Consider the following 88,425-nt stretch of genomic DNA (forward strand, 5'->3'; position numbering starts at 1 on the left):
GACTTGCATGTGTTAAGCACGCCGCCAGCGTTCGTCCTGAGCCAGGATCAAACTCTCCGTAAAAGAACAAAACTCTTCACAGAGCAATAATGATACCGGCCAGACCAAAACATCCAGCTTCAGTCCGTCCAAAAACAACCCCCAGCAGAACAAACCAACCAACCCACAACGGGCCAACCAGTCCACCCCACCAAAGGCACAAAACATTTGGCATTGACTATCAAGCACACTGTTGAGTTCTCAAACAACCGACGCACACCGTCTCAGATCCAAACCCGCTGGTTTCGACCCGAATCCGGGGCAACCTCTTAAACTTACCACCACTGTTTCCGTCCCACAAATCCCCGAATCTTGCGATCGAGAGTCCGTATCGAGACGGCAACGAGCCGTGAGTCTCAGAGAAGGTGGCCAAGCCCTGGCACGTCCAGCCCGTCACCTTGCGGTTCCTTGCTGTCCGTCTGCCCGTCGGGCTGACAACGAGAACATTACACACGTCCGACGGCGATGCCAACTCGCGGCCGGTGACCCCGGACACGCGCATCCCCGCAGATGAGTGGACATTTTTCGAGTCCATTGACCGGACAAGACCTCTCCTTGTGACAGGCACCACCTATCCGGTCGCGGCGCACGCTCGGATGACCATCCGAGTACTCGGAGACCGTCGACCTGCGACAGAACTTTGTGTGGCCGGCGTCGGGGACGGCGCCGGCCACACCCCTGCTCCCCGCGCGGGATCAGCAGCGCCGCAGCGACCTGATCTCGCCGTAGGAGCGCTCGGCGTTCCCGAACGAGTCCGCCGGGAACCCGGGCGCCGGCGTCGTCGCCGCGTTGTCCTGCTCCCAGATCCCGTGCCGCCGGCCGCCGCCCGCGAGCGCCGACAGGAACTCGGTGTACGGCAGGTCGCCGGCGCCGAACTCGACGATGTCGTAGCCCGCGGAGCTCTCCGGGTCGACCTCCCCGTCCTTGAGGTGCAGGAGCGGGTACCGGTGCGGGTTGCGCCGGACGTAGTCGACCGGCTCGAACCCGGGGTACCGGTGCTGGCCGACGTAGGCCCAGTAGACGTCCATCTCGAGGTACACCTTCCCGGGGTCGGTGTGGTCGTAGAAGACGTCGTAGAGGCGGACGTCCGGGTCGTCGGTGGCGAAAGCGAACTCGCCGTCGTGGTTGTGCTGGTAGAACTTCAGCCCGCGGGCGGCAGCCGCCTCGCCGAAGCCGTTGAACTGCTCGGCCGCGGCGAGGTAGCCGGCGACCGTGCGGTCGGAGGTGGGCGCCTGGGCGGTGCCGACGTGCTCCATCCCCAGGATCTCTGCGATGTCGAGCTCGCGCTCCATGCTGTTCGCGAAGTCGGCGATGCCGCGGTGCGAGCCGACGGCGCGCAGGCCGTTGTCGTCGAGGAGCTGCCGGATCTCCTCGGGCGTGATCGGCCCGACGTCGTTCTGCGTGTAGCCGGCGAACTCGACCTCCGCGTACCCGATGGCGGAGAGCCGCTCGAACACGGTGCGGAAGCCGAGCGAGGCGACCTTGTCGCGGATCGAGTACAGCTGGATGCCGATGTGGCCCGGCGGCACGAGCACGCGGCCCCGGCCCCGGCCGGCGGCCGCCGGGGCGAGCGCGGCGGCCGCGGGACCGGGGGCGGCGGCGGCCCCGGCGAGGGAGGCGGCTCCCACGGCGACGGTGCCGCCCGCCAGTCGGAGGAAGTTCCTGCGGTCGACGTCGGTGCGTGTGTCCATCACTGCTCTCCTTCGTCCCGAGCGGCCCGGACGGGCCGGTCGTTGCCTGTTCGGCCGCCGGAGGCGCCGTGACGCCCTCGCCGGTCATGGTCACCGCGGCGCCGTGGCCGGGCCTCGTCCGCGTCTCCCGCGTCCGAGGTCCGGCCTCCTGCGCCCGCGGCGCGTCACGCGCCGGGCCGTGCCCGTCTGCCCGCCGGGACCGTCAGCGGGTCGAGAACGCGGCGTCGAACGCGGCGTCAGGGGCGTCGAACGCGCGGCTGCGCACGAACTCCAGCGCCTCCGGCGCGCCGACGAGCCGGTCCATGCCCGCGTCCTCCCACTCGACGGAGATCGGTCCGGCGTAGCCGATCGTGTTGAGCATGCGGAAGGCGTCCTCCCACGGGACGTCCCCGTGGCCGGTCGAGATGAAGTCCCAGCCGCGCCGCGGGTCTGCCCAGGGCAGGTGCGAGGACAGGCGGCCGTTGCGCCCGTTGGACATCCGCTTCTTCGTGTCCTTGCAGTCCACGTGATAGATCCGGTCCCGGAAGTCCCAGAGGAACGACACCGGGTCCAGGTCCTGCCACACCATGTGCGACGGGTCCCAGTTGAGCCCGAACGCCTCCCGGTGGCCGATCGCCTCCAGCGTGGCGACGGTCGTCCAGTAGTCGTACGCGATCTCGCTCGGGTGCACCTCGTGGGCGAACCGCACCCCGACCTCGTCGAACACGTCGAGGATGGGGTTCCAGCGGTCGGCGAAGTCCTGGTAGCCGGCGTCGACCATGTCGGCCGAGGCCGGCGGGAACATGGCCACGTACTTCCAGATGGAGGAACCGGTGAACCCGACGACCGTGTCGACGCCCAGCCTCGCGGCGAGCCGGGCGGTGTGCTGCATCTCCTCGGCCGCGCGCCGGCGCACGCCCTCGGGATCGCCGTCACCCCACACGCGGTCGGAAAGGATGTCGCGGTGCCGCTGGTCGATCGGGTCGTCGCACACTGCCTGGCCCTTGAGGTGGTTCGAGATCGCCCAGACCTTGAGGCCGTGCTTCTCGAGGAGGGCGAGCCGCCCCGCCACGTACTCGTCGTCGTCCCACCGCCAGGGGTCGAGGTGGTCGCCCCAGCAGGCGAGCTCGAGGCCGTCGTAGCCCCAGCCGGCCGCGAGGCGGGCCACCTCTTCGAGCGGCAGGTCCGCCCACTGGCCCGTGAACAGCGTGATCGGTCGTGTCATCGTGTTTCCTCCTGTGCGTGACGATCCGGCGTCGCCGGTCGTGCCCATCGGTCTGCGGTCACGTCGCCCGGCCGCGCCGGACCACGACGGCCGTCACCACTCCTGCGGCGACGAGCGCCGCGAGCGCCCAGCCGATCCAGGCCGGCACGCCCGGGGACGAGGAGCCGTCCCCGGTTCGCGCGGCGGCGGTGTCGCCCTCCGCTCCTGGTGCGGCAGCGTCCGGGTCGTCGGCACCGGCCGTGTCGTCGGCGTCGTCCTGGCCGGAGCTCGCGGACGGTTCCGGGGTGTCGGGGGCCGGCGGGGCGACGACGTCGAGCTCGGTCCGCACCTTCGCCTTCTGCGGTTCCTTCACCCGCGCGGTCACCGTCCAGTGCCCCTCGCCGAGCAGCGCGGGCTCCGACCGGTACCAGCCGACGCCCTCCGAGGCGGAGACGAGCCGGATCGGGCCGACCTCCTCGCCGCTGTCGGAGGCCGCCCGTACCACCACGACGGCGGACTCCTCGACGGGATGTCCGTCTCCCGCCCAGACCAGCGCCGCGGAGACCCCGCCGGCACCGTCCGTGCCGAGCTCGACGTCGATCTGGCCGCCGTGCGCCGCGACAGGGGCCGTCCCGGCGGTTCCGACCACCAGTCCGAGCGCCAGCACGACCGCCGCACCGAGGCGTGTGAACCGTTGCATGTCCGTTCCTTTCCGACTCGAGGGGCCGAGGCCCGGAGGCCTCGGCACGAGGCCGGAGCGCATCCACCCCGTGCCGAGGTGGGCCGGGTGGTCCCCGGCCCTGCCGCCGGCCTGCACCGCACCCCGTCGACGCCCTGGGGCCGAGGTCGCCGACGGGGCGTCAAGCGCGGTGTCAGCCGGCGGCGGTCGTCGGGGCGTGCGCCGTCAGGACGGCGCACGCCCCAGGTTCTCTCAGTCGCACCTCTCCTCGACGGTCACGATCAGGCGTGCCTTGCCGGACGGGCTGAGCGTCCAGTCCCCGGCCGGGGTCAGGTCGGTGCCCGCGGTCGGCGAGGCGATCACCCGGTACTCGCCCGGTGCGAGGTCGCCCAGGTCGCGCGGCTTGCCCTGCGGCCTGCCGGCGACCCACCGGTGCACGACGTAGCTGCGCACCCCCGGAAGCTCGACCGGATCGATCGACCCGCCCGCGTCGCACGTCGCCGCCTTCACGACGACGTCCGGCGTGCTCGGGTCCGGGCACTCCGGCTCCTGGAGCGTCACGAAGAGCACGGCGAGGCCGTTGTCCCGGATCTTCCAGTCACCGTCGCCGACGAGGTGGTACCCGTCGTCCGGCCGGGCCGCGATCCGGTACTCCCCGGGAGGCAGGTCGTCCAGGTCGTCCAGACGGTCGCCGGCGGCGCCGTCCACCCACTCGCGCACGACGTACGACCGCACGCCCGTGGTGTCGGCCGTGACCAGGGCGCCCCCGGTCGTGACCTCCGCTCCGGACGCGGCGTACGAGCACGTGGGCTGGACGATCTCGACGCCTGGTGCCGCCTCGGCGGTCTCGGGCTCCGCGACGGTGAACTCGAGGGTCTCGCCGACCACCGTCTCGCCGTCCACGGACGCCCGCACCTGCACCGTGTGGGCGCCGGGTGCGGAGATCTCCAGCGGCGCGGTGTACTCGGCCCAGCCGCCGTCGTCGACGTTGACCTCCCGGTACACCTGGGCGCCGTCCGGGCCGCCCGTGGTCTCCACCGTGACGGTCACCGGCCCGCGCCACTGCCCGTCGCTGCCGTCCGGTGCGGCCGGCGACAGCGTGCCGGCCACCTCGAGCGCCTCGGCGGTGCCGACGACCCGGAAGTGGTCGAACGATGCCGTGGCCGCCGACTGCTGGGAGGCCCCGAGGGCGTAGAGACCCACCCGGGCGTCCTGCAGCCCGTCGTGCGTCACCGGCTCGGCGAGAGTCGTCCAGTCCTCACCGTCCGCGCTGTACGCGCCGGTGTAGGTCGACCCTTCCTTGGACAACCGCAGGTACCACACGCCCGACGTGAGCTCGTTCGCGTTCGGCTGCGGGTCCTGCACGACGGCGTCGGCCTCGCTGCGCAGCTCGATGCGCCGCGTGACGGCGGATCCCGCAGCGTTGTCGGCCACGAGGTCGAGCTTGACGTAGTCGTCGTCACCGCCGTAGACGATCAGGCCGCCCTGCTGGTACTGCTGGTCGAAGTCCGACCCGTCCACCAGGGTCTCGACGGTCCAGTCGTCCTCGGGCAGATCCTGCACGACGATGTTCGGCGTGCCGGTGTTGCTCCCGGTGTAGATGTCCGTGGGGGTCGTGTCGATCTCCAGCGCCCCACCGGTCACCCGGTACCCCGTCGGGTCGTCGCGCACGACGTCCCAGCGGCAGCCGTCGAGCCCGTCACCGTCGAACTCGTCGTCGGGCCCGGGGGCCTCGGCGGTGTCGTCCGGGGTGATCTGGAACCAGTCGAACCGCGCGTCCACGACGTCCGCGGCCGAGCCGGTGCCTGCGAGCGCGACGAGCCCGATCTGCGGGTCGTCGATACCGGTGAGCGACTTGGTCTGCGGCATGGCCGTGAAGTCCACGCCGTCCGCCGAGTACGACGCCGTCAGGTCGTCGCCGTCGCTGCTCGCGAGCCGCACGTACACGGTGTCCGGGTACGCCTCGCCCAGTGCCGGGGAGTTGGACTCGTCGACCTCGTTCGGTGCGCCGTCCTCCTCACGGATGTACTGGAAGACGCGCGTGGCCGGGTCGGCAGGTGCCGAGCGTCCCTCGAGCACCAGCTTCGCGTAGTTGTCGGCGTCACCGTAGATCAGCAGCCCGGCCTGCTGGTACTGCGCGTAGGCCGGGATCGTGACCTTGGCCGTCGCGGTGAACGGACCGTCGGGGAGATCCTGCAGGACGAGGTTCGGCACGGTGCCGTTGTCCGTCCCGTAGAAGTCCGAGACGCTCGCCGGGATCGTGAGGACACCGTCGCCGACGCTCAGGTCCTGGTTCTGGTCGACCACCGTCCAGCGGTCCGGGTCGAGCTCGGCACCGAGGAAGCCGTCCGACCGGCCTGCCAGGCACGGGGTCGGCTCGATGACCGTCCCCGTCACCTCGACCATGACGTACTCGACGGCGTAGGCGCCGCCCTCGTCGGTGACGCGCACCTGGAGCCGGTAGGTGCCCGGCGACTCGTAGGTGTGCTCGAACGCCGGCGTGCCGTCCACGAACCCGTCACCGAGACCGGCGTCCCAGGCATAGGTGAGGTCGCCGGACCCGTCCGGGTCGGTGGCCTCGGCGGACGCGGTGACGGTCAGCGGGGCGTCGCCCGCGACCGGGTCGACCGTCAGCTCGACCTGCGGCCGTTCGTTGTCGGTGACCCCGCGGCCGTCGATCTCCATCCAGTTGACGTTGATCCCGCCGGACAGCAGCACGAAGTGCAGCGATCCCGAGCCGGACGGCACGTCGGTCAGGTCGGTGGCGACGTCGACGTACTGCTGCCAGTCACCCGTGTCGGGCACGGTGATGCGGCCGATCTCCGGTCCGTCGGGCGCGTCCCAGCGCAGCGACACCTCTCCGCCGCCGCCCGCCGAGGCGGCACGCAGCGAGATCGCCTCGACCTCGGTCAGGCTCACCGGTTCGTGGGCCCAGTAGTCGCCGGGCTCGATGTACCCGATGTTCTGGCCGCCACCGGCGGTGTCGCCCGTCTCCTCGATCTGGACGCCCGGGTCCCCGGCACCGTCACCGATGCCGTCGGCCCGGCCCGTGCCGGTGAAGAACTCCGACTGCACCAGCTTGGGCTGCAGCACCTGGAGGTCGGTCGTGGTCAGCGGGACGCCGGCCGCGCCGCCGTCGTCGGTGTAGAAGGCCTCGATCACCCAGAAGATGTTCGACTCGATGCCGTGACCCTCGTCGCGGGCGGTCTGGATGACGCCCTCACAGCCGGTCAGCTCGTCGAACGGGTGGGCGTGCGAGTCGTGCCCGAGCGACGTGAACAGCGAGACGTCGTCACAGGTCACCTCACCGTCGGGGTCGTCGACGTCGATCTCGTAGCGCACCTGGTCGCCCCACTCGAAGAAGCCGCCGTTCTCCGGGAAGGTGATCGACACCTCGGGCGCGATGTTGCCCACCACGATCGTCACGTTCGCCACGCCGGTCTGCCCGGCGGCGTCGGTGGCGACGAGCTGGGCCGTGTAGCGGCCGTTCTCGGTGTAGGTGTGGGTCGGGTTCGCCTCGCTGCTCGGCGCGGAACCGTCGCCGAACGTCCACTGCAGCGTGATCGGCTCCCCGGCCGGGTGCCGGGTGCCCTCCGAGGAGAACTCCACGGTCAGCGGGGCCAGGCCGTCGGTGACGTCGGCGCTCGCCCGGGCGATGGGTGCCGGGTCGCCCTCGACGTAGTTGACGCGGTAGACGCCCGAGCTGTCGTTGTTGCCGCCGAACCCGGAGCCCCAGTCCACGACGTACAGCGCGCCGTCGGGACCGAAGTCGAAGTCCATCGGCCGGTCGAACCCGACGCTCGGGTCGAAGATCCCGGGCAGCGCCCGGTTGATGTCCACCAGGTCGTCCCGCTGCTCGCCCGCGAGCTGGAAGGAGTACATGCGCCCCTGGTTCCACTCGCCGAACAGCGCCTTGCCGTCCCAGTAGGCCGGCCACTTGACGTCGGACTCCAGCTCCGCGTCGTAGGAGTAGACCGGGCCGCCCATCGGTGCGCCACCGCCGCCGATCTCCGGGAAGAGCGGGTTGGTCGCGTACCCGTACCAGACCTCGGCCTCGGTGGCCGGCGGGAGCTGGGTGATGCCGGTGTTGTGCGGCGAGTCGTTCACCGGACCGCCGTCGCAGTCGAACTCGGCGCCGGACTGGCCCGTGGCGAAGTCGTAGGCGTGGTAGGCGTTGTTCGCCCCCGTGCAGTACGGCCAGCCGTAGAAGCCCGGCTCGCTCACGACGTTCCACTCCACCGTGCCGGCGGGGCCGCGATCGGGGTCCGCCGAGCCGGCGTCCGGGCCGTAGTCAGCCACGAGAACGTTGTCGTTCGCCGGGTCGACGCCGATCCGGAACGGGTTGCGGAAGCCCATCGCGTAGATCTCGGGCAAGGTGTCCGCCGTCCCCGAGGCGAACATGTTGCCCTCGGGAACCGTGTAGGAGCCGTCGTCCTGGGGCGTGATCCGCAGGATCTTGCCACGCAGGTCGTTGCTGTTGGCCGACGTGCGCTGGGAGTCGAAGTTCTCCCGGTCGGCCCGCTCGTCCAGGGGCGCGTAGCCCTGGGACTCGAACGGGTTGGTGTTGTCACCGGTGGCCACGTACAGGTTGCCGGCCTCGTCGAACACCATGTCACCGCCGGCGTGGCAGCACGTCTGGCGCTGCGTCGGGATGATCAGCACGGTCTCCTCGGTGGCCGCGTCGATCGTGCCGGACGCCGCGTCGTAGTCGAAGCGGGAGACCCGGTTGTGCGGGCCGTCGTCGCCCACGTCCTGCGGTGACCAGAACAGGTAGACCCAGCCGTTCGCCGAGAAGTCGGGGTCCAGCACGACGCCGGTCAGGCCGTCCTCGTTCGACTGGGTGACCGGCAGCGTCATCGCGGTGCTGGTCGTGCTCGACTCCGGGTCGATGAGCTGGACCCGTCCGTCACGCTCGACGTAGAAGACGGTGCCGTCGTCGGCGACGTCCAGCATCATCGGGTTGGCGGTGTCCTCGTCGAGCGGGACCATCTCGTAGCTGTCGCTCTGCGTCGCGGCGCAGTCGGAGTCGACGACGCCGGCCGCGGTCTGCAGCCCGCCCAGCAGGTGCTCCAGGAACTCGGGCTCGCTGAACGAGGCGTCGGTGTGACCGCCGCCCGTGTACCAGGAGCGGCCCCCGTCGTAGGCCTGGCACCAGGCGATCGGGTGCTCGGCCCCCATCGCGCCCGTCCCGGCGTCGTAGGTGGTCTCGTCCAGGGAGGCCAGGACGTGCACCTCGTCGCGCGGGTCGGAGCGGTAGTTGTACCACTCGTCGAACCGCTCCCACCGCTGCGGGAGGTGCGCGGTCGAGGCGTGGTCGTGGTCCTCGACCTTGACCGTGGCGTCCTGGTTCTGCGGGTGGGAGTTGAAGTAGGCCCCCACGAGCTCGCCGTACCAGGACCAGTCGTACTCCGTGTCCGAGGCGGCGTGGATGCCGGCGTAGCCGCCGCCGTCCTGGATGTAGCGCTCGAACGCGGCCTGCTGCTGATCGTCCAGGACGTCACCGGTGGTGGAGAGCCAGGCGACGACGTCGTAGTCCGCCAGGTTCTCGTCGGTGAACGCCGCGGCGTCCTCGGTGGCGTCCACGGTGAACCCGTTGTCGGCACCGAGCTGTTCGATGGCCGCGATCCCCGCGGGGATCGAGCCGTGCCGGAACCCCGCCGTGCGCGAGAAGACGAGCACGTTGAACGGGTCGGCCTGGGCCGGGGCTGCGGCAAGCTGTCCGGTTGATCGCACAGCCTCCGCGGCTGCCTGCGCCGGCGTCGCGCCGGCAAGCGTCATGGGAGCGGCGACCGCGAGTGATGCGGCGACGGCGATCAGCCATCGACCCGCACGCGGTGCTCCCCAGAGCAAGTTTCTCACCAAGAACTCCTTCGTCGTCGAACGGTCTTGTTGCGCTCCGGGGTCCCGAACCGTCGGCCCTGACGGCATCGTCACCGGTGTGGTCGTCATCATCGGGCGTCGTGCGGGCCCGCTCCTCCTCTCGTCGGGTCGGCCGGGGCCGTCACGACAGCTCCACCCAGCCGCTGCCCTGCCGCCAGCTACGCTCCACGGCGTCGAGCACCCGCTGGACGGCCAGGCCGTCGGCGAACGACGGCCGTGGCTGACGTGCTGCCGCCAGGTCCTCCACCAGGTCCACGACCTGGTGCGTGAACCCGTGCTCGTAGCCGAGCCCGTGCCCGGGAGGCCACCAGGCCGCGATGTAGGGGTGGTCGGGCTCGGTCGCCAGGATACGGCGGAAGCCCGCCGTCCTGGAGTCCTCGCCGTCGTCGAAGAACTGCAGCACGTTCATGTCCTCGAAGTCGAACGCCAGCGAACCGCGCGACCCGTTGACCTCGAGCCGGATGGCGTTCTTGCGGCCCGCGGCGAACCGTGTCGCCTCGAAGCTCGCCAGGCCGCCGCCGGACAGCCGCCCGAAGAACAGCGCGGCGTCGTCCACCGTGACGGGGCCGGTGCCCTCACCGGCACGACCGGACAGCCCGGACGACGACGCCGCCACGGGCCGCTCGTCGACGAACGTCTCGAGCATCCCGCTGACCCCCGTGAGGGACTCGCCGGTGATGAACTGGGCAAGGTCCACGACGTGCGCGCCGATGTCACCCAGCGCGCCCGATCCGGCCTTCTCCTTGTCCAGCCGCCACGACAGCGGTGCCGCCGGGTCGGTCAGCCAGTCCTGCAGGTACTGCGCCCGGACGTGGCGCACCTGGCCGATGCGGCCGTCGGCCACGAGCTGCCGGGCGAGCTGGATCGCCGGCACCCGGCGGTAGGTGAAGCCCACCATGGCCAGGACGCCACGCTCGGCCGCCCGTTCCGCGGCCGCGGCCATGAGCTCGGCCTCGGCGACCGTGTTGGCCAGCGGCTTCTCGCACAGGACGTGCTTTCCGGCGTCCAGGGCCGCGATGGCGATCTCGGCGTGCGTGTTCCCGGGCGTGCAGACGTCGACGAGCTCGACGTCGTCGCGTCCGAGCAGCGTGCGCCAGTCCGTCGTCGACTCCTGCCAGCCGAGCCGCTCGGCGGCGGCACTGACGCCGTCGGCGGAGCGTCCGGCCACGACGCGCATGTCGACCTGCCGCGGGAGCTCGAAGAAGCGGGGGGCGGTGCGCCAGGCCTGGGAGTGAGCGGCGCCCATGAACGAGTAGCCGACCATGCCGACGCCTAGCCGGCCGCGGGGCGCGTCACCCATGAGTGTGTCCTTCCGTCGTCGGGGTCCGGCCGCCGGAGCGGGCGGCCGGGACCGCGGTGGCGAGGCGCGGGGTGCCTCACCACCGGCGGTGGCAGTCGGTGGTCAGGAGCGGAAGCCGAGTTCCAGGTACTGCTCGACGTTGTCCGCCGTGACCACCGGCGCGTAGAGCTGGATGGTGTGCGGCGCTCCCGCGGAGACGAGGTCGTCCATGTCCTTGTCCTGGGCGATCAGCCGCGCCAGCTTGATGCCGTCGGCCGCCTGGGTGGACGGGTAGATGACGGTCGCCTGCAGGACGGAGTCTCCGGCCTGGATCTCCTCCATCACGTCGAGCGAGCCGGCGCCGCCGACCATGAAGAACTCGTCGCGGCCGGCGTTCTCGATGGCGGCCATGACGCCGATGCCCTGGTCGTCGTCGTGGTTCCAGATGGCATCGATCTCGGGCTCCGCCTGGAGCAGGTTGGAGGTCGCGGTCTCGCCGCCCTGGATGGTGAAGTCGGCGGCCACCTGGGTGGAGACCTCCAGGCCGCAGTCGCTGAGGGCGTCTTCGAAGCCCTCGGACCGGTCCTGGGTGAGCGGCAGGTTCGCGATGCCCTGGATCTCCGCGACGACGGCGTCGGGCTGGTCGCCGAGCTGCTCGCAGATGTACGTGCCGGCCGAGACACCCATCCCGTAGTTGTCACCGAGGATGGTGGCGCGGGAGGCGAACGGGCTGGACAGCTCGCGGTCGACGTTGATGACCGGGATGCCGGCCTCCATCGCGTCCAGGGCGACCTCCGTCAGGGCGTCGCCGTCGAACGGCAGCAGCACGATGGCGTCGACGTCCTCGTTGATGAACTGCTCGATGTGGCTGATCTGCATGTTGACGTCGTTGGTGGCCTCGGCCTGGCGCAGCTCGACGTCCTCGTACTGCTCGGCCGTGTCGAGGGCCGACCGGGTGATGGCGCCCATCCAGCCGTGGTCGGCGGCAGGAGCGGAGAAACCGATCGTGAGGGAGTCGCCCGGCTCGTCGTTGGCGGTGCCGCCGCCCTGCTCCGAGCTCACGGAGTCGCCGTCGTTCTCCTCCTCGGGCGGTTCGTTGCTGACGCAGCCGGCGACCAGGAGTGCGGAGGCTGCCAGTGCAGCGGGGATGCCGATGATCCGGCGGAGATTCTTCCTAGCGGACATGAGATCTTCCTCGATTCGGTCCGGTACTTGCGGGGGGTGGGTCGGTTGGTTGTGGGGATGGGCCGGGGCCGGTCAGGTCGATTTCGACCGGTTGGCGAAACGCTGCTGCAGAAGCACGGCGGCCACGATGATGGCGCCCTTGGCGACGAGCTGGGCCGAGGTCGACATGTTGTTGATGGTGAACACGTTGGTCAGCACGGTGAAGATGAGGACGCCCACCACGGTGCCGACGATCGTGCCGCGACCACCGATGAGCAGGGTGCCGCCGACGACGACGGCGGCGATGGCTTCGAGCTCCCAGAGCATGCCGTGGGTGGAGGTGCCCGCCGTGGTGCGGCCGAGCATCATCGCCCCGGCGATCCCCGCGGTGAGCCCGGCCAGGCCGTAGATGTACAGGGTGTGGCGCTGCACCTTGATCCCGGCGAGGCGCGACGCCTCGGCGTTGCCGCCGATCGCGACGGTCCGCCGCCCGAACGTGGTCCGGTTGAGCAGGAACCAGCCGGCCACGGCGACGACGGCGAAGATCCACACGAGGATCGGCACGCCCAGCGGTTCCAGCCGGAAGAACTCGATGAAGTCGTTGCTCTGCACCCGCTGCGTCTGCCGGTTGGAGATCATCTCCGCCAGGCCGCGGGCGCTGGCGAGCATCGCGAGCGTGGTGATGAACGGGACGACGCGTCCGTAGGCGATGATCACACCGTTGACGAGGCCGGCGATCGTGCCGACCGCCATGGCCGTGAACACCATCACCACCCAGTGGAGGTCGTCCGCCATGGCCTGCGCCGCCAGGGTGGTGGCCCAGACGGTGGTGAGCCCCATGACGGAGCCGACCGAGAGGTCGATGCCCCCGGAGGTGATGACGAACGTCATCCCGATCGCGAGGACGCCGATGACGGCGGCCAGGCGCAGGACGGTCATGAGGTTGTCGATGCTGGCGAACCGCTCGCCGCCGGTGATGACGCCCACCACACAGATCAGCGCCAGGGCGAGGACGAGGCCGGCGTTCCGGCCGGCGGCGCCGGAGAACAGCGACCGGCGTCGCGCCCTGCTCTCGTTCTTGCTCTCCATGTCGGCCGGTGGGACGGCCGTGGTTTCGGTCACGCGCTTGTTCCTTCCATGACGAGGTCGAGCACCTCGTGCTCGTCGATCTCCTGCGCGGGCGCGCTGCGCACGACCCGTCCGTCGGACACGACCAGCACCTGGTCCGCCAGGCCCAGCACCTCGGGGATCTCGCTCGAGACCACGAGGACGGCGGTGCCCGCGTCGGCCAGGCGGCGCACGAGGGCGTAGATCTCGGAGCGCGCCCCGACGTCGACGCCGCGCGTGGGCTCGTCGAGCAGCAGCACCTCGCACCCGTGCACGAGCCAGCGGGCGAGCATCGCCTTCTGCTGGTTACCTCCCGACAGGGTCCGGATCGCCCGGTCGACGTCGTGCGGTCGCAGGTCGAGCGCGGTGGCCTGCTCCTGCGCGGCCTTCGTCTCGGCGCGCTCGTCGAGCCACCCGGCCCGAGCCATGCGCGCGAAGCTGGAGAGGGTGATGTTGCGGTAGACGGGTTCGTCGAGCACCAGGCCCTGGCTCTTGCGCTCCTCGGGGGCGAGCCCGATCCCGGCGGAGACCGCAGCGGCGACGGAGCCGCGGCGGATCGTCCTGCCGTCGAGCGTGATCGTCCCCGCCGTGGGGCGGCGTGCGCCGTAGATCGTCTCGAGGATCTCCGAGCGGCCGGAGCCCACGAGCCCTGCCAGGCCGACGATCTCTCCCGCGCGGATGCTCAGGGAGACGTCCTCGAAGGTGCCCGCGAGCCCGAGGGCGTCCACCGTGAGGCGGACGGGGGCGTCGCCGGGCACCCCGGGCCGTGCGGGGAACGCGTACTCCACGCTCTTGCCGGTCATGAGCCGGATGAGCTCATCCGTGCCGGTCGAGGCGACCGGCAGGTTCCGGCCCACCGTCACGCCGTCCTTGAGCACGGTGATGCGGTCGCCGATCCGGCGGATCTCCTCGAGGCGGTGGGAGATGTAGATGATCGCGATCCCTTGCGCGGTGAGCTCCTCCACCACTCGGAAGAGGTTGTCGACCTCGCCGGAGTCGAGGACCGCCGACGGCTCGTCCATGACGATCACCCGTGCGTCGCGCGAGAGGGCCCGCGCCATCGAGACGACCTGCTTACCTGCTGCCGACAGGCCGCCGACCTCACGATGGGGCCCGATCTCCGGGTGGCCGAGCCGCTCCATGGCGCGGCGGGTGCGGGCGGCGGCCTCCCGCCGCTGGGTGAACCCCGCCGACGCGAGCTCGTGCCCGAGGTAGATGTTCTCGGCGACGGTGAGCCCGTCGACGACGTCGAGCTCCTGGTACATCGTGGCGACGCCGTGCTCCAGCGCGGCGACAGGGTGCGCGATCCGGATCTCTTCGCCGTCGAGCAGGATCGTGCCGGCGGTGGGCTGGTGCGCCCCCGCGAGGACCTTGATGAGGGTGGACTTGCCGGCCCCGTTCTGACCGAGCAGGCAGTGCACCTCACCGGGTACGACGTCGAGGTCGACGCCGTCGAGCGCCTTGGCGCCCGGGAAGTGCTTGACGATGCCTCGCATCTGCAGCAGCGGTGCGGTGGGGTCTCCAGTGACCATACGGCGACTCTAAGCGCGACTTCTGCCAACTGTCAATCATAAGTTCCGGTACTTTAGGATGTTACCAACCCGTGATCGGGAATCGGGGACGTAGGGGACGTAAGAGTGGCGACGAAAGGTGGCATGGTTCACTGTGCTCATGGAAGGGCTGGCGAAATTTCCACCGCGACCGACAGGAGCGGGGGACATGTTCCAACTGTTCCGGAACGGCGCACCGCGCACGCGTGCCTCGCTCGTGGCGGAGACCGGACAATCGCGATCGACCGTCGCCGCACGCATCGACGCCCTGCGGTCCGTCGGCCTGCTGGCCCCGGCCGGAGAAGCCTCCAGCACCGGGGGACGCCCGCCGTCGACCTTCGCGTTCGACCCCGGTGCGCGCCTCGCGCTGGGCGTCGACCTCGGCGCCACGCACGCGCGGATCGCCGTCACCGACCTCGCGGCCGAGCCGGTCACGCAGATCGACGAGCCGCTCGCGATCGCCGACGGCCCGGACCGCGTGCTGGCCTGGGTGGCCGAGACCGGCCAGAAGCTGGTCAGCCAGGCCGGACGCCGCATGGAGGAGATCGCCGGCGTCGGCATCGGGCTTCCCGGCCCGGTCGACCACAGCACGGGCCGGCCCGTCAACCCGCCGATCATGCCCGGGTGGGGCGGCGCCGACGTCCCGGCCGAGCTGTACGCACGGCTCGGGGCACCCGTGATGGTGGACAACGACGTCAACATCATGGCGCTCGGCGAGCACCGCACGATGGCCCCGGACGTCGGCGACCTGCTGTTCGTCAAGGTGGCGACCGGCATCGGCGCGGGCGTCATCATGGACGGACACCTGCGCCGCGGGGCCCAGGGCGCCGCCGGCGACCTCGGGCACGTCACGGTGCCCGGTGCCGGCGACATCCCCTGCCGGTGCGGCAACAGCGGCTGCCTCGAGGCCGTGGCCGGCGGCGGCGCCATCGTGGCGCGGCTGCGCGAGGACGGCGCGACCGTCGAGACCACCCAGGACATCGTCGACCTCGTCCGGACCGGTGACGTCGCCGCCGGGCAGGCGGTCCGCCAGGCCGGCCGAGACATCGGCAGCGTCCTGGCCGCGTCCGTCAGTCTGCTGAACCCCGCGCGGATCGTCGTCGGCGGCATCCTCGCCGGCGCCGGCGAGCACCTCATGGCGGGCATCCGTGAGGTCGTGTACCAGCGCTCGCTCCCCCTGGCCACGCGGGACCTGCGGATCACCCCGTCCGAGGCGGGCGCCCAAGCCGGTGTCGTCGGCGCAGCGACACTGGTCATCGAGCAGTACCTTGCGCCGTTGTCGGTCGATTCGCTCATCGCTGCCAAGGAGGTCTCGTGACCACGCGTACCGCACTTGTCGTCCGGGGAGGTTGGGACGGGCACGACCCCACGGGAACCACCGACCTGTTCATCCCGTTCCTGAAGCAGGCCGATTTCGAGGTCACGGTCGAGGACTCCCTCGAGATCTACGCCGACGAAGACGTCATGGCCCGCACCGACCTCGTCGTCCAGTCGTGGACGATGGGCGACATCCTCGTCGAGGAGATGCACGGGCTGCGGGTGGCGGTCGAGAACGGCACCGGGCTCGCCGGCTGGCACGGCGGGATCCTGGACGCCTTCCGCAACGCCACCGACTTCCAGCACATCGTCGGCGGCCAGTTCGTCGCCCATCCCGGCGACATGGTCGACCACGAGATCGCCGTCCGGCCCGAACGCGCCGGCCACCCGGTCGTCGCGGGCCTGTCGTCGCCGATCCGGCTGCACACCGAGCAGTACTGGGTGCAGCACGACCCGGCCTGCGACGTCCTCATGACGACCACGCACCAGCCCCGGCCGGACACGCCGTGGCACGAGTCCGTCACGGTGCCGGTGACCTGGACCCGGCACTGGGGCGAGGGCCGGGTCTTCGCCTGCACCGTGGGCCACTCCGTCACCGAGCTCGAGCACCCCTCGATCCACGAGATCGTCACGCGCGGCCTGCTCTGGGCGGCGCGCCCCGCGAGGTAGTCCGGCGTCGGGACGGCGAGACGCCCGGGACGATGCCGTCCCGGGCGTCTCCTGCGTCACGCGTCAGCCGTCAGCCGGCGTCCGACAGGTCCTTCACCCGCACGTCGCGGTAGAAGATCGTCTCCCCGCCCCCGTGGTTCTGGAGGCCCACGTACCCCTGGGCGAGGTCGCGCGCGGGATCGGTGCTGACGAAGTCGTTCACCAGCACCCCGTTGAGGAGCACCTCGATGGTCTGGCCGACGACGCGGATCTCGTAGGAGTTCCACGACCCCGGCGGGTCGAGCGCCTGCTCGACGGCGGCCAGGTCGGCCCCCTGGAAGGTGTAGACGGCCCCGGTGGTGCGGTCCGGCTCGTCGCTGGCGTCGATCTGGATCTCGTAGCCCTGGTCGACCGCGACCCACGGGTCGTTCCCCGGGTCGGGGAATCCGACGAAGACGCCGCCGTTGTCGTCCTGCACCAGCTTCCAGTCGAGCTTGAGGCTGTACTCGCCCAGCTCCTGACCGGTGTGCCAGAGCAGGCCCATGCCACCCGTGCTCCGGATCGAGCAGTCGCTCTGCCGCCCGAACGACCCGGCGCCGGCCAGCCGCCAGCCGTCCAGCGACTCCAGGGTGCCGTCGAACAGGGCCTCGTAGCCCCGCTCGTACCGCGCCGGGCCGCAGAGGTCGGCACGACGGCCGACCGCGAGGGCGTCGAGGTTGACGTTGCCGTCGTCCTCCTCGTCGTAGCGCAGCGTGATGGTGTTGACTCCCTTGCGCAGGGGCAGGTCGCGCGTGACCGTCGCCCACGTCTTCCAGTCACCAGTGGGCTCCAGCGCCCACGGCTCCACCTCTTCCCCGTTGACCAGCACCGAGACCGTCTTGGTGCCCTCGAACGGGTCGGGGCCGTTCGCGTAGCGCAGGTTCACCGGCCGGCTGCCCCCGCGGCGGACGTCCGTGGTGAACGTCGCCGACGCGCCCACCTCGCCGAAGCCGTCCACGAACCCGGAGCCGGAGTAGCCGCTGTGCTCGGTGTCGACGTCCGCCGAACCCCGCAGCGTGGCCTCCTCCGCCTCGTGGTAGCCGCGCTCGGCCGGCGACCGGTAGCCGGGGACGGCGTTGAGCGTGTACCAGGCCTCCGTGTTCCACAGCTCCCGGCCTTCGGCGTCCGTGAAGGGACGGGGGCTGCGCAGATGCACCACCCGCCCCGGTTCGCGCCCTTCGACGGTGAGCGACACCTTCGTGCGGTCCCGGGACACCCGGGCGTCCGCGACGAACAGCGGCCGCTCGTCGACCTTCGGGCCGCCGTAGGCGCGCGTCGGCACGTAGCGCCAGTGGTCCATGCGGAACGCCGCGTTCGGGTCCTCGTCGATCTTCGCGACCGTCTCGTCCGACAGCGGCTGCGTGTACTCGACGGTGAAGCCCTTCCGGGTGGCGCGCAGCTCGGTCATGTCGAAGGCGCTCTCGCCGTTCGGCGTGAGCTTCTGCAGGCCGTAGCGCAGCTTGCCCGGCTCGCTCCAGTTGCCGCCCTCGCCGATGCCGCCGACGTACAGCGCCCCGTCGGGCCCGACGACGGTGCGGTTGACGCCCGCCTCGAGACCGGCCGAGTGCCGGAACACCGCGCCCTGGTACTCGCCGTCGACCTTCTCGAGGAAGCCTCGCTGCAGACCGCCGTAGGTGACGTCACCGAACACGAGCTGGCCCGCGTAGGGCCCCTCGTCGAGTCGCACGGGCGAGCTCGGCGAGTTGCCGATCTCGTTCTGCGGCACCCACAGCGCCGGGGCGCTCACCGGCTCGTCGTCGAACGGGCCCGCCGGGTTGGTGAAGTGGTTGAAGAACTTGCCCTGCTCGATGTGGACCAGCTTCGAGCTGGGCAGCCAGCCACCCTGGTTGTCCATGACGAACAGCTCGCCGTCGGGGCCCTCGACCATGCCGTTGGGCGTGCGCAGGCCGCCGGCCACGTACTCGACGTCGCCCGTCTCGCGGTCGATCCGGATCGCCGTGCCGCGGTTCTCCGCGGGCTGCGGGTCGGTGGTGGCGCCGCCGTTGTTGATCGCGACGGACAGGTTGACGTAGAAGGAGTCCTCGTCGTGCAGCAGGCCGAACGCGAACTCGTGGAAGTTCTCCCCGAACGGCCACTCGGCGACCGTGCGGTGGTCGTCGTAGAAGCCGTCGCCGTCGGGGTCGGTGAGCTCCGTGAGGCGGTCCCGCTCGGAGACGTAGATCGAGTCGCCGAGCACCGCCAGGCCCATCGGGTTGAACAGGTCCGTGGCGACCTTCTCGACCGTGACCTCGTCCCTCGACGTCTCGCCGGTCACGTTGTCCAGCAGGAAGACCTCACCGGGCTCCGGGTCCTCGACCCAGCCACCGGGGCTCACCGAGCCGGACGTGACCACGGCGAGGCGGTCGTCGGCGGTCCAGTCGAGCGCGGCGACCATGGGCTCGAAGCCCTCGGGGCGCAGGTCCGTGAGCGTGTAGCCCGGGTGGACCGAGTCCAGCCGCATGCCGTCGCCCGCGGTATCGTCCTGCCCCTCGCAGTACTTGGTGCCCGGTGCCGTCACGCGCACCACGCCGGCCTCGGTGCTCAGGGCCGAGGACGGCACCACCTCGAACTCGGCGGCGCCCGGCGGGCGCCACTCCAGCCTGAGGACCTGACCACCCGTGTTCTCGAAGTACTCCACCTTCAGGTCGTGGTACCCGGAGGAGAGCGCGACCGAACCCTCGGCGGGTTCGGCCCCGTGAAGGCCGTCGTGGTCGACGACAACGCTGTCGTCGATGAGCAGGCGCGAGCCGTCGTCGCTGGTGAGCCGGAAATCGTAGGTGCCGTCGGCGGGAACCGACAGGTTGGCCAGGGCGTGGGCGATGAAGTGGTCGCCCCTCCCGAAGTCCGCTTCCGTCGAGTAGTCGATGGTCGGCTTGAGCTGGTCGACGTTCGGGGTCTGGCCCGAACGGAGCGTGCACAGCTCGCTGAGATCACGCGCCAGGTCGTAGGTCCTCAGGGTGACGCCCGGTTCCTGCGGCGGTAGGTCGTCGGCCGCCGCCGCGGCAGGGACCGTCCCTGCCAGCAGCGCGCCCGTCAGTGTTGCGGCAGCCGTGGCCGCCAGGGTCCGTCTCGTGCGGGTCATGGATCCTCGCGAGCGCATGCGCCCTCCTCGGTCGTCGTTGACCTTACGGTCAGCAAACTACGAGGACTTTTGCCGCTAGTCAAGCAAAAGGTGTCACTTGGATGTGGTAACTCTTCAGAGCGCCTCCGGCCCGCCCTCCAGGAGGACCTTGAAGGCGGCCTCGTCGAGGACGGGCAGCCCGAGCTCCTCGGCCTTCGCCGCCTTCGACCCGGCCTTCTCCCCCGCGACCACGTAGTCCGTCTTCTTCGAGACCGACCCGGCGGACTTCCCGCCCGCCGCGATGACCGCCTCCTTGGCGCCGTCGCGCGTGAAGTCGGCCAGGGATCCGGTCACCACGACGGTGAGCCCGGCCAGCGGGCCCTCCGGCCCGGAGCCCTCGGCGGCCTTCGCCGCCATCTCCTCCGGGCCCGGATGGCCCGGTGTCGCGAAGCGGACGCCGGCCTCCCGCCACGCGTCGACGATCTCCACGTGCCACGGGACGTCGAACCAGGCGAGCACCTCGTCGGCGATCACCGGGCCGACGCCGTCGACGGCGGCGAGCTCCTCGCGCGACGCCGCGCGGATCGCGTCCAGCGACCCGAACCAGTCGGCCAGCGCCCGCGCCGCGACCGGGCCGACGTGCCGGACGTTGAGCGAGACGATCTGCCGCCACAGGTCCTTCGTCCGGGCCAGCCCGAGCTCGTCGAGCAGCTTCGTCGCCTGCGCGGACGGTTCCACCAGCTCGTGGTCCTTGCGGATGCCCGCACGGCGCCGCTCGGCGGGGTCCATGTCCTCGGTCCCCGGCGGGTAGACCCTCGAGGTCTTCTGGAAGGGTCTGCGCACCCGGGCCACGCCGTCGTCGTCCACCTTGGGCTCGCCGGTCTCGGCGTCGCGGACGACCACCTCGATGGGGACGAGATCGTCGAGGGTGAGGGAGAACAGTCCCGCCTCGGTACGGAGCGGAGGCGTGGCGGGGACCCGTGGCTGGGTGAGGGCGGCGGCCGTCACCTCGCCGAGAGCCTCGATGTCGAGACCGCCGCGGGAGCCGATGTGCTCGACACGTCCGCGCACCTGCGCGGGGCACGACTCGGCGTTGGGACAGCGCAGGTCGACGTCGGCCTCCTTCATGGGGCGCAGGGCCGTGCCGCACTCGGGACACTCGACGGGCATGACGAAGTCCTCCCGCGGGTAGCCGTCGTCGGCCAGCGCGGCGACCGGACCGAGGATCTCGGGGATGACGTCACCGGCCTTGCGCAGCACGACCACGTCACCGATGCGGACGCCCTTGGCCCGCACCACGTCCTGGTTGTGCAGGGTGGCCTGGCGAACGGTGGAGCCGGCGACCGTGACCGGTTCCATCACCGCGTACGGCGTGGCGCGGCCGGTGCGCCCGACACCGATCTGGATGGCGAGCAGGCGGGTGTTGACCTCCTCGGGCGGGTACTTGTAGGCGATCGCCCAGCGCGGCGCACGGCTCGTGGTGCCGAGGCTGCGCTGCTGCTCGCGGCTGTCCACCTTGACGACGATGCCGTCCAGCTCGTGCTCGATGTCGTGCCGGTGCTCGGCGAAGTACGCGATCCGCTCCAGCGCCTCGCCCAGCCCGTCGACCACCAGGTTGTGCGGGGACACCGGGACGCCCCACTGCTCGAAGAGCGCGTAGGCCTCCGACTGCCGGGCTAGCTCCGCGTGCTCGCCCGTGGTCCACTGCAGTGCGCCGACGCCGTGGGCGTACATGCGCAGACCCTCCAGACGGGCGAGCCCGGCCTCCAGGTTGAGGCCTTCCTTCTGGTCCAGGAGCTGGCGCAGCCCGCCGGCCGCGGCGTTGCGCGGGTTCGCGAACTGGGGGAACCGGCGCAACGCGGCGAGGCGGGCCCGTTCCTCGTCGAACGACCTGCCGCCCGCATGGTCCGCCGCGCGGGCCCGCGCCTCCTCCACGACCCGCTCGCGCAGCTGCTCCTGCAGCTCGTTGAGCCGGGCGAACGTGGCCACCGGGATGAAGACCTCGCCGCGCACCTCGACGAGGTCGGGATGCCCGTCGCCCTCGAGCCGCTGCGGTATGCCGGCGATGCGCAGGACGTTTCGCGTCACGTCCTCGCCCTCGCGACCGTCTCCTCGGGTCACGCCGCGGACGAGCCTGCCCTGCTCGTAGACCAGGGAGATGGCGAGCCCGTCGATCTTGACCTCGCACAGGTAGCCCACCGTGGACTCCTCGCCGAGCCCGAGGTCGCGGTGCACCCGGGCCGCCCACTCCGCGAGCTCGTCGGTGCTGAACACGTTGTCCAGCGAGAGCATCCGCTCGACGTGCTGCACCGTGGCGAACCCCGCGGCGGCGGCGCCACCGACGGTCTGCGTGGGCGACTCGGGCGTGGCCAGCGCCGGGAACTGCGCCTCGAGGGCCTTGAGCTCGCGCATCCAGCCGTCGTACTCGGCGTCGGACACCTCGGGGGCGTCGCGCGCGAAGTACGCCTCGCGTGCCTCCTCGACGAGCTCGGCGAGCCTCGCCCAGCGGCGCTGCGCGGCGACCTGCTGGCCGGCCGCGCCCGCGGCGTCGACGAGGTCGGAGGAGGTGTCGGCGGGTGCGTCCTCGAGGACGACGGACTGGGGCTTGGCGTTGCGCTCGGTCACGGGTCCATCATGGCCCGGCTGTCTGACATTGACGACGGCTGCGGGCGCAGGGCGCGGGCCGCCCTGCGCCCGTGCGCTCAGGCGTCGATGGTCACCGTGCGGTTCGCGATCTTCTCCTTGAGCTGCGGCAGGAGGGCCGCGTAGTCGCCCGGGTCCAGCGGTAGCAGCCACTGCTTGACCTTCTGGCCGCGGGAGACGTCGAGGCCGATGTCGGAGAGCGTCTCGTCGATGTTGTGCAGCGAGAACGGGATGACGTTGGTGCCGCGCGCGTGCTTGCCCTTGGTGCGCTCCTTCATCCACCGCACCCGTTCCGCGACCGCGGCGCGCCGCTCCTCGACCGGGGGCAGGTCGAGGACCCCGCCCAGGTATGCGCCGATCCACAGCGCGCCCACCTCGGCCGACAGCGGACTGAACAGCGACGAGTTGTACCCGGCGAAGGTCAGGTCGGGCACGTCGTGCGGGAGGATCTGGTGCCAGAACTCGTAGTTGCCCTCGTCGTCCACGAGACGCTGCGCGACGGAGTCGTCCAGGAACGGGATCCGCTGGTGGAAGCCCGTGCCGCACACGACGACGTCGGCCCGCACGGTCTCGCCGTCGGTGAGCTCGGCGTTCGGCTGCCCGTCCTCGGCGACCACGAACCGGGAGATCTCGGTGTCGCGGTGGACCGAGATGGTCCCGGCGGCGACCTGCTCGTAGAAGCCGTCGGTCGACAGGGAGATGGTGCTGCTGGCGATGTCGGAGAACTCGCCGTGCGGCACGAGGCCGAGCTTCTTCAGCCCGAGCTGGGCCGTCACGAACGCGCCCAGCGAGTCGACCATCCCCTGCCGGACGGGGTTGCCGGCGCCGTGCAGGAACCGCTCCATGCGGGTCTTCTGCGTCTGGTACCGGAACAGGTTCTCGCCCAGCCGGTTGAGCAGGAGGTACTTCATGTTGAGCGCGCCGCCGATCTTCTTCGGCATCTTCCACAGCAGGTGCCGCGCGACGACCGTGGTGCTGGCGGCGACCTCGCCGATCTCGGCCGCGACGTCGCACGCGGACTTGCCGTAGCCGACGACGACGACGTGCTTGCCGCGGACCGACTCGATGTCGTTGAGCTGGCTGGACGCCACGAGGCGCCCGCCGGCCCGCACGAGGTCCGGGTAGCCCTCGTAGCGGGGCAGGACCGGGTCGGAGAAGATGCCGTTGGCGACCACGAGGTGGTCGAAGCGCTCGGGGGCGCGCAGCGGGGCGCCGGACGGGCGCGCGGTGACCAGCCAGCCGTCCGTGTCGGGTGTCGGCTCGGCGCGCACCACCTCGGTCGACAGCCGCAGGTTCGGCTTGAGGCCGAACTCACGCACGTACCGCTCGAGGTAGGCCTGGACCTGCGACCCGGTGGGCCACTCGGGGTACTCCTTGGGCATCGGCAGGTCCGAGAACGCGTACGAGTCGCGGTTGTTCTGCGTCCGCAGGCCGGTGTAGCGGCGGGTCACGCTCCACACGCCGCCGACGTCCGGCGCCTTCTCGTAGACCGTCACCTCGTGCCCGAGCTCTTTGAGCACCTTGGCGGTGGCCAGTCCTGCGAACCCTGCTCCGACGACGGCGATCCTCACGTTGTCCCCTGCTCCTTCGGCCGAAAAAAATCTTCCTTGCGACAATCCGGTCGAATAGTAGCGCCGCTCCACCCCTCAGGAACAGGGGGTATGCGAGAAATGTGCGACTCGCAGTGCGTGGACGACGGGCCCGGACGACGGGCACCTACCAGCGGCTGCCCTGGACCGGCTCGATGAAGCGGACGGGGAGGGACGACGGGTACCGGGTCCACACCGAGCGCACGATCCCGATCCTCTCGGCGGCCACGTCGAGGCGCATCTGCGGGATCCGGTGCACCACCGCCGAGATCGCCGTGCGGCCGATGATGGCCGCCACGCGCTGCGCGGGGCAGCTGTGCGGCCCCACGCCCCAGGTGAGGTGATAGCGGCCCCCGGAGTCGGACAGGGGGTCGTCGATGGCGAGGGCCGGGTCGGAGTTCGCGGCGGCGATCGCGGGGACGAGCGCGTCCCCCGCCGACACGAGGCGCCCACCGAGCTCGCAGTCCTGGCGTGCGAACCGCGGCAGCACGTTGACGACCGGCGGCCGCACCCGGGACACCTCGTCCACCGCGTCCGTCACGTCCAGCCTGCCGCCGTAGAGCCGCGCCGCGAAGCGGTCGTCGGTGAGCAGCATGTGCAGGCCGCCGGCGATCCAGGCGACCTCGGCGTCGTGCGAGATGACGAACATCTCGGCGAGCGTCGTCATGACCTCGACGTCGTTCTCCATGGCGGAGTGGCCGAGCAGCGCGGTCGTCAGGTCCTCACCCGGCTCCAGCCGGTGGGCCGCCACGTGCTCCATCATGATCTGCATGCTCTCCTCCGACGCCGGCACGGCGCGGTCGGAGGCCGAGTACACGTCATGCGTGAGGGTGCTCATCCGCTGCGCGTCGGAGTGGCTCAGGCCGAGGAGCTCGCCGAGCACCTGCACGCACAGCGGCACCGTGAAGTCCTGGATGAGGTCCGCCTCGCCCCGCCCCGCGAGGCCGTCCAGGATCGCGTCGCAGGCCACCTCCACGGAGCGGCGCAGGCGCGTCTCGTCGATCTGCATGAACGCGTCGTCGATCGGCGCCCGCAGCCGCCGGTGCCGCGGCCCGTCCGCGTAGTAGGCGTTCTCCCGCGGGGCCATGACCGCGAGCAGCCCCGGCGGGAGCTCCCGCCGCTGCACGTACGTCCAGTTGCGCGGGTCCCGCGAGAACATGATCTCGCTGCGCAGCATGGACGCCGCTTCCTCGTAGCCGAGCACCAGCCAGGCGGGCACGCCCGGCACGATGTCGACCGGAGCGAGCGGGCCCCACTTGTCCCGGAGCCGCTCGTAGTCGCCGTACGGATCCAGCGACTCGCGGTCGCCGAGGAGGGCCGGACGGTAGGGCACGTCCTCCAGCCGGGTCCGGTCGGGGCCCACGCTCAGTCTCCTGGGTTGCATGTGTGATGGGCACCCGCCCGCGTCACGCGGGCGCCTTCTGGAACGCCGGGAACGTCATCGCGTGCTCCACGAGCTGGACGAGTGCCTGGGCCGACGACGTCTTGTTGCGCGCGTCGCACCGCACGATGGGCGTGGAGGGCAGCAGGTCGAGCGCAGCACGGATGCGCTCGACCGGATACTGCGGTGAGTCCGGGAACTGGTTGATGACCACGGCGAACGGCATCTTGGTGCGCAGCTCGAGCTGGTCCAGCACCTCGAACGAGGACTCGATGCTGCGGGTGTCCACCATGACCAGCGCTCCCACGGCACCGTCGGCGAGCCCTGCCCACAGGTCCCAGAAGCGCCGCTGCCCGGGCGTGCCGAACATGTACAGCGCGATCTCCTGCGACACGGTGAGGCGGCCGAAGTCGAGCGCCACGGTCGTGGTCGTCTTCTCCGGCAGGCCCGGGTCGACACCCACGCTCGCCGTCGTGATCTGCTCCTCGGTGCGGAGCGGGTCGATCTCGCTGACGGAGCCGATGAGGGTCGTCTTGCCGACCCCGAAGGCGCCCACCACGAGAACCTTCACCGAGCGCGCCACGGTCGGCGCGAGGTGCTGGCCTGTCGTCGGTTCAGATGTTGCGGAGTCCATCGAGCACCTTCTCCAGGATGTCCCGGCCGGGTAGGACGTGGGCCTGGTGGTTGGATCGGATCGTCAGGTGGCCAGAGTCGACAAGGTCCGAGACCAGCACCGCGACGAGGCTGACCGGAAGGGCCAGATAGGCGGCGACCTCCGCGAGCGCGAGGGTCCCACGGCAGAGTCTTACCAGATCACGCTGCTGCCGGCCCGCGCTCGACGGCGCCGGGCGGCCGTCGACCGCGACCAGCAGCGTCTCCGGGCGCAAGGTGTTGCGGGTCGGGTGCGCTCGCCCGGACGTCAGCACATATGAACGGACCGGATGGTCGCGGTACTCGTCCCCCTGTGTCATAAGCAGCTACCCGCCTCTCGTGGGTGAGGTCAGTTGTCCCGGGCTTCGGTACCCAGGGTGCGTTCCCCGATCATCAGGACCTGCGCCTGCATCTGCTGCGCGACGAGGGCCGGATCGATGTTGGTCTCCGTGACCACGGCGAGCCGGGAACCGTCCCCGGCGCCGCGGACGAACAGGAAACCGCCCTCGAACTCCACGACCACCTGACGGATCGTGTCGCCGGTGCCGAACTCCCTGGCCATTCCGATTCCCAATGCGGCCAGTCCGGCGCAGGCCGCCGACACCTTGTCCGCGACGTCGAGCGGGGTCTGGTCGGTGCGCACCTTCATCAGGCCGTCCGACGTGAGCACCACGACGTGGCGTACACCGCGCACGCCGCTGATGAGCTCGAGCATCCAACTGTTCTCGTCGGCTTGTGTCATGCCTTCGGCCTGCGTGGTCATCGGTGGTCCTCCGAGGTGGCGCCGGCGTCGGCCGACGGATCGCTGCTGTCAGATGCGTTCTCAGGCGTCTTGTCCACGCTGAAGAAGGCCCCCATCCACTGACCGGCCTCTTCGGCCGTCTGCTGCCGGGCGCGCCGGCTGGGGGTGCCGTTGGACTCCCCGGGCACTACCGGTTCGATGGCTGCTGCCTCCTCGCGACGTGAGCGCCGCTGCGGCAGGGCAATCGGCTCTGGGAACTCGTCATCGTCCGTGCCGGTGGCGGGACGGATGTCTTCGGTCGCCGGCGATCCCGGCGACGGTGTCTCGAGGTCCGGCAGCGCCCGCTCGACAGCGGTCGCCGATGTCGGCATCGGCGTCGGCCTGGACCATGGTTCATCGATCAGCGTGGACTCCTTCTCGTCGACGGCGGACGTCGCCGCGGCGTCCGAGACGGCGTCCGCGATCGGCGTGGCCTGGTCGAACGACGCCTCCCGCTCGAGCGGCGCGGACGTCGCGGTGAACGAGGACGTGCCGTTCGTCGGGGCGGACTGCTCGGGGATCTCGCTCGTCACGGGCGCGGCCGTGCCGGCCATCGTGGAGAGCTCGCTGGGCGCGACGACGTCGGCGATCGCCGTCGCCGCGCTGCTCGTCGTGCCGCGGCTGGGCAGGCTGGGCGTCGTCGGGACGGACGGGACGCGCACGGCGGTGTCGCCGCTCGTGCCGATGGTCGACGGGGCCACGGGCTCCGTCAGCTCGCCCGGGATCATCACGATCGCACGCAGGCCGCCGTAGACCGACTCGGTGATGTCGACGCGGAACCCGTGCCGGCGCGCGTAGGTGCCGACGACGGCGAGGCCTGTCTGCGGGATCTCGCCGAGGTCGGTGATGCTGACCTGCTTCTTGCCGGAGGCGATGTCGCGCGCCTGGTCGAGCTGCTTGGCGTCGAGACCGACGCCGCAGTCGTCGATCTCGATGACGGCGCCGCGCTGCACCTGACGCAGCGCGACGAGCACCTGCGTGGTGGGCGGCGACGACTGCGTGGCGTTCGCCAGGACCTCGGCGACCAGGTGGATGAGCGGCTCGACGATCCGCGCGGAGACCGCGACGCCGGGGTCGCCGGAGACCTCGACGCGGTGGAACGCGGTGATGCGCCCCGCGGCGCCCTGGACGACGTCGGGCAGCGGCAGCGGCTCGTTCCACTGCTGGCCCGGCCACTCGCCGCAGAGCGCGGCGAGGCTCTGGGCCTGGCGTGCCTGCTGCGCGGCCGCGTGGTCGACGCGCATCGACGTCTGCAGGATGTCCGGGTCGGTGGAGTGCCGCTGCACCATGCGCGACGCCTCCTCCTGGATGCGGTGCGCCGAGGCCTGCACCTTGCGGCCGAGCGAGACGACGGCGACCTGGACCGCGTCGCGCCGGGCCACCCGCTCCTCCTGGACCTGGGTCAGCGCGATGCCGGCCTCTTCCATGCGCTTGAGCGCGTGGTCGTCGTCGATCCGCGGCAGCGGCGGGACGGGGTCGTTCGCGAGGAACGCGGGCAGCTGCTGCGTCACGAGGGCGTCGAGGGCGGCACGGCGCTCCTCGGCGATCTTCTCGAACGCGTGCGCCCGGTGGACGTAGTGCTGCCCCTCGGCGACGTCGGTCCGCGCGCTGCGCTGCGCGACGACCGCGGCGATCACGGTCAGGACGATAGCGGCGACACCCACGACCCAGCCGAGGGTCTTGCCGCCCCACTGTGCGGTGTAGAGAGCGGGAGCCACCAGGACGAAGGCGGCGACACCGGCGACACTGACCCAGGGCGCAACCTGGCGTAGCCCGCTCGGCGGTGTAGAAGACGTCGAGCTCACTGAGCCGGTCCCCCCATGTTGGATTTCGTCATCGGGACCGCGCGAGCGAGAAAGGCGCATCCCGGGCCTTCGTCGCTTACGCGGCGCAATGAGGGCGAAGCAGCCCTCAAGCACTGAGTTCTACCACAGGACGAAATCCGGCGGTACCCCTCAATGGTGGTGTGATCTGGAATTTTCCCCTCGGACGAGCCTGCCCGGGACGCACCTGGGCCGACCAAAAACAGTGACGGATATGGTTCCCCCATGACCGCTGTACCCAGCACCCCGATCGACCCGTCCGAGGACCCGTACACCTGGCTCGAGGACGTCTCCGGCGACACGGCCCTGGACTGGGTCCGCGAGCGCAACGCACGGATGTCCGACGCGCTCGGCGGCGAGCTGTTCGACGAGCTCGAGAAGCAGGTGCGAGAGGTGCTCGACGCCGAGGACAAGATCCCGCACGTGTCCCGGATCGGGGAGCACTACTACAACTTCTGGCGGGACGCGCGGCACGTGCGCGGGACGTGGCGACGCACGACGCCGTCGTCGTACGCGACCGACCGGCCCGACTGGGAGACGGTCCTCGACCTCGACGCGCTGGCCGCGCAGGAGGGCGAGAGCTGGGTGTGGCACGGCGCCTCCCTGCTGCGGCCCTCCCCGGAGCGGCTGGCCGCGGGCGAGCCGTGGCGGCGGGCGCTGGTGGACCTCTCCCCGGGCGGGTCGGACTCGGACGTCACCCGCGAGTTCGACCTCGTCGAGAAGCGGTTCGTGCCGGCGTCGGAGGGCGGGTTCGTCCGACCGGCCGCCAAGGGCGGTCTCGGCTGGGTCGACGAGGACACGGTGTACCTGTCCACGGACCTCGGCGAGGGCACGACGACGACGGCGGGCTACCCCCGGATCGCGAAGCTGTGGCGCCGGGGCACGCCGTTGGACGCGGCGGTGACGGTGTTCGCCGGCGACGAGCAGGACGTGGCCGTGTGGCCACGCCGGTCGCGCACGCCGGGGTTCGAGCGCGACCTCGTGGTGCGGAACCCGACGTTCTTCACGAGCGAGACCTGGCTGGTGACCGGCGTCGGCACGCCCGAGCAGGAGCTGACGAGGATCGACGTGCCGGACTCGGCGAGCGTCGGGACGCACCGGGAGTGGCTGCTGGTGCGGCTGCGCGACGACTGGGAGGTCCCGGCGGGACCGGTCGGCGCGGCGCGTGCGCAGGGCGACGGGACGGCCGTGACCTACCGGGCCGGGTCGCTGCTCGCTGCCCCGTTCGACGCGTTCCTGGCCGGGTCGCGGGACCTGACGCTGCTGTTCGAGCCGACGCCGGCCGCGTCGCTCGCCGGGATCACCTGGACCCGCCACCACCTGGTGGTCAACGTGCTGGAGGACGTCTCCAACCGGCCCCACGTACTGACGCCGCCGGCGGTGCCCGGCGGGCCGGACGGCGCGGCTGCCGTGGCCGGCGTGCCGTGGGCACGGTCGGAGCTCCCCGTGTCGGGGGACCTGCTGACGGTGGGCGTCAGCTCGGTCGACGCCGTCGACTCGGACGACGTCTGGGTGACCACCGCGGGTTTCCTCACACCGCCGGCGCTGGGGCTCGGGACCGTCGTCGGCCCCGGCGGCGAGCAGGCGGCGCCCACGCCGCTCAAGGCGGCCCCGGCCCGCTTCGGGGCGGACGGCCTGGTCGCCCGGCAGCGGTTCACGACGTCCGACGACGGGACCCGCGTGCCCTACTTCCTCGTGGGCCGCGCCGACGTGCTCGACGGGGACGCCGTCGCCCCGACGCTCCTGTGGGGCTACGGCGGCTTCGAGATCGCGCTGCTGCCGGGGTACTCGGGAACGATCGGGCGCGCCTGGCTGGAGCGTGGCGGCGTGTACGCCGTGGCGAACATCCGGGGCGGGGGCGAGTACGGGCCGGGGTGGCACCAGGCCGCGCTCCGCGAGAAGCGGCACCGGGCGTACGAGGACTTCGCGGCCGTGGCCCGGGACCTCGTGGCGACCGGGATCACCGAGCCGGGACGCCTCGGGATGGAGGGCCGGTCCAACGGCGGGCTGCTCGCCGGGAACATGCTCACGCAGTACCCCGAGCTGTTCGGCGCCGTGATCGTGGGCGTGCCCCTGCTGGACATGAAGCGGTACTCGCACCTGCTGGCCGGCGCCTCCTGGACGGCCGAGTACGGCGACCCGGACACGGACGACTGGGAGTTCCTGCGGGCCTTCTCGCCGTACCACCTGTTCTCCGCGGCGCGCGAGTACCCGCCGGTGCTGTTCACGACGTCGACCAAGGACGACCGCGTGCACCCGGGGCACGCACGCAAGCTGGCCGCACTCATGCTCGCCCATGGCAAGGACGTGACCTACTACGAGAACATCGAGGGCGGTCACGGCGGCGCCGCCGACAACGCCCAGGCGGCCTACATGGCGGCGACCCACTGGACGTTCCTCTGGAACCGCCTCGCACCAGCCTGACGCCGTCCCGGGGCTCGGGACGGGGTCAGGCGCGCCAGGCGGAGGTGACCGTGGCCTGGCCCAGGACGCGGGTGCCCGCGTAGGCGACCACCGACTGGCCGGCCGCCACCCCGCGGAGCGGGGTGCCGGTCAGCTCGATCTCCATGCCGCGCGCCGCGGCCCCCGGGTCCGACGCCGGTCCCGCCGCGCGAATCCGGGCGGCGACCGGGGCGCCGTGGGCGCGGATCTGGATGTCGGCCGGGAACCAGCCGTCGTCGTCGCACACGGCGGTGTCGAGGACGCCCTCGAACCAGATCGCTTTGTCCCCGGAGATCCGGTTCACGCTCAGCAGCTCGGCCGGGCCGACCACCACGGTGTTCGTCGAGGTCTGCACGTCGACGACGTAGCGGGCGCGGCCGTCCGCGGCCGGGCGCCCGAGCCCAAGGCCCTTGCGCTGCCCGACGGTGAACGAGTAGGCGCCGTCGTGCTCGCCGACGACGGCGCCTGCCGTGTCCACCACGGCACCCGGCCGCGACCCGAGCCGGTCGCGCAGGAAGCCGCGAGTGTCACCGTCGGCGACGAAGCAGATGTCGTAGGAGTCCGGCTTCGCGGAGACGGACAGGCCGCGCTCGGCGGCCTCGGCACGGACCTCGTCCTTGGTGGCGAAGCCGCCCAGCGGGAACATCGCCCGGGCCAGGCGCTCGGGCCCCATCACGGCCAGCACGTACGACTGGTCCTTCTCGTCGTTCGGGGACCGGTGCAGCTCACGTGCGACGCCGCCGGGGCGGGCGGCGTCGTCCCGCGTCTCGATCCGGGCGTAGTGGCCGGTCGCGACGGCGTCGAACCCGAGGGCGGTCGCCTTGTCGAGCAGGGCCTCGAACTTGATGTGCTCGTTGCAGCGCACGCAGGGGTTGGGGGTGCGGCCGGCCTCGTACTCGGAGAGGAAGTCGGCCACGACGGTCTCCTCGAACGTCTCCGACAGGTCCCACACGTAGTAGGGGATGCCGAGCACGTCGGCGGCACGGCGGGCGTCGCCGGCGTCCTCGATCGAGCAGCAGCCGCGCGAGCCGCTGCGGAACTGGTCACGGTTGCGCGACAGGGCCATGTGCACGCCGACGACGTCGTGCCCCGCCTCCACGGCGAGCGCCGCGGCCACGGCGGAGTCGACACCGCCGGACATCGCTGCCAGGACCTTCATGCGCGCTCACCTCCCACGAGCCCGGCGGCTCGCGCTCGTTCGACGACCTGCGGCAGCGCGGCGGCGAGACGCTCGACGTCGGCCTCGGTGGAGGTGGTGCCGAGCGAGAAGCGCAGCGCCCCGCGCGCGGCGGTCTCGGCCACGCCCATGGCGAGCAGGACGTGGGAAGGCTGCGGTACGCCGGCCTGGCAGGCGGACCCGGTGGAAGCCTGCACGCCGGCGGAGTCCAGGAGGTAGAGGAGCGAGTCGCCCTCGACGCCCGGGAAGGCGAAGTGGGCGTTGCCGGGCAGGCGGGCTGCGGGGTCGTCCTGCGGGTCCGGGCCGCACAGGAGGGCGTCCCCGGCGACCTCGCGCACGCGGGCGACGAGCTCGTCACGCAGGGCGGCGACGCGTGCGGCGTTCGCCTCGCGGCCCGCGACCGCGTCACGCACGGCGACGGCGAAGGCGGCGATGGCGGGGACGTCGAGCGTCCCGGAGCGCACGCCGCGCTCCTGGCCGCCGCCGTGCAGCACCGCGTCGAGCGGGAGGTCGCGCCGGGCCAGGAGGGCGCCGACGCCTGCCGGGCCGCCGAGCTTGTGCCCGCTGACGGTCAGCGCGTCGGCCCCGGACGCGGCGAAGCCGACGTCGAGCTGTCCGACGGCCTGGACGGCGTCCACGTGCACGGGGATGCCGTGGTGCCGGGAGGTCCGCACGACGTCCTGCACCGGCTGTACCGTCCCGACCTCGTTGTTCGCCCACATGACGGAGACGAGCGCGGTCTCGTCGGCGTGCTCGGCGAGCTCGGTGCGCAGGGCGTCGAGGTCGAGGCGGCCCTCGGCGTCGACAGGCAGGAGGACCACCTGCGCGCCTGCGTGCCCGGCGAGCCAGAAGGCGGGATCGAGCACGGCGTGGTGCTCGACGGCGGAGACCAGGATGCGGGTGCGGCGCTTGTCCTCGGCGCGGCGGCCCCAGAACATGCCCTTGACGGCGAGATTGTCGGCCTCGGTGCCGCTCGCGGTGAAGATCACCTCGCTGGGGCGCGCGCCGAGCGCGTCGGCGACGGTCTCGCGGGCCTCCTCGACCGTGCGCCGGGCCGCGCGGCCGGCCGAGTGCAGCGACGACGCGTTGCCGGTGTGGTGCGCGTGCTCGACGAAGGCCGCCAGCGACGCCGAGGTCATCGGCGTGGTGGCGGCGTGGTCGAGGTAGGCGCCCGAGTCCGACGGCGGCGCGGAGCCGGCCGGACGCCCGACGACGGGTTCGGTCAGGGAGGCAGTCACGTCCATCAAGTCTACGAACCGCAAAAGGGTGCTATTGCTTCCCGGGACCCGCGCCGCAGGCAGAATGGACCCGTGACCACCCTGCCGCCGCTCGTGCCCGTCCGGGGAGACCTGCCGCCCGAGGAGCGGCAGCGCGCCGCGCGGCACCTGCTGCTGGACGGGTTCGGCCCCGACGCGCAGGCACGGCTCGCCGGGGCACGGGCCGTGGTGATCGGTGCCGGCGGGATCGGGTCCCCGGTGCTGCAGTATCTCGCCGCGGCCGGCGTGGGCACGCTGGGCGTCGTGGACGACGACGACGTCGCGCCGTCGAACCTGCAGCGCCAGGTGCTGCACGGCCCCGACGACACCGGCCGGCCCAAGACGACGTCGGCCGCCGACACGCTCCGGGCCCTGCGCGGCCCGGGGCTGAAGGTCACCGAGCACCGGCTGCGCCTCGACGCCGCCAACGCCCGGGAGGTGCTGGCCGGCTACGACCTGGTCGTGGACGGCTCCGACACGTTCGCCACCCGGTACGCCGTGTCCGACGCCGCGGCCGCCCTCGGCATGCCCGTCGTGTGGGGGACCGTGCTCGGCTGGGACGGCCAGGTCGCGGTGTGGTGGTCCGCCGCGCCCGACGGCCGCGCCCTCACCTACCCGGACGTCTTCGGCCCGCAGCCGCCCGAGGGCGACTCCTGCGAGACCGTCGGCGTGCTCGGCCCGGCGTGCGGCGCCGTCGGCTCGGCCATGGCGGTCGAGGCGGTCAAGCTGATCACCGGGACGGGCGACGTCGCCCTCGGGCGGATCCTCGCGTACGACGCGCGGACCTCCGCCTGGGACACGATCCCGCTCGCCGCGCCCCGGCCGCGGGCCGACGGCGGCACGGCCGCCGCCACGAGAGCCGACCGCCGCGAGCGCACCGGGCCGCCCCGGGCCGCCGGCCTCCCTCCCGGGGCGCTCGTGGTCGACGTCGGACGCCTGCCCGCCCGCCTGCCCGCGGGGACCCGCGCCGTCCGCGCCGACCTGGAGGCGCTCGCCGCCGGGGACCTGCCCGACGTGCTGGCGGACCATCCCACCCACGCGCCGGTGGTCGTGGTGTGCGAGCGGGGCCTGCGTTCCCGGGGCGCGGCGGCGCTCCTGACGGACCTCGGCTGGCGCGACGTCGACCCGGCGGGTCACCTGCTGTTCACCTGAGCGCCCAGGAGCCGTGGGGAGTCGGTCACGGCCCGCTCATAACGTCGTCGGAGTCCGTCCCCCCGCCCCCAAGGCAGACCGGAGTCACCACGATGACGATCTCTCCCGAGTCGCGCCCGCTCCTGCAGGTCGCGGCCACTCCTCACTACGCCCGCGGCAAGCGCTCCGCGGCCACCTGCTACTGGAAGTGCGCCGACCAGTGCTCGCACCCGGCGCCTAACGTGAGCGCCAACGAGTACTTCCGCGACGTCGCCTCCCGGGCGCTGTCGCGCCGCGTCATGCTGGGTGGCCTGGCGGTGGCGGCGGGCGCCGTCGTCGTCGGGGCCGAGGCCGTCGGCGCGGAGCCGGCCGCTGCCGCGACGCTCGCCGGCGGCCGCCACGGGCACGGGCACGGGCACGGCAAGGGGATCTCCTTCGGCCCGATCGACACGCAGGACCGGACCGTCGACGACGTCGTCGTCCCCCGTGGCTACGAGTGGGCGCCGATCATCCGCTGGGGCGACCCGATCCTGCCCGGCGGCCACGCGTTCGACGTGTCCGCGCAGTCCGAGGAGCAGCAGAAGCGCCAGTTCGGGTACAACGTCGACTACCTGGACATCCTCCCGGCGGACCCGCGGCACATCCGCTCGATGGTCGAGACGCGGCGCGGCACCCGTGGCCTGCTCGTGACGAACCACGAGTACACGAACCCGGAGATCATGTTCGACGAGTCGTACGACGAGGCGACCAAGCGCGCCGTGCAGCGCGCCGCCCACGGCATGTCGGTGGTCGAGGTGGTCCGCAAGCACACCGGCCGGCCGTGGACCTACCTGCGGGTCGCCCCGAGGAACCGTCGCGTCCACCTGGGCACCGAGTTCGCCGTCGACGGCCCCGTGGCCGGTCACGACCTCATGAAGACGGTCGAGGACCCGGCCGGCACCACCGTGCGCGGCACGCTGAACAACTGCGCCGGCGGGACGACGCCGTGGGGCACCGTGCTGTCCGGCGAGGAGAACTGGCACGGCTACTTCCGGGTGCCGGGCAGCGACCCGCGTGACACCCGCTACGGCCTCTCCTCGGGTGCCACCCGTTACGGCTGGGAGCTCGACGAACCGCGCTTCGACACCTCGAACCCCGGCTACGAGAACGAGCACCACCGCTTCGGCTGGGTCGTCGAGATCGACCCGTACGACCCGACCGCGGCCCCCGTGAAGCACACGGCCCTGGGCCGCTTCAAGCACGAGGGCGCGAACGTCGTCATCGCGCCGGACAAGCGGGTCGTGGCCTACATGGGCGACGACGAGCAGTTCGACTACGTGTACAAGTTCGTCTCGAGGAACGCGATGCGCGACGGCCACGGGGCCGCGACGCGCGCCTACAACAAGACGCTCCTGAGCGAGGGCGACCTGTACGTCGCCCGGTTCACTGGCGACTCACCGGCCGAGGAGATCGACGGCTCGGGCGCCGTCCCCTCGGACGGTGCGTTCGACGGGACCGGCGAGTGGCTGCCGCTCGTGGTCGACGGCGCCTCCGCCGTGGCCGGGATGTCCGTCGAGGAGGTCCTCCTCTTCACGCGCCTCGCGGCCGACGCCGTGGGCGCCACGAAGATGGACCGCCCCGAGGACGTGGAGCCGAACCCCTTCACCGGCAACGTCTACGTGGCCTGCACCAACAACTCGAACCGCGGCACGAGCGGCAGTGCGGCCGCGGACGAGCCCAACCCGCGCGACCAGAACCGCGACGGCCACGTCGTGGAGATCGTCGAGGGCGACCAGACCTCGACGCGCTTCACCTGGAACCTGCTGCTCGTGGCCGGCGACCCGAGCCAGAACGACTCCACCTACTTCTCGGGCTTCCCGGCGAGCAAGGTGTCGCCGATCTCCTGCCCGGACAACGTGGCGTTCGACCAGTCGGGCAACCTCTGGATCTCGACCGACGGCCAGCCGTCCTCGATCGGGCGCTGCGACGGGGTGTTCCGGGTGACGCTCACCGGCCGCAGGCGGGGCAAGGTCGAGCAGTTCCTCTCCGTGCCGCGCGGCGGGGAGGCCTGCGGCCCGCTCGTCGACGTGCGCGACCAGATGGTGTACGTCAACGTCCAGCACCCGGGCGACGACGGCTCGTTCGCGGAGCAGACGTCGTACTTCCCGGACTACCTGGGCGAGGGCGAGAGGGTGCCGGTGGGGTCGTGGCGCGGCCCCCGCCCCTCGACGGTCCAGGTGTACAAGAAGCGCGGCCGCCACTGACCCGCCTCCCCGCCGCCTCCCGCCGGAGGCGGCGGGGCCTCAGCCCTTGCGCCTGCGGATCTCCTCCGCCGCCTGGGGCAGGACGTCGGCCAGCTCGCCGACGACCGCGAAGTCGCAGATCTCGAAGATCGGCGCCTCCGGGTCGCTGTTCACGGCGACGATGTGCTGGGAGGCCTGCATCCCGCCCCGGTGGTGCGGGGCGCCGGAGATGCCCGCGCCGATGTACACGCGCGGCGCGACCGTGACGCCCGTCTGCCCCACGTAGGTGTCCCACCAGCCCTCGAAGACCGCGTCGCGGGACGCCCCGACCGCGGCGCCGAGCGCGTCCGCCAGGTCGGTGACGGGGGCGAAGTCGCCGCCGGTCCCGCGCCCGCCCGCGACGACGATCGCCGCCTCGTCCAGCGCGGGCCGGTCGTCCGCGCGGGGCTTGACCTCGCGTGACGCCAGCGTCACCGCGAGCTCCGGCACCTCGACGACGAGCGGCTCCGTCTCGGTGTTCACGCAGGCGTCCGCCGGGACGGGCTGGACGGCGTTCGCGCGGACGGTCAGCACGGCGACGTCGGTGGTCACCGCGCAGGCCGTGTCCCACGACCCGGCGAAGACGCGCTTCGATCCGACGATCCCGCCGTGGTCGTCCTCGGACACGCCCGCGGCGTCGATGATCAGGCCGGCGTCCAGGGCGTGCGCGGTCAGCGCGGCCGCCTCCTTCGCGGCGAAGCTGCTGGGCAGGAGCACCAGGTCGGCGTCCGTGCGGCGCACGGCGGCGGCCAGCGCCGCGGCGACGACGACGGGCAGGTGCCGCTCGTCGCCCTTGACGACGTTCCCGGACAGGTCGGAGAACTCGGCCTGGTGCACGGTCTCGACGCCGTACGCCTCGAGCTGGGCGAGCACCTCGACCGTGGGCGCCTCCAGCGCGACCGCCTCGACGGTGCCGAGCCCGCGGGCGACGGTGAACAGCTCCAGGACGCCGGTGCGGACCTCGGTGGCCGGGTCGAGCAGGACCAGGGTGGTGCGGTTGGTCATCGTGCTTTCCCTTCAGACCAGGTCGTTCGAGATGAGGTAGTCGGCCAGGGCCTTGCCGCCCTCACCCTTGTCGTTCACGAGCCGCACCTCGGCCCGCTCCGGGCGCGGCCCGGCGCTGAGCGCCCGCGTCCGCGGGGCGGGCACGTCCAGCCCGATGTCCGACGCCGTCCACGCCTCGGCCTGCTTGCTCCGCGCGGCCATGATGCGCTTGAAGTTGGGCAGGCGCGGCTGGTTCGCGGTGTCGGTGACGGACAGCACGGCGGGCAGGGGCGCGGAGAGCTCCTCGGTGACGTCGTCGTGCTCGCGGACGACGGACAGGATGCCGCCGGACACGCCGACCTGCTTCGCGAGCGTGAGCGCGGGCCGGCCGAGCTCGGCCGCGAGCAGCGTCGGCACGACGGAGCCGAGGCCGTCGAGCGCTGCCATCCCGGTGATCACCAGGTCGACCGGGCCCTCCTCCTCCAGCCTGCGGACGGCGGCCGCCAGAGCGGCGGCGGTGCCGAAGTAGTCGGCGCCGGCGAGGTCGTCGTCGGACACGCGGACGCCGCGCTCGACGCCGAGCTGGAACGCCTTGCGCAGGGCGGCGTCGCCCGCGGGCGGCGCGACGGTGACCGCGACGACCTCTCCCTCGCCCGCCGCCTCGACGAGCCGGAGGGCGGCCTCGACGGCATTCTCGTCGAGCTCGTTGAGGGTGCCCTCCTCGGGCGTGCGACGCACGCGACAATCCTCGAAGCCCCGGTCCGTGTTGATGTCCGGGACGTACTTGACCGTGACGACGATGCGCATGGCAGAACCCTAACCGTCGTCAGGGGACCGGCGTGGTGAGAAAGACCTGCACGCTCAGCGCGTCCAGCGTCGTCGTGCGGCCGCACTCGCCCTCGGCCGCGTCCGGGGGCTCCGGGCGGTCCCACGCCGAGTCCCAGACCCGGTCCCAGCGCCGGCCCGTACCGGGCGCCGGCGGGAGCGTCGCGACGACGTCGGACAGCCCGCCGTTGATCACCAGCAGCACGTCCGCGTCCTGCGCACCCGGCCCGGAGCGCAGCATCTGCAGCACCCGGCGGCCGTCCGTGCTCCACGCCTCCGGGTCCATCAGCTCCCCCGACCCGGCGAACCACAGCAGGTCGGGCTCGGGCTCGTGCGGCCGCGGCGTACCCAGGAAGAACGACTCCGCACGCAGCGCCGGGTGCGCCCGCCGCAGCCCCGACAGGAACCGGGTCGTGGCCAGCAGGTCCTCGCTCGCGGCGTCCAGCTTCCACGGCAGCCAGGACGTCTCGTTGTCCTGCACGTACGCGTTGTTGTTGCCGCCCTGCGAGCGGCCGGACTCGTCGCCGGCCGTGAGCATCGGGGTCCCCGCGCTCAGCAGGAGCATCGCGAGCAGGTTCCGCTGCGAGCGCCGCCGCAGGGGGACGATCGCCTCCCAGGGTTCCTCGGTCGCGTCGTCGCCCGTCGGGGTGTGGCCCTCGAGCCCGTGGTTCCAGGACCGGTTGTTGTCGGTGCCGTCCCGGTTGTCCTCGCCGTTGGCCTGGTTGCGCTTGTGCTCGTAGGCGACGAGGTCGGCGAGCGTGAAGCCGTCGTGGGCGGTCACGTAGTTGATCGAGGCCACGGGCCCGCGCACCAGCGGCGGGTCGCCCGGACCGAACAGGTCGGCGGACCCGGCCAGCCGGGTCCCGAGGTCCCGCAGCCCGCGCATCGGCTCGCCGTGCGACCCCTGCCGGGGCGCCTCCAGCCAGAACCCGCGCACGGCGTCGCGGAACCGGTCGTTCCACTCGGCGAGCGGCGGCGGGAAGCTACCGGTCTGCCAGCCGCCCGGACCGACGTCCCACGGCTCCGCCACCAGCTTGAGCCCCGACAGCACCGGGTCGGTCTGCAGCGCGACGAGGAACGGGTGGTCGGGGTCGAAGCCGCCGTTCCCGCGCCCGAGCGTGACGGCGAGGTCGAACCGGAAGCCGTCCACGCCGATCGTCTGCGCCCAGTAGCGCAGCGAGTCCAGCGCGAGCTGGATGACCCGGGGCCGGCGGTAGTCCAGCGAGTTCCCCGTGCCGGTGACGTCCGCGAGCGCCGCGGGCATCGCGCCGTCGTGCAGGTAGTAGACGGGGTTGTCGAGGCCGCGGAAGGAGACGTGCAGTCCGTCGTCGCCGCCCTCGCAGGTGTGGTTGTGGACGACGTCGAGCAGCACCTCGATGCCGGCCTCGTGCAGCAGGTGAACCATGCCGCGCACCTCGTCGAGCACGGCCTCGGGGCCGGCGTCGCGGGCGGCGCGGGTGGCGTAGGTGCTGTTGGGAGCGAAGAACCCGAGCGTGTTGTAGCCCCAGTAGTTCGTGAGGCCCTGGGTAGCGAGCCGCGCCTCGGTGGCGCTCGCGTGGATCGGGAGGAGCTCGATCGTGGTGACGCCGAGCGAGGTGAGGTGGTCGATCGTCGCGGGGTGCGCGAGCCCGGCGTAGGTGCCGCGCAGCTCTTCGGGGATCTCCTCGTTGCGCAGGGTCAGGCCGCGCACGTGCGCCTCGTAGATCACGGTGTCGGCCCACGGCACGCGGGGGCGGCTGTGGGGCGGGGGCGGCGGGAGCGGGCCGACGACGACGCCGTGCGGCACGTGCGCGATCGAGTCGCGGTCGTCCGGGGGCCCGTAGGGGTCGGCGCGCAGGGTGTCGGCGTCCGGGTCCGCGGGCGAGCCGAGGACCTCGGGGGCATGGACGACGTCGCCGACGAGTCCGCGGGCATAGGGGTCCACGAGCAGCTTGGCCGGGTTGTGGCGGAGCCCGGCCTCCGGGTCCCACGGCCCGTAGGCGCGGAACCCGTAGCGCTGCCCCGGGGCGACGTCGGGCACGTGGGCGTGCCAGACGCCGTAGACAGGGCCTTCGAGCTCGATCCGGCGCTCGCGGAACCCGCCGTCGCCGTCGGGGTCGATGAGGCACAGGTCCATCGCGGTGGCGTGCGACGCGAGGACGGCCGCGTCGATCCCGCCGTCGGGGGTGGCGTGCACGCCGAGGGGCGGCACGTGGCTACGGTGCCTGGTGGGTTGCTTGAGCGGCCGGACGACGGGGCGTGGTCCGGGGTCGCCGGCCACACGCTGCGGGGTGGCCTCGACGGCACCGTCCGCTGCCCGGTGTCCCTGGTCCTGAGGTTCTGACGACGCAGCCATGGGCCCATCGTGGCATGCGCTCAGACCTCGGTCGGTTCGAGGACGACCACCTCTCGCGTGGTGGCGGCGGCGCGGCGTCCGGCGAGGGCCGGCACGGTGACGCCGATGGCGACCACGAGGAGCAGCGCCCCTCCGGTGGCGACGGCGGTGGCCACGACGCGGTCGTGCGCGGCCTCGGCGCGGCCTGCCGCGAGGTCGACGGCGTCGGCGCGGACGGCGTCCCGCACGAAGGTGGTGTCCGCGTGCCAGGCCGCGGACTCGTTCGTGAAGCTCCGGCCGAGGGCAGGGCTCCAGCCCTCCGTGGTGCCGGAGGCGACCAGGGTGCGGACCGTGCCGAAGGAGCCGTCCATGGGCCGTAGGGAGTAGTCGGCGGGGATCCGGTCCAGGGCCTCCTGCGCCGCCACGTACTGGAAGTCGGCCAGGTTGATCTGCTCGATCACGCGCAGCACGACGGTGTCGTGCGGTCCGGCGCTCGTCGCGGCCACGGCTGCCAGGACGTTGCCGAACAGCGCCCGCTCGTACGTGTTGGTCAGCAGGAGCTCGTTGGTGCGCTGGTACGCCTCGACCAGGTCGGTGAGCTCGCGGTCGTGGCCGGTCCGCACGACCTCCTCGGCCACCTCGGTGGCGTCGTCGAGGAACACGGCGAACGCCTTGGTCACCTGCTGCTCGGCGAGCGTCCCCGCGGCGGCCTTCTCCTGGACGGTCCAGATCTCCTTGCGGTCGTACAGGGTCTGGTCGATCGCCTCGGGGACGCGCTCGTCGAGCAGGCCGGTCTCGAGCGACTCGAACGCCTGGTCGCGCACGGCGAGAGCCGTGCGGGTGCGCTGCTGCGCGGACGAGGTCGTGGTCACGGTGGCGATGCACGGCTCGCCGGCGTCGCAGGCCCGCGACGCGGAGACGGCGAGCGCCTGCTCGGAGGCGAGCGCGGCGAGGACCTCGTCCCCGTGCTCGAGCGCGGACACGAGCTCGCTGGTCTGCTCGGCCGCCGCGGCGTCGGCCGCCGCGTCCGAGACGAGGTATGCGCCCGTGGCGCCGATCATCAGGACCGGCACCGCCAGCACGGAAGCGATCTTCATGGCCATGCCGAACCCCACCATCTTCCTATTTCTCACGTAGACGAAGTTTTCGTGTATGTGAAGTTTTACCCATTAATCTAGCGCTCGCGCCATGTCCCGGGAAGTTCACGGGAGTGATATCGCACGCATCGGCCGACCACGACGTCACGCCCCTCGCGCGCGGGGACCGGCCACCGCATCACGGCCGGGCCCTCCCGTTCGCCCCCTGGTTCCGGCTACCCTTCCGCCATGCCTGAACCCGTCTCCAGCAACGCCTCGCCGACTGGTGGTGGCGCGGTCGAGGCCGACGTCATCGTCGTGGGCGCAGGGCTGTCCGGCCTGGTCACAGCAACGGAGCTGACTGCCGCCGGCAAGCGCGTGATCGTCGTCGACCAGGAACCCGCCCGCTCGCTCGGCGGGCAGGCGTGGTGGTCGTTCGGCGGCCTGTTCCTGGTCGGCTCCCCCGAGCAGCGCCGCCTCGGGGTGCGCGACAGCGCCGACCTCGCGTTCGCGGACTGGCTCGGCTCGGCGCAGTTCGCCGACGGCGCCGACCGTGGCACCGGCCCTGACCGGCACGGCTACGCCTGGGCGAAGAGCTTCGTCGAGTTCGCCGCCGGCGGGATGCGCCCCTGGCTGCGCTCCCTGGGCGTGAGCTGGTTCCCGCTGGTGCAGTGGGCGGAGCGCGGCGGCTACCCCGCCACCGGCCCCGGCACCGCCCACGGAAACTCCGTGCCCCGCTTCCACGTCACCTGGGGCACCGGCCCGGGGATCCTCGAACCGTTCGTCGCCGTCGCGCACGAGGCCGAGCGCGCCGGCCTGCTGGACGTCCGCTTCCGCCACCGGGTCGTCGAGGTGCTCAGCGCCGACGGCGCCGTGACCGGCGTCCGCGCGCAGATCCTGGCCGCCGACGACGCCCCGGCGGGCGCCCCGTTCTCCGGCCGGGGCACACCGTCGTCCCGCGAGGTCACGGGCGAGGTCGAGCTGCGCGCCCAGGCCGTCGTCGTCGCCTCGGGCGGCATCGGCGCGAACCACGGCCTCGCCCGCTCCCGCTGGCCCCAGGCGGCGGGCCGGCTGCCCGCGCGCATGCTGTCGGGCGTACCGGACTCGACCGACGGGCTCATGCTCGGCATCACGCGCGAGGCGGGCGCGGCGCTGGTCCACGAGGACCGCATGTGGCACTACCCCGAGGGCATCGCGAACCACTCGCCCGTCTGGACCGACCACGGCATCCGCATCCTGCCCGGCCCGAGCTCCCTCTGGATCGACGCCGACGGCGGCCGCCTCCCCGCCCCGCTCTACCCTGGCTTCGACGCCCTGGGCGCGCTCCGGCACATCACGAGCCGCGGCGACGACCACTCCTGGTTCGTGCTGAACCAGACGATCATGGAGAAGGAGTTCGCGCTGTCGGGCTCCGAGCAGAACCCGGACCTGACCGGGAGGTCCGTGCCGCAGCTGATCGAGCGTGTGCGTGGGAAGGCCGTCCCCGTCCGGACGTTCGCGCAGGCGTCGCCCGAGTTCGTCTGGGGGGCGACACCGGAGGAGCTCGCGGTGGGCATGAACGCCCTCACCGCGGCGACGCCGGGGGCGAAGGGTCACATCGACGCCGACGCGCTCGCCCACGTGGTCGCCGCCCGCGACGCACAGGTGCTGACCGGCCTCGGCAAGGACCCCCAGGTGGTGGCCACGCGGGCGGCCCGGTCGTTCTGGGTGGACCGCCGCATCCGGGTCGCGCCGCCCCGTGCGCTCACCGACCCGTCGGACGGCCCGATGCTCGCCGTACGCCTGAGCGTCCTGACCCGCAAGACGCTCGGCGGGATCTGGTGCGACGAGTCCGGACGCGCCCTGCATCCGACCGGCGAGCCCGTCGAGGGCCTGTGGGCGGTCGGCGAGGCGGCGGGCTTCGGCGGCGGTGGCGTCCACGGCCACCGCGCCCTGGAGGGCACCTTCCTGGGCGGCTGCCTCTTCACCGGGAGGACGACGGCCAGGGCCGTCGCCGAGGCCATCGGCTAGCCGTACCGGGCGGCGACCCCGTCGAGCCGCGCCGCCCCGCACGCCCGTCCGCTGTTCCGCCGCGCACCGGGGCCGGGCGGGCCGGCTCAGGTGAGCACCGCGGTCTCCCGTTCCAGGAGGACGACGACGGCGCCCGCCGCGCACCGTTCGAGCAGCGCGGCCGGCCAGTCGCCGTCCAGCGGCACGCGCTGCTCGGGCGGCGGCTCGGTCTCGCGGACCGGGATGTCCCTGACACCGCCCGCGGTGCGCGGCCCGTTCGCCTGCCCCGGACGCCGCGCGCGCATCGGCTCCGGCCGGTCGAAGAACCAGCCCGTGGGCGCGTTCGTGTCGAGCGCCTCGGCCAGCATCTCCAGGTCGCGGGCCGCGAGCCGCAGCGCCGGCGCCACCCAGGCGGCGTTCTGCGTGACCATCGCCTCCGTGCGGCGCGGGTCGCCGTGGGCCACGCGCGTCCCGTCGCGGAACGACCCCGCGGCCAGCCCGGCCGCCACGTCGCGCACCGGAGCGCCGGCGACCAGCCCGAGGAGCTCGCCCGCCAGCACGTGCGGCACGTGGGAGACGAGGGCCGCCGCCTCGTCGTGGGCGTCGTCGGTCAGGACGGTCACCGTGCCGCCAAGCGGCCCGGTGATCAGGCGCAGGACGGCGGCGAGGCGGTCGGGGTCGGTCGCCGGGCCCGTGTCCCGCGCCGGTCCGGGCGCACCGGCCCCCGCGCCGCCCGGCACCACCGTCACCGCCCACCGGATGCCGCGCAGCAGGTCCGGGAACGAGGCGTCGAACCCGCTGTGCTCGGTCCCCGCCATCGGGTGCGCACCGACGTACCGTCCGGCCAGCCCGGCGTCCCGCATCGCGTCCCGCACGGGCCCCTTCACCGACCCCGCGTCGATGACGATCGGGTCCCAGCCGGCCGCGCCGTGGATCGCGGCGGCCACCTCGTCGGCCGCCGCCCGCATCGCCCGCAGCGGCACCGCCAGCACGAGCAGCTCCGGACGGTTCGCGCACAAGGCGGCGGCGTCGGCGGCGACCTGCAGGCCCGCCGACCGGGCCGCGACACGGGCGTCCTCGGACGGGTCGGTGGCGATCACGGGCACGCCCGCGGCCACCAGCGCCCGCGCGAGCGACCCGCCGATCAGGCCCAGGCCGACGATGCCCACCGAGGTCACCACAGCAGCTCCCGGGCGATCCCGGCGGCGTCGGCCCCCGCGGTCACCGAGCCGACCGGGACGTGGTCCGGGTCGAGCGTGCCGTCGACGTCGAGGTCCGGGGCGGGGAACACCCCGAGCGTCTTGAGGGAGTCGCCCGCGGCCAGCAGGTCGGACAGCACGGCGTGCGCGCCGGGCTCCCAGGGCGCCTGGTCGAGGGTGATGACGAAGACGTACTGCCCCTGCCGTGCCTTCAGCGGACGCGTGATCAGGCTCGACATGTTGACGCCCGCGCGGGCGAACGTGTCGGTGATCCGTGCCAGCACGCCCGGGCCCACCCGGTGGGGTGTCACGGCGAGCATCGTGCGCCACGCCGTGGTTCCCCGCTCGCGGGCGGCGGCCAGGTGCTCGCTCGCGGCGTCGCGCGGGGCGAGCACGAGGAAGCGGGTGCGTCCGCCCCGGAAGTCCTCGACGGCGCGCGCGCGGGTGTCCAGCCGGTAGAGCTCGCCGCAGAGCGACGGCCCGAGCGCGACGGTGTGCGGCCCGGCGTCGCGGCAGGCCGCCGCGTTGGACGACGACGGCACCGGATGCAGCCCGCTGTCCGCCACGAACCGCGCGCACTGCGCCAGGCCGTGCGGGTGGGCGCTCACCTCGCGCAGCTCGCCGTGGTCCGGGCGGACGAACGCGTCGAAGGAGACGTCCAGCACCACCTCGTCGACGGCGACCACGTCCGGGCTCCCGACGAGGGCGTCCAGCGAAGGCACCACGTAGCCCTCGACGGAGCTCTCGATCGCGACGACCCCGACGTCGGCCGTGCCCGCGGACACGGCGTCGTGCACGTCCGGCACGGTCGCGAGCGGCGCGACGGCGGGAGGCCCGCCGGTGACCGCCGTCGCCCCTGGAAGGACTGTGCCGTCCGGACCGGGGACGGCGCCGTCGCCCTTCGTGCGCAGCGCCAGCCACTCGAGGACCGCCTGATGGGTGAAGGTTCCCTCCGGCCCGAGGTACGCGGCGCGCAGGCCGTCGCTCACAGGTCGTCCGCCCACCGCGGCCGGGCCTGGTCGGGGCCGGGATCGAACGTCGCGCCCGGCAGGACGGCGAGCGTACGGTGCGCGATGCCACGGGTGTCGAGCTCGGCGACGAGGGCGGACAGCACCGCCGAGCTCGGGCACGAGAACGACGTGAAGAACACGTGCGGCCCCGTGACCGACGCCTGGCTGCGCAGGTGCTGCAGGTCGATCCCGGCATCGGCGATGACGGCGAGCGTGGGCTGCAGGGAGCCCCGGTGGTCGTCGTAGGGGCCGAACGCCAGCCACACCTGGGCGGGCGCGGTGAACTCCGGCGCCTCCTCGCGCGCCTGGAGCAGCCCGTACCAGACGGGCCCGCGCTCGGCGAGGGAGGCACTGTCCGGCAGCTCGGTGAAGCCCGCCGGCACCCGGGACCGCTCCACGACCAAGGACCCCCCCGACCCGGCGAGCGCGACCCGCTCGGCGATCGGGGTGCGGGTCGGGACCAGGCGCGGCTGCACGCCGAGCGCGCGCAGCACCCCCGCGCAGTCACGCAGGCCCGCCTCGTCGACGACCACCTGGCCCCCGTTGCTACCGCCCGCGGCGACCCAGACCCATTCCGGTTCGACCGCCACCGCGGCCGTCACGATCAGCGACGGGACGCCCTCCAGCAGCGCACGCTCCAGACCGGGGGCCGGCTGGTCGGGGTGCCCGAGGTGCACGACCGCCGCGAGGTCGGCGATGCTCGCGACCGTGGCGAGGGTATCGGTGGTGGTGCCCAGGTCGAGCAGCTCGACGGGCTCGGTGGACCATCCCTGCGCACGCGCGGCGAGCAGCGCGTGCGCCGAGGACTCTCGTTCATCACGTCCCAGCATGGTCCCGAACCTACTGCCCCGAGCAGGCTCCCGCGTCATCTGTCCGTCGCCTTCAGCCGCCGCCCTTGGTGCACTGCACGGGGTTGTCAGGCTTGTAGGTCCAGGTGTATGTCTCGTCCTTGACCAGGTCTCCCTTGAGGAACACCTGGCGGAAGTTCGAGATCGTGAAGCCGCTCTCGCCACCGGGGTACGGCTCGCACGCACTGTCGTTGTTCTTCACCGGGGACGTCTCCACGACGTCCTGGCGCCCGCTGTCGCTGGTCTTCACCTCGTAGTGCTTGGTGCTCCAGATCCGGACGGTGAGGTTGCCGCCGCTGACGAACGACTGCAGGACCGCGCCGTAGGGCGTGTCGTTCATGAAGCGCATGTCGAGCGCGCCGACGTAGATGGTCGCCTCACGGCCGGCCGGGTAGCGCGGGAACCAGAAGCTGTGCTGGCGGTGCTCGACGTCCTCGAACCCGGCGAAGTACCCGGCGTTGTAGCTGGTCGTGGCCATCTGGGAGAGGCCACCCCCCACGCCCTCGACGTGCTCGCCGTTGCTGACGATGCCGGACGCCACGTACCCGTTCGCCTCCGTGATCGGCGAGAGCGCGTTGATCAGGGAGAACGTCTCGCCCGGCTTGACCAGGTCGCCGGTGATCATCTCCGCGCCGCGGATCAGGTTCTTCGTGCGGACGTTGTCCGCGGTCAGCGGCGTCGAGAACTCCGAGACGATCTCCTTGACGCCGAGGCCTTCCAGCGCCTGCTTGGTGTTCTCCGGGTCCTGCTCGTGCAGCTCGATCGAGGCGGTCCGGTCGTTGTTCCGCGAGGCGAAGTTCACCGCCTGGCCGACCTCCTTCGGCTGCAGCGTGGTGCCGGAGCCCCCGCCCTCCACCTGCGGCTTGCCGTTCGCGAACACGAAGTGCGCGTCCTTCGGGATGGTGATGAGGTCCGAGCTCCGCTCGACGATCATCTCCACGAGCCGCTCCCGGTCGAACCGGAGCTGCAGCTTGCCTCCTGCCGGGGTGAAGCTCCCGAGGGCCGACAGGTCGGCCGGGGTGAGCTCCACGTTCTGCCCGGCGACCGCGACCGTCACCGGCGCCGAGACCACCTTCCCCGCCGTCTTCATCGCGGCGTCGACGGCCTCCTGGTTGATCTCCGGGTCGACCTCCCGCGTCGGCAGGGTGAAGGGCGGCTCGGCGCGCAGCCAGTTCTCGGTGATGACGGCCTGCGCCCCGGCGGCGTCCACCCTGGAGCCCCTCTTGGCCGGCGTGGCCTGCGGGGCCCCTTCCTTGAACGCCACCGCACCGTCGGACGCCTTGACGGCCATGGACTCCTCCAGGCCGTCCACGGCGCTGCCGAGCTTCTTCTCGTTGACGGCGAGGACGAGCTCCGCGTCGTCTGCCCCGAAGAAGTGCTGCCACATCCGTGCCGGGCTCAGCGAGTAGCCGGTGAGCTCGTCGACGGTCGCCTCGGCGTCGTAGGCCAGGCCCGCCTTGGCGGGCTTCAGCGTGGACTCGGCCCCTCCTGCGACAAGACCGACCGGCTTCTCGGCACGGGGCGCGAGCGCCTGGTCGAGCGTGGCGACCGCTTCGTCGCGGGACTGGCCGCCGATGTCGACGCCGGCCACCCGCACCCCGTTCGGGACAGCACCCGCCTGCACGCCCGCGATGATCGCGAACAGCGCGACGAGCGCCACGACGCCCAGCCCCACGCCGAGCAGCGTCTTGGGCGTGCGGCGCGACGGGCGGTCGGCCTGCGGCGGGAGCGGGAACTGGCCGATACCACCGGGCGCCCCGGCGCCGCCGGGACCCGCGGGACCACCGGGCGCCGCGGGACCACCGGGACCTGCGGCACCGGGCGCCGCGGCGCTACCGGGCGCGGCGGGACCACCGGGCGCCGTTGCGCTGCCGACCGGCACGCCCGACGACGGGGCGACCGTCCCCGGCCGCCCACCCGCGAGCGGCACCCCGGCGGGCGGCGGCGTCGCGGGACCCTGCGTACGCGTCGCGGCCTGGGGGTGGACGACACGCGCGATCGCGCCCGTCAGCGGCTTCAGCTTCGGGATCATCCCGGTGATCGGCCGCGAGAACGGGAAGTCGCTCCGAGCTTGCGGCGGGGGCGTGGCGCCTTCCGCAGCCGAACCGGCCGCGACACCGCCGGCCGCCACCTCGGGCACGTCGGCCCCCGGAGCGGGCGACGACGCAGCAGGCGACGACGGGGCGGGGGCGAACGGCGACGGGGCGGGCGTGGAAGAACCAGGTGCCGGCGAAGCGGGCGCCGACGAAGCAGGTCCGGACGGACCAGGCGGGGGCTCGGCGGGCGCGGGCGCGGCGGGCGAAGCCGGGCCAGACGCCGGCACGGCAGGCGAAGCCGGGCCAGACGCCGGCGAAGCAGGCGCCGAAGGAGCGGGTGCGGGCGAAGCAGGCGCAGCCGGACCCGACACGGGCGAAGCAGACGCCGAAGGAGCGGGTGCGGACGGACCAGGCGCCGACCGAGCCGGTGCGGGCGAAGCAGGCGCAGCCGGACCCGACACGGGCGAAGCAGACGCCGACGACGGCCTGCCGCGTCCGGCCGATCCGCCGGACGGCGGTATGGCCGCGGGCATCCGCGGTCGTCCGCCCGGCCCCTCGGCCGCCGGGGCGGGCTCACCCGGTGACCGGGTGGGCGCGGACCCGCTCGCCGACGGAGCCTGCGGGGGGCCCGCGGATCCACCGGCCGCCGCCGCCGCGGCTCCGGCAGTAGCGCCCGGCGCTGCAGCAGCGCCGGACGGCGTAGCGCTGCCCGCCCCCTTCGACGACCCCGTCCGCTCGTCAGGCTTGCCCGACGACGCGGGCCGCTCAGAGCTCGCCGCGGGACCGGCCCCGGCACCTGGCGCGGGAGAGCCGGCGGGCGCCGTGGCACCCTTCGACGGGTCCGGGGTCGGCGCGGCCGGGTCGTCGAACGCGAACACGCGCGGTGTGTACGCGGACTCGTCCACGGGGCCTGCCGGCTCGTTCTCCGGGGTCAGCTTGTCGACCACCGACTGGAGCACCGCATGGTCGTCGCCGGGCGGCTCCGCACCGCCCCCGGAAGCACCACCTGGCGACGCAGCGGCAGGAGGCTTTCCCTCGGTACCGGGCGCGGCCCCCGTGGCACCGGGCCGCGCCGAGGCGTCGGATCCAGGTGTCGTGGGCGCGGAGCCCTGTGGAGCCGCATCGGCCCACGCCTCGGCTGCCCCCGGTCTCGCGGGCTGTGCCTTCGCGCCGCCGGGGCCGGGACGAGTCGACGAGAGTCGAGGCTTCGCCGCCTCGTCACCGTTCGGATCGTTCTGACCGGTCGGCTCGGACGGGTGTTCGTTCTCGGTCGGCTGGCCCATTCAGATTGCTCCGTGCAACATTTCACAGCGCGGGCTCTCCGCACCGCAAGACACCGTCGCGCACACGCGTCGTCGTCCCCGAAGCGCATACTACTGGCCGGTTCTGACGCTCCGTGGCGGGATTCACCCGACTCCGAGTGGAGGTTCTGTGCTGGTCACGGGCCCCCCGGGACCCTCGTTCCCGGAGGTGTCCGTGTCCGGTTCCCGGACCGGAACCTCGCGGAACCAGGTGGACGGCAGGAACGCCGTCGCACCCAGGACCGCGACGCCCGCATACGTCCAGACGAGGCCGAGCGTGCCCGCGGGGACGAGCACGTCCCCGCCCGACCCGCGCAGCGACATGAGCTGCACCATGACGACCCAGCCGCCCGCGAACGCGAGGAGAGCCCCGTACCCGGACCATGCCCGGCACATGACCGCCGCCGCCGCGGTGAGCGTGAGCCCCAGCACCATGCCGAGGTACGAGGACTCGTCGCCGTAGCGGTGGACGACGGTCCCGAGCGCGCCGATGACCAGTCCGAGGGCCACCGCGAGCAGCACGCGGACGACCACTGGACCCAGGCGCGGACGGTCCTGATGCTCGTTCATCGCACCATCATCGCGCACTTTCCTGGGTTGTTCCTCGATGATGTGCCAGACTCCGGCGCGAGCGGCGTCGTCCCCCACCTACCGCGACGCCTGGAACGGAAGACAGCCATGAACGCCCAGACCCTTCAGTCGCAGACCACGCTGCACGTCCGGCAGCGGGTGCGACTCATGGTCAACCAGTACGCGGTGCACGCCGCGCAGCCCGACGGCTCGGAGGGCCCGCTCCTCGCGTTCGCCCAGCAGAAGCGGGTGGCGATGCGCGAGCAGGTGACGCTCTACACGGACGACACGAAGTCCGTCCCGGTGCTCGGCTTCAAGGCCCGCCAGGTGATGGACCTCGGCGCCACCTACGACGTCACCGACGCCAGCGGCTCCCCGATCGGGCTGTTCCGGAAGAACTTCGGCAAGTCGTTCCTGCGCAGCACGTGGTACCTGGAGCAGCCCGGGCTCGGGGAAGCGGTCGGCCAGGAACGGAGCATGGGCGTCGCGCTGGTCCGGCGGTTCGCGGAGAGCCTGGACTGGCTCCCCTACCACTTCGACTTCACCATCGACGGGCAGCCCGCGTTCTCCGTCGAGAAGCAGTGGGCGCTGCGCGACAAGTACACGGTGACGATCCACCACCCGGACCTGGACCGGCGCCTCGTCATCGCGATGGCGGTGGGCCTGGACGCCCTCCAGGGCCGCTGACGACGTACCGGGCGGCTCCCCTACCGGGGCCCGGGGTCCCGGGGCCGGCGGCATCCGGAGACCAGGTAGGTCTCGCGCGCCATGATCGGTGCGAGCACGTCGTTGCTCAGGGCGTAGAAGCCGAGGATGCCGGGTCCGGGCGCGTGCGTGGCGTGCTGGACCTGCGTGGCGTGCTGGACCTGCGTGGCGTGCGCGCGCATCGCGGCGAGCACGCGCTCCACGACGGGCGCGACATCGACCTGCACGATCGGCCCTTCCCGGCCGGACCGATCCTCCCCGGCGAACGGTGGCAGGAGCTCACCGGGGCCGGGCAGGTCGTCCTTGGCGAACGGGGGCAGAGGTTCGTCCGGGTCGGGCAGGGCCAGCCCGTGCAGGACGGCGGTAGCGCGCGCCTCGCTGCTCCCGGCGAGCGCCCGCCGGGCAGCCCGGACGTCGTCCGCGGGCGCGACGGCCTGCCACAGCTCGGGGACCTGCACCCCCTCCGCGCTCTCCGCGCTCTCCGCCGCGATGATCTCCATGGCGCGGACGGTGATGTCGTGCGCGCGGACATGGTCCGGATGGCCGTAGCCACCGCCCGGCTCGTAGGTCGCGACGACGGCGGGGCGCAGCGCCAGGATCAGACCCGCCAGCCTCCCGGCCGCCTCGTCGAGCGGCACCCGCGCGAACGCCGTCGGAGGCGAGTCCCCCGCAGGCCCGGCGACACCGGCCCGCACCCACTCCATCCCGGAGTCCTCATACCGCACGCCCCCACCACGGCCCCCTCCGGTAGGCGTCCCGCCACCGCCGGCGTGGTCGGTCCTTTCGTGAGTGATCGGTCGTTCAATCTGCCGATCACTCACCGACGGACCGACCACGGGGGGTGCCTTGTCGAGGAAGACCTGGTTGACGCCCAGGGCCGCGGTGGCGTGGGTGAGCTCCGCCATCCGGTGGGCGGCCAGCGCGGAGGGGTTGGCCTCCAGCGCGGACAGGGGCTGCGACAGCGTGCCCGGGAGCGCGATGACCTCACCACGCTCTCCGCGCGTGCAGGTCACGACCGTGACCGGGCGGCCAGCGGCAGCCCAGGTCGCGAGGAGCGCGCCGGTGGACAGGGTCTCGTCGTCCGGGTGCGCGTGGACGGCCACCAGCCCGCCTTGGGTCCTGGCAGCGGACTCAGCAGCCTGACCGCGACCAGGGCTCGGCGGGCTCTGGTCGCGGTCGGGCTGCTGACGCCGCGTCAACCTGTTACGAGCGCTTGGCGCGAGCCGTGGCCCGGGCTCGTTCCGTCTGGTTGAGGATGACCTTGCGGATGCGGACGTGGTCCGGGGTCACCTCGACGCACTCGTCCTCCTGCGCGAACTCCAGCGACTCCTCCAGCGTGAGCTTGCGCGGCGGGATGAGGTTCTCGAAGCTGTCGGCGGCTGCGGACCGCATGTTCGTCAGCTTCTTCTCCTTGGTGATGTTGACGTCCATGTCCTCGTTGCGAGAGTTCTCGCCGACGATCATGCCCTCGTAGACCTCCTGCGTCGGGTCCACGAAGAACGAACCGCGCTCCTGCAGGTTGATCATGGCGAACGGCGTCACCTTGCCGGCGCGGTCGGCCACGAGAGAACCGGTCGCGCGCGACTCGATGGGGCCGTGCCACGACTCGTAGCCCTCGGCGATCGAGGCGGCGATGCCGGTGCCACGGGTGTCGGTGAGGAAGCGCGTGCGGAAGCCGATGAGGCCGCGCGCCGGGACCATGAACTCCATGCGCACCCAGCCGGTGCCGTGGTTCGTCATCGTCTCCATGCGGCCCTTGCGCGCCGCGAGCAGCTGCGTGACGGAGCCGAGGTACTCCTCGGGGACGTCGATCGTCATGCGCTCCATCGGCTCGTGCCGCTTGCCGTCGATCTCCTTGGTGACGACCTGCGGCTTGCCGACCGTGAGCTCGAAGCCCTCGCGGCGCATCTGCTCGACCAGGATGGCCAGCGCCAGCTCGCCGCGGCCCTGCACCTCCCACGCGTCGGGGCGCTCGGTGGGCAGCACCTTGAGCGAGACGTTGCCGACCAGCTCGGCGTCGAGGCGGTCCTTGACCTGGCGTGCGGTGACCTTGTGGCCCTTGCCGCCCTTGCCGGCCACGGGCGAGGTGTTGATACCGATGGTCATGGAGATCGCCGGGTCGTCGACGGTGATCACCGGGAGCGGGCGCGGGTCGTCGAGATCGGTCAGCGTCTCGCCGATCATGATGTCCGCGATACCGGCGACCGCGACGATGTCACCCGGGCCCGCCTTCTCGGCCGGGACGCGGTCGAGCGCCTTGGTCTCCAGCAGCTCGGTGATCTTCACGGTCTCGATCGTGCCGTCGTGCCGCGCCCAGGCGACCTGCTCGCCCTTGCGCAGCTCGCCGTTGTGGATGCGCAGCAGCGCGAGACGGCCCAGGAACGGCGACGCGTCCAGGTTCGTGACGTGGGCCTGGAGCGGGGTGCCCGCATGGTAGGTGGGCGCCGGGATCTTCTCCAGGATGGTCGCGAACAGCGGCTCGAGGTCCTCGTTCGCGGGCAGGCCGCCGTCGGCCGGCTGCTCCGTGTCCGCACGGCCCGCCTTCGCCGACGCGTAGACGACCGGCACGTCGAGGATCGCGTCCAGGTCGAGGTCCGGTACGTCGTCGGACAGGTCGCCCGCGAGCCCGAGCAGCAGGTCGGTGGTCTCCCCCACGACCTCCTCGATCCGGGAGTCGGGACGGTCCACCTTGTTCACGACGACGATCACCGGCAGCTTCGCCGCCAGCGCCTTGCGCAGCACGAACCGGGTCTGGGGCAGCGGGCCCTCGGAGGCGTCGACGAGCAGGACGACGCCGTCGACCATCGACAGGCCACGCTCCACCTCGCCACCGAAGTCGGCGTGGCCGGGGGTGTCGATCACGTTGATCGTGATGCCACCGGGCTCGCCGGACGCGGCCGCGGCCGGGCCGGCGTACCGGATCGCTGTGTTCTTCGCGAGGATCGTGATGCCCTTCTCACGCTCCAGGTCGCCCGAGTCCATGACCCGGTCGTCGACGTGCTGGTGCGCGGCGAACGCGCCGGCCTGCCTGAGCATGGCGTCGACCAGGGTGGTCTTGCCGTGGTCGACGTGGGCGACGATCGCCACGTTACGCAGGTCGGAGCGGACGGCGAGGGACGTCACGGCGGAGTTGGGCACGGCTGAACTCATTTCCGAAAAAGTTGAGGTGGGGCGCGGACGCTCACCGTCGACGCGCCGGAGGCAAGTCTACCGGCACGACGCCGGGGCGGCGGCTCCCGTGTGGAAGCCGCTGCCCCGGCGGTCGGTGGGTCAGGCCCGGGTCGTCCCGCCGATCTCCAGGCTGGCGCCCGGGATCGCCGCCAGCAGGTCCTTCGTGTAGTCCTGCTGCGGGTCGTCGAACACCTCGTCCGTCGTGGCGTGCTCCACGATGCGGCCGTCCTTCATGACCGCGACGAGGTCGGCGATCTGCCGCACGACGGCGAGGTCGTGGGTGATGAACAGGTACGACAGGCCCAGCTCGCCCTGCAGGTCGCCGAGCAGCTGCAGGATCTGCGCCTGCACCAGCACGTCGAGCGCCGACACGGCCTCGTCCAGGACGATGACCTCCGGGTTCAGCGCGAGCGCACGCGCCACGGCGATGCGCTGACGCTGCCCGCCGGACAGCTCGTTCGGGAAGCGCCGCATGGTCGAGGCCGGGAGGGCCACCATGTCGAGCAGGTCGCGCACGCGCCGCTCGCGCTCCTGCTTGTTCCCCACCTTGTGCAGCCGCAGCGGCTCCTCGATGGAGCTGAACACGGAGAACATGGGGTCCAGCGACCCGTACGGGTTCTGGAACACCGGCTGCACCCGGCGGCGCATCATGAACTGCTCGCGCCCCGTCAGCCTCGCCGTGTCCTTCCCGTCGAACTCCACCGAGCCCGACGTCGGCTCCAGCAGTCCCAGCACCATGTTGGCGGCCGTGGACTTCCCCGAACCGGACTCTCCCACGAGCGCCAGCGTGTGCCCGCGCGGCAGGACGAAGTCGATGCTGTCCACCGCGGTGAAGTCCGTGTGGCTGCCCGGCCGGGACCCGCGGATCTTGAACACCTTGGTGAGGCCCTTGGCGACCACCACGTCCGGCGGGGCCTCGGTGTCGACCGTGACCTCGTGACCGGCGATCTGCTCGTCGGCCCGCTTCCCCGCCTCGTGGGCGGACTGGATGCGGCGCGACGCCAGCGACGGCGCCGAGGCGACCAGCCGCTTCGTGTACTCGTGCTGCGGGTCCTGGAGGATCTGCAGCGCGGGGCCGGACTCGACGATCTTGCCCTTGTACATCACCACGAGGTGCTCGGCGCGCTCGGCGGCCAGCCCCAGGTCGTGCGTGATGAACAGGACCGCCGTGCCGAGCTCGCTGGTGAGCTCCTCGAGGTGGTCGAGGATCTTCTTCTGCACGGTGACGTCGAGGGCCGACGTCGGCTCGTCCGCGATCAGCAGCTTCGGGCGCGACGCGAGGCCGATGGCGATCAGCGCGCGCTGGCGCATGCCGCCCGAGAACTCGTGCGGGTACTGGCGCGCCCGGCGGTCGCCGTCGGGCAGGCCGGCCTCGCCGAGCAGCTCGGTGACACGGGCCGCGCGCTCGGCCTTGGTGCCCTGGAAGCCGTTGGCGACCAGCGCCTCGGAGATCTGCGTGCCGATCTTCCACACGGGGTTGAGGTTCGACATCGGGTCCTGGGGCACCAGGCCGATGTCGCGGCCACGCATGTGCTCGGCCTGCTTGCGGTTCATGCCGACGAGCTCGCGCCCGTCGAACGTGATGGAACCGCCGGTCACCTTGCCGGTACCGGGCAGCAGGTCGATGATTGCGTGGGCGGTGGTGGACTTGCCCGATCCGGACTCGCCCACGATCGCCACGGACTGCCCCGGGTACACGTTCAGGTCGACGCCGCGTACGGCCTCCACCAGTCCGCTACCCGTGGTGAACGAGATCTGCAGGTCCTTGATCTCGAGCAGCGGCGCGGAGTCGTCTCGCTTCTCGACGCCCTCGGGCGTCCTCTCGGTCAGGTTGATCGTCGTCATCGCTTACGAGCCTTCGGGTCGAGGGCGTCGCGCACGACGTCGCCCATCATGATGAAGCCGAGCACGGTGGTGCCGAGCGCCACGGCCGGGTAGAGCAGGATCTCCGGTGCCTGCCGGATGATCGTGCGCCCGTTCGCGAGGTCGCCGCCCCAGGAGACCGTCGACGGAGGCATACCGATACCGAGGAAGGTCAGGGTGGCCTCCGCGACGATGAACGTCCCCAGCGCGACCGTGCCGTAGACGATGATCGGCGCGGCAGCGTTGGGCAGCGCATGCTTCAGGAGGATGCCGAGCCTGCTCATCCCGAGCGACTTGGCCGCCGTCACGAACTCGTTGTTCTTCACGCTGAGGACGGAGCCTCGCGTGATGCGGGCGATCGACGTCCAGCCGAAGCTGGCGATCACGAGCGCCACCGCGAGTGCGTTGCGGTCCGGCAGCAGGCTCAGGATCACGATCGCGGCGAGGAAGAACGGGACCGCGAAGAAGATGTCCGTGAGCCGCGACAGGATCGTGTCGAGCCAGCCGCCGAAGTACCCGGCCAGCGCGCCGATCGAGCCTCCGAGGAGCACCACGAACGAGGTGGCGAGGACACCGACCGTGACCGACGGCCGTGCACCGAAGATCACCCGGGTGTAGATGTCGCACCCGTTCTTGTCGGTGCCGAAGAAGTGCTCGCTGGACGGCGGGAGCAGAGAGTCCGACAGGTGGCACACACGCGGGCCGTGCACGGTGAAGATCCCGGGGAAGATGGCGACGATGATCGCGGCCGCCATGATGGTCAGCGCGATCCAGAACATCGGGCGCCGGCGCATCGCGCGCCACGCGTCCTGCCACATGCTCGACGGCGCCTCACCCTCGGCGATCGCGTCGATCGCGCCCAGCTGGACCTCCTTGGCGGGCGCCACGTACCGTTCCTGTCCCCGTCGCGGGGTCTTTTCGTAGCGGTTCTCAGGCATAACGGATCCTCGGGTCCAGGACCGCATAGAGCAGGTCCACGATCAGGTTGGCGGCGATGTAGACCACCACGAGGATGGTCGTGATCGTGACCACCGTGACGTTCTCACCGCGGATGATCGACTGGAAGAGCGTTCCGCCGACCCCGTTGATGTTGAAGATGCCCTCGGTGACGATCGATCCGGTCATCAGGTTGCCCAGGTCGGCACCGATGAAGGTCACGACGGGGATCAGGGAGTTGCGCAGCACGTGACGTGAGGTCACCTGACCGCGCGACATCCCCTTGGCACGCGCCGTGCGGACATGATCGGCGGTGATCGTCTCCGCCACCGATGTTCGCGTCAGTCGCAGGATGTAGGCGAGCGAGGTTCCGGCCAGCACCATCGCAGGCATCAGCAGGCTCTCGAAATCAGGTTCCCGGCCGGCCGTCACGGGCAGCCAGCCGAGCTGGACCCCGAAGAGGATCTGTGCCACGAAGCCGAGGACAAAGGTCGGCAGCGCGATGAGCAGGAGGCTCCACACCAGCACGGTCGAGTCGAAGATCTTGCCCTTGCGCAGCCCGGCGATCAGCCCGAACCCGATCCCGAACACGGTCTCGATGACGATCGCCATGACCGCCAGCTGGAACGTCACCGGGAAGGCGTTCGCGATCGTGTCCATCACCGGGCGCCCGGTGAAGTCCGGCCCGAGGTCCCAGGTGAAGATCCCCTTGAGGAAGTACAGGTATTGCACGAAGAACGGCTCGTTCAGGTGGAACTGTTCCCGAATGGCATCCTGGACGGCGTCCGGCAGGCCACGCTCACCGCCGAGCGCTGCCACCGGGTCTCCGGGACGCAGGAACACCATCCCGTACACAAGCAGGGTGGCACCGATGAATACAGGGATCACCTGCAACAGCCGGCGACCGATGTACCAGAGCATTGTGGTCTCCTTGTCATTTTCCGCCGCTCATTCTCCAGGACGTCGCCCGGAGCACATGTCGCGGCACAGGGGGAGGCGGGGCACACACTCATGCGTGCCCCGCCTCTCACCTGGGGTGACGTGCGACGTCCGGCGAACCGGACGTGACCACGATCACTCCGCCTTTGTCACCGTGTACAGGATCGGGTCGCTGTCCCAGCCGAACGACACGTTCTCGACCGTGTCCGCGTAGCCGGCGGTGGTGTTGTAGTACCACAGCGGGATACCGGGCATGTCCTGGAACAGGATCTCCTCGGCCTCCTTGTAGAGGACGTTGGCCTCCTCGACGGTCTCGGCGGCGTTGCCCTCCTTGAGCTTGTCGTCGAACGCCTTGGACGAGTAGTCCATGTCGTTCGAACCCGCGCCCGTGCCGTAGATCGGCCCGAGGAAGTTGCTCAGGGCCGGGTAGTCGGCCTGCCAGCCACCGCGGAACAGACCCTTGATCTTGCGGCTGTCCCGGTCGTCGAGGAACTCGTCGAACGTCGGGTAGGCGTCGAACTCGCACTCGATGCCCAGGGCCTCGCGGATCGTGTTGCACGCCGGGTCGATCCACGACTGGTGGTCGGAGTCGGCGTTGGAGGCGATGAAGAGCGTGAAGTCGTCACCGACCGGGTCCATGCTCTCGGCCTCGTCCCACAGCTTCTTGGCCTCGTCCGGGTCGTACTCGACGACCTCGTTGCCCGGGACGTCGTCGCTCCAGCCGTCGATGACGGGGTTGGTGAAGTCCTTGGCCGGCGTACGAGCGCCGTTGTACACCGTCTCGGTGATGCCCTCACGGTCGATCGCCATCGAGATGGCCATACGACGCTTCAGGCCCGCTTCGCCCTCGAAGTCCTTGACGTACTCGGGGACGTTGATGACCTGCGTGACGGCCGCGGGCTGGTTCACCGCACGGTCACCCAGCTCGTCCTCGAACGTTGCGAACGCCGACGCCGGGACGTTCTTGATGATGTCCAGGTTGCCCCCGAGGAGGTCGTTGTACTGCGAGTCCTCGTCGGTGTAGATCACGAAGTCGACGCCGCTGTTCTGCACCTCGCGGCCGCCGATGTACTCCTCGTTCGGCACGACCGACACGACGGTGTCGTGGTCCCACTCCTCGAGCATGTACACGCCGTTGCCGACCGGCGACTCGCCGAACGCCTCCGGGTCGTCGAAGAAGACCTCGGGCAGCGGGAAGAACGCCGCGTAGCCCAGGCGGATCGGGAAGTCCGACTCGGCCTGCTTCAGGTGCACCGTGAACTCGGTGTCGCTGACGACCTCGATGCCACCCTCGTCGATGATCGAGGTGTTCTCGTCGTAGGAGAAGCCGACGATCGGCTCGTAGAAGTACGAGAGGTTGGTCGCGTTGTCGAGCTGTGCGCCCCAGTCCCACGCCTTCGCGAAGCTCTCGGCGGTGACAGGCGTGCCGTCGCTGAAGGTCCAACCGTCCTGGATGGTGATGTCCCAGGTCACGTTGTCCTCGGACTCGATGGACTCGGCGACCTCATTCTGCACCGCACCGTTCTCGTCGTAGTAGACGAGGCCGGCGAACAGGTTGGTGACGATGATGCCGCCACCGGTCTCATTCGTCATGGCCGGAATGAGCGGGTTCTGGGGCTCGGTGTTGCCGACGGTGATGGGCGCACCAGCGTCGCTGGATTCCCCGTCATCGCCGGTACCGCTGCCGCACGCAGACAGGACCAGGGAGCCTGCGAGCAGAGCCGCCCCCACTCCCATGAGTCGCTTACGAGGTGTCACGTGTCCTCCTGGATCGTTGGTCACGCCGCTTCGCGGATCGCTGTCGGCGCTTCGTCGGACGCGACCTTGCGCCCGGTTGTGGGGCGACACATTACCTGCCTCGGGTAGTGCGTCGAGAGCACCTCAACCGAACGTGCCTGCAGTCGTGATCATTTCGGTATGCCTTCGTAACACCATGTAACACGGCTCGTCAGGGTTTCTCCTGCCCAACGGCGGGCCGTCACCGGACCGTGACCGGAACACCCGGAAAGCGCGGCGGCAACCCGCCATGAGCCCTGGCGGCTACCCGCCATCTGAAATTCGCCCGTCGTGCGGCTCCACCACCCGGTCCACCCGTCCCATGAGGACCGGATCGCGCGTGGAGACGACGGCGGCCACGCCGCGGGGCCAGCCAGCCGAGACAGCGGCCCGTCCGGCACAGCAGAACGGCCGAGGCAGCGACTCCCGCGGGGGAGCCCCTACCTCAGCCGTGACGCGACCGGATCGGTCAGCGTTGCGTGACGGGGACGAAGCGCCGTTCGGTCGCGCCCGTGTAGACCTGGCGGGGGCGCCCGATCTTCGTGGACGGGTCCCCGACCATCTCGCGCCACTGCGCGATCCAGCCCGGCATGCGGCCCAGCGCGAACAGCGGCGTGAACATCGCCGGCTCGAAGCCCATCGCCTTGTAGATGAGGCCCGTGTAGAAGTCGACGTTCGGGTAGAGCCGGCGCTCCACGAAGTAGTCGTCGTTGAGCGCGATCTGCTCCAGGCCCAGCGCGATCTCCAGCAGCTCGTCCTTGGCGCCGAGCTTCTCGAGCACCTCGTCCGCGGACTTCTTCACGATGGCCGCGCGCGGGTCGTAGGACTTGTACACCCGGTGGCCGAAGCCCATCAGGCGGACGCCGTCCTCCTTGTTCTTGACCTTGTTCATGAAGGTCTCGACGGTGTCGCTGCCGGAGCGGATCTTCTCCAGCATCACGAGCACGGCCTCGTTGGCGCCGCCGTGCGCGGGGCCGGAGAGCGCGTTGACGCCGGAGGCCACGGACGCGAACAGCGTCGCGTTCGATGAACCCACCACGCGGACCGTCGACGTCGAGCAGTTCTGCTCGTGGTCGGCGTGCAGGATGAACAGCTTCTCCAGCGCGTCGACGATGACGGGCTCGGCGGCGTACTCGCCGCCCGCGGACCCGAACGTCCGGCGCAGGAAGTCGGCCACGTAGCCGTTGGACGCGTCCGGCGCGACCAGGGCCTGGCCGGTGCGACGCCGGTGCAGCGCCGAGGTGATCGTGCTGGTCTTGGCGAGCAGCATCGCGGTGGCGGCGTCGACCTGCTCCTCGTCGCGCGGGTCGAGCACCTCGGGGTACCAGGCGGCGAGCGCGTTGACGGCGGCGGCCAGCGTCGCCATCGGGTGCCCCGTGGCCGGGAGCGCCTCGAGGAACGCGGCGAAGCCCTCGGGCAGGGCGGCGTTCTCGGCGACCCGGGCCTCGAACGCCTTCAGCGTGGCGGTGCCGGGCAGCTCGCCGTCGATGAGCAGGGCGGCGACCTCGAGGAAGGACGCGCCCTCGGCGACCTGCTCGATCGGGTACCCGCGGTAGCGCAGGATTCCCTCGTCACCGTCGATGTACGTGATGGCCGACTCGCACGACGCCGTGTTGGTGAACCCGGGATCGAGAGTGACCAGACCGGTGTCCTTGAGCAAGGTGTTCACCTTGAAACCGCTGGCACCTTCGCTGGCGCCGACGACGGACAGAGGTCGTGCAGTGCCGTCGACGACGAGTTCGACGGTGGACTTGGCGTTCGCCGGCGTGGTGGACGTCATGACTTCCTTCCTTGAAGCACGCGGTGCGCTGGCCCGACGGGGGTACTGGGGCAGCGTCGACCTGGAGCAAAACCGTACCGTGTCAAGGCTTTGTGATTCCAACCGATCGGTCAAGAATTTGTGATCCGGAACACAGCGTCACCGATCTGCGCGTCCGTCGCCGTGAGCGCGACCCGCACGTACCCCTCACCACCGGGACCGTAGAGTCCACCGGGCGCCACCAAGATCCCGCGCTCCGCGAACCACTCGGCCCCGGCCCGCACCCAGAGGTAAAGACCTGCTTCGGAGTGGTCCACCCGCAGCCCCGCAGCGGACAGTGCTTCCGCCAGCGAGCGCCGCCGGGCCGCGTAGACGTTCCGCTGGGCGGCGACGTGGGCGTCGTCGCCCAGCGCCGCGACCATCGCGGCCTGCACCGGAGCCGGCACGATCAGCCCCAGGTGCTTGCGCCGGCCCAGCAGGTCCGCGACCAGCGCCGCGTCGCCGGCGAGGAACGCCGCCCGGTACCCGGCAAGGTTCGACTGCTTCGACAGGGAGTAGGCGGCAAGGAGCCCGTCGTGGGAATCGTCACAGACCCGCGGGTCGAGGACGCTCGGCACCCCGTCGCTCGCCCACGGGTCGTCCCACGCCAGCTCCGCGTAGCACTCGTCGGAGACGACGACGGCCCCGGCCTGCCGGGCCGCCGACACCACGCGCCGCAGCCCGTCCACGCCGAGCACCCGCCCGTGCGGGTTGCCGGGGCTGTTCACCCAGACCAGGCGGACGTCGTCGCGCCCGGCCCACTCGTCGACGTCGTCCGTGGCGAGCGCCGTCGCCCCGGCCGCGGTGACACCGGCGGCATACGTGGGGTAGGCGACCTCGGGGTGCACGACGACGTCGCCCGGCCCGATCCCGAGCAGGGACGGCAGCAGCGCGACGAGCTCCTTGGAGCCGACCGTCGGCAGCACCTGGTCCGGCGTGAGGCCCCCGACACCACGACGCCGCGCGAACCACGCGGCCACGGCGGCACGCAGCTCGGGCGTGCCCGCCGTGAGCGGGTACCCGGGAGCGTCCGAGGCGGCCGCGAGCGCCTCGCGGACCAGTTCCGGCGTCGGGTCGACGGGCGTGCCCATCGACAGGTCGACCATTCCGCCGGGATGCTCGCGCGCGGTCGCGGTGAGCCCCGCGAGCGTGTCCCAGGGAAAGACGGTCCGGGAGAGGTCGGCGAGGCCCATGCGACGCGCGGGGAGCCGTCAGGCCTGGGGCGGCAGGGCGGCGATCATCGGGTCGTCCTTCTCGATGAGGCCCATCTTCGCGGCGCCGCCCGGCGAGCCGATGTCGTCGAAGTACTCGACGTTCGCCCGGTAGTAGTCCTTCCACTCCTCGGGGACGTCGTCCTCGTAGTAGATGGCCTCGACCGGGCAGACCGGCTCGCAGGCGCCGCAGTCGACGCACTCGTCCGGGTGGATGTACAGGGAGCGGCTGCCCTCGTAGATGCAGTCCACGGGACACTCCTCGATGCACGCCTTGTCCTTGACGTCGACGCACGGCTGAGCGATCACGTAGGTCACTGCGGGAGCCTTCCTCGGGATGTTGCAGGTCTGCGTGGGTACGCGCTGCTGAGCCTAGTATTCCAGGAGCGGCGCCCACGTCGCGTCCACCGTCTCACTCCTCGGCGAAGGCATCTGCGTGAACTCCGACACACCCGCCGGCCCGCCCGACGCTCCGCGCTGGGTGCGGATCGCCCCCGGGACGCGCGTCGTCGTGCGGCGCCGGCTCGACGCGGCCGAGGCCGCCGCCGCGCGCACCGAGCGTCGCGGCGCCGTCTGGACGGACGTCGTCGGCTTCGTGCTGTCGGTGTCCGGCGACGGCGTGCGCGTGCGCACGGACCCGCGCCCCGGGCGCGGCACGCCGGAGGAGACCTGGATCGCGGCGCACCTGGTCGAGTCGGTCAAGCCGGTCCCGCCGCGGCCGGACCGCCGGAGCGTCGGCGGCCGGCTCAGGCGTTTCGGTCCATCCAGATGACGCCCGTCGGGCACATGCTGACGGCCTCTTCCACCACGCCCGCGTACTCGTCGCCCGGACGCTCGTCGAGGAGCACGACGATGCCGTCGCTGTCCTGGTCGAACACCTCGGGCGCGACCAGCACGCACTGTCCGGCACCGCAGCACGCGTCGCGGTCGACGTTGATCTTCATGCCGTCACCTCACCACGTCGCCGGGAGCGATTCAAACCCGCTGACCAGCGGGCCCGGTCTGCGGGCGACCGCGTCGGGCGTGACGAGCCGATCGGCGGCATCGGGTGTGTCGCGGTGCACAAGTGCGTAGGGTTCGTCGCGTGAGAGCGATCCGCCGTTTTACGGTCCGTACCGTCCTTCCGGAGCCCCTCGCGGCACTCGACGAACTGTCCCACAACCTGCGCTGGTCCTGGCACGCCCCGACGCGCGAGCTCTTCGCCGCGGTCGACCCCGAGCTCTGGGCGGACGTGAAGGGCGACCCCGTCGCCTTCCTCGCGGCCCTCGGCTCCGAGCGCCTCGACGCCCTCGCGGCGGACGAGGGCTTCGTGGGCCGCACCCGCACCGCCGCCGACGAGCTGCACCACTACCTGCACGACCCGCGCTGGTACCAGCAGCAGAGATCCTCCTCCGGCGCGGAGCTCCCGCGGAGCATCGCGTACTTCTCCCCCGAGTTCGGCATCACGTCGGTGCTGCCGCAGTACTCGGGCGGCCTGGGCATCCTGGCCGGGGACCACCTGAAGTCGGCGTCGGACCTCGGCGTGCCGATCGTCGGCGTCGGCCTGCTGTACGGCGCGGGCTACTTCAAGCAGTCGCTCACCCGGGACGGCTGGCAGCTCGAGACGTACCCGCTGCTCGACCCGGACGGCCTGCCGCTGACGGTCCTGCGCGAGGAGGACGGCACGCCCGCCAAGGTCTCGCTCGGCCTGCCGGGCGGGCGCCGGCTGCACGCCCACATCTGGGTGGCCGCGGTCGGCCGCGTCCCGCTGCTGCTCCTCGACTCGAACGTGCCGGAGAACGACGACGCGGCCCGGACGGTCACCGACCGGCTGTACGGCGGCGGCGGTGAGCACCGGCTGCAGCAGGAGCTGCTGCTCGGCGTCGGCGGCGTGCGGGCGCTGCGCGTCTGGTCGCGGCTGACGGGTGCCCCGGACCCGGAGGTCTATCACACCAACGAGGGCCACGCCGGATTCCTCGGCGTGGAGCGGATGCGGGAGCTGATCGCCCAGGGCCTCGGCGTCGACGACGCCCTCGAGGCCGTCCGCGCCGCGACCGCCTTCACCACGCACACCCCCGTCCCCGCCGGGATCGACCGGTTCGGCAAGGACCTGGTCGAGGTCTACTTCGGCGGGGACAACCAGATGGACGGCGTCCCCGTGGACCGCGTCCTCGCGCTCGGGGCGGAGGACTACGAGGGTGGCGACCCGACGGTCTTCAACATGGCCGTCATGGGCCTGCGGCTCGGCGGGCGGGCGAACGGCGTCTCGCTCCTGCACGGCCAGGTCTCCCGCGAGATGTTCGAAGGGCTGTGGCCCGGCTTCGACGCCCGGGAGATCCCGATCACGTCCGTCACGAACGGGGTGCACTCGCCCACGTGGGTCGCGCCGCAGTTCGCGCGGCTCGAGGCGGAGCGCCTCGGCCTCGACGAGCGCGGCGCCGCCGAGGCGGCGAGCGGCTGGCTCGACCCGGGCAAGGTGTCCGACGGCGACCTCTGGGCCGCACGCACCGAGATGCGCGGCGAGCTCGTGGCGGAGGTCCGGCGGCGGGTGCGCAAGTCGTGGCGCGAGCGCGGGGCGTCGCCCGCCGAGCTCGGCTGGGTCGACGACGTGTTCTCCCCCGACGTCCTGACGATCGGGTTCGCGCGCCGCGTGCCGACCTACAAGCGGCTCACGCTGATGCTGCGCGACCCCGCACGGCTGCGGGCGCTGCTGCTGCACCCGGAGCGTCCCGTCCAGCTCGTGGTGGCGGGCAAGTCGCACCCGGCCGACGAGCAGGGCAAGCGGCTCATCCAGCAGCTCGTGCGGTTCGCGGACGACGCGGCGGTGCGGCACCGCATCGTGTTCCTCCCGAACTACGACATCGCCATGGCGCAGGCGCTGTACCCGGGCTGCGACGTCTGGCTCAACAACCCGCTGCGGCCCCTGGAGGCGTCCGGCACGTCCGGCATGAAGTCGGCGCTGAACGGCGGACTCAACCTGTCCATCGAGGACGGCTGGTGGGCCGAGTGGTACGACGGCGAGAACGGCTGGGCGATCCCGACGGCCGACGGCGTGGACGACGCCGACCGCCGCGACGACCTCGAGGCCGCCGCGCTGTACGACCTCGTCGAGAACCAGGTGGCGCCCCTGTACTACGACCGGGACGGCGACGGCGTACCGGGGCGCTGGCTGGAGATGGTGCGCCACACGCTCGCCACGCTCGGGCCGAAGGTCCAGGCCACACGCATGGTCGGCGAGTACGTGCACGGGCTGTACGCCCCCGCCGCGGAGTCCGGGCGGCGGCTCGCTGCCGACGGGTTCAGCGCGGCGCGCGACCTCGCCGGCTGGAAGACGCGCGTGCGCCAGGGCTGGCCGCAGGTACGGGTCGATCACGTCGAGTCCGCCGGCATCGCCGACGCCGCGCAGGTGGGCGACCGGCTCTCGGTACGGGCCTACGTCTCGCTGGGCACGCTCACCCCCGACGACGTCGAGGTGCAGATCGTGCACGGGCGGGTCTCCGAGGCTGACCTCATCGAAGACTTCGAGGCGGACCCGCTGGCCCTCACCGAGTCCTACGAGGCCGGCCGGCACGCGTTCGCCGGCGACGTGGCTCTCGATGCCTCGGGCCCCTTCGGCTACACGATCCGCGTCGTCCCCCGCCACCCGAGCCAGGCCAGCGTCGCGGACCTGGGCCTGGTGGTCAACGCGTAGCCCGGCCGGGCAGGGTGTGCGCCGCTCGTGGCGGCTCGGCGCCGCCCTGCCCGCGGGTGATGGACAGCCCGTGAACCTTGCGCAAACCGTTGGCGCGCCCCCCGTGCGCCGAGCAAGCCGAGGTGGATAGCGTGGCCACGTGAGCAGCGCGCGCAACTCGGCAGGCTCCGTCCGCCCGAGCACCGGCGGCATCGGCCGCATCCCCGTCATCCAGGTCTCCCCGGTCATCGAGGGCGGGCGCTGGCCCGCCAAGGCCGCCGTCGGCGAGGTGGTCCCGATCGAGGCCACCGTGTTCCGCGAGGGGCACGACGCCGTCGCCGCCACGGCCGTGCTGGTCGGGCCCGACGGCAGAGATCGTGCGTGGGCGCCCATGACCGACGTCGCCCCGGGGCTGGACCGCCTCCGCGGGTTCCTGCAGCCCGACGCCGCCGGCGAGTGGACCTTCCGCGTCGAGGCGTGGAGCGACCCGTACGCCAGCTGGACCCACGACGCCACGATCAAGATCGCCGCCGGGATCGACGTCGATCTCATGCTCGCCGAGGGCGCCCGCGTCTTCCGCCGGATCCTGCGCCCGGCCCGGCGCGACGCGCTGATCGCGCCGGACCGCTCCGCGGCCGACGCGAAGCTGCTCGCCGAGACCCTCATGGCCCTGGAGGACGACTCGCGCCCGGCCGTCGTCCGGCTGGCCGCCGCGACGTCGCCCGAGGTGCGCGACGCCATGGCACGCGCGCCGCACCGGGAGCTCGTGACGGCGTCGGAGGCCTACCCGCTGCGGGTCGCGCGCCCGCTCGCCCTGGCGGGGGCCTGGTACGAGATGTTCCCTCGCTCGGAGGGCGCCCACCGCGAGCCGGACGGCACGTGGGTCTCGGGGACGTTCGCCACGGCCGCGAAGCGCCTGCCCGCGATCGCCGCCATGGGGTTCGACGTCGTCTACCTGACCCCTGTCTCCCCGATCGGCACCACGTTCCGCAAGGGCCGCAACAACACGCTCGAGGCCGCACCCGGCGACCCGGGCAGCCCGTACGCCATCGGCTCGCCCGACGGCGGCCACGACGCGATCCACCACGACCTGGGCACGGAGCAGGACTTCCGCGACTTCGTCGCCTCCGCGCGCACGTCCGGCCTGGAGGTCGCCCTCGACATCGCCCTCCAGTGCTCCCCGGACCACCCGTGGGTCACGGAGCACCCCGAGTGGTTCGTGGTGCGGGCGGACGGATCGATCGCGTACGCCGAGAACCCGCCGAAGAAGTACCAGGACATCTACCCCCTCAGCTTCGACACGGACCCGGACGGGCTGTGCGCCGCGGTGCTCGACGTGATCCGCACCTGGATCGACCGCGGCGTGACCCTGTTCCGCGTCGACAACCCGCACACGAAGCCGCTGGACTTCTGGGAGTGGCTGCTCGCCGAGGTGCACGCCACGAACCCCGAGGTCGTCTTCCTCTCCGAGGCGTTCACCAAGCCGGCCATGATGCAGACGCTGGCGAAGATCGGGTTCCACCAGTCGTACACGTACTTCACCTGGCGCAACACCAAGGAGGAGCTGGAGGAGTACCTCGCCGAGGTCTCCGGACCGCTCGGGTCGGTGATGCGGCCGAGCTTCTGGCCCACCACGCACGACATCCTCACGCCGTACGTGCAGCACGGCGGGGTGGCCGGGCACGCGGTGCGCGCCGTGCTGGCCGCCACCGGTGCGCCGTCGTGGGGGATGTACTCCGGCTACGAGCTCGTGGAGAACACCCCGCGCCCCGGCGTCGAGGAGCACATCGACAACGAGAAGTACGAGTACCGGCCGCGCGACTGGGAGCGGGTCGACGAGTTCGGGATCGCCGCGCTCGTCACCCGTCTCAACGAGATCCGCCGGGAGCACCCCGCGCTGCGTCAGCTCCGGAACCTGACCGTTCATCCTACGACGAACGGCCAGGTAGTGGCCTTCTCACGGCGAGTCAGCGCAGAATTCCTCCCCGGCCTGCGAAACGGTTCGAAGACCAGCACCATGTACCCAGGGGGCAGCGCGGAAGCACGGTCCGGTACCGATGTGGGTGCCGTACCCGTGGCCGCCCCCGCACACGACGACGTGATCGTGGTCGTGGTGAATCTTGATCCCTGGAACTCTCAGGAGTCGCTGGTGCACCTGGACCTGGAAGCCCTCGGCCTCACACCGCCGGCGGGCGAGATCGAAGCCCCGTTCTACGTGGCGCACGACCTGCTCTCGAACGAGACGTACGGCTGGGGCGCGACGCCCTACGTGCGTCTCGACCCGGCCCACCGCGTCGCGCACGTGCTGCACGTGACGCCGGCGGGCAGGCACGGCGGCACCGGAGGAGTCTCATGACCACATTCGGCCCGGGCGGTCCGGCCGCCGGTCCATCGCAGGAGCAGCCCGGATCGGCAGGCGCCGGCCGCGGCATGCCCCGGCCCGAGACCGCGCCGATCCCCGTCCAGGCGCTGCCGTCGCGACGGCAGCCGACGGTCGAGTCGCGCCGCCCGGGTCTCGCCGAGGATCCCGAGTGGTACAAGAGAGCGGTCTTCTACGAGGTGCTGGTGCGGGCGTTCTCCGACCCCGGCGACGCCGGGATCGGCGACCTGCGCGGCCTCATCGACCGACTCGACTACCTCGAGTGGCTCGGCGTGGACGCCCTGTGGATCCCGCCGATCTTCCCGTCGCCCCTGCGCGACGGCGGGTACGACGTCGCCGACTTCACCGCCGTCGCCCCGCAGTACGGCACGGTCGACGACTTCCGGGACCTCGTCGAGGCCGCACACGAGCGCGGCATCCGCGTGGTGATCGACCTGGTCATGAACCATTCGAGCGACCAGCACCCGTGGTTCCAGGCGTCGCGCTCGGACCCGGAGGGACCGTACGGCGACTTCTACGTGTGGAGCGACGACCCGACGCGGTACCAGGACGCCCGGATCATCTTCGTGGACACGGAGACGTCGAACTGGACCTTCGACCCGGTGCGGCGGCAGTACTTCTGGCACCGCTTCTTCAGCCACCAGCCGGACCTGAACTTCGAGAACCCGGCCGTGGCCGACGCCATGATCGACGTCGCCCGCTTCTGGCTGCGGCTCGGCGTGGACGGCTTCCGGCTCGACGCCGTCCCGTACCTCTTCGAGGCCGAGGGCACCAACTGCGAGAACCTCCCCGAGACGCACCGCTTCCTGCGCCGCGTCCGCAAGATGGTGGACGCCGAGTTCCCGGGCCGGATCCTCCTCGCGGAGGCGAACCAGTGGCCGTCCGACGTGGTGGAGTACTTCGGCACGGAGGACGAGCCCGAGTGCCACATGTGCTTCCACTTCCCGGTGATGCCGCGGATCTTCTACGCCATCCGTGACCAGCGGGCGAACCGCCTCAAGGAGATCCTGTCGGACACCCCGGCGATCCCGGCGGGCGCGCAGTGGTCCACGTTCCTACGGAACCACGACGAGCTCACCCTCGAGATGGTCTCCACGGAGGAGCGTGCAGCGATGTACGGGTGGTACGCCCCCGACCCGCGGATGCGCGCGAACGTCGGGATCCGCCGCCGGCTCGCGCCGCTGCTCGAGAACTCCCGCAAGGAGATCGAGCTCGCGCACGCGCTGCTGCTGGCCATCCCCGGCTCCCCGTGCCTGTACTACGGCGACGAGATCGGCATGGGCGACAACATCTGGCTGCCCGACCGCGACGCCTCGCGCACGCCGATGCAGTGGACCCCGGACCGCAACGCGGGCTTCTCCCACGCCGACCCGGGCAAGCTGTACCTGCCGCTGGTGCAGTCCCTGGTGCACCACTACCAGCACGTGAACGTCGAGGCGCAGCTCGCCCAGCCGACGTCGCTGCTGCACTGGGTGCACGGGATGCTCGCGGTGCGGCGCCTGCACCCGGCGTTCGGCACGGGCGCGTACCAGCAGGTCGACTGCGACGACGAGGCGATCGTCGCGTTCACGCTCATCACCGAGTCCGAGACGGTCCTCGTCGCGGCGAACCTGTCCGCGACGGCCCGCTCGGCGACGCTGAAGCTGCCGCGGTACACCGGCTGGTCCCTGACCGACGTGTTCGGCGGGGCCGGGTTCCCCGACGTGTCCGACGGCGGCACCATCACCATGACCTGGGGTGCGCGCGACTTCTACTGGCTCTCGCTGGGACCTGCGCCCGCACCGGTCCCGTCCGGCACGGCGAGCCCAGGAGGGGTGTGACCGCCATCGACCAGGCGCAGACCGTCACCGTGCACGAAGGGGCCGGCCCCCTGCCGGCCGCCGTGCTGCGCCTCCTCGACGGCTGGCTCCCCGGCCGGCGCTGGTTCCCGGTCCCGGCCGAAGGACTGCACCACGTCCCGTGGCTCACGGTCGAGGTCCCGGACGTGCCCGGCGTCCTCGTCCCGCTGCTGCGGCTGGCCGGCCCCGGGCAGCCCCAGGACGAGAGCGCGATCGTGATCCAGGTGCCGCTGGTGCTGGTGCCGGTGCCGGGCGGCCGACGGCGCGGGGAACGTGCCGCGGCCCGCCCCGCCGAGCGCGCACGGAAGGCGGGCCTCCCGGCGACCGGCCCGGGGCTGATCGGCGTCGTCGACACTGGTGACGGCGCGCTGGCGGTGCACGACGGCGGGGTCCACCCGGCCGCGTGGCGTGCCTACCTCGCCGCGGCTCTCGCCCCGGCGGACGCCGATCCGGCGCTGGACGCGCTGGAGGGAGCGCGTCCGCTCGGCGGCGAGCAGTCCAACACGTCCGTGCTGGTCCCGGACCTGCGCCCGCCGGTCCCCGGGTTCCCCGGCGAGCGGGCGCGCGGCGCGATCCTCAAGATCCTGCGCACCGTCCCGCTGGGGCCGCACCCGGACGTCGTCATCCCGGAGGCACTCACCCGCGCGGGCTGGGCCGGCGTCCCCCGCTTCCTCGGCGCGGTCGGGCTCCCCGCACCTCCGTCGGCCGACCCCGTGCCAGGCCAGGACCCCGCCCCGGTCGCTCATCTCGCCGTCGTTTCCGAGCTCGTCGACGACGCCGACGACGGGTTCGAGCTGGCGTGCGCCCACGCCCGGGAAGGGCTCGACTTCGACGAGCATGCCGCCGAGCTCGGCGCCGTCGTCGCACACCTGCACACGGCCCTGGCCACGGCCCGTCCGACGGACGCCACGCTCGACCCTGCGGGCTTCATGGGCGTGCTGCGCCGCCGAGCGGCGGAGGCCATCGCCGACGTCCCGGACCTCGCACCGCAGCGCGCCGGCATCACCGGCCTCTACGACGAGGTGAGCACGCGCCTCACGGAGATCGGCACCGCCCGCCCGGTACCGCTCCAGGCGATCCACGGCGACCTGCACCTGGGCCAGGTGCTGCACGCGCGGTCGGGCTGGAAGGTGCTGGACTTCGAGGGCGAGCCCCAGCGGCCGGTCACCGAACGCACCGCCCCCGACCTGCCCCTGCGTGACGTCGCCGGCCTGCTGCGCTCCTTCGACTACGCGGCCGCGGTCGGCGGGGCCGAGGACCCGGAGTGGTCGGCGCGGGCGCAGGTCTCGTTCCTGGAGGGCTACCGCCAGGCGCTGACCGACGCCCGGACCGGCGCTGCGGGCGGGCCCCCCGGCCCGTCACCGCACGCCGGCGACGCGGTTCCGGGGGCCGCCGTGCCCGGCGGCGCGCTCGACGTCACGACCGCGGCGCTCCTCCTGCGGGCGCTCACCCTGGACAAGGCGCTGTACGAGGTCGTGTACGAGGCGCGGCACCGCCCGGCCTGGCTGCACATCCCCCTCGGCGCGGTGTCCGCCGTCCTCGGCCGCTGACCGCCCGCACCTCGCCGGGTGCGGGCGGCCAGCGGGTCAGCGGAAGGTGCCCTGTGCCACCGAACCCTGGAGGCGGCGCTGGAAGAAGACGTACACCACGAGCACCGGGATCACGGTCATGACCACGCCCGCGTACAGCGCACCGAAGTCCACCGCGTACCCCGCCTGCGAGGCGAACTGCGCCATCCCCTGCGTGAGCACGTAGTTGTCGGTCTCCGTGTTCAGCGCGACGGGCAGCAGGAACTGGTTCCACAGCCCGAGGAAGTTGAAGATGGCGACGGACGCCATCCCCGGCCGGGCCATGGGCAGCATGATCTGGAAGAACGTGCGCCACTCCCCCGCGCCGTCGACCTGCGCCGCCTCCGCCACCTCGTGCGGGAGGCTCCGGAAGAACGAGAACAGGAAGAACACGGTGAACGGGAAGGCGAACGCCACGTACGTGACGATCAGACCCGGCAAGGTGTTCAGCAGCCCCGCGTTCCGCAGCACGAAGAACAGCGGCACGATAGCGAGGAACACCGGGAACGTCAGCCCCGCCAGCATGAGGTTGTAGATCACCTTGCTGCCCGGGAACTTGAACCTGGCCAGCACGTATGCCGTCAGCGCGCCGAGCAGCATGACGAAGAACAGCGCGCAGCCCACCACGACGATCGTGTTGAGGAAGTACCGGCCGATGCCCGCGTCGGTCCACGCGTTGACGTAGTTCTCCAGGTTCGGGCTCGCCGGCAGGCTGAACGGCGACGCGAGGATCTCCTTCGTCGTCTTGAACGACGACAAGAAGACCCACAGGAACGGCACCACGACCAGCACCGCGCCGAACGCGAGCAGGACGTGACTCGTGGCGGCGACCGCCCGGTCGCCGGCGCTGCTCGACGGTGCCCGCCGCGGCGCGCTCGCGAACGGACGGCCCAGGCCGCCCCGCTCGGTGCTCTCCGCGCTCTCGACCGTGGTGCTCATGAGTGCCCCCTCACGTCGTCACGCCCGCCGGTGAGCCGGTCCACGAGGAACACGGCGGCGGCGAAGATCAGCGTCACGACCGCGAGCACGACGCCCATCGCCGTGGCGTAGCCGAACTGCCCCTTGCTGAACGCCGTCTGGTACAGGTCCTGGCTGATGACGAACGTCGAGTACCCGGGACCGCCCCCGGGGTTCATCGCCTGCATGTAGACGAACGAGTCGATGGCGGCGATGCCCAGGTAGATCCACGCGGTCCGGACGTTGTCCCGGATCAGGGGCACGGTGATGGAGATCGCCGTGCGGAACCGGCCGGCGCCGTCGATCCGCGCCGCCTCGTAGATCTCGCCCGGCACGCCCTTGATCGCGGCCACGAACAGCACGGTGTAGAACCCGATGAAGCTCCAGACGATCACGAACATCGACGCCGCCATGGCGGTGCGGCCGTCGCCGAGCCAGGGGAAGTCTGTCGCGGCGGAGAACCCGAGGCCGGTGAGGACACCGTTCAGGAGACCGCGCGACGGGTCGTACACCTGCGCCCACACCAGGCCGATGACGATCGCGGGCACGCAGTACGGGAAGAACGAGACGACGCGGTAGAAGCCCGCGCCCCGGACGCCGCGCACACCGCCCGTCGTCGAGCCGCCGATGGTGACCATGCTGGCCACCCCGATCGCGATCACGATCGTCACGGTCGGCACGATCACGGCGAGCAGGGCGCTGTTCAGCGCGGCGCGCAGGAACTTGTCGTCCCCGAGGAGCCGTGCGAAGTTGTCGAGGCCGACGAACGCCATGTCGGCGGTGAACCCGCTCCAGTCCGTCATCGAGAAGTACAGGGCCTGCACGAACGGGGAGATCACGAAGATCACGTACACCGTGAGCGGCAGGATCAGGGCGACGACGAAGAAGCTCACCTTGTCGAAGGAGAGCGCGCGGCGACGCCGCCGGCGGGCCGGCCCGCCGGCGGCCACCACCGGCGGCGGCGAAGTGGTGCTCGACATCGGCTCAGCTGACCTCGATCTTCTCGACCGAGTCGTCCGCGGCGACGCCGTCGCTGAGCTTCTGCAGCCCGTCGGTGATGCCCTTGACGTCCAGGCCGCCGGACAGGAACTCGTTCCAGACGACGAGCTGGTCGGCGTTCAGGCCGTAGTAGTCGACGAACTGGTAGTTGAAGATGTTCTCCCCCGCGGCGTCGAGCATCCCGGTCTGGGAGACGAGCGCGGTGGACCCGAAGCCGTCCTCGGGGACGATCCCCTTGACGATCGTGGGCGCGAGGCGGGACTCGGAGAAGTTCGTCGCCGCCGCCTCGGACAGCATCGCGCGCAGGATCTCCTTGCCGCCGGCGGGGTTGGCACCCTGGCTCGGCACGACGAACGGCTCTCCGGCACCGGCACGGATGGCCTCGTACGGGAACGAGGGGCTGTCCGAGACCGTGGGGGTCGGGAAGCCGGTCATCTGGAAGTCGTCGGCCGTGGCGTCCTTCATCTCGTTCTCGATCCAGCCGCCCGACGGGTACAGCAGGGCATCCTGGTCGCTGCTCCACCGCGCCTGCGCGGCGGTGAACTGGGTGCCCGCGCCGCCGGGGACGAAGTACCCCTTCTGCACCATCTCGTGCAGGGCTTCCAGGGTCCCCTGCATCGCGTCGTGCGACCACGCGTTCGGCTCGAGGTTCTCCAGGGCGAGCCGGACCTCGTCGCCGCCCTCCTTGATCGCGGAGTCGAGGGCCATCGTCTGGTAGTACGTCGCGGCCTCCTTGCCCCAGACCCAGAGCTTCTTGTCCGCCTTCAGCGCCTCGGCGCCGAGGTCGATGGCATCCTGCCAGGTGACGGGCGCGGTCCAGCCGTTCTCGTCGAAGAGCGACGCCGAGTACCACACGGCGTACACGGTCATCACGTAGTTCAGGGCGACGAACCGGCCGTTGTAGGTGCCGGGGTCCTTGACCGACGGGTACAGCGTGTCGGCGATGGTGGTGCCCTCGTAGTTGGGCGCCTCGAAGACGTCGTCGAGCTCGGAGAGCTGGTCGGCGATGGTGTTGAAGCCGATCGACCCGGCCCCGGAGTTGTCGATGAGGTCCGGCGGGTTGCCCCCGACGAACCGCGGCTGCAGCTCCTGGGCGATCTGGGTGGACGGGGACACCTCGAAGGTCACGTCGGCGAACTGCTTGTTCGCCTCGTCGGCGGCGAACTCGACGTAGTCGAAGCCGTAGCCGCCGTTGAAGATGACCGCCTCGACGTCGGCGTCCTCGACCAAGCCGAAGGGATTGTCGGCGGTCATCTCGCCGGCGGCGGTCTCGTCGCCGCCGCTGCCGCCGCTCGGGACCGCGCACCCGGCGAGGGAACCGCCCAGAGGTGCGAGCAGGGCGGTGGCGACGGCGCCGCGCACGAAGGTCCGGCGGTCCAGCGCGGCCCGCGCCAGCCGACCTTCGGTGAACTTGTTCGTGGACATGCAAGGCTCCTCTTGTCGATCCCCGGTCGCACGGCTCTGTGCTGATGCGTGACGGCCGTGTCACCCGGCAGGACGAATATGTTAGCCGTCCTACCACTTAGGGTGAACCTAGTCACAGAGCATGCCGCCGTGCAAGCGCCTCCCCGTCACGTGTCGATAACGGCACGGCAAGGTCCCGTCCACACGATCGGCGGGATCCGGGCGTCCCGCCCCCGCCGATCGAGCGTCCGGAACCCGCCGACGCCACCCCCGCCCGCCGTGGGGCGGAGCGGGAAACCAGGTCAGAGGAGCTGGTTCAGCGAGCGCAGGACCTCCGGCCGGACGAGGCCGGCCGGGTCGGGGTCGGCGCCCTCCGGCACCGCCACCGCGAAGGTCGTGCTCTCCCCCGGCAGCAGCGTGATCAGGGCCCGGTCCGCCACCGCTGCCGGGTGCGCCTTGTCCGCGAGCAGTGTCAGGTCCCGCACCAGGTTCCGTGCGGTCACCCGGACGAGAAGGCGCCCGTCCCCGGCCCGCTCGGTGGCCGCCTCGACGTCTGCCGGCGCGAGCGCCGAGTCGCGCGGCTCGGCGAAGAACCACGTCCCCCGCGGCTCGTCGCCGCCGTCCTGCCCGGTCGCACCGCCACACCCGGCCGCACCGTCCCGTCCGACGGCTCCGGCCTCCCCGACGACGCTCGCGACGATCAGCTCGGCCGCCGCGTCCTGCGGGGTCGCGACGTCGGACGGGATCTCCACCGTCACCGCCGCCCGTGCCGCGACGCCGAACGGCACCTTCGTCGCGGCCAGCTCGGCGCCGTCGTAGGCGGTCCGCCGCAGCAGCACGTCGCCGGACCACGCCTGCGCGGTGTCGTTGACGAGCACGACGACCAGGCCGTCTCCGTCGTCCGCGGTGGCCCGGTCCTCGCCGGACACCCCGCCGGCAACGCGAGCCTCGCCCCCGCGGGACGCCTCGCCCGTCTCCCGGCCCGCCCCGGCGCCGCGCGGCTGCACCGTGACCAGCCGGTCCGCGTGGGCGTGCGCCAGCGCGTACAGCAGCGGCTTCGGGCGCTCGTCACCGTCCACGGCCGCCCACGACGTCACGGGCCAGCAGTCGTTGAGCTGCCACACGACCGATCCCATGCAGCGCGGCGCCCAGGACCGCAGGTGCTCGACGGCGGTCCGGACCGCGACTGCCTGGTTCCACTGCATGGCCCAGTGCCAGTCGTCCATGTCGTCGGGCAGCGGCAGGTGCGGCAGCAGGCCCGCGGTGAGCTTCTTGTTGCCCTCCATCGCCTTCTGGTGCACCTGCATCCCGGGCGACTCCGGTGTGAGCGGGTCGTCGGAGACCGAGCGCAGCAGCGTGGTCCAGGCCGGCGGCCCCTGCCAGCCGAACTCCGCCATGAACCGCGGCACGACGTCGCGGTAGTGCTGCCAGTCGAGCTGGTTCCACAGGTCCCAGGAGTGCATCGATCCGTGGTCCGGCTCGTTGGGGTGCCGGTCCAGCGTGCCCGACCACGGGCTCGACGGCGTGTACGGCCGCGTCCCGTCCAGCTCGGCGACCACCCGGGGCAGCAGCTCCGTGTAGTACCCGAGCCCCCAGGTCCTGCCGTCGAGCCGCAGCTTCCAGCCCCAGTCGTGCCAGCCCCAGATGTTCTCGTTGCTGCCGTTCCACAGCACGAGGCCGGGGTGCGGCGCCAGCCGGGTGACGGCGTCGCGCGCCTCGGCCTCGACCTCGGCACGCAGTGGCTCGCCCTCGCTGTACGCGGCGCAGGCGAACGCGAAGTCCTGCCACACGAGGATGCCGCGCTCGTCGCACTCCGCGTAGAAGTCGTCGCTCTCGTACAGGCCGCCGCCCCAGACCCGCAGCAGGTTGAGGTTCGCGATCTCGGCCTGGTCGAGCCGGCGCGCGTAGCGTGCGCGGTCCACGCGATGGAAGAACGCGTCGTCGGGGATCCAGTTCGCTCCCTTGACCCAGACCGGCTGGTCGTTCACGACGATCGTGAACGACGTGCCCTCGCGGCCGTGGGGCCCTGCCGAGGTGTCGTCGGGCAGCAGGTCGAGCCGCACGTTCCGGAAGCCGGTCCGGCCGGCCCAGCGGTCGAGCGCCCCGGTGTCACCGGCGGCCCCTCCCGGCGCGTCCGCCGACGCCACGCCCGTCGCCGAGGCGGCCCCTCCCGGGTCGCGCGTGCCCGACGGCGGTCGTACCGCGGCGAGGGTCACCTCGACGTCGTACAGGGGCTGGTCACCGTAGCCGCGGGGCCACCACAGCTCGGCGTCGTGCAGCCGCAGCCGGACGACGGCGGTCGTACTGCCCGGTTCGATGGTCACGGTGGCCCCGCTGGGCGACCGGCCGAGCCCGGACCCGTTGCCCGGGCCGTGCAGCGCGACGGTCACGTCGAGCGGGTCGCCGGCGTCGGCCCCCGCGTCCGCCGTGGTGCCGGCCGTCCGCTCGACGTCGACGTGCACGTCGAGCACGCCGACCGGCGTCGGACCCGTCAGGTCCGCCGAGGCGAGCGGCCGGACGGCCGCGAGCCGCGCCGTGGACCACGACTCCAGGCGGACGGGCCGCCAGATGCCCGACGTGGCGGTGTCGATCCCCCAGTCCCACCCGAAGCTGCAGGCGACCTTGCGGATCGCGTTGAACGGGTGGTGGTTCACCTGCGGGCGCTGGCCCAGGGCGAGGGACTGCGCGTCGGCATACCGCACCGGGGAGTCGAACCGGACGACGAGCTCGTTCTCCCCCTCGCGCAGGAGCGGCGTCACGTCGAAGCGGTAGGACCGGTGCTGGTTGGCCGTGCGGCCCACCTCGGCACCGTTCAGCGTGACCGCCGAGACGGTGTCGAGACCGTCGAAGGCGAGGTCGTGCCGCACGGCGCCGGACCCGGCCGACCAGGTGAACGTGGTGCGGTACTCCCAGTCGCACCGGCCGATCCAGGCCAGCTGGCGCTCGTTGTCGTCCAGGTACGGGTCGGGGATCAGGCCGGCGGCCATCAGGTCGGTGTGCACCGTGCCGGGCACGGTCGCCGGGACGCCGGGCCCGTCGGGCGCGAGCGCCTGGGTCAGGAGCTGCGCCGGCACGGGGCCGCCGACGCAGCGCACGGTCCAGCCGCTGTGCAGCTCCTGGGTGTGCCGGGGCGTCGGGCGGGCGGGGAGGGTGTGTGTCACTTGGTTGCTCCGGAGGTCAGTCCGCTGTAGATCTGTCGCTGCAGCAGGAGGAACGCGACGAGGGTCGGGATGATGACCAGCACCGCGCCCGCGGAGATGATCTCCCACTGTGCGCCGAACGGCCCCATGAAGCGGAACAGCGACGTGGACACCACGCCGAGGTCCCGCGAGGGCATGTAGAGGAACGGGATGTAGTACTCGTTGTAGATCGCGATGCCCTTGATGATGACCACGGTGGCTATCGCCGGGCGCAGCAGAGGGAACACGACCCGCGCGTAGATCGTGAGCCGGTTGGCCCCGTCCAGCATCGCGGCCTCGTCGAGGGATCGCGGGATGGAACGCATGAACTGGCCGAAGATGTAGATCGACACGATGTCGGTCCCCATGAACAGCACGATCGCGGCCCAGCGGGTGTTGAACAGGCCGAGCCCGTTCACCACCTGGAACGTGGCCACCTGGGTGGTGACCGCGGGCACGAGGGTGGCGAGCAGGAACGCCCCCATGACGAGCCGGCGGCCGCGGAAGTCGAAGCGGTCGACGGCGTAGGCGGTCATCGACCCGATGAGGATCGTGCCCACCAGGGACACCGCGAGGATGATCGTGGTGTTGGCGAAGCCCCGCAGCATCCCGCCCTGGGTGAACGCGACCGCGAAGTTCTCGAGGTTGGACCAGTCGCCGGGCGGGGTCAGCGGGTCCGACGTCGAGAACTCCTCGTGGCTCTTGAACGCCGCCATGAACACGGTGACGAGCGGGATCACCGCGCACGCGGCGGCGATCAGGAGGCTCGTGTACTTGAGCGTGATGCCCAGCGGCGTGGTGAGCGGGCTCAGGGAGCGCCACGCGCGGCCGAGGCGGCGGCGCAGGGGCGGAGGGCCTTCCGAGGCGGGGATCGTCCCCGTCAGGAGCGGAGTCACGCGGGCAGTCATGTCAGGTCCACCCTCTCGTCGGGGAACAGCCTGCGCTGGATCCAGGTGATGAGCAGGACGATGACGAGCAGCACCACGGCCATGGCCGAGGCCAGGCCGAACTTGTTGAACTGGAAGGCCTGCTGCACGGTCTGGATCACGAAGGTGGTGGAGCCGTTGGCGCCGCCCGTCATGATCCACGGGATCTCGAACACGGACAGCGACCCGGAGATCGCGAGGATCGTGGTCAGCCCGATGATGGGCCGGATCGCCGGGGAGATGATGTACCGGAACTTCTGCCAGCTCGTGGCGCCGTCGAGGTCGGCCGCCTCGTACAGCTCGTGCGGGATCGACTGGATCGCCCCGAGGAACAGCACGAAGTTGAGTCCCAGGTAGCGCCAGACGCTCGTCGCGGCGAGCGACACGTTCACCAGCGACGGGTCGCCGAGCCACTGCGGCGGCTCGGCCACGCCCAGCAGCCCGAGCATCGCGTCGAGCGTGCCACCGGGACGCAGGAAGAACAGGAAGACGAGGCCGATCGCCACCCCGTTGATGAGATAGGGGAAGAAGATCATCCCCTTGAAGAAGTTCCGGAACCGGGTGCTGAAGCTCAGGATCGTGGCGAAGTAGAGGGCCAGGACGAGCTGTGCGGCGGCCCCCACGAGGTAGTACACGCTCACCAGGAAGACCTCGAACATCTGCGGGTCGGTGAAGATCCGCACGTAGTTGTCGAGACCCACGGGTTCCTTGACCGGGTCGAGCCCGTCCCAGGACGTGAAGCCGTACCAGATCATGTTGGCGACCGGCACGTAGGTGAACAGCACCAGCAGGCCCAGCGGCGCGACGAGGAAGAGCCACGGCGTGACGGCGCGGCCCCGGCCCGGGCCGCGGCCGGACACGGAGGCCCGGCCGCGGCTCAGCACATCGGTGAGGACAGCCATCGCGGCCGGCTCACTCCCCGACCGTCGCGCGGGCGTCGGCCCAGCGCTGGTTCAGGCCGGCGAAGTACGTCTCCTTGTCACCGTCGGCGGCGCCCCGTGCGATGTCGACCAGCTCCTGCCGGTAGATGTTCCCGTAGAGGTCGATCTCCGACGCCGACACGACGTCGGCCTCGAACGACTCCTGGCCCTGCGGCGCGGCTTCCATCTCGACGTACTCGACGCCGGCCGCCTCGAAGTCACCGAGGGTCTCCGGCTCCGGCCCGTCGACGAGCGGGGAGATGCCGCCCTCGTCGTAGGCGTAGCCCGACTCCGACGCGAACCAGTCGATCCAGGCCCGTGCGGCGGCCTGGTGCTCGCTGTTGACGTTGACCGCGTTCTTGTAGTCGCCGGCGATCTGGGCGTGAAACGTGCCGTCCACCTGGTACGGGAAGGGCATGTAGCCGATGTCCTCGGCGGAGCCGCCGGCGTCCTCGGCGGCCTGCTGCATCTGGGTGATGGCCCACGAGCCGAGCAGCATCGTCCCGACCTCGCCGGTCCCGAGGAGAGTCTTGGACTCCTCCCAGTTCGTCGTGGTCGGATCCTCCTCGGTGAGGCCCGCGGCGACGGCGTCGAAGAGGAGCCCGTCGGAGATGCCGTGCCACTCGTCCCCGGCCCACGGGGTGTCGCTGAAGGCGACATGGGTGTTCTGGTACGCGGGATCGCCCATGGCGCCGCGGTTGCCGTCCCACTGGCTCAGCGGCCAGCCGTCCGCGTAGTTGGTGTAGTACGGGATCGCGTCCGTCGTGTCCTGGATGGCCTGCAGGTCGGCGAGGAACTCCTCGGGTGTGGTCGGCAGGTCGGTGATGCCGGCCTCCTCCCAGACCCTCTTGTTGTAGACCAGCCCCTGGGTGTTCACGGTGATGGAGACGCCGTAGACCTGGCCGTCGTACGCCTTCTCCTCGACGAGCCGGTACTCCTCGCTCATCTCCTCCACGGAGCCGAGCGGCGCGAAGAAGGTGGCGAACTGGTCGGGCTTGACGCTGTTGGGGATGAGCAGGACGTCGCCGTAGTCGTCCGTGTTCATGCGCACGGCGATCTCGCCCTCGTAGTCGGTGATCGCCTCGAAGGTGACGGTGACCTCGGGGTACTTCTCCTCGAACTCGGCCTTGTAGTCGGCGAACACCGTGTCGACGATGTCCGTGCGCTGGGTGATCACCGTGATCTCGCCCGCGATCTCGCCGTCGCCGGACGTGTCGCCGTCGGCCTGGGCAGAGCATGCCGACAGGGTCAGCGCCACGGCGGCGAGCGAGGCTCCGCCCCGCTGCTGGTTCCTCGACCTCATGGTTGTCTCGATCCGTCGTCGTTGACTGGTGGACGGCAGGACATTAAGCGGTTAAGTTCGAGTAAGTCAACCCTTCAGCGGTCCCCGTCGGCCGACCGTCTCCGGCCGGCCATGCCGTCCTGGCGGCATGGGAGGTCTGCCACCACGCGACGAGGCGTGGCCGCGAACATGATGGCGGCCCCGCCACCGCGATGACGGGGCCGGGCCCCTATCGCGGGGCGGGCGGCGCCGTCGAGCCGCGGATCTGGAGCTCGGGCGTCGAGTCGCGGTACGACGCCGAGGGCTCGCCGGCCATGCGCTCGAAGAGGCGGCGCGCTACGTGCGCGCCGTACCCGGCGACGTCGTGACCCAGGGCCGTCAGCTGCGGGTACGCGGCACGACACACCGGCGAGTCGTCCCAGGCCACCAGCGACACGTCGTCGGGCACGCGAACCCCCGCCTCGTGCGCGGCACCGAGCCCGGCGAGCGCCATCGCGTCGTTGTCGTAGACGATCGCGGTCACCTCGCTCCGCGACAGCAGGTCGCGCGTGGCCGCCGCGCCGGCGTCAGGCGTGTAGTCGGCGCGGCGCACCTCGGCCGTCATCGACCGGGCCGCGGCCTCGCGGGCGAACGCCTCGTCCCGGATGTGGGTGTGCCCGAACTCCGGCGTACCCGTCACGTGCCCGACCGCGGTGTGCCCCAGCCCTGCCAGATACCGGACGCACGACCGCATCGCCGCGGCGTCGTCGGTGTAGACGCTCGTCAGCCCGCCGGACAGGCTCGGGTCGCCGACGACGACGGCGGGCAGCACGTCCTGCCCCACGAACAGGTCGAGCCGCGGGTCCGGCACCCGAGGATCCACCATCACGATCCCGTCCACCCGCCGTGCGGCGCGCCACTTCCGGTAGGTCCGCAGCTCGGCGTCGATGTCGGGCGCCACCTGGAGGAGCAAGCCGTAGTCCCGCTCGGACAGCACCGACTCGATCCCCGCGACGAACTGCATGTAGAACGACTCGAACCCGAGCGTCTCGGGCGCGCGGGCCAGGACGAGGCCGATGGTCTCCGTGTAGGCCCCGGACAGCGAGCGGGCGGCGGAGCTCGGCGCCCAACCGAGCTCCGCGGCGATCTCGAGCACCTGCTCGCGGGTCGCGTCCGAGACTCCCGGCCGCCCGTTCAGGGCGTACGAGACTGCGGCGGTCGAGACGCCCGCATGGCGGGCGATGTCAGCGATCGTGATCCGGGCCATGGCACATCATTACCCGACACGAGCGCTCACGAGAGCCCCTATGTCTCGCCTCGCGTGCACCGGACGTGGAAGGGTGAGCCCATGGCCGACCTGCCCCCCGCTGACCTCGAGGCGCTGACCGCCGTCGCGCAAGGCTCCCACGTCGATCCCCATGCCGTCCTGGGGCCGCATCCGCTCGACGACGACGGCCCGTTCGCCGTGGTGCGGACGCTGCGTCCGCTCGCCGACGAGGTCGCCGTCGTCACCGACGACGGCGAGCAGCCGTGCGAGCACCAGGGCGCCGGCGTCTGGGCCGCCGTCGTCCCCGCACCGCCGGACGACGCCGGCCGCTGGACTGCCCCCGACTACCGGGTACGCACCCGGTACGGCACCACGGAGACCGTGGCCGACGACCCCTACCGCTTCCTGCCCACCCTGGGCGAGATCGACCTGCACCTGATCGGCGAGGGCCGGCACGAGGAGCTGTGGAAGGCGCTCGGTGCGAACGTGCGCCGCTTCCCCAGCGCGTCCGGGGACCTCGAGGGCACCGCGTTCGCGGTCTGGGCGCCGAACGCGCGCGGCGTGCGCCTGCTGGGGGACCACAACCTGTGGACGCCGGTGCACCCGATGCGGTCGCTCGGGTCGACGGGCGTGTGGGAGCTGTTCGTGCCCGGCGTCGTGCCCGGCACGCACTACAAGTTCGAGATCCTCGGGGCCGACGGCGTCTGGCGCGCCAAGGCCGACCCCATGGCCCGCTCGACCGAGACGCCTCCCGGGACGGCGAGCATCGTCACGGAGTCGGACCACGAGTGGGGCGACGACGCGTGGCTGGCCGCGCGGACGACGTCGGACCCGCACTCCGGGCCGATGAGCGTCTACGAGGTGCACCTCGGCTCCTGGCGGCCCGGCCTGTCGTATCGCGAGCTGGCGGACCAGCTCACCGAGTACGTGGTCAAGCAGGGTTTCACGCACGTGGAGCTCATGCCGGTGGCCGAGCACCCGTTCGGCGGGTCGTGGGGCTACCAGGTGACCTCGTACTACGCCCCGACCTCCCGGTTCGGGTCGCCCGACGACTTCCGCCACCTCGTGGACCGGCTCCACCAGGCCGGCGTCGGCGTCATCATCGACTGGGTCCCCGCGCACTTCCCGCGGGACGAGTTCGCGCTGGCCCGGTTCGACGGGACGCCCCTGTACGAGCACTCCGACCCCGCGCGCGGCGAGCACCGGGACTGGGGTACGTACATCTTCGACTTCGGGCGTCGCGAGGTGCGCAACTTCCTCGTCGCGAACGCCACCTACTGGTTCGAGGAGTTCCATGCCGACGGGCTGCGGGTGGACGCCGTGGCCTCCATGCTCTACCTCGACTACTCGCGCGAGCCCGGCGAGTGGCAGCCCAACGTGCACGGCGGGCGGGAGAACCTGGAGGCGATCGCGTTCCTGCAGGAGGCGAACGCGACGGCGTACCGGCGCACGCCGGGCGTCATGCTGATCGCGGAGGAGTCGACGGCGTACCCGGGGGTCACGCAGCCGACGTCGGCGAACGGGCTGGGCTTCGGCCTCAAGTGGAACATGGGCTGGATGAACGACACCCTGCGCTACCTGGCCGAGGACCCGGTCAACCGGCGCTTCCACCACCACGAGCTCACGTTCTCGCTGGTCTACGCGTTCTCGGAGCAGTTCGTGCTGCCCATCAGCCACGACGAGGTGGTGCACGGCAAGGGGTCGCTGCTGCGCAAGATGCCCGGTGACCGGTGGCAGCAGATGGCCGGGGTGCGCGCGTTCCTCGCCTACCAGTGGACCCACCCCGGCAAGCAGCTGCTGTTCATGGGGAGCGAGTTCGCGCAGGACACCGAGTGGTCGGAGGGCGAGGGGCTGCGCTGGGAGGTGCTGGCCGACGGTTGGCACGCGGGCGTGCAGCGGCTGGTGCGCGACCTCAACGCCCTGTACCGGGCGACGCCGGAGCTGTGGGAGCGGGACTTCGACGGCTCGGGCTTCGAGTGGCTCGACTCCGACGACTCCGACCGCAACCTCCTGGCCTACGTGCGCCGCTCGGCGGCGGGGAAGCCGGTGGTCGTGGTGGTCAACTTCGCGGGCGTCCCGCACGAGGGCTACCGCCTGCCACTACCCGACCTCCCGGCCGGCGAGGTCTGGCGCGAGGCGCTGAACACGGACGCCGAGACCTACGGCGGCTCCGGCGTCGGCAACCTGGGCCGGGTCGTCCCCGAGCCGGTCCCCCACTACGGACGCAGCTTCTCGGCCTCGGTCCGTGTCCCCCCGATGGGTGCGCTCGTCCTCGTCAGTACAGGCTGATCGCCAGGCGCTGGCGGGCCTTGTTGACCCTCGGGTCCGCCACACCGACCACCTCGAAGTACTCCAGGAGGCGCACCCGTACGGCTTCCTTGGCGTCGCCGTCGAGCCCGGGCAGCAGCGCCAGCAGGCGGCCGAACGCGTCGTCGACCTTGCCGCCGAGCACGTCCGTGTCGGCGACGGCGAGCTGCGCCTCGACGTCCGACGGCGCGTCCGCGGCCGCCTTGCGCACGGCCGCCAGGTCGGCGTCGTGCGTGCGCCGCATGAGACGCACCTGGGCCAGGCCGGCCGACGCTTCGGCGTCCTTCGGGTCCTGCTTGATGGCCTTGACGTAGGCCGCCTCGGCCGACGCGAGGTCGTCGCGCTCGATGGCGTCGTACGCTTCCTGGTGCAACGGCGGGAGCGGCTGCTCCGCCTCGGGCTCGTCGGCCGCGGGCTCCTCGCCGCCGTCTCCCTCGGCCGACGGCGCCCGCCCGCTCACACCGTTCTGCTCGGCGGCTTCCAGCACCTGGTCGAGCACCTGCCGCACCTGCTCCTCGGACGCGTTGCCCTGGAACAGCGGCAGCGGCCGGCCCTGCAGCACCGCGACGACGGCGGGCACACCCTGCACCTGGAACGCGGCGGCGATCTGCGGAGAGGCCTGCGCGTCCACGCGGCCCAGGAGGAACCGGCCGGCGTACTCGGCGGCGAGGTCGGCGAGCGTCGTGGCGAGCTCCGCGTTCGCCGCGTCCGTGGGCGCCCACAGCAGGATCACCACGGGGTAGGAGGCGGAGTCCTGCACCACCTGCTCGAAGTTCGCCTCTGTCAGGTCCAGCACGTAACCGCCGGCCTCGGGCGCGCCGCCCGGCTCACCCGGCGGCGGCGCCTGGGGGCGTGTCAGAGCGGACAGGTCGACGGCGCCGCGTGCGGCGGCGAAGCTCTCGGGTACCGGGGACGGCTGGTCGGACGTGGTCATGCCCCACATCCTACGAAAGCGCCGGGCAGACTGTGCACTCCGAGCCGGCAGTCAGCCGCGGTCAGCCGCTGCACCGGTCGCTTCCGCGGCGACCGCGACGTGCTCGAAGCCGACGTGCGACACCGCTCGCGGCCGCGGCGCGGGGCTTCCTCACTCGTTCGAGGCCGACACCGCGACATGCTCGAACCCGACCAGGCGCAGGTTCTCCTTCGATCCCGCGGGCGGAATGTAGAGCGCGACGATGTCCAGGTACTTCGTGCGCAGGACGTTCGTCACGCTCTGGTCGCCGAACAGCGCCTTCTGCGTCACGAAGCTGTTGGAGGGCGGTGCCTCGCCCTTCTCCTGGAGCTGGATCACCTGGGTGGAGTTGATGGCACCCATCACGATCGCGCCACCGTCGACGGTGCGCATCGCCTGCACGCCCGAGTCCTCGTCCGGGGTGGCGCTGAAGGAGTACTTGCCCTCGGACTTCTTCCAGTCGTCCGTCTTCTTCTGCGCGCTCTCCTGCTTGCGCATCAGCTCGCGGAAGTCGTCGTCGTCCACGCTGTCGGCGGACTTGGAGTTGCTCTCCTCGGACAGCACGTCCGCGTACGCGGACAGCGCCTTGGTCGGGGTCGTCTTGAGGGTCTCGTCGTCGTCGGCCGCGACCTCCTCCGCCCCCGTGTCCGTCGGGGCGAACTGCGGCAGGGTCACGCCGGGCAGCAGCCGGGCCCACGCCCAGAGCTGGTAGTCGGTGCGCGCGGAGCGCTGCTCGAACGCGTACAGGACCGGGGCCGTGAGGTCCTTCGGCTGCGTGCTGACGGCCATGCTGGTGCGCGGCCACTCCGGGTCCGAGGGCAGCACCACGGACTGCATGCTCATCGGCAGGCTGGTGACGTGCTCGTCGTCGTCGAGGATCTTGGCGACCTTGATCTGGCTGGTGCGCAGGGTCTTGGCCGGGCCGGTCGTCCGGGCGTCGAGCGCCTCGATCTTCTTCTTCTTCGTCGCCGTCTCGACCGACTCGGCGACCCGGCTGATGATCGTCTTCTCCTGCTCCTCGGTCACCACGGCGCCGACCACGGCGGGCTGGGGCTCCGGGACGGGAAGCTCCTGCGCACAGCCGGTGAGCAGGCCCAGGGCGAGCACCGGCGCGGCGGCCGCCGACCGGCGGCGTGCTGTGGATGCGGTCATCGGTTCTCTCCGTCCTCGTCCGTGATCCCCCAGGCCTCACGCCAGGCGGACGCGCGGCTGGAAGGCGCGGGCGGCTGCGGCTGAGGCGGTTCGGGCTGGGGCTGGGGCTGGGGCGGCACTGCAGGCTGGACGCCTGTGTTCCCGCGGCGCCCGGCCTGCTCGGCGAGGCGCCGCTCGCGCCGGGTCATCAGCCTGCCCGGAGTTCCTGAGGTTCCGCTGGACGCCGCGGCGGCGGGCGGTGCCGCGGCCGGGGCGGAGGCGGGCGGCATCGAGGCGGGCGGCGAGGTCGGCGCCGCGGCCACGGGCCGCGGAGCGCCGGCCGGGTCGGGCGCACCGCGCCGGC

The 88,425-nt window shown here is 71.8% G+C and carries 61 protein-coding genes and 1 rRNA gene; 14 read left to right on the plus strand and 48 right to left on the minus strand.

Translation table 11 applies throughout. The features are described 5' to 3' along the window. From ACYU96_RS06895 to ACYU96_RS06935, 9 genes are all read right to left on the minus strand, one after another. Positions 1–63 (minus strand): 16S ribosomal RNA (locus tag ACYU96_RS06895); the annotation flags it as partial. A gap of 671 nt (positions 64–734) precedes the next feature. Beyond that, a complete protein-coding gene (locus ACYU96_RS06900; RefSeq protein ID WP_460750746.1) occupies positions 735–1,730 on the minus strand; it encodes a sugar phosphate isomerase/epimerase family protein in 996 nt (331 codons plus the stop codon). 202 nt (positions 1,731–1,932) lie between these two features. Continuing rightward, complete coding sequence (locus ACYU96_RS06905; RefSeq protein ID WP_460750749.1) at positions 1,933–2,934, minus strand: sugar phosphate isomerase/epimerase family protein; 1,002 nt, start codon at positions 2,932–2,934, stop codon at positions 1,933–1,935. A 58-nt stretch (positions 2,935–2,992) separates the two neighbouring features. After that, positions 2,993–3,613 (minus strand): hypothetical protein, encoded by a 621-nt coding sequence (locus ACYU96_RS06910; protein ID WP_460750752.1) that lies wholly within the window; start codon positions 3,611–3,613, stop codon positions 2,993–2,995. A gap of 231 nt (positions 3,614–3,844) precedes the next feature. Beyond that, positions 3,845–9,451 carry a ThuA domain-containing protein gene (locus ACYU96_RS06915; RefSeq protein WP_460750755.1) on the minus strand — a complete coding sequence of 1,869 codons (5,607 nt, stop codon included), beginning with the start codon at positions 9,449–9,451 and terminating at the stop codon, positions 3,845–3,847. A 142-nt stretch (positions 9,452–9,593) separates the two neighbouring features. After that, a complete protein-coding gene (locus ACYU96_RS06920) occupies positions 9,594–10,772 on the minus strand; it encodes a Gfo/Idh/MocA family protein (protein ID WP_460750759.1) in 1,179 nt (392 codons plus the stop codon). 102 nt (positions 10,773–10,874) lie between these two features. Continuing rightward, entirely contained in the window at positions 10,875–11,936 is a 1,062-nt protein-coding gene (locus tag ACYU96_RS06925) for a substrate-binding domain-containing protein (protein WP_460750762.1), read from the minus strand. A gap of 72 nt (positions 11,937–12,008) precedes the next feature. After that, positions 12,009–13,004: an ABC transporter permease gene (locus tag ACYU96_RS06930; RefSeq protein ID WP_460750912.1), complete on the minus strand. Its 996-nt coding sequence runs from the start codon at positions 13,002–13,004 to the stop codon at positions 12,009–12,011. 29 nt (positions 13,005–13,033) lie between these two features. Beyond that, positions 13,034–14,554, minus strand: coding sequence for a sugar ABC transporter ATP-binding protein (locus ACYU96_RS06935; protein ID WP_460750765.1), 1,521 nt, complete (start codon positions 14,552–14,554; stop codon positions 13,034–13,036). Positions 14,555–14,741: 187 nt separating this feature from the next. Here ACYU96_RS06935 and ACYU96_RS06940 point away from each other — a divergent pair, with 187 nt between their 5' ends. Next, on the plus strand, positions 14,742–15,890 hold the full coding sequence (locus ACYU96_RS06940; RefSeq protein ID WP_460750768.1) for an ROK family protein: 1,149 nt from the start codon (positions 14,742–14,744) through the stop codon (positions 15,888–15,890). Further along, positions 15,887–16,558, plus strand: coding sequence for a ThuA domain-containing protein (locus tag ACYU96_RS06945; RefSeq protein WP_460750771.1), 672 nt, complete (start codon positions 15,887–15,889; stop codon positions 16,556–16,558). Before ACYU96_RS06940 ends, ACYU96_RS06945 begins: the two co-directional genes overlap by 4 nt. Positions 16,559–16,628: 70 nt before the next feature. Here the strand turns inward: ACYU96_RS06945 and ACYU96_RS06950 are convergent, their stop codons facing one another. The 8 genes from ACYU96_RS06950 to ACYU96_RS06985 all read right to left on the minus strand — a co-directional run bounded on the left by ACYU96_RS06950 (position 16,629) and on the right by ACYU96_RS06985 (position 28,400). Continuing rightward, entirely contained in the window at positions 16,629–19,658 is a 3,030-nt protein-coding gene (locus tag ACYU96_RS06950; protein WP_460750773.1) for a family 16 glycoside hydrolase, read from the minus strand. Between the two features lie 114 nt (positions 19,659–19,772). After that, positions 19,773–22,262, minus strand: a complete 2,490-nt coding sequence (gene ligA, locus ACYU96_RS06955; protein ID WP_460750776.1) for an NAD-dependent DNA ligase LigA — start codon at positions 22,260–22,262, stop codon at positions 19,773–19,775. A gap of 77 nt (positions 22,263–22,339) precedes the next feature. Next, the gene (locus ACYU96_RS06960; RefSeq protein ID WP_460750779.1) at positions 22,340–23,851 is read right to left on the minus strand and encodes a flavin-containing monooxygenase; all 1,512 of its coding nucleotides are present in this window, start codon (positions 23,849–23,851) and stop codon (positions 22,340–22,342) included. Between the two features lie 145 nt (positions 23,852–23,996). Further along, on the minus strand, positions 23,997–25,232 hold the full coding sequence (locus tag ACYU96_RS06965) for a cytochrome P450 family protein (RefSeq protein WP_460750782.1): 1,236 nt from the start codon (positions 25,230–25,232) through the stop codon (positions 23,997–23,999). A gap of 43 nt (positions 25,233–25,275) precedes the next feature. Then, positions 25,276–25,884, minus strand: a complete 609-nt coding sequence (locus tag ACYU96_RS06970) for a GTP-binding protein (RefSeq protein ID WP_460750785.1) — start codon at positions 25,882–25,884, stop codon at positions 25,276–25,278. After that, positions 25,865–26,221, minus strand: a complete 357-nt coding sequence (locus ACYU96_RS06975) for a DUF742 domain-containing protein (protein ID WP_460750788.1) — start codon at positions 26,219–26,221, stop codon at positions 25,865–25,867. Before ACYU96_RS06975 ends, ACYU96_RS06970 begins: the two co-directional genes overlap by 20 nt. Positions 26,222–26,250: 29 nt before the next feature. Beyond that, complete coding sequence (locus ACYU96_RS06980) at positions 26,251–26,664, minus strand: roadblock/LC7 domain-containing protein (RefSeq protein WP_460750791.1); 414 nt, start codon at positions 26,662–26,664, stop codon at positions 26,251–26,253. Further along, the gene (locus tag ACYU96_RS06985) at positions 26,661–28,400 is read right to left on the minus strand and encodes an ATP-binding protein (protein ID WP_460750794.1); all 1,740 of its coding nucleotides are present in this window, start codon (positions 28,398–28,400) and stop codon (positions 26,661–26,663) included. The genes ACYU96_RS06980 and ACYU96_RS06985 overlap by 4 nt, the downstream gene beginning before the upstream one ends. A 330-nt stretch (positions 28,401–28,730) precedes the next feature. Here ACYU96_RS06985 and ACYU96_RS06990 point away from each other — a divergent pair, with 330 nt between their 5' ends. Further along, the gene (locus tag ACYU96_RS06990) at positions 28,731–30,929 is read left to right on the plus strand and encodes a prolyl oligopeptidase family serine peptidase (RefSeq protein WP_460750797.1); all 2,199 of its coding nucleotides are present in this window, start codon (positions 28,731–28,733) and stop codon (positions 30,927–30,929) included. 25 nt (positions 30,930–30,954) lie between these two features. Here ACYU96_RS06990 and mnmA read toward each other — a convergent pair whose 3' ends face one another. Together mnmA and ACYU96_RS07000 are read right to left on the minus strand one after the other, a co-directional pair. Continuing rightward, a complete protein-coding gene (gene mnmA / locus ACYU96_RS06995; RefSeq protein WP_460750800.1) occupies positions 30,955–32,106 on the minus strand; it encodes a tRNA 2-thiouridine(34) synthase MnmA in 1,152 nt (383 codons plus the stop codon). Further along, the gene (locus tag ACYU96_RS07000; RefSeq protein ID WP_460750914.1) at positions 32,103–33,350 is read right to left on the minus strand and encodes a cysteine desulfurase family protein; all 1,248 of its coding nucleotides are present in this window, start codon (positions 33,348–33,350) and stop codon (positions 32,103–32,105) included. Before ACYU96_RS07000 ends, mnmA begins: the two co-directional genes overlap by 4 nt. An 84-nt stretch (positions 33,351–33,434) precedes the next feature. Here ACYU96_RS07000 and ACYU96_RS07005 point away from each other — a divergent pair, with 84 nt between their 5' ends. Next, the gene (locus ACYU96_RS07005) at positions 33,435–34,532 is read left to right on the plus strand and encodes a ThiF family adenylyltransferase (protein WP_460750803.1); all 1,098 of its coding nucleotides are present in this window, start codon (positions 33,435–33,437) and stop codon (positions 34,530–34,532) included. A gap of 92 nt (positions 34,533–34,624) precedes the next feature. Continuing rightward, positions 34,625–36,754, plus strand: coding sequence for a PhoX family protein (locus ACYU96_RS07010; protein ID WP_460750806.1), 2,130 nt, complete (start codon positions 34,625–34,627; stop codon positions 36,752–36,754). A 39-nt stretch (positions 36,755–36,793) separates the two neighbouring features. On the opposite strand, the gene ACYU96_RS07015 is transcribed toward ACYU96_RS07010, so the two are convergent. The 4 genes from ACYU96_RS07015 to ACYU96_RS07030 are packed head-to-tail and all read right to left on the minus strand — an operon-like array spanning position 36,794 to position 42,028. After that, entirely contained in the window at positions 36,794–37,777 is a 984-nt protein-coding gene (locus ACYU96_RS07015; RefSeq protein ID WP_460750809.1) for an electron transfer flavoprotein subunit alpha/FixB family protein, read from the minus strand. 12 nt (positions 37,778–37,789) lie between these two features. Further along, positions 37,790–38,563, minus strand: a complete 774-nt coding sequence (locus tag ACYU96_RS07020; RefSeq protein WP_460750812.1) for an electron transfer flavoprotein subunit beta/FixA family protein — start codon at positions 38,561–38,563, stop codon at positions 37,790–37,792. Between the two features lie 19 nt (positions 38,564–38,582). Continuing rightward, positions 38,583–40,916: a glycogen debranching protein GlgX gene (glgX, locus tag ACYU96_RS07025; RefSeq protein ID WP_460750815.1), complete on the minus strand. Its 2,334-nt coding sequence runs from the start codon at positions 40,914–40,916 to the stop codon at positions 38,583–38,585. Between the two features lie 20 nt (positions 40,917–40,936). Beyond that, entirely contained in the window at positions 40,937–42,028 is a 1,092-nt protein-coding gene (locus ACYU96_RS07030; protein ID WP_460750818.1) for a hypothetical protein, read from the minus strand. Between the two features lie 192 nt (positions 42,029–42,220). Here ACYU96_RS07030 and ACYU96_RS07035 point away from each other — a divergent pair, with 192 nt between their 5' ends. After that, positions 42,221–43,981: an FAD-binding dehydrogenase gene (locus tag ACYU96_RS07035; protein ID WP_460750821.1), complete on the plus strand. Its 1,761-nt coding sequence runs from the start codon at positions 42,221–42,223 to the stop codon at positions 43,979–43,981. Positions 43,982–44,067: 86 nt separating this feature from the next. Here ACYU96_RS07035 and ACYU96_RS07040 read toward each other — a convergent pair whose 3' ends face one another. The 5 genes from ACYU96_RS07040 to ACYU96_RS07060 form a co-directional block, all read right to left on the minus strand. Beyond that, positions 44,068–45,141, minus strand: coding sequence for a prephenate dehydrogenase (locus ACYU96_RS07040; protein ID WP_460750824.1), 1,074 nt, complete (start codon positions 45,139–45,141; stop codon positions 44,068–44,070). Beyond that, the gene (locus ACYU96_RS07045) at positions 45,135–46,148 is read right to left on the minus strand and encodes a prephenate dehydratase (RefSeq protein WP_460750826.1); all 1,014 of its coding nucleotides are present in this window, start codon (positions 46,146–46,148) and stop codon (positions 45,135–45,137) included. Before ACYU96_RS07045 ends, ACYU96_RS07040 begins: the two co-directional genes overlap by 7 nt. Next, positions 46,145–46,999 (minus strand): hypothetical protein, encoded by an 855-nt coding sequence (locus ACYU96_RS07050; protein ID WP_460750829.1) that lies wholly within the window; start codon positions 46,997–46,999, stop codon positions 46,145–46,147. The genes ACYU96_RS07045 and ACYU96_RS07050 overlap by 4 nt, the downstream gene beginning before the upstream one ends. 52 nt (positions 47,000–47,051) lie before the next feature. After that, entirely contained in the window at positions 47,052–49,049 is a 1,998-nt protein-coding gene (locus tag ACYU96_RS07055; RefSeq protein ID WP_460750832.1) for a VanW family protein, read from the minus strand. A 1,410-nt stretch (positions 49,050–50,459) separates the two neighbouring features. After that, positions 50,460–50,924: a hypothetical protein gene (locus ACYU96_RS07060; RefSeq protein WP_460750834.1), complete on the minus strand. Its 465-nt coding sequence runs from the start codon at positions 50,922–50,924 to the stop codon at positions 50,460–50,462. Between the two features lie 108 nt (positions 50,925–51,032). On the opposite strand from ACYU96_RS07060, the gene ACYU96_RS07065 reads away from it, so the two are divergent. Beyond that, positions 51,033–51,611, plus strand: coding sequence for an LURP-one-related/scramblase family protein (locus ACYU96_RS07065; RefSeq protein WP_460750837.1), 579 nt, complete (start codon positions 51,033–51,035; stop codon positions 51,609–51,611). 20 nt (positions 51,612–51,631) lie between these two features. Here ACYU96_RS07065 and ACYU96_RS07070 read toward each other — a convergent pair whose 3' ends face one another. From ACYU96_RS07070 to fdxA, 9 genes are all read right to left on the minus strand, one after another. Next, positions 51,632–52,732: a PIG-L family deacetylase gene (locus tag ACYU96_RS07070; RefSeq protein ID WP_460750840.1), complete on the minus strand. Its 1,101-nt coding sequence runs from the start codon at positions 52,730–52,732 to the stop codon at positions 51,632–51,634. Positions 52,733–52,832: 100 nt separating this feature from the next. After that, positions 52,833–54,779, minus strand: a complete 1,947-nt coding sequence (gene typA, locus ACYU96_RS07075) for a translational GTPase TypA (RefSeq protein WP_460750843.1) — start codon at positions 54,777–54,779, stop codon at positions 52,833–52,835. 120 nt (positions 54,780–54,899) lie between these two features. Further along, positions 54,900–56,645: a dipeptide ABC transporter ATP-binding protein gene (locus ACYU96_RS07080; protein WP_460750846.1), complete on the minus strand. Its 1,746-nt coding sequence runs from the start codon at positions 56,643–56,645 to the stop codon at positions 54,900–54,902. After that, on the minus strand, positions 56,642–57,601 hold the full coding sequence (locus tag ACYU96_RS07085; protein WP_460750848.1) for an ABC transporter permease: 960 nt from the start codon (positions 57,599–57,601) through the stop codon (positions 56,642–56,644). Before ACYU96_RS07085 ends, ACYU96_RS07080 begins: the two co-directional genes overlap by 4 nt. After that, on the minus strand, positions 57,594–58,520 hold the full coding sequence (locus ACYU96_RS07090; RefSeq protein WP_460750851.1) for an ABC transporter permease: 927 nt from the start codon (positions 58,518–58,520) through the stop codon (positions 57,594–57,596). Before ACYU96_RS07090 ends, ACYU96_RS07085 begins: the two co-directional genes overlap by 8 nt. A 153-nt stretch (positions 58,521–58,673) precedes the next feature. Then, positions 58,674–60,131, minus strand: a complete 1,458-nt coding sequence (locus ACYU96_RS07095; RefSeq protein ID WP_460750853.1) for a peptide ABC transporter substrate-binding protein — start codon at positions 60,129–60,131, stop codon at positions 58,674–58,676. A gap of 652 nt (positions 60,132–60,783) precedes the next feature. Beyond that, on the minus strand, positions 60,784–62,094 hold the full coding sequence (locus ACYU96_RS07100; protein ID WP_460750856.1) for a citrate synthase: 1,311 nt from the start codon (positions 62,092–62,094) through the stop codon (positions 60,784–60,786). Positions 62,095–62,204: 110 nt separating this feature from the next. After that, complete coding sequence (gene dapC / locus ACYU96_RS07105) at positions 62,205–63,305, minus strand: succinyldiaminopimelate transaminase (RefSeq protein WP_460750859.1); 1,101 nt, start codon at positions 63,303–63,305, stop codon at positions 62,205–62,207. 18 nt (positions 63,306–63,323) lie between these two features. Continuing rightward, on the minus strand, positions 63,324–63,641 hold the full coding sequence (gene fdxA, locus ACYU96_RS07110) for a ferredoxin (RefSeq protein WP_460750862.1): 318 nt from the start codon (positions 63,639–63,641) through the stop codon (positions 63,324–63,326). A gap of 118 nt (positions 63,642–63,759) precedes the next feature. Here fdxA and ACYU96_RS07115 point away from each other — a divergent pair, with 118 nt between their 5' ends. Further along, positions 63,760–64,095 carry a hypothetical protein gene (locus ACYU96_RS07115; RefSeq protein WP_460750865.1) on the plus strand — a complete coding sequence of 112 codons (336 nt, stop codon included), beginning with the start codon at positions 63,760–63,762 and terminating at the stop codon, positions 64,093–64,095. Here the strand turns inward: ACYU96_RS07115 and ACYU96_RS07120 are convergent. Further along, positions 64,070–64,267 (minus strand): ferredoxin, encoded by a 198-nt coding sequence (locus ACYU96_RS07120; RefSeq protein ID WP_460750868.1) that lies wholly within the window; start codon positions 64,265–64,267, stop codon positions 64,070–64,072. The genes ACYU96_RS07115 and ACYU96_RS07120 overlap by 26 nt on opposite strands. A 140-nt stretch (positions 64,268–64,407) precedes the next feature. Between ACYU96_RS07120 and glgP the strand changes: the two genes are divergently transcribed. The 4 genes from glgP (at position 64,408) to ACYU96_RS07140 (ending at position 72,740) form a co-directional block, all read left to right on the plus strand. Beyond that, the gene (gene glgP, locus ACYU96_RS07125) at positions 64,408–66,993 is read left to right on the plus strand and encodes an alpha-glucan family phosphorylase (protein ID WP_460750871.1); all 2,586 of its coding nucleotides are present in this window, start codon (positions 64,408–64,410) and stop codon (positions 66,991–66,993) included. A 139-nt stretch (positions 66,994–67,132) separates the two neighbouring features. After that, a complete protein-coding gene (locus ACYU96_RS07130; RefSeq protein WP_460750873.1) occupies positions 67,133–69,328 on the plus strand; it encodes an alpha-1,4-glucan--maltose-1-phosphate maltosyltransferase in 2,196 nt (731 codons plus the stop codon). Between the two features lie 74 nt (positions 69,329–69,402). Beyond that, positions 69,403–71,172, plus strand: a complete 1,770-nt coding sequence (treS, locus tag ACYU96_RS07135) for a maltose alpha-D-glucosyltransferase (protein WP_460750917.1) — start codon at positions 69,403–69,405, stop codon at positions 71,170–71,172. Continuing rightward, positions 71,169–72,740, plus strand: coding sequence for an aminoglycoside phosphotransferase (locus tag ACYU96_RS07140; RefSeq protein WP_460750876.1), 1,572 nt, complete (start codon positions 71,169–71,171; stop codon positions 72,738–72,740). The genes treS and ACYU96_RS07140 overlap by 4 nt, the downstream gene beginning before the upstream one ends. 36 nt (positions 72,741–72,776) lie before the next feature. On the opposite strand, the gene ACYU96_RS07145 is transcribed toward ACYU96_RS07140, so the two are convergent. The 8 genes from ACYU96_RS07145 to ACYU96_RS07180 form a co-directional block, all read right to left on the minus strand. Further along, positions 72,777–73,697: a carbohydrate ABC transporter permease gene (locus tag ACYU96_RS07145; protein WP_460750879.1), complete on the minus strand. Its 921-nt coding sequence runs from the start codon at positions 73,695–73,697 to the stop codon at positions 72,777–72,779. Beyond that, entirely contained in the window at positions 73,694–74,695 is a 1,002-nt protein-coding gene (locus ACYU96_RS07150) for a carbohydrate ABC transporter permease (protein ID WP_460750881.1), read from the minus strand. The genes ACYU96_RS07145 and ACYU96_RS07150 overlap by 4 nt, the downstream gene beginning before the upstream one ends. 4 nt (positions 74,696–74,699) lie before the next feature. After that, positions 74,700–76,139 carry an N-acetylglucosamine/diacetylchitobiose ABC transporter substrate-binding protein gene (gene ngcE / locus ACYU96_RS07155; RefSeq protein ID WP_460750884.1) on the minus strand — a complete coding sequence of 480 codons (1,440 nt, stop codon included), beginning with the start codon at positions 76,137–76,139 and terminating at the stop codon, positions 74,700–74,702. A 281-nt stretch (positions 76,140–76,420) separates the two neighbouring features. After that, a complete protein-coding gene (locus tag ACYU96_RS07160; protein WP_460750887.1) occupies positions 76,421–79,279 on the minus strand; it encodes a glycoside hydrolase family 2 protein in 2,859 nt (952 codons plus the stop codon). Continuing rightward, positions 79,276–80,205, minus strand: a complete 930-nt coding sequence (locus ACYU96_RS07165; protein WP_460750890.1) for a carbohydrate ABC transporter permease — start codon at positions 80,203–80,205, stop codon at positions 79,276–79,278. Before ACYU96_RS07165 ends, ACYU96_RS07160 begins: the two co-directional genes overlap by 4 nt. Next, a complete protein-coding gene (locus ACYU96_RS07170; protein ID WP_460750893.1) occupies positions 80,202–81,125 on the minus strand; it encodes a carbohydrate ABC transporter permease in 924 nt (307 codons plus the stop codon). The genes ACYU96_RS07165 and ACYU96_RS07170 overlap by 4 nt, the downstream gene beginning before the upstream one ends. Positions 81,126–81,135: 10 nt before the next feature. Continuing rightward, complete coding sequence (locus tag ACYU96_RS07175; RefSeq protein WP_460750896.1) at positions 81,136–82,446, minus strand: ABC transporter substrate-binding protein; 1,311 nt, start codon at positions 82,444–82,446, stop codon at positions 81,136–81,138. 208 nt (positions 82,447–82,654) lie between these two features. Next, the gene (locus tag ACYU96_RS07180; RefSeq protein ID WP_460750899.1) at positions 82,655–83,671 is read right to left on the minus strand and encodes a LacI family DNA-binding transcriptional regulator; all 1,017 of its coding nucleotides are present in this window, start codon (positions 83,669–83,671) and stop codon (positions 82,655–82,657) included. 81 nt (positions 83,672–83,752) lie between these two features. Here ACYU96_RS07180 and glgB point away from each other — a divergent pair, with 81 nt between their 5' ends. Further along, positions 83,753–85,960, plus strand: a complete 2,208-nt coding sequence (gene glgB / locus ACYU96_RS07185; protein ID WP_460750902.1) for a 1,4-alpha-glucan branching protein GlgB — start codon at positions 83,753–83,755, stop codon at positions 85,958–85,960. On the opposite strand, the gene ACYU96_RS07190 is transcribed toward glgB, so the two are convergent. Both ACYU96_RS07190 and ACYU96_RS07195 read right to left on the minus strand, forming a co-directional pair. Continuing rightward, positions 85,947–86,912 (minus strand): co-chaperone YbbN, encoded by a 966-nt coding sequence (locus ACYU96_RS07190; protein ID WP_460750905.1) that lies wholly within the window; start codon positions 86,910–86,912, stop codon positions 85,947–85,949. The two genes, glgB and ACYU96_RS07190, sit on opposite strands and share 14 nt — an antisense overlap. Positions 86,913–87,062: 150 nt before the next feature. Beyond that, the gene (locus ACYU96_RS07195; protein WP_460750907.1) at positions 87,063–88,082 is read right to left on the minus strand and encodes a hypothetical protein; all 1,020 of its coding nucleotides are present in this window, start codon (positions 88,080–88,082) and stop codon (positions 87,063–87,065) included. A gap of 135 nt (positions 88,083–88,217) precedes the next feature. On the opposite strand from ACYU96_RS07195, the gene ACYU96_RS07200 reads away from it, so the two are divergent. After that, a partial coding sequence (locus ACYU96_RS07200) for a hypothetical protein (RefSeq protein ID WP_460750910.1) occupies positions 88,218–88,425 on the plus strand: 208 nt, incomplete at its 3' end.

It is taken from the genome of Myceligenerans cantabricum, assembly GCF_054777735.1.

Excerpts from the sequence above, each read along its gene's own strand:
- ACYU96_RS07020 (WP_460750812.1), bottom strand. The coding sequence starts at position 38,563 with ATGCGCATCGTCGTCACGGTCAAGTACGTCCCGGACATCAACACGGAC.
- ACYU96_RS07080 (WP_460750846.1), bottom strand. The coding sequence starts at position 56,645 with ATGACGACGATCAACCTGACCGAGAGGACGCCCGAGGGCGTCGAGAAG.
- ACYU96_RS07015 (WP_460750809.1), bottom strand. The coding sequence starts at position 37,777 with ATGACCAACCGCACCACCCTGGTCCTGCTCGACCCGGCCACCGAGGTC.
- glgB (WP_460750902.1), top strand. The coding sequence starts at position 83,753 with ATGGCCGACCTGCCCCCCGCTGACCTCGAGGCGCTGACCGCCGTCGCG.
- mnmA (WP_460750800.1), bottom strand. The coding sequence starts at position 32,106 with ATGAAGGTCCTGGCAGCGATGTCCGGCGGTGTCGACTCCGCCGTGGCC.
- treS (WP_460750917.1), top strand. The coding sequence starts at position 69,403 with ATGCCCCGGCCCGAGACCGCGCCGATCCCCGTCCAGGCGCTGCCGTCG.
- ACYU96_RS07145 (WP_460750879.1), bottom strand. The coding sequence starts at position 73,697 with ATGAGCACCACGGTCGAGAGCGCGGAGAGCACCGAGCGGGGCGGCCTG.
- ACYU96_RS07120 (WP_460750868.1), bottom strand. The coding sequence starts at position 64,267 with ATGAAGATCAACGTCGACCGCGACGCGTGCTGCGGTGCCGGACAGTGC.
- ACYU96_RS07095 (WP_460750853.1), bottom strand. The coding sequence starts at position 60,131 with ATGACGAATGAGACCGGTGGCGGCATCATCGTCACCAACCTGTTCGCC.
- ACYU96_RS07175 (WP_460750896.1), bottom strand. The coding sequence starts at position 82,446 with ATGAGGTCGAGGAACCAGCAGCGGGGCGGAGCCTCGCTCGCCGCCGTG.
- typA (WP_460750843.1), bottom strand. The coding sequence starts at position 54,779 with ATGAGTTCAGCCGTGCCCAACTCCGCCGTGACGTCCCTCGCCGTCCGC.
- ACYU96_RS07150 (WP_460750881.1), bottom strand. The coding sequence starts at position 74,695 with ATGTCGAGCACCACTTCGCCGCCGCCGGTGGTGGCCGCCGGCGGGCCG.
- ACYU96_RS07050 (WP_460750829.1), bottom strand. The coding sequence starts at position 46,999 with ATGCTGGGACGTGATGAACGAGAGTCCTCGGCGCACGCGCTGCTCGCC.
- ACYU96_RS06975 (WP_460750788.1), bottom strand. The coding sequence starts at position 26,221 with ATGACACAGGGGGACGAGTACCGCGACCATCCGGTCCGTTCATATGTG.
- ACYU96_RS06910 (WP_460750752.1), bottom strand. The coding sequence starts at position 3,613 with ATGCAACGGTTCACACGCCTCGGTGCGGCGGTCGTGCTGGCGCTCGGA.
- ACYU96_RS06925 (WP_460750762.1), bottom strand. The coding sequence starts at position 11,936 with ATGTCCGCTAGGAAGAATCTCCGCCGGATCATCGGCATCCCCGCTGCA.
- ACYU96_RS07060 (WP_460750834.1), bottom strand. The coding sequence starts at position 50,924 with ATGAACGAGCATCAGGACCGTCCGCGCCTGGGTCCAGTGGTCGTCCGC.
- ACYU96_RS07180 (WP_460750899.1), bottom strand. The coding sequence starts at position 83,671 with ATGGCCCGGATCACGATCGCTGACATCGCCCGCCATGCGGGCGTCTCG.
- ACYU96_RS07165 (WP_460750890.1), bottom strand. The coding sequence starts at position 80,205 with ATGACTGCCCGCGTGACTCCGCTCCTGACGGGGACGATCCCCGCCTCG.
- ACYU96_RS07100 (WP_460750856.1), bottom strand. The coding sequence starts at position 62,094 with ATGACGTCCACCACGCCGGCGAACGCCAAGTCCACCGTCGAACTCGTC.
- ACYU96_RS07035 (WP_460750821.1), top strand. The coding sequence starts at position 42,221 with ATGCCTGAACCCGTCTCCAGCAACGCCTCGCCGACTGGTGGTGGCGCG.
- ACYU96_RS06950 (WP_460750773.1), bottom strand. The coding sequence starts at position 19,658 with ATGACCCGCACGAGACGGACCCTGGCGGCCACGGCTGCCGCAACACTG.
- ACYU96_RS06940 (WP_460750768.1), top strand. The coding sequence starts at position 14,742 with ATGTTCCAACTGTTCCGGAACGGCGCACCGCGCACGCGTGCCTCGCTC.
- ACYU96_RS07195 (WP_460750907.1), bottom strand. The coding sequence starts at position 88,082 with ATGACCGCATCCACAGCACGCCGCCGGTCGGCGGCCGCCGCGCCGGTG.
- ACYU96_RS06990 (WP_460750797.1), top strand. The coding sequence starts at position 28,731 with ATGACCGCTGTACCCAGCACCCCGATCGACCCGTCCGAGGACCCGTAC.
- dapC (WP_460750859.1), bottom strand. The coding sequence starts at position 63,305 with ATGGGCCTCGCCGACCTCTCCCGGACCGTCTTTCCCTGGGACACGCTC.
- glgX (WP_460750815.1), bottom strand. The coding sequence starts at position 40,916 with ATGGCTGCGTCGTCAGAACCTCAGGACCAGGGACACCGGGCAGCGGAC.
- ACYU96_RS06905 (WP_460750749.1), bottom strand. The coding sequence starts at position 2,934 with ATGACACGACCGATCACGCTGTTCACGGGCCAGTGGGCGGACCTGCCG.
- ACYU96_RS07090 (WP_460750851.1), bottom strand. The coding sequence starts at position 58,520 with ATGCTCTGGTACATCGGTCGCCGGCTGTTGCAGGTGATCCCTGTATTC.
- ACYU96_RS06930 (WP_460750912.1), bottom strand. The coding sequence starts at position 13,004 with ATGGAGAGCAAGAACGAGAGCAGGGCGCGACGCCGGTCGCTGTTCTCC.
- ACYU96_RS07065 (WP_460750837.1), top strand. The coding sequence starts at position 51,033 with ATGAACGCCCAGACCCTTCAGTCGCAGACCACGCTGCACGTCCGGCAG.
- ACYU96_RS06970 (WP_460750785.1), bottom strand. The coding sequence starts at position 25,884 with ATGGACTCCGCAACATCTGAACCGACGACAGGCCAGCACCTCGCGCCG.
- ACYU96_RS07170 (WP_460750893.1), bottom strand. The coding sequence starts at position 81,125 with ATGGCTGTCCTCACCGATGTGCTGAGCCGCGGCCGGGCCTCCGTGTCC.
- ACYU96_RS07055 (WP_460750832.1), bottom strand. The coding sequence starts at position 49,049 with ATGATCCCGAAGCTGAAGCCGCTGACGGGCGCGATCGCGCGTGTCGTC.
- ACYU96_RS07190 (WP_460750905.1), bottom strand. The coding sequence starts at position 86,912 with ATGACCACGTCCGACCAGCCGTCCCCGGTACCCGAGAGCTTCGCCGCC.
- ACYU96_RS06920 (WP_460750759.1), bottom strand. The coding sequence starts at position 10,772 with ATGGGTGACGCGCCCCGCGGCCGGCTAGGCGTCGGCATGGTCGGCTAC.
- ACYU96_RS06900 (WP_460750746.1), bottom strand. The coding sequence starts at position 1,730 with ATGGACACACGCACCGACGTCGACCGCAGGAACTTCCTCCGACTGGCG.
- ACYU96_RS06935 (WP_460750765.1), bottom strand. The coding sequence starts at position 14,554 with ATGGTCACTGGAGACCCCACCGCACCGCTGCTGCAGATGCGAGGCATC.
- ACYU96_RS07010 (WP_460750806.1), top strand. The coding sequence starts at position 34,625 with ATGACGATCTCTCCCGAGTCGCGCCCGCTCCTGCAGGTCGCGGCCACT.
- ACYU96_RS07085 (WP_460750848.1), bottom strand. The coding sequence starts at position 57,601 with ATGCCTGAGAACCGCTACGAAAAGACCCCGCGACGGGGACAGGAACGG.
- ngcE (WP_460750884.1), bottom strand. The coding sequence starts at position 76,139 with ATGTCCACGAACAAGTTCACCGAAGGTCGGCTGGCGCGGGCCGCGCTG.
- ACYU96_RS06980 (WP_460750791.1), bottom strand. The coding sequence starts at position 26,664 with ATGACCACGCAGGCCGAAGGCATGACACAAGCCGACGAGAACAGTTGG.